The sequence below is a fragment of the Caulobacter ginsengisoli genome (genome assembly GCF_030814835.1).
Classification (GTDB): Bacteria; Pseudomonadota; Alphaproteobacteria; order Caulobacterales; family Caulobacteraceae; genus Caulobacter; species Caulobacter ginsengisoli.
Genome location: NZ_JAUSVS010000007.1, coordinates 1 through 109,154, shown reverse-complemented (window position 1 = coordinate 109,154; position 109,154 = coordinate 1). Strand labels below are relative to the sequence as shown.

At 69.1% G+C, this 109,154-nt stretch carries 114 protein-coding genes, 3 tRNA genes and 1 pseudogene; 70 read left to right on the top strand and 48 right to left on the bottom strand.

Going from position 1 to position 109,154, the window contains the following annotated elements:
• Positions 1–13: 13 nt before the first annotated feature.
• Positions 14–1,702, top strand: coding sequence for a hypothetical protein (locus tag QO010_RS16810; RefSeq protein ID WP_307351019.1), 1,689 nt, complete (start codon positions 14–16; stop codon positions 1,700–1,702).
• A gap of 16 nt (positions 1,703–1,718) precedes the next feature.
• Here QO010_RS16810 and QO010_RS16805 read toward each other — a convergent pair whose 3' ends face one another.
• A complete protein-coding gene (locus QO010_RS16805; RefSeq protein WP_307351018.1) occupies positions 1,719–3,140 on the bottom strand; it encodes a hypothetical protein in 1,422 nt (473 codons plus the stop codon).
• Positions 3,141–3,327: 187 nt separating this feature from the next.
• On the opposite strand from QO010_RS16805, the gene QO010_RS16800 reads away from it, so the two are divergent.
• Positions 3,328–3,807 carry a hypothetical protein gene (locus QO010_RS16800; RefSeq protein WP_307351015.1) on the top strand — a complete coding sequence of 160 codons (480 nt, stop codon included), beginning with the start codon at positions 3,328–3,330 and terminating at the stop codon, positions 3,805–3,807.
• 37 nt (positions 3,808–3,844) lie between these two features.
• Here the strand turns inward: QO010_RS16800 and QO010_RS16795 are convergent, their stop codons facing one another.
• Both QO010_RS16795 and QO010_RS16790 read right to left on the bottom strand, forming a co-directional pair.
• Positions 3,845–4,180: a hypothetical protein gene (locus QO010_RS16795; RefSeq protein ID WP_307351013.1), complete on the bottom strand. Its 336-nt coding sequence runs from the start codon at positions 4,178–4,180 to the stop codon at positions 3,845–3,847.
• Positions 4,177–4,389, bottom strand: coding sequence for a hypothetical protein (locus tag QO010_RS16790; RefSeq protein ID WP_307351012.1), 213 nt, complete (start codon positions 4,387–4,389; stop codon positions 4,177–4,179). Before QO010_RS16790 ends, QO010_RS16795 begins: the two co-directional genes overlap by 4 nt.
• A 358-nt stretch (positions 4,390–4,747) precedes the next feature.
• Here QO010_RS16790 and QO010_RS16785 point away from each other — a divergent pair, with 358 nt between their 5' ends.
• On the top strand, positions 4,748–5,299 hold the full coding sequence (locus QO010_RS16785; RefSeq protein WP_307351010.1) for a hypothetical protein: 552 nt from the start codon (positions 4,748–4,750) through the stop codon (positions 5,297–5,299).
• 268 nt (positions 5,300–5,567) lie between these two features.
• Here QO010_RS16785 and QO010_RS16780 read toward each other — a convergent pair whose 3' ends face one another.
• On the bottom strand, positions 5,568–6,389 hold the full coding sequence (locus tag QO010_RS16780) for a recombinase family protein (RefSeq protein ID WP_307351009.1): 822 nt from the start codon (positions 6,387–6,389) through the stop codon (positions 5,568–5,570).
• Positions 6,390–6,401: 12 nt separating this feature from the next.
• On the opposite strand from QO010_RS16780, the gene QO010_RS16775 reads away from it, so the two are divergent.
• Complete coding sequence (locus QO010_RS16775) at positions 6,402–6,860, top strand: twin-arginine translocation signal domain-containing protein (RefSeq protein WP_307351007.1); 459 nt, start codon at positions 6,402–6,404, stop codon at positions 6,858–6,860.
• Positions 6,861–6,912: 52 nt separating this feature from the next.
• Here the strand turns inward: QO010_RS16775 and QO010_RS16770 are convergent, their stop codons facing one another.
• Both QO010_RS16770 and QO010_RS16765 read right to left on the bottom strand, forming a co-directional pair.
• Positions 6,913–7,872 carry a hypothetical protein gene (locus tag QO010_RS16770; protein WP_307351006.1) on the bottom strand — a complete coding sequence of 320 codons (960 nt, stop codon included), beginning with the start codon at positions 7,870–7,872 and terminating at the stop codon, positions 6,913–6,915.
• Between the two features lie 238 nt (positions 7,873–8,110).
• The gene (locus QO010_RS16765) at positions 8,111–8,644 is read right to left on the bottom strand and encodes a hypothetical protein (protein ID WP_307351004.1); all 534 of its coding nucleotides are present in this window, start codon (positions 8,642–8,644) and stop codon (positions 8,111–8,113) included.
• 160 nt (positions 8,645–8,804) lie between these two features.
• Between QO010_RS16765 and QO010_RS16760 the strand changes: the two genes are divergently transcribed.
• The 6 genes and pseudogenes from QO010_RS16760 to QO010_RS24025 form a co-directional block, all read left to right on the top strand.
• The gene (locus tag QO010_RS16760) at positions 8,805–9,101 is read left to right on the top strand and encodes a hypothetical protein (RefSeq protein ID WP_307351003.1); all 297 of its coding nucleotides are present in this window, start codon (positions 8,805–8,807) and stop codon (positions 9,099–9,101) included.
• A gap of 80 nt (positions 9,102–9,181) precedes the next feature.
• Positions 9,182–9,304 carry a hypothetical protein gene (locus QO010_RS16755; RefSeq protein WP_307351002.1) on the top strand — a complete coding sequence of 41 codons (123 nt, stop codon included), beginning with the start codon at positions 9,182–9,184 and terminating at the stop codon, positions 9,302–9,304.
• A 54-nt stretch (positions 9,305–9,358) separates the two neighbouring features.
• On the top strand, positions 9,359–10,966 hold the full coding sequence (locus QO010_RS16750) for a type IV secretory system conjugative DNA transfer family protein (protein ID WP_307351001.1): 1,608 nt from the start codon (positions 9,359–9,361) through the stop codon (positions 10,964–10,966).
• A 12-nt stretch (positions 10,967–10,978) separates the two neighbouring features.
• Positions 10,979–11,260 carry a hypothetical protein gene (locus QO010_RS16745; protein WP_307351000.1) on the top strand — a complete coding sequence of 94 codons (282 nt, stop codon included), beginning with the start codon at positions 10,979–10,981 and terminating at the stop codon, positions 11,258–11,260.
• A 222-nt stretch (positions 11,261–11,482) separates the two neighbouring features.
• The gene (locus QO010_RS16740) at positions 11,483–11,728 is read left to right on the top strand and encodes a hypothetical protein (protein ID WP_307350999.1); all 246 of its coding nucleotides are present in this window, start codon (positions 11,483–11,485) and stop codon (positions 11,726–11,728) included.
• 21 nt (positions 11,729–11,749) lie between these two features.
• Positions 11,750–12,202, top strand: a pseudogene (locus tag QO010_RS24025) (recombinase family protein); the annotation flags it as partial.
• Positions 12,203–12,901: 699 nt separating this feature from the next.
• Here QO010_RS24025 and QO010_RS16735 read toward each other — a convergent pair.
• The 4 genes from QO010_RS16735 to QO010_RS16720 all read right to left on the bottom strand — a co-directional run bounded on the left by QO010_RS16735 (position 12,902) and on the right by QO010_RS16720 (position 16,092).
• Complete coding sequence (locus QO010_RS16735; protein WP_307350997.1) at positions 12,902–13,054, bottom strand: hypothetical protein; 153 nt, start codon at positions 13,052–13,054, stop codon at positions 12,902–12,904.
• A gap of 214 nt (positions 13,055–13,268) precedes the next feature.
• A tRNA-Arg gene (locus QO010_RS16730) sits at positions 13,269–13,345 on the bottom strand.
• Between the two features lie 72 nt (positions 13,346–13,417).
• Positions 13,418–14,767 carry an NCS2 family permease gene (locus QO010_RS16725; protein WP_307350995.1) on the bottom strand — a complete coding sequence of 450 codons (1,350 nt, stop codon included), beginning with the start codon at positions 14,765–14,767 and terminating at the stop codon, positions 13,418–13,420.
• Positions 14,768–15,129: 362 nt separating this feature from the next.
• Complete coding sequence (locus QO010_RS16720) at positions 15,130–16,092, bottom strand: ABC transporter ATP-binding protein (RefSeq protein ID WP_307350992.1); 963 nt, start codon at positions 16,090–16,092, stop codon at positions 15,130–15,132.
• Positions 16,093–16,187: 95 nt separating this feature from the next.
• Here QO010_RS16720 and QO010_RS16715 point away from each other — a divergent pair, with 95 nt between their 5' ends.
• Both QO010_RS16715 and QO010_RS16710 read left to right on the top strand, forming a co-directional pair.
• On the top strand, positions 16,188–16,475 hold the full coding sequence (locus QO010_RS16715) for a zinc-finger domain-containing protein (RefSeq protein WP_307350990.1): 288 nt from the start codon (positions 16,188–16,190) through the stop codon (positions 16,473–16,475).
• A 216-nt stretch (positions 16,476–16,691) separates the two neighbouring features.
• A complete protein-coding gene (locus tag QO010_RS16710) occupies positions 16,692–17,489 on the top strand; it encodes an isocitrate lyase/PEP mutase family protein (RefSeq protein WP_307350988.1) in 798 nt (265 codons plus the stop codon).
• On the opposite strand, the gene QO010_RS16705 is transcribed toward QO010_RS16710, so the two are convergent.
• Positions 17,486–18,085 (bottom strand): TetR/AcrR family transcriptional regulator, encoded by a 600-nt coding sequence (locus QO010_RS16705; RefSeq protein WP_307350986.1) that lies wholly within the window; start codon positions 18,083–18,085, stop codon positions 17,486–17,488. The genes QO010_RS16710 and QO010_RS16705 overlap by 4 nt on opposite strands.
• Positions 18,086–18,175: 90 nt before the next feature.
• Between QO010_RS16705 and QO010_RS16700 the strand changes: the two genes are divergently transcribed.
• Positions 18,176–18,622 carry a DUF1330 domain-containing protein gene (locus QO010_RS16700; protein WP_307350984.1) on the top strand — a complete coding sequence of 149 codons (447 nt, stop codon included), beginning with the start codon at positions 18,176–18,178 and terminating at the stop codon, positions 18,620–18,622.
• A 63-nt stretch (positions 18,623–18,685) separates the two neighbouring features.
• Positions 18,686–18,988, top strand: coding sequence for a DUF2277 domain-containing protein (locus QO010_RS16695; RefSeq protein WP_307350982.1), 303 nt, complete (start codon positions 18,686–18,688; stop codon positions 18,986–18,988).
• Here the strand turns inward: QO010_RS16695 and QO010_RS16690 are convergent.
• Entirely contained in the window at positions 18,985–19,668 is a 684-nt protein-coding gene (locus tag QO010_RS16690) for an energy transducer TonB (RefSeq protein WP_307350980.1), read from the bottom strand. The two genes, QO010_RS16695 and QO010_RS16690, sit on opposite strands and share 4 nt — an antisense overlap.
• A gap of 86 nt (positions 19,669–19,754) precedes the next feature.
• Between QO010_RS16690 and polA the strand changes: the two genes are divergently transcribed.
• Both polA and QO010_RS16680 read left to right on the top strand, forming a co-directional pair.
• Complete coding sequence (gene polA, locus QO010_RS16685) at positions 19,755–22,601, top strand: DNA polymerase I (RefSeq protein WP_307350978.1); 2,847 nt, start codon at positions 19,755–19,757, stop codon at positions 22,599–22,601.
• Positions 22,602–22,612: 11 nt separating this feature from the next.
• Positions 22,613–23,155 carry a type II toxin-antitoxin system RatA family toxin gene (locus QO010_RS16680; protein ID WP_307350977.1) on the top strand — a complete coding sequence of 181 codons (543 nt, stop codon included), beginning with the start codon at positions 22,613–22,615 and terminating at the stop codon, positions 23,153–23,155.
• A gap of 144 nt (positions 23,156–23,299) precedes the next feature.
• Here QO010_RS16680 and QO010_RS16675 read toward each other — a convergent pair whose 3' ends face one another.
• Positions 23,300–23,656, bottom strand: coding sequence for a hypothetical protein (locus QO010_RS16675; RefSeq protein ID WP_307350975.1), 357 nt, complete (start codon positions 23,654–23,656; stop codon positions 23,300–23,302).
• Positions 23,657–23,827: 171 nt separating this feature from the next.
• Here QO010_RS16675 and QO010_RS16670 point away from each other — a divergent pair, with 171 nt between their 5' ends.
• From QO010_RS16670 to QO010_RS16655, 4 genes are all read left to right on the top strand, one after another.
• Entirely contained in the window at positions 23,828–24,745 is a 918-nt protein-coding gene (locus QO010_RS16670; protein ID WP_307350973.1) for a methyltransferase, read from the top strand.
• A 127-nt stretch (positions 24,746–24,872) separates the two neighbouring features.
• Positions 24,873–25,769: an iron-containing redox enzyme family protein gene (locus QO010_RS16665; protein WP_307350971.1), complete on the top strand. Its 897-nt coding sequence runs from the start codon at positions 24,873–24,875 to the stop codon at positions 25,767–25,769.
• Positions 25,762–26,703: an ATP-grasp domain-containing protein gene (locus tag QO010_RS16660; RefSeq protein WP_307350969.1), complete on the top strand. Its 942-nt coding sequence runs from the start codon at positions 25,762–25,764 to the stop codon at positions 26,701–26,703. The genes QO010_RS16665 and QO010_RS16660 overlap by 8 nt, the downstream gene beginning before the upstream one ends.
• Positions 26,704–26,915: 212 nt before the next feature.
• The gene (locus tag QO010_RS16655; RefSeq protein WP_307350967.1) at positions 26,916–27,863 is read left to right on the top strand and encodes a sulfotransferase domain-containing protein; all 948 of its coding nucleotides are present in this window, start codon (positions 26,916–26,918) and stop codon (positions 27,861–27,863) included.
• 352 nt (positions 27,864–28,215) lie between these two features.
• Here QO010_RS16655 and QO010_RS16650 read toward each other — a convergent pair whose 3' ends face one another.
• Both QO010_RS16650 and QO010_RS16645 read right to left on the bottom strand, forming a co-directional pair.
• On the bottom strand, positions 28,216–29,118 hold the full coding sequence (locus QO010_RS16650) for an FkbM family methyltransferase (protein WP_307350965.1): 903 nt from the start codon (positions 29,116–29,118) through the stop codon (positions 28,216–28,218).
• Positions 29,119–29,255: 137 nt separating this feature from the next.
• A tRNA-Ala gene (locus tag QO010_RS16645) sits at positions 29,256–29,331 on the bottom strand.
• Between the two features lie 123 nt (positions 29,332–29,454).
• On the opposite strand from QO010_RS16645, the gene QO010_RS16640 reads away from it, so the two are divergent.
• From QO010_RS16640 to QO010_RS16555, 18 genes are all read left to right on the top strand, one after another.
• Entirely contained in the window at positions 29,455–29,772 is a 318-nt protein-coding gene (locus tag QO010_RS16640) for a YggT family protein (protein ID WP_307350963.1), read from the top strand.
• Between the two features lie 5 nt (positions 29,773–29,777).
• On the top strand, positions 29,778–30,053 hold the full coding sequence (locus tag QO010_RS16635) for a DUF167 family protein (RefSeq protein WP_307350961.1): 276 nt from the start codon (positions 29,778–29,780) through the stop codon (positions 30,051–30,053).
• A gap of 127 nt (positions 30,054–30,180) precedes the next feature.
• Positions 30,181–31,194 (top strand): helix-turn-helix domain-containing protein, encoded by a 1,014-nt coding sequence (locus QO010_RS16630; protein WP_307350959.1) that lies wholly within the window; start codon positions 30,181–30,183, stop codon positions 31,192–31,194.
• A gap of 202 nt (positions 31,195–31,396) precedes the next feature.
• Positions 31,397–33,094, top strand: a complete 1,698-nt coding sequence (locus QO010_RS16625; RefSeq protein ID WP_307350958.1) for a methyl-accepting chemotaxis protein — start codon at positions 31,397–31,399, stop codon at positions 33,092–33,094.
• Positions 33,095–33,096: 2 nt separating this feature from the next.
• On the top strand, positions 33,097–33,378 hold the full coding sequence (locus QO010_RS16620) for an STAS domain-containing protein (protein WP_307350957.1): 282 nt from the start codon (positions 33,097–33,099) through the stop codon (positions 33,376–33,378).
• A gap of 5 nt (positions 33,379–33,383) precedes the next feature.
• Positions 33,384–33,749 carry a response regulator gene (locus tag QO010_RS16615; RefSeq protein WP_307350955.1) on the top strand — a complete coding sequence of 122 codons (366 nt, stop codon included), beginning with the start codon at positions 33,384–33,386 and terminating at the stop codon, positions 33,747–33,749.
• 18 nt (positions 33,750–33,767) lie between these two features.
• Positions 33,768–36,014, top strand: coding sequence for a chemotaxis protein CheA (locus QO010_RS16610; RefSeq protein WP_307350953.1), 2,247 nt, complete (start codon positions 33,768–33,770; stop codon positions 36,012–36,014).
• A gap of 28 nt (positions 36,015–36,042) precedes the next feature.
• The gene (locus QO010_RS16605) at positions 36,043–36,510 is read left to right on the top strand and encodes a chemotaxis protein CheW (RefSeq protein WP_307351257.1); all 468 of its coding nucleotides are present in this window, start codon (positions 36,043–36,045) and stop codon (positions 36,508–36,510) included.
• A complete protein-coding gene (locus QO010_RS16600) occupies positions 36,507–37,391 on the top strand; it encodes a CheR family methyltransferase (RefSeq protein ID WP_307350951.1) in 885 nt (294 codons plus the stop codon). The genes QO010_RS16605 and QO010_RS16600 overlap by 4 nt, the downstream gene beginning before the upstream one ends.
• Positions 37,388–38,416 (top strand): protein-glutamate methylesterase/protein-glutamine glutaminase, encoded by a 1,029-nt coding sequence (locus QO010_RS16595; protein ID WP_307350949.1) that lies wholly within the window; start codon positions 37,388–37,390, stop codon positions 38,414–38,416. Before QO010_RS16600 ends, QO010_RS16595 begins: the two co-directional genes overlap by 4 nt.
• 3 nt (positions 38,417–38,419) lie before the next feature.
• Positions 38,420–38,809: a response regulator gene (locus QO010_RS16590; protein ID WP_307350947.1), complete on the top strand. Its 390-nt coding sequence runs from the start codon at positions 38,420–38,422 to the stop codon at positions 38,807–38,809.
• Positions 38,806–39,360 carry a chemotaxis protein CheD gene (locus tag QO010_RS16585; protein WP_307350945.1) on the top strand — a complete coding sequence of 185 codons (555 nt, stop codon included), beginning with the start codon at positions 38,806–38,808 and terminating at the stop codon, positions 39,358–39,360. Before QO010_RS16590 ends, QO010_RS16585 begins: the two co-directional genes overlap by 4 nt.
• Entirely contained in the window at positions 39,360–39,752 is a 393-nt protein-coding gene (locus QO010_RS16580) for a DUF8776 family protein (protein WP_307350942.1), read from the top strand. Before QO010_RS16585 ends, QO010_RS16580 begins: the two co-directional genes overlap by 1 nt.
• A gap of 1 nt (position 39,753) precedes the next feature.
• Positions 39,754–40,368: a response regulator gene (locus QO010_RS16575; protein ID WP_307350940.1), complete on the top strand. Its 615-nt coding sequence runs from the start codon at positions 39,754–39,756 to the stop codon at positions 40,366–40,368.
• On the top strand, positions 40,365–40,832 hold the full coding sequence (locus QO010_RS16570) for a chemotaxis protein CheE (protein WP_307350939.1): 468 nt from the start codon (positions 40,365–40,367) through the stop codon (positions 40,830–40,832). Before QO010_RS16575 ends, QO010_RS16570 begins: the two co-directional genes overlap by 4 nt.
• A gap of 260 nt (positions 40,833–41,092) precedes the next feature.
• Positions 41,093–42,970: a potassium transporter Kup gene (locus tag QO010_RS16565; RefSeq protein ID WP_307350938.1), complete on the top strand. Its 1,878-nt coding sequence runs from the start codon at positions 41,093–41,095 to the stop codon at positions 42,968–42,970.
• 39 nt (positions 42,971–43,009) lie between these two features.
• Positions 43,010–44,515, top strand: a complete 1,506-nt coding sequence (locus tag QO010_RS16560; protein WP_307350936.1) for an ATP-binding protein — start codon at positions 43,010–43,012, stop codon at positions 44,513–44,515.
• Positions 44,516–44,537: 22 nt separating this feature from the next.
• Complete coding sequence (locus tag QO010_RS16555; protein WP_307350934.1) at positions 44,538–45,224, top strand: response regulator; 687 nt, start codon at positions 44,538–44,540, stop codon at positions 45,222–45,224.
• Here the strand turns inward: QO010_RS16555 and QO010_RS16550 are convergent.
• The 3 genes from QO010_RS16550 to QO010_RS16540 form a co-directional block, all read right to left on the bottom strand.
• Positions 45,190–46,206 carry a hypothetical protein gene (locus tag QO010_RS16550; RefSeq protein ID WP_307350932.1) on the bottom strand — a complete coding sequence of 339 codons (1,017 nt, stop codon included), beginning with the start codon at positions 46,204–46,206 and terminating at the stop codon, positions 45,190–45,192. The two genes, QO010_RS16555 and QO010_RS16550, sit on opposite strands and share 35 nt — an antisense overlap.
• The gene (locus QO010_RS16545) at positions 46,203–46,526 is read right to left on the bottom strand and encodes a PadR family transcriptional regulator (protein ID WP_307350930.1); all 324 of its coding nucleotides are present in this window, start codon (positions 46,524–46,526) and stop codon (positions 46,203–46,205) included. Before QO010_RS16545 ends, QO010_RS16550 begins: the two co-directional genes overlap by 4 nt.
• Before the next feature lie 217 nt (positions 46,527–46,743).
• Positions 46,744–48,432: an alpha/beta hydrolase family protein gene (locus QO010_RS16540; RefSeq protein ID WP_307350929.1), complete on the bottom strand. Its 1,689-nt coding sequence runs from the start codon at positions 48,430–48,432 to the stop codon at positions 46,744–46,746.
• Between the two features lie 148 nt (positions 48,433–48,580).
• On the opposite strand from QO010_RS16540, the gene QO010_RS16535 reads away from it, so the two are divergent.
• Positions 48,581–49,441 carry a universal stress protein gene (locus QO010_RS16535; protein ID WP_307350927.1) on the top strand — a complete coding sequence of 287 codons (861 nt, stop codon included), beginning with the start codon at positions 48,581–48,583 and terminating at the stop codon, positions 49,439–49,441.
• A 66-nt stretch (positions 49,442–49,507) separates the two neighbouring features.
• On the opposite strand, the gene QO010_RS16530 is transcribed toward QO010_RS16535, so the two are convergent.
• Positions 49,508–50,266 (bottom strand): SDR family NAD(P)-dependent oxidoreductase, encoded by a 759-nt coding sequence (locus QO010_RS16530; protein ID WP_307350925.1) that lies wholly within the window; start codon positions 50,264–50,266, stop codon positions 49,508–49,510.
• A gap of 174 nt (positions 50,267–50,440) precedes the next feature.
• Between QO010_RS16530 and QO010_RS16525 the strand changes: the two genes are divergently transcribed.
• Positions 50,441–50,950, top strand: coding sequence for a hypothetical protein (locus QO010_RS16525; protein WP_307350923.1), 510 nt, complete (start codon positions 50,441–50,443; stop codon positions 50,948–50,950).
• Here QO010_RS16525 and QO010_RS16520 read toward each other — a convergent pair.
• A complete protein-coding gene (locus tag QO010_RS16520) occupies positions 50,947–51,615 on the bottom strand; it encodes a nitroreductase (protein WP_307350922.1) in 669 nt (222 codons plus the stop codon). The two genes, QO010_RS16525 and QO010_RS16520, sit on opposite strands and share 4 nt — an antisense overlap.
• Before the next feature lie 156 nt (positions 51,616–51,771).
• Here QO010_RS16520 and QO010_RS16515 point away from each other — a divergent pair, with 156 nt between their 5' ends.
• From QO010_RS16515 to QO010_RS16480, 8 genes are all read left to right on the top strand, one after another.
• Positions 51,772–53,679: a TOL_0244 family TonB-dependent receptor gene (locus tag QO010_RS16515; RefSeq protein ID WP_307350920.1), complete on the top strand. Its 1,908-nt coding sequence runs from the start codon at positions 51,772–51,774 to the stop codon at positions 53,677–53,679.
• A 6-nt stretch (positions 53,680–53,685) separates the two neighbouring features.
• Positions 53,686–54,222 (top strand): TOL_0243 family YfiR-like periplasmic protein, encoded by a 537-nt coding sequence (locus QO010_RS16510; protein ID WP_307350918.1) that lies wholly within the window; start codon positions 53,686–53,688, stop codon positions 54,220–54,222.
• On the top strand, positions 54,219–56,003 hold the full coding sequence (locus QO010_RS16505) for an ATP-binding protein (RefSeq protein ID WP_307350916.1): 1,785 nt from the start codon (positions 54,219–54,221) through the stop codon (positions 56,001–56,003). Before QO010_RS16510 ends, QO010_RS16505 begins: the two co-directional genes overlap by 4 nt.
• A 231-nt stretch (positions 56,004–56,234) precedes the next feature.
• On the top strand, positions 56,235–57,422 hold the full coding sequence (locus QO010_RS16500) for an FAD-dependent oxidoreductase (protein WP_307350914.1): 1,188 nt from the start codon (positions 56,235–56,237) through the stop codon (positions 57,420–57,422).
• Positions 57,423–57,448: 26 nt separating this feature from the next.
• A complete protein-coding gene (locus QO010_RS16495) occupies positions 57,449–58,066 on the top strand; it encodes an SEL1-like repeat protein (protein ID WP_307350912.1) in 618 nt (205 codons plus the stop codon).
• A gap of 101 nt (positions 58,067–58,167) precedes the next feature.
• Positions 58,168–58,677, top strand: coding sequence for a hypothetical protein (locus tag QO010_RS16490; protein ID WP_307350909.1), 510 nt, complete (start codon positions 58,168–58,170; stop codon positions 58,675–58,677).
• Positions 58,678–58,945: 268 nt separating this feature from the next.
• A complete protein-coding gene (locus tag QO010_RS16485) occupies positions 58,946–60,235 on the top strand; it encodes a glycine zipper 2TM domain-containing protein (protein WP_307350907.1) in 1,290 nt (429 codons plus the stop codon).
• 179 nt (positions 60,236–60,414) lie between these two features.
• Positions 60,415–61,728, top strand: a complete 1,314-nt coding sequence (locus QO010_RS16480; protein WP_307350906.1) for a tyrosinase family protein — start codon at positions 60,415–60,417, stop codon at positions 61,726–61,728.
• 168 nt (positions 61,729–61,896) lie between these two features.
• Here QO010_RS16480 and QO010_RS16475 read toward each other — a convergent pair whose 3' ends face one another.
• The 4 genes from QO010_RS16475 to QO010_RS16460 form a co-directional block, all read right to left on the bottom strand.
• Positions 61,897–63,102, bottom strand: coding sequence for a M1 family aminopeptidase (locus QO010_RS16475; protein ID WP_307350904.1), 1,206 nt, complete (start codon positions 63,100–63,102; stop codon positions 61,897–61,899).
• Positions 63,103–63,206: 104 nt separating this feature from the next.
• Positions 63,207–64,271: a sensor histidine kinase gene (locus QO010_RS16470; RefSeq protein WP_307350902.1), complete on the bottom strand. Its 1,065-nt coding sequence runs from the start codon at positions 64,269–64,271 to the stop codon at positions 63,207–63,209.
• Positions 64,272–64,351: 80 nt separating this feature from the next.
• Positions 64,352–65,110: a PIG-L deacetylase family protein gene (locus QO010_RS16465; protein WP_307350901.1), complete on the bottom strand. Its 759-nt coding sequence runs from the start codon at positions 65,108–65,110 to the stop codon at positions 64,352–64,354.
• A 9-nt stretch (positions 65,111–65,119) separates the two neighbouring features.
• Entirely contained in the window at positions 65,120–66,307 is a 1,188-nt protein-coding gene (locus QO010_RS16460; RefSeq protein WP_307350899.1) for a DNA methyltransferase, read from the bottom strand.
• A 74-nt stretch (positions 66,308–66,381) separates the two neighbouring features.
• On the opposite strand from QO010_RS16460, the gene QO010_RS16455 reads away from it, so the two are divergent.
• Together QO010_RS16455 and QO010_RS16450 are read left to right on the top strand one after the other, a co-directional pair.
• Complete coding sequence (locus QO010_RS16455) at positions 66,382–66,930, top strand: SseB family protein (RefSeq protein WP_307350897.1); 549 nt, start codon at positions 66,382–66,384, stop codon at positions 66,928–66,930.
• A gap of 56 nt (positions 66,931–66,986) precedes the next feature.
• A complete protein-coding gene (locus QO010_RS16450) occupies positions 66,987–67,553 on the top strand; it encodes a hypothetical protein (RefSeq protein WP_307350896.1) in 567 nt (188 codons plus the stop codon).
• A 142-nt stretch (positions 67,554–67,695) separates the two neighbouring features.
• On the opposite strand, the gene QO010_RS16445 is transcribed toward QO010_RS16450, so the two are convergent.
• The 3 genes from QO010_RS16445 to QO010_RS16435 form a co-directional block, all read right to left on the bottom strand.
• The gene (locus QO010_RS16445) at positions 67,696–68,217 is read right to left on the bottom strand and encodes a hypothetical protein (protein WP_307350895.1); all 522 of its coding nucleotides are present in this window, start codon (positions 68,215–68,217) and stop codon (positions 67,696–67,698) included.
• A gap of 69 nt (positions 68,218–68,286) precedes the next feature.
• Entirely contained in the window at positions 68,287–68,808 is a 522-nt protein-coding gene (locus tag QO010_RS16440) for a hypothetical protein (RefSeq protein ID WP_307350893.1), read from the bottom strand.
• Positions 68,809–68,958: 150 nt separating this feature from the next.
• Positions 68,959–70,116, bottom strand: a complete 1,158-nt coding sequence (locus QO010_RS16435) for a saccharopine dehydrogenase family protein (protein ID WP_307350891.1) — start codon at positions 70,114–70,116, stop codon at positions 68,959–68,961.
• A 120-nt stretch (positions 70,117–70,236) separates the two neighbouring features.
• Here QO010_RS16435 and QO010_RS16430 point away from each other — a divergent pair, with 120 nt between their 5' ends.
• Positions 70,237–70,683, top strand: a complete 447-nt coding sequence (locus QO010_RS16430) for an MAPEG family protein (protein WP_307350889.1) — start codon at positions 70,237–70,239, stop codon at positions 70,681–70,683.
• Here QO010_RS16430 and QO010_RS16425 read toward each other — a convergent pair.
• The 5 genes from QO010_RS16425 to QO010_RS16405 form a co-directional block, all read right to left on the bottom strand.
• Complete coding sequence (locus QO010_RS16425) at positions 70,680–71,414, bottom strand: phosphodiester glycosidase family protein (RefSeq protein ID WP_307350887.1); 735 nt, start codon at positions 71,412–71,414, stop codon at positions 70,680–70,682. The genes QO010_RS16430 and QO010_RS16425 overlap by 4 nt on opposite strands.
• Complete coding sequence (locus QO010_RS16420) at positions 71,414–72,361, bottom strand: peptidylprolyl isomerase (protein WP_307350885.1); 948 nt, start codon at positions 72,359–72,361, stop codon at positions 71,414–71,416. Before QO010_RS16420 ends, QO010_RS16425 begins: the two co-directional genes overlap by 1 nt.
• The gene (locus QO010_RS16415) at positions 72,358–73,275 is read right to left on the bottom strand and encodes an NAD-dependent epimerase/dehydratase family protein (RefSeq protein WP_307350883.1); all 918 of its coding nucleotides are present in this window, start codon (positions 73,273–73,275) and stop codon (positions 72,358–72,360) included. The genes QO010_RS16420 and QO010_RS16415 overlap by 4 nt, the downstream gene beginning before the upstream one ends.
• A 57-nt stretch (positions 73,276–73,332) precedes the next feature.
• Complete coding sequence (locus QO010_RS16410) at positions 73,333–73,455, bottom strand: hypothetical protein (protein ID WP_307350880.1); 123 nt, start codon at positions 73,453–73,455, stop codon at positions 73,333–73,335.
• Between the two features lie 61 nt (positions 73,456–73,516).
• On the bottom strand, positions 73,517–75,343 hold the full coding sequence (locus QO010_RS16405) for an outer membrane protein assembly factor BamB family protein (RefSeq protein WP_307350879.1): 1,827 nt from the start codon (positions 75,341–75,343) through the stop codon (positions 73,517–73,519).
• A 152-nt stretch (positions 75,344–75,495) separates the two neighbouring features.
• Between QO010_RS16405 and QO010_RS16400 the strand changes: the two genes are divergently transcribed.
• The gene (locus QO010_RS16400) at positions 75,496–76,263 is read left to right on the top strand and encodes a winged helix-turn-helix domain-containing protein (protein ID WP_307350878.1); all 768 of its coding nucleotides are present in this window, start codon (positions 75,496–75,498) and stop codon (positions 76,261–76,263) included.
• On the opposite strand, the gene QO010_RS16395 is transcribed toward QO010_RS16400, so the two are convergent.
• From QO010_RS16395 to hemC, 9 genes are all read right to left on the bottom strand, one after another.
• The gene (locus QO010_RS16395; RefSeq protein ID WP_307350877.1) at positions 76,239–76,916 is read right to left on the bottom strand and encodes an AprI/Inh family metalloprotease inhibitor; all 678 of its coding nucleotides are present in this window, start codon (positions 76,914–76,916) and stop codon (positions 76,239–76,241) included. The genes QO010_RS16400 and QO010_RS16395 overlap by 25 nt on opposite strands.
• A 48-nt stretch (positions 76,917–76,964) precedes the next feature.
• A complete protein-coding gene (locus QO010_RS16390) occupies positions 76,965–77,792 on the bottom strand; it encodes a LytTR family DNA-binding domain-containing protein (RefSeq protein WP_307350874.1) in 828 nt (275 codons plus the stop codon).
• Positions 77,789–78,460 carry a DUF2306 domain-containing protein gene (locus tag QO010_RS16385; RefSeq protein WP_307350872.1) on the bottom strand — a complete coding sequence of 224 codons (672 nt, stop codon included), beginning with the start codon at positions 78,458–78,460 and terminating at the stop codon, positions 77,789–77,791. Before QO010_RS16385 ends, QO010_RS16390 begins: the two co-directional genes overlap by 4 nt.
• A gap of 128 nt (positions 78,461–78,588) precedes the next feature.
• Positions 78,589–78,664, bottom strand: a tRNA-Thr gene (locus QO010_RS16380).
• Positions 78,665–78,935: 271 nt separating this feature from the next.
• Positions 78,936–79,268: a DUF6481 family protein gene (locus QO010_RS16375; protein ID WP_307350871.1), complete on the bottom strand. Its 333-nt coding sequence runs from the start codon at positions 79,266–79,268 to the stop codon at positions 78,936–78,938.
• 97 nt (positions 79,269–79,365) lie between these two features.
• The gene (locus QO010_RS16370; protein ID WP_307350869.1) at positions 79,366–80,931 is read right to left on the bottom strand and encodes a heme biosynthesis protein HemY; all 1,566 of its coding nucleotides are present in this window, start codon (positions 80,929–80,931) and stop codon (positions 79,366–79,368) included.
• A complete protein-coding gene (locus tag QO010_RS16365; RefSeq protein ID WP_307350868.1) occupies positions 80,928–81,833 on the bottom strand; it encodes a COG4223 family protein in 906 nt (301 codons plus the stop codon). The genes QO010_RS16370 and QO010_RS16365 overlap by 4 nt, the downstream gene beginning before the upstream one ends.
• A gap of 22 nt (positions 81,834–81,855) precedes the next feature.
• Positions 81,856–82,545 (bottom strand): uroporphyrinogen-III synthase, encoded by a 690-nt coding sequence (locus tag QO010_RS16360; RefSeq protein WP_307350866.1) that lies wholly within the window; start codon positions 82,543–82,545, stop codon positions 81,856–81,858.
• The gene (hemC, locus tag QO010_RS16355; RefSeq protein ID WP_307350864.1) at positions 82,542–83,465 is read right to left on the bottom strand and encodes a hydroxymethylbilane synthase; all 924 of its coding nucleotides are present in this window, start codon (positions 83,463–83,465) and stop codon (positions 82,542–82,544) included. The genes QO010_RS16360 and hemC overlap by 4 nt, the downstream gene beginning before the upstream one ends.
• A gap of 23 nt (positions 83,466–83,488) precedes the next feature.
• Between hemC and QO010_RS16350 the strand changes: the two genes are divergently transcribed.
• The 4 genes from QO010_RS16350 to QO010_RS16335 are packed head-to-tail and all read left to right on the top strand — an operon-like array spanning position 83,489 to position 85,863.
• On the top strand, positions 83,489–84,505 hold the full coding sequence (locus QO010_RS16350; RefSeq protein ID WP_307350862.1) for an NAD(P)H-dependent glycerol-3-phosphate dehydrogenase: 1,017 nt from the start codon (positions 83,489–83,491) through the stop codon (positions 84,503–84,505).
• Positions 84,506–84,513: 8 nt separating this feature from the next.
• Positions 84,514–84,804: a YciI family protein gene (locus QO010_RS16345; protein ID WP_307350860.1), complete on the top strand. Its 291-nt coding sequence runs from the start codon at positions 84,514–84,516 to the stop codon at positions 84,802–84,804.
• Between the two features lie 38 nt (positions 84,805–84,842).
• Positions 84,843–85,148, top strand: a complete 306-nt coding sequence (locus QO010_RS16340; protein ID WP_307350858.1) for a Rieske (2Fe-2S) protein — start codon at positions 84,843–84,845, stop codon at positions 85,146–85,148.
• Positions 85,149–85,203: 55 nt separating this feature from the next.
• Positions 85,204–85,863 carry a peroxiredoxin gene (locus QO010_RS16335; RefSeq protein WP_307350856.1) on the top strand — a complete coding sequence of 220 codons (660 nt, stop codon included), beginning with the start codon at positions 85,204–85,206 and terminating at the stop codon, positions 85,861–85,863.
• Positions 85,864–85,872: 9 nt separating this feature from the next.
• Here QO010_RS16335 and QO010_RS16330 read toward each other — a convergent pair whose 3' ends face one another.
• Positions 85,873–87,219: an alpha/beta hydrolase family protein gene (locus QO010_RS16330; protein WP_307350854.1), complete on the bottom strand. Its 1,347-nt coding sequence runs from the start codon at positions 87,217–87,219 to the stop codon at positions 85,873–85,875.
• Positions 87,220–87,390: 171 nt separating this feature from the next.
• On the opposite strand from QO010_RS16330, the gene QO010_RS16325 reads away from it, so the two are divergent.
• Positions 87,391–88,188, top strand: coding sequence for a M15 family metallopeptidase (locus QO010_RS16325; RefSeq protein ID WP_307350852.1), 798 nt, complete (start codon positions 87,391–87,393; stop codon positions 88,186–88,188).
• Positions 88,189–88,532: 344 nt separating this feature from the next.
• On the opposite strand, the gene QO010_RS16320 is transcribed toward QO010_RS16325, so the two are convergent.
• The gene (locus QO010_RS16320; RefSeq protein ID WP_307350850.1) at positions 88,533–91,421 is read right to left on the bottom strand and encodes a PAS domain S-box protein; all 2,889 of its coding nucleotides are present in this window, start codon (positions 91,419–91,421) and stop codon (positions 88,533–88,535) included.
• 150 nt (positions 91,422–91,571) lie between these two features.
• On the opposite strand from QO010_RS16320, the gene QO010_RS16315 reads away from it, so the two are divergent.
• Positions 91,572–92,471, top strand: coding sequence for a lipase family protein (locus QO010_RS16315; RefSeq protein WP_307350848.1), 900 nt, complete (start codon positions 91,572–91,574; stop codon positions 92,469–92,471).
• A gap of 40 nt (positions 92,472–92,511) precedes the next feature.
• Here QO010_RS16315 and QO010_RS16310 read toward each other — a convergent pair whose 3' ends face one another.
• On the bottom strand, positions 92,512–92,931 hold the full coding sequence (locus QO010_RS16310) for a hypothetical protein (protein ID WP_307350846.1): 420 nt from the start codon (positions 92,929–92,931) through the stop codon (positions 92,512–92,514).
• A gap of 67 nt (positions 92,932–92,998) precedes the next feature.
• Positions 92,999–93,430: a hypothetical protein gene (locus QO010_RS16305; RefSeq protein WP_307350843.1), complete on the bottom strand. Its 432-nt coding sequence runs from the start codon at positions 93,428–93,430 to the stop codon at positions 92,999–93,001.
• 208 nt (positions 93,431–93,638) lie between these two features.
• On the opposite strand from QO010_RS16305, the gene acs reads away from it, so the two are divergent.
• The 4 genes from acs (at position 93,639) to QO010_RS16285 (ending at position 97,636) form a co-directional block, all read left to right on the top strand.
• Complete coding sequence (gene acs, locus QO010_RS16300) at positions 93,639–95,579, top strand: acetate--CoA ligase (RefSeq protein ID WP_307350841.1); 1,941 nt, start codon at positions 93,639–93,641, stop codon at positions 95,577–95,579.
• A gap of 201 nt (positions 95,580–95,780) precedes the next feature.
• A complete protein-coding gene (locus tag QO010_RS16295) occupies positions 95,781–96,647 on the top strand; it encodes an MBL fold metallo-hydrolase (protein ID WP_307350839.1) in 867 nt (288 codons plus the stop codon).
• Positions 96,644–97,219: an SRPBCC family protein gene (locus QO010_RS16290; protein ID WP_307350837.1), complete on the top strand. Its 576-nt coding sequence runs from the start codon at positions 96,644–96,646 to the stop codon at positions 97,217–97,219. The genes QO010_RS16295 and QO010_RS16290 overlap by 4 nt, the downstream gene beginning before the upstream one ends.
• Positions 97,220–97,636, top strand: a complete 417-nt coding sequence (locus QO010_RS16285) for a thiol-disulfide oxidoreductase DCC family protein (RefSeq protein WP_307350835.1) — start codon at positions 97,220–97,222, stop codon at positions 97,634–97,636.
• On the opposite strand, the gene QO010_RS16280 is transcribed toward QO010_RS16285, so the two are convergent.
• Positions 97,633–98,433, bottom strand: a complete 801-nt coding sequence (locus tag QO010_RS16280; RefSeq protein ID WP_307350833.1) for a LytR/AlgR family response regulator transcription factor — start codon at positions 98,431–98,433, stop codon at positions 97,633–97,635. The two genes, QO010_RS16285 and QO010_RS16280, sit on opposite strands and share 4 nt — an antisense overlap.
• Positions 98,434–98,701: 268 nt before the next feature.
• Between QO010_RS16280 and QO010_RS16275 the strand changes: the two genes are divergently transcribed.
• Together QO010_RS16275 and QO010_RS16270 are read left to right on the top strand one after the other, a co-directional pair.
• On the top strand, positions 98,702–100,267 hold the full coding sequence (locus QO010_RS16275; RefSeq protein ID WP_307350832.1) for a carboxylesterase/lipase family protein: 1,566 nt from the start codon (positions 98,702–98,704) through the stop codon (positions 100,265–100,267).
• Positions 100,268–100,281: 14 nt separating this feature from the next.
• Complete coding sequence (locus QO010_RS16270; RefSeq protein WP_307350829.1) at positions 100,282–101,889, top strand: saccharopine dehydrogenase family protein; 1,608 nt, start codon at positions 100,282–100,284, stop codon at positions 101,887–101,889.
• Here QO010_RS16270 and QO010_RS16265 read toward each other — a convergent pair whose 3' ends face one another.
• A complete protein-coding gene (locus QO010_RS16265) occupies positions 101,890–102,615 on the bottom strand; it encodes a hypothetical protein (protein ID WP_307350827.1) in 726 nt (241 codons plus the stop codon).
• Between the two features lie 128 nt (positions 102,616–102,743).
• Here QO010_RS16265 and QO010_RS16260 point away from each other — a divergent pair, with 128 nt between their 5' ends.
• Positions 102,744–105,590 carry a M16 family metallopeptidase gene (locus QO010_RS16260; RefSeq protein ID WP_307350825.1) on the top strand — a complete coding sequence of 949 codons (2,847 nt, stop codon included), beginning with the start codon at positions 102,744–102,746 and terminating at the stop codon, positions 105,588–105,590.
• A 167-nt stretch (positions 105,591–105,757) separates the two neighbouring features.
• On the opposite strand, the gene QO010_RS16255 is transcribed toward QO010_RS16260, so the two are convergent.
• Positions 105,758–106,312 (bottom strand): nucleotidyltransferase family protein, encoded by a 555-nt coding sequence (locus QO010_RS16255; protein WP_307350823.1) that lies wholly within the window; start codon positions 106,310–106,312, stop codon positions 105,758–105,760.
• A 29-nt stretch (positions 106,313–106,341) separates the two neighbouring features.
• Here QO010_RS16255 and moaA point away from each other — a divergent pair, with 29 nt between their 5' ends.
• Genes moaA through moaC form a run of 5 tightly spaced genes read left to right on the top strand, consistent with a single transcriptional unit; the run spans position 106,342 to position 109,050 of the window.
• Positions 106,342–107,361 carry a GTP 3',8-cyclase MoaA gene (gene moaA / locus QO010_RS16250; protein WP_307350820.1) on the top strand — a complete coding sequence of 340 codons (1,020 nt, stop codon included), beginning with the start codon at positions 106,342–106,344 and terminating at the stop codon, positions 107,359–107,361.
• A 1-nt stretch (position 107,362) separates the two neighbouring features.
• Entirely contained in the window at positions 107,363–107,581 is a 219-nt protein-coding gene (locus tag QO010_RS16245) for a MoaD/ThiS family protein (protein WP_307350818.1), read from the top strand.
• Positions 107,582–107,588: 7 nt separating this feature from the next.
• On the top strand, positions 107,589–108,047 hold the full coding sequence (locus QO010_RS16240) for a molybdenum cofactor biosynthesis protein MoaE (protein WP_307350817.1): 459 nt from the start codon (positions 107,589–107,591) through the stop codon (positions 108,045–108,047).
• Positions 108,044–108,583 (top strand): molybdenum cofactor biosynthesis protein B, encoded by a 540-nt coding sequence (gene moaB, locus QO010_RS16235; protein WP_307350815.1) that lies wholly within the window; start codon positions 108,044–108,046, stop codon positions 108,581–108,583. The genes QO010_RS16240 and moaB overlap by 4 nt, the downstream gene beginning before the upstream one ends.
• Complete coding sequence (gene moaC, locus QO010_RS16230) at positions 108,580–109,050, top strand: cyclic pyranopterin monophosphate synthase MoaC (protein WP_307350813.1); 471 nt, start codon at positions 108,580–108,582, stop codon at positions 109,048–109,050. The genes moaB and moaC overlap by 4 nt, the downstream gene beginning before the upstream one ends.
• The last annotated feature ends 104 nt before the right edge of the window (positions 109,051–109,154 follow it).

Genomic DNA, 109,154 nt, shown 5'->3' with positions numbered 1-109,154 from the left:
GTAAATCGGGATCATGTCTACCTATCGCCCTTACAAGATCGAATTTGAAACAGTGGCGGGCCTCTGCGATGGCGACGTCACCCAGATCAATCTGGAGCACGCTTCGGACGAAGCGGTCTGGCTCCACGAGGAAGTACACAAGCGAATCTTTGAGGGTACGCCCGACGGCCTTCTTCAGTTGGTGGTCGGGTCCAGAACACGACTCTCCCAACGCCAGGACGAAAGAGAAAAGGCAGCTCACCTAACCGAATTTCTTACGCAGGACGCTATGTTTGCCCACGAAGCGGCGGCCACCTTCCAGGGCATAGCGGCCGGAAGCCACGCCGAAATAGATGGGCGGATTTGCGCCCTCAATCGGGACTACAAGCTGTACTTTGATACTTTTGAAATTCCCCTATCGAGGTACACGCAAAGTTGGCATGTGAAGTGCGTGATCTCAGAGCTGGTTTCTGCCTGGGCCTTCAGTTCGCCACGCATCCGCATTCTGGACTGGGATGATTGGTTTTATACGGACATCTACAATGATATTTCGGGACCAACTGACAGGCTAATGAAGTGGTGGGAATCGTGCAAAGATTTCGCTTTCTTTGACGCTTTAGACGACGCGGTTCGCAGGCTCCCGGAGGACAATCTTTGGGAAAATAGCCTGCGAGACATTAGCGATCACGGCCTAAACAATACTCACAGGATTGATTTGAACGGTTTGTCCAGCGCTTCCGGTAAGCAGATGTTGCGCGAAAGAATCGCGCCTGCGGTCTACGAAGCCTTGGAAGAATGCATACCAATCCCCACCGTCTTGGACATTGGCCGAGTAGTACACGGTCGATTTGATCGCTGGTATTTTGCATTCAGAGAAAGCAAGCGCATCAAGAGCGCGTCCGTAGATCGCCTTACCGAAAGTGGACCCGATCAGAGAGATGCCGTCGCTCGGCTCCAAAGGAGTTTAGACTACGGCATTTTGCCTACAGATCGGTCAAATTTCCTGCGGTTTTCGACTGCGGCACTTACAGGAAGCCTTCGCAGAATGCAGCGAGGCGGAATAGCTATCTCGATCATCCAGGGGGTAGACGGTAGGCTCGTCATATACGGCCTTTCGGAACAGGCTATCGAGAGCGAAGTCAATGTGGCGTTCAGGCTTCTCGCCGAACGAGAGCAGATAGCGGAAGTTCTCGACGTAATCACGGAATTCCATAGATCGAACCCGAGAATTTTCTGCGTCTCAGTTATTCAAGCGGACGGCATCGGTTTCTTTGACGAAAGAGAACCCGGGCTAATTTTACCGGAGCGAGAATTCATTGAATACATGGATGATATTCCGCGTATTCAAGAGATTCTGGCTAGCAGCACCCTTAATTTTGGCAACAGTACGCCAAACGAGCGAGTTCGATGCATTCACGGAAAGTACGTCACACCAGCATCGCTCGCAGGCTTGTTGGGCGACTTGCAGGGCAGTGTTGGCTTTGGGCGTGTGGAGTTCCATTCATCCGCGGCAGGGCGACCAACGGCCATCGCCGTATACGTCGGTATTGAGCCCAGCGGAGAGGTGATGATTTGTGTAAACGTACCGAGCTCGCTCAACGACGTAGCACCGTTCATCAACCTGCGAGTTGATGAAGGTGGCTTGACGGAACTCACCCTTAACTTTGGTCTCGTATTGCAACTAATGACGCTCAGCTGTGTGAACGGGCGAGACATACTTTAGGCGAGAGGTGAATTGCTCAGAGTATCGTTGGCTGATCGCCCCAGGCGGGATCGACCTCGATGTTGGAAAAAGGGGAGCCTCTGGGAGCCTGCATGTCATAGGGTAAGCCGCGCCTTTGGGCCGCCCCGTATTCATCGTTGACCAATTCGCGGTAGTGCAGAAACGCTATCCGACCGGCGTCGGTCGTGGCCTCGAAGCATTTGACATGAGCTGATGCGTAGGCCCCGCCAGCATCCAGGGCCAAGCGATCCAGCCTCAAGGCGCATTCCGCAAGAGCGGAGCGGACAGCTTCGGGATCTGAATATGCGTCGATGATCCCTTCCACCTCAGCAGTTTCTTCGTCAAAGTTTGGATACCCGCCGTAGCGAAGGAGGTAGGAAGCCTTCCGTGAGCCGGTATGCGCGGCCCAGTGGATCGGCGACATCAGGGATTCTGGTTCACGCGCGTTTGGATTAGCGCCGGCCATGATTGCATCAATCATAGCTTTGAGATCCTCAGCCTTTGTCGCACCAATAAGTTCAGTGTTGCCTCGCCCCCCGCTGTCCGCATCGTTCAAATCGTCATTCACAAATACTTCCAACCCGCCCCCATATCGAGGGGCAACAAGCAATTCATAGCCCAGCAAAATTGATCGGTGGGAATATGTAGTATTCATAATAGCATAAGCAAAATTAGATGGCAAATTCTCGGATATGCCGAGCCTTTTACATAATACTACATCCGCTAAACTCACCTCTAGAGATGTGGCGGGTCCGGCTTCGCTGTTAACGCGAGCCGTATACGCTAGGCTCTTCCCCGGAAAGGCTGCCGAAGCAGTGCCATCGCTGAACGGCAAGACCCTGCCGTAGTCAATTTTGCTGCACTGAACCATATCAACAGGACCGGTCACGGCGAGATGCCTGATCTCAATGTGAACCTGACCCCCAAGGCCGCTTTGATATATCAGCGCGTGAACCCCTTTATTCTTCTGTGTAATGGCTTCAGGAGATAAATATTCTCCCTCCACAGATGCGATGAGATTCCTAGCGCGGGATTCAATTCTCGTGTCAGCCTGCGCGGTGGCCTCATTTCTCCGCGCCCGACTCTCCAAGCTGCTGAACTCGGCTTCGTTCGCAAGAGGAAGAGAAACAAGGAACGCGCGGAAGCTCGGCAGGTGCTTGGTTAACGCTCGCCGTCGCTGAAAAGCCAAGAGTTCGCGCAAGTCTTCCGGATCAATTGGATCGACGACCAATTGCGAGGGACTCATCCAGTTCCTCGCCTGAAAGCTATCCTCAACTGCCTCGTCGGAGTTGAGAGCCTTCCTTTGGAAAGCGAGAATGTTGTCTATGACCTTGTCGATCGGCAGACGCTTTTGAGTCGGATTGGCGCACAAACGATAGAGAGCTAGCCGCTCCCTGATCAGCACCGCCTGGCGATCCGAAATTTCGTCCGATCTCATTCCGTCCGCCTGACCTAACAGAATCGCCGATCAATGCACCACCGTCTCCCCCTCATAGTCGACGACTTGAGGGGGGAAAATTGCGCCTCTGAAAGTGGTGCATTGTGGCGGTCGAACGAGCTTCAGCGCTGAGGGGCTCGCTTGGCAAGGCCGGGCGGACGCGCCCTTCTCTTCAAGGACCAAGCAAATGCCTGAAGCTGAAGACCGCGCGGAAGACCTCCGCAACATCAACCCACCGCACGTTGTCTACGTGCCGACCGACAAGGAAGCGGAGAACCCGCTGATTGCGCAGATGGCGGCCATCCCCTGGTGGATGGTCAAGATCGGCAGCAAGTGGGCCTCGAGAAGGACCATCGATGAGATCTGCATCGACGCCCTTCGGGACGCCCCGGAGGACACCGAGTATCGGTACTCCGACGGCAAGCCCTACAGCCCGCCCGACACGAGCGAGACCCTCGGCCATCCCCACTATGATCGGGTGAGGGTCATCCTTCGGGCGGCGCTTCACCCCGAGGACTGGAACCCGCAAGTCGGCACGCGGCGCGCGTTGCAGCTGATGATCGCGAGCATGGCCGTCGCTGGTCCCTCGCTCTGGCGAGGCCTCAAGTACGATCCGACGCGGCGGCGCGGCCGGACCTTCAACGAAGGCATCGCCGACGACGAGTAGGAGAAGGCGGGCGGGGAAACCCGCCTGCTGATCCTCGCTAAAACAACGAGAGCTGTTCGTCACCCGGCCGGCGAATGCCGTAGACCTCACGGGCGGCGGCGAGCGTCTTCGTTCCGGCGAAGATCGGGCGTTCCTTCACGATGTTGGCGATCTCCCAGCTGGCCCAGATTTTCAGGCCAGCGCCCTGCCAGGAAATGTCCATCCGGCCCGGGCCGCAGGTCCCGGCCATGATGCCCATGCAATGGCGAAGCGTGGACTCCAGCAGTTCGTCATTCATCGGGCGAACGCCGTGATCCTCCAGGTATCGGGCGAAGGAGCCGGTGGCGACCTTGAAGGCCGCCACCTTGTCCTGCGGGGTGAGCGGGCGGCTCACAGCAGGGCTCCCTGATCGTCGGCCTTGTCGCCGATCTCGCGCATCACGATGCGCCCCAGGAACGGGACCGGGATGGTGAAGCCCTTGCCGTCGGCATGTGGCCAGGCTGCGGCGACTTGGCTCCAGATGGCGTCGGGGCCGTCGCCGGCGACGTGGTAGAGGCGATGCGTGGGCGGCTTGCGCTTGGCGTTGTTGGTCTTGGTGGTCATGGTGTTTCTCCTTTCGGAAGCGCGGGGAATTCCGTGCTTCGTGGGGAGAGGGCCGGATCAGGCCACCGGAGCGGGCCGATCAAACGCCGCGCTGAAGGCGCGCCCGCCACGCGGGAGCGGAGCTGCACAAAGGACCGAAGGGGACTGCGGAAGCGAGCTGCGTTGACCGGGCCGCGGGCCTGATCGACGATCCCCACCTAGAAGCCGTGAATGACCAGACGAACGGGGCGAGAAATCCGAACGCCGCCACAGGTTCAGCCTGGAGTGCATCCGGCCAACAAGATTCTCTCGGTTGCAAAGACGCCGGCAGTGACTGCAAGCTGATCGAAGGCGCGGGCTGGGAGCGAACGAAGATCAAATGGCGGACAGCACGATCAAGGCTCTGACTCTGCTGATCCAGGGAGCCTGGGCGACTGCGGCGCTGATCGCGGCCGCGACCAGCGTCTTTGCGTTGTTCTGGTTTCAGAGGCGGCAGATCGCTTTGACGCGGAGTCAGCATCTCGCCGATTGGGAGGAGCGACTGCGAGCGACCTACCGAAGCTTCTGGGTCGATGAAAAACTGGTGGAGGTAAGATACTGGATCGTCAGCGACACCGGCTATGCGGAAATTCGCCCAATACTCCAGAGGCGGCTAGAGACCGTGGAAAACGTTTTGGGCCAGAAAGACAATCAGAAGCTCGATTTGCTTGATCGATTCTTTGCCATCATATTCAGTACGGACCTGATGGGCGCGTCGAACTTGAGCGACGAACAAGATGTCCGCATCCGTCGACTATATGGGTACTATTGGGTGATCATCGAGCGGTCACGACCGGAACTTCTGGAATACGCCAATCGATTTTGGTTCACGTCATTGAAGAGCCAAAAAATAGAAACCCTGGCCCTGGAAGAGACGAATCCAGACCTGTAGGTCGCCTCACCTCCGTCGCTCCATAGAGATCGGATGATTGCTGCTGTTGGTCGAACTGCCGCTTCAGCTCTATGGCAGTTTCTTCGACTTCCAGCGGTAGATCCTCAAACGCAAATTCCCATGGCGCGTCGGGGCTAGATCGCTTGTGGGCGGTCCCGGTGTTGCAGACGTAATACTCAATGCCGTCGTATGAACATTCTTCAAATGCTTTAAGCATTCAGTACAGTCTCAAGACGAGCGACAGAAGTCAACAATATTGACTAAAACGCTATGCCGCCAGGTCAAACCGACGGAAGTCGCGCTTGAGGGTGTCGGTGGAGACGTCGAGGTCGTCGGCGATCTCGTCCAGGGTGGCCGCGCCGACCAATACGAAACGATGCGCTTCGATGACTTGTGCTGCGGTGAGCAGCCTCGGCCGGCCGACATGAACGCCGCGCTCGCGAGCGGCGCGCATCCCCGCCTTCGTGCGCTCCGATATCAGTGACCGCTCGAACTCGGCGATGGCGGCGATGACGTGGAAGACCAGCCGCCCGGCGCTGGTAGTGGAATCGATGCCATCGGTCAGGCTGATGAAGCCGCAACCCTTCACCCGCAGGCCATCGATCAGGTCGATCAGCGAGCGCACCGAGCGGCCCAGCCGGTCGAGCTTCCACACCACCAGCGTATCTCCGCCCCGGAGCGCCGCCAGCGCCGCCGTCAGGCCTTCCCGCTCTGCCTTCGCCCCCGAGACTCCATGGTCGCTGAACAGGCTCGCGCAGCCGGCGGCGCGAAGGGCGTCGAGCTGGAGGTCGAGGTTCTGGTCGTCGGTCGACACACGAGCGTAACCCACGCGCCGGGGCAAATTCTCCATGGCGATCAAGCTCTTAGGGTGAAGCAAAAGGGAAGCCTTTTGCCGGGCGCTTTCCGCGCCTCTTGCGATCCCATTCGCGGGCAAAATATACGCCCGTTTACAGTAAAAATCAAGATTGCCGAAATATTCGACCCCTATTCCTGCGCCAGCCGCAAAACGGTTCCCTTTCGCGGGAAGGTCTAAGCTGTAGTTACAGGGCAGCAAGGGCCTTCCGGGTGTGTCGTTGACAACGACAAGCATGGGAGCCGCCGAATGGCCGCGCAGCTAAGCAGACGAGGATTTCTAACCGCAGCAGCCGCACTTGCGGTCGCGCCCGCCGCTGCTCATGCGCAGGTTACCCCCATTTCCCAGATCGATTTCCCGATGAGCGACGCACGCAGCATCGGTCCTAACTCCGTTCGTTTCGGCGCTGCGCAAGGAACCGAACGTCAGCCGAACATCGCTCTATTCGGAGTCACGAAAGAGCGCTGGCCCGAAATTCGGACCGGGATTCAGCAATCTATTGCCAATGGTTTTCCCCCGCGCGTCGTCTTCATGGGGCCAACCGATGCGCCGCCCTCTCTCGAAATTTACGCCAAGGGCATTCTGGTGACGCGCCCGATCGACCCGAACACCATGCCCGCGCCGCGCCTGACCGCCCTGATAAAGAACGTCTATGCCGAGATGTACCCGACGACGTTGGCCTCCGCATCGCCGACACCCAGTCGCTAGTTCCACCCCTATCGAGTGGCGTATCTCACAACCCAATCTGAATGATCGTGGGCTAGCCGTTCATGGACCGCGTCGGCTGCGCTCCTAGCTGGGCAGTCAGTTGAGGGTCGTCGACCTTCGGTGCTGCGAGCGCCGGATCAGCCGCCAATGCGAACTGCGGCGACAGCGGCGGGGCCGCTATGGGCGTTGGCGCGACACCTTCGGCGACAGAGCTTTGCGTCGGCGGATCATCAAATGAAAAACTGGCTCCTCCCGTATCGGCGACGGAAACGACATCGGAAACAACCTTGCCGTTAAACACGGCGCTTTCTGCCTGGACATCCGCATCCTCACCCTTGGCGACAATTGCCGCGACGGTGGCCTTCGCTTCAGCGCTGTCTGCCTGGAACGTTGCCGCTCCAAGTTTCTGAACGCCGGGCGTCGTCGCTCTGAGACGGAGCGCCTCGGCCTGGAGTTCCGGACTATCCGGATCCGCATCCATCCGCGCCGACAGGTCTTCCGCTTCGCTCAAGCGGTCTCGCAAAACGCTGCCTCTTTCAATCTCGGCATCGCGGCTGCGCGTCGCCGCCGTGATTTCTGTATCGAGGAGCGCGCCCGCGTCGTCACCTTCAAGATCGCTGGCGGTCAGACCCGCCGCGCGTATCAGCGCCGCCTGCGCCGGATCGTTCGGGTCAAGCTTTCCGCTGTCATGCAGGCGCTTCAATTCCGCGAGCGCCGCGATCTTGCGGTTCCAGGCCGCGACCTTCCGGTCGCTCTCGGCGATCTCATCCTTCAATCGCTGGATATGTTCGTCCAAGGCCTTGCGGGCCTGGTCCATCGCAAATTTGGTCTCGGCCTCGCGGCGCTTTTTTTCCTCGGCGGTGTGGTGGCTGTCTTTCTGGCTGCTGCCAGGGCTGCGATAGCCGACGCGTTCGGACACATCACCATCGCCTCTGGCGAGGTTGAGCAAAGTCGCGTTCAAGCGCTTGGCGGCGTCATCGACCAGCGAGACATCATCGGCCGGCGCTGCCATCGGCCGGGACGGTTGGTCCCACGGCCTGAATCGCAGCGGCACGCGCGCTCTTAGCTCTTCGATTTGATCCCCTCGTAACCCCATGACACACACATCTGAATTTCACACACTGGGTGGCTTCTATTGGCCACCACAGAGAATATTCTAGTATGTCTCGGTTAAGTTGAGGTTAATTATGAAAATAGCATTTTAGTCAAAGTTGATTAAAATGCGATGCGATATTCCTATTTGCTTACAGTTACTTATCGCACGTTGTTTCCAAGCGGGACCGTTCTCGGGTCGTGAATACAAGCCCTGTCGCGGTGGGGGTCGTAGCAAGCCTACCCAGCACGTAGGTCCAATGGGCCGGCGCGACCGACTTTGCCTCGCCATAGACCCAGCTGCGAACGACACGGGCATTGAGACCGGGCGGAAGATTGGAGCCCTCGACCAGGGATGCCACGGTCGCACAGGTCCGGATCAGCTCCGCCTCCAATCCGCGCCGCATGTCGGTGGTAAGGGGCTGCTTCTTGGACGATACGGGCCGTCCAGTGACGGGCGTCGCGTCCGGCAAAGCCCGATAGAGCGTGAGGACAAGATCGGCGTGGCCTGGGTCGATCTCTTTGGAGAGACCGGAAAGCCATCGATTGATCAGCCGAGGCGTCAGGTCCGCCCGCAGGCCGGGCGCATCCTTCAGAAGCGCCAACACCGTGACGCCCGTGCGCTTAATCTCGGCGCGGAGCTTCGCGCGCGCGTTCGTGGAATCTGATCTGCCCCCCTTCTGTTTGCTCATTCCGGTCAGCATCGGCCGCCGAGCACTGCTGGGTCCAACTTCGCGAGCAGAAGGCGGCCCAAATCCTGTGGGCAACTTCCGCCAGGGGGACTCGCGGGAACCCCCCGAGATCAGTTCGCAAGGCTTCTAAGCTTTCGCAGCGACCACCTGCGAGGTTTCCATGCGCGACAACACCAATCCGTTTCAGCAGCCGACAGCGCCGCAAAAGCCGGCAACGCCCCTCTCGAATGTCATAGCGGGCATCGTAACCTTCTTCGCCACACCGCTCATCCAGAGCGCCAGCCTAGAGCCGTTCCGCGACTTCACGGTCGATCAGTACGGCTATGACTTTGAGTGGATCGTCGATCCCGCGACCTGGGTTGGAAGCGCGGCCCTCACGTTCTTCGGCGTGCGCGCGATGGTCCCGAGTGTGCTGAAGGTTGTCGATTTTCGCTGGCTTGATCGTTTTCTTCGGTAGTTCCCCCCAGCTCGCGCACGACGCGGCTTCATGTTGGCTCCGGTTTCGTCACCCGACGAAATGCAGCGAGGAGCCAGAACATGACGGTGTACAAGGAAACCGGCAAAATCCTGGAACCGGTCCCGGAGAAGCAGAAGATCGAATGGGGCGGCATCGTCGTCGTCCTGGTGATCGTCCTGATCGTCGCCAGTCAGTGCAGCTAGGGGCCGCGAGGCGACGGCGGGATATCCCGCCGTCGCCTCAAAGCGTTGTTGCCAATGGGTTTCTATCAAGATCACCGCGCAGGCTCGGCGCGATGGGCCCAACTCCCGGACGTTGAAGCCGCGGGCCTCTGTCGCGGGCGCGGCTTCCATTTGGGATTTTTCGAGGGCCGCGCGCTCGCGAGCGACGACGACGGCCCGGTCTTCATCGCTGCCGGCAGCGGCGCGGGCAAGCTGACCTCCTGTGTCGGCTGGCACGCGATCAACGATCCGGGTCGCAACGTCTTCGTGGATATCAAAGGCGAGATCACCGTGATCTCGATCCACAACCAGGTGCGCATGGGCAAGGCCGCATATGTGCTCAACCCACATCGGATGCACGGCCTGCCTTCGCACGTCTGCAATGTGCTGGCTCATCTGCGGCCAGACTCGATCACCCTTCGCATCGACATCAAGCTGATCGCGGAATTCCTCATTCCCTCGAAGTCGGGGGGAGACGGGAAGTTCTTCGAGGACCAGGCGCGCGCGATCCTGGAGGCCTTCATCCTCTACGATGTGCTCGCCCGAGGGCGGACGTCGCTGCCGCGCGTGAAACGCATGGTCGACGTCATCCAGGGCGATGTCGGCCAGTGGCAATCGCTGGCGGAGGCTATGGCCGCAATCGGTGATGAGGACATCGCCGCGACAATCGACGCGCTCGTCACTATGCAGCTCGATGCCGGAAAGACTTTCGCGTCGGTGATGGCCGAGGTTCGGAACGGGTTGGCGTTTCTCACGGATCCCGCCGTCCGCGACGCACTCGATGAGGACGCCGACTTCACGCTTGAGCAAGCGCTTTGCGACCCGGTGAAGCCGGCGAACGTCTATGTCGTCGTCAGCGGCGAGATGATGGGCGTGCTGGCTACCTACGTGCGGGCGGTGCTTGGTATCTCGCTGATCCTTAAGGGACGCTCGCCAAGCACGCCCCGCGTGACGTTCGTGGTCGATGAGGCCCCACAGCTCGGCAAGGCCGACTTCCTCCTTCGCTCGATGACGGTTGGGCGCGGTCTAGGCGCGCGCACGATTCTGATCGCGCAAGACCTCGGGGCACTGCGCCGCGTGTACGGATCGGAAGCCGAGCAAACCTTCCTGGCATCTTCGCCGACGCAACTCTGGTTCGGCATTCGCGACCGGGAAACGGCGTCGCTGCTCTCCCGGTCATCGGGCGTGCAGTCGCTGTATTACGATGACCGCCTTCAGCAGCAACGAGCCGCTCACGCTCGCGTTCAAGCTATCCGGAGCGCCATGGATGGCGGCGGCATCGGCGCTGCGCTCGAAGCCCGCCACCAAGCACGGCTTGAAGGCCACCAGATGATGGTGGCGCGGCCCTTGATCACCGAAGACGAGGCGCTCCGCATGCCCGATGATCTGTCGATTGTCCGCGTGAGCGGCACGGGTTGCCCACCGATCCTGGTGAGCCGCCCTCGCTACTACGAGGATCGGCACAATGCGGGCCGCTATCATCCCAACCCCTACGTCGGATCGCAGGACACGGTTCAGGTGCGCGGCTTGCTCGGCATGAAGACCGTCCGCGTCATCCGCGAGCCAGTCCCCGACGCCTTCGCTCACCTGCCGCAATACTGCGGCGGTGAGTGGTCGTACATCGAGGGCTATCGCCCGGCCTAACCGAAACACACCATGGGAAAGTTCGACGACCTTGCTGCCGCGCGCGCCGCGATCATCACCAAACGCGAACTAGAGCAGTTGAAGACCAACCGCGCCGCACCCGGCGCTCATCAGCATCTCCGGCCGGACGGCGTCGAGGCCTCATCTATTCAATCCGGGGCCGTCGAAGCTGACGAGCGTAGGATCGCGCATATCGAGACCCGCTTTGGAGTCCTCAAGGAGCAGGCCTCCGCCGAGCATCGTCTTTCAGCGCTCAAGGGGCATGCCAAGCGAGGTTTCGGCCACGACCGCTAGGCATTCCGCATACAGGGGCACTCAATCTGTACATGTTTTGTTCTTTGTGGCAGTGTAGTGGAGATTTCCTACTAACTGCGTACGCCGCCTCCCGGCTCGGGAGGCGGCGAATTTGTTTGGACCTTCCCCCCACCGGATAGGGCGGATGGCGTCAACATTCTTCAACCTTACAACTTGGAATGCGAAGCGCGCCGTCGGGCGCGGTCGCGGAACTGCGTCCCCATGCCCTTCGACTTCGACCGATACCGCCCCATCGCCGACGCGCTCGGCCTTGGTGATGCGGACGCACGGAACATCGCCGAGACCGTCTACAATTTCGTCGGCGTCATCGTGGCTGAGGAGTTTACGCGCGCGCGTCCGGCGCAAAGTTGTGGACAGGATTTTGGACGCTCCGCAGCCGGAGACGGCTACGTGGTACAATTGGCATTGAATTCAATCAGGAAAACCTTTGGCACGGTGGCGATCTAGAGCCGCCGCAATGGAGTCAGCATGAAAGGAACAGAAGGAAGAAAGGCGATCCTCTACTGCCGAGTGTCGAGCAAGAAGCAGGCGACCTCCGGGACGGGCCTAGGCTCGCAAGAGCGGGCCTGCCGTGAACACGCGAGAAGCCTGGGGCTCACCGTTGACCGAGTTTTCATTGACGACATGACAGGCGGCGTCACGACCCGCCCCGGCATGCAGCAAATGCTCGCCTTCCTCCGGAAGCACCGGAAGGAAGGCTATTATGTCGTCATAGACGACATCGAACGCTGGGCGAGAGACGTCGTCAGTCACTGGCAGTTGCGCGCCTCACTTGCCGAGGCCGGCGGCATTCTGATCTCGCCCTCGATGGAGTTCGGCGACACCTCGGATCTCAGACTGGTCGAGAACATCCGCGCCAGTGTTGCCCAGCATCACCGCGACCATAACCGTGACCAGACCTTAAGCCGCATGAAGAGCCGCGCCCTGAATGGCTGGTGGCCGTTCGCCATCCCTCTTGGCTATCGCTACGAAAAATCAGCGGGCAACGGCAAAGTCTGCGTCCGGGACGAGCCCTTGGCCTCGACGCTTCAGGAAGGCCTTGAAGGCTTCGCCTCGAACCGCTTTGAGACCCAGGCCGATCTGGTGCGGTTCTTTGAATCACGCCCGGAATTTCCGCGCGACCGTCACAACAGGGTCGAATATTCGCGTGTCCGCCACCTGCTCGCCCGCGTCTTCTACGCAGCCATGATCGATCATCCGCGCTGGGGCATTCACATGGTCCCCGCCAGGCACGAGCCGCTGATCACGCTCGCCACATGGAAGGCTATTCAAGACAAGCTGAACGGCAAGACCAAGTTTAGGCCGAGGCCAGAGGTTGAAGGCGAATTCAGCCTGCGTGGCAGCGTTCTGTGCGAATGCGGAACGCCGCTGACCGCCTGCTGGTCGCGGGGCTCCAAAGGTAAGCGCTACGCCTACTATCTCTGCCCCGACCGGACGCGAGCCTGCGCCAACTACGGCAAGTCCATTCCTCGCGAAAAGATCGAGGGCGAGTTTGAGACGCTGCTACAGTCGCTGACGCCAGCGCCCGGATTGATCGCGCTCGCAAGGGAAGCAATCCGCGATCATTGGGAACAGCAAACGCGGTCTGCGCGACGCCTGATCGAAGCGGGCCAAGCGGAGCTAACGAAAGTCGAACGCAGCATCGACCAGTTGCTCGACCGCATTGTCGAAGCTGACAGTGAGACCGTCATCGCCGCCTATGAGCGGCGTGTGCGCTCCCTTGAAGAACAGCGGGCGCTGCTGAAGGAACAACTCGTGCGAGGAGGCGAACATAAGCCAAGCCTCAAGAATGCAGTTAGAACCTCTCTCGCGTTCCTATCAAATCCTTGTTTTTTATGGACTTCTGGGTCTCCATCGGAGCGCAGAATAGCCGCCAGGCTGGCGTTCCCGAACCGGCTGACATATGCACGAAACACAGGGTTTAGAACCCCGACAAGCGCTTCAATTTTCAGAGTTTTTAGTTCTGAGAAGAACCTCAAAACAGAAATGGCGCACCCGACACGATTCGAACGTGTGACCTTTGCCTTCGGAGGGCAACGCTCTATCCAGCTGAGCTACGGGTGCGGATCGCTGGGCGAGGCGGGGTCATAGCGGAAAGGTCTGGCGGGTGCAAACGGCCCCTTTAGCGAGTCTTGGTCAGGCCGCCGCCATGTAGACGAACCTGGCGACGAACAGGGCGGCCAGGACGTAGAGCAGCCAGTCGCCGACCCTGGCCTGGCCCCGGATCAGCTTGAGGGCGGCGTAGGCGATCAGGCCGACGGCCAGGCCGTTGGCGATCGAGAAGGTCAGCGGGATCATCACCAGGGTCAGGAAGGCGGGGATGGCGACCAGGGGGTCTTCCCAGTCGGCCTGCGCCAGCGGCGCCATCATCATCGCCCCGACCAGGATCAGGGCCGGGGCCGTGGCGGCGGCGGGGATGGCCTGGACCAGGGGGGCGGCGAAGAGGGCGATCAGGAAGAGGAGGCCGGTGACGACGGCGGTCAGGCCGGTGCGGCCGCCGGCCGCGACGCCCGAGGCGCTCTCGATATAGCTGACCGTGGTGCTGGTGCCGGCCAGGGACCCGACCACGCTGGCGGCAGCGTCGGCGAAGAGGATGCGGTTGAGGCGGGGGATCGTGCCGTCGGGCTGGGTCAGGCCCGCCTTCTTGGTGACGGCGACCAGGGTGCCGACATTGTCGAACATGTCGACGAAGAGGAAGACGAAGAGAATCTCCAGGATGGCGGCGCTGAGGCCCCCGCCGCCGAGGCCCAGGGCGCCTGGGATGTCGAGCTTGAAGGCCGTCGCGGTCATGGCCTCGAAATCGTAGGGGATGGGCTGCCAGTGGACGAGGCCGGTGATCCAGCCGGCGGCGGTGGCGGCGAGGATGCCGATCAGGATGGCGCCCTTGACCTTCCAGACCTGCAGGGCGCCGATGAGGATCAGGCCCAGCAGGGCGACCCCGACGGCCGGGGTGTTCAGGGGGCCGAGGCCGACCAGGGTGTCGGGGTTGGCGACGACGATGCCCGCCTCCTTCAGGCCGATCAGGGCGATGAACAGGCCAATGCCGGCGGCGATGGCGGCGAACAGGCTCTTGGGGATGGCGTTGACGATGAGTTGGCGCACGCCCGCGAAGGTCAGGATCAGGAAGACGATCCCGGAGATGAACACGCAGCCCAGCGCGACGGGCCAGGGAATGCCCATGCCCTTGACCACGGTGAAGGTGAAATAGGCGTTCAGCCCCATGCCGGGGGCCAGCGCGATCGGGTAGTTGGCGAAGAGGCCCATCAGGATCGAGCCGACCCCGGCCGCCAGGCAGGTGGCGGCGGTGACGGCGGCGATGGGCATGCCGGCCTGACCCAGGATCGCCGGGTTGACCAGCACGATATAGGCCATGGTCAGGAAGGTGGTGGCGCCGGCCAGGACCTCGGTGCGCACGCCGGTGTTGTGGGCGCTGAGCTGGAAGGTGCGCTCCAGGAAGCCCGGCTTTGGGGTGGTGGTCTCGGTCATGGCTGCGCCCCCGCGTGAGGGGGCTAGCTTGCTTGCGTGGTTTGGGGCGTCAAGGTGGGTGAGGATTAAACGCGAACAACGCGAACAACGCGAACAAGCGGAGCCAATCGGCCGAAGGCCTGTGATCAGAACGACCCTTCGGGTCCGGGCTCAGGTCGGCGCGGGTCCGTTCGCGTTGTTCGCGTTGTTCGCGTTCAAATTCCTCCTTCGGACAGGAAGCATCGTCGCCAGCAAGGATTGACCACGGACAACACAGACAACACGGACGGAAATCACTGAAGCCGGGGTATCAGCGACCCTGCGGGTCAAGGCGCGGGAAAACGCGGCCGGTCCGTGTTGTCCGTGTTGTTCGTGGTAAAACTCTAATCCCGCGTGGGATCGGCCGCGCCGGGCGCGTCGTAGGTCAGGGCCAGGAAGACGTCCTCCAGGTCGGGATCCTCGGTGGCGATGTCCTTGATATGCAGGCCGGTGGCGCGCACCGCCGCAAGCACCTGTTCGACGCTGGACTGGCCGGTCTTGTAGGTGACCGCGAAGCTGCCGCCGGCGCGCAGCTTGGTCTCGAAGCCGGCGAGGACCGGGACGTCGGTCACCGGCTCTTCCGGGGTGACCACCACGTTGCGGGTGTCCAGGCGGCGCAGCAGGGTCGAGGTGGGCTCGCAGGCGGCGACCTCGCCGCGGTTGATGATGGCGATCTGGTCGCAGAGCTCCTGGGCTTCTTCCAGATAGTGGGTGGTCAGCACGATGGTGACGCCCAGCTGGTTGAGGCCGACCACATAGTTCCACAGCTGGCGGCGCAGCTCGACATCGACCCCGGCGGTGGGCTCGTCGAGGATCAGGACCGGCGGGTTGTGGACCATGGCCTTGGCCACCATCAGCCGGCGCTTCATGCCGCCCGACAGCTGGCGCACATAGGCGTCGGCCTTGTCGCCCAGGCCCATGGCGTTGAGCAGCTCGGCGGTGCGGCGCTCGGCCTTGGGGACGCCATACATGCCGGCCTGGACGTTGAGGCTCTCTCTGGGGGTGAAGAAGACGTCGGCGGCCAGTTCCTGCGGGACGACGCCGATGGCGGCGCGGGCGTCGCGCGGCCGCTCGTCGATGTCGCGGCCCCAGATCTTCACCGTGCCGGCCGACTTGCGGGTCAGGCCCGCCAGGATGTTGATGAAGGTCGACTTGCCGGCCCCGTTGGGGCCCAGCAGGCCGAAGATCGAGCCGCGCGGGATCTTCAGGTCGATGCCGTTCAGGGCCAGCTTGGCCGGGGTGGTCTTGGTGGCGGCGTAGGTCTTGATAAGGCCCTGGGCCTCGATGGCGTATTCGGGAAGATCCATGATGTCCGTCAATTGACGCCCGGGCCGGGCCTCGCATAGGTAGGCCGCGAGGACGGCCACGCCAAGGCCGCCCCGTCTTCAGGGACTAAAACTTCATGGCCAAAAAGCCAGCCGCGAAAGCCACCGCCATCCAGGGCGCGACCGAACCGACCTACGGCCAGTCCGCCGGGCCGGCGCCGGAGATCGTCTATGTGCGCAGCCACCGCATCGCCTGCGAGGGCGTGGGCGGGGCGCTGGGCCACCCCAGGGTCTGGCTGGAGATCGGCGCGGCGCATTTCGTCGACTGCGGCTACTGCGACCGCCGCTTCGTGCTGAGCCATGACGAGATCCCGGAAGACGAACGCCTGGCCCCGGGCGTCTATGAGGGCGCCGGCGGGCACTGAACCGCCGCTATTTTTGTCCACGAACCACACGAACCACACGAACGGGTCGGCGCTGACTGAGCCCTGACCCGTAGGGTCGTTCAAAAGACAGCCTTCGGTGACTAGCCGTTGATGGCTCCGTTCGTGTGGTTCGTGGACAAATTCTTCCTTCATTGAAGTCCGATTTCCGCCAACTAGGGGGCTGACAGAACGATGGTTTGACCCCATCTTGCCCCCATGAACAAAGCCGCAACATTCCGCGCCCTGCACCAGGGCCCCGACATCCTCGTCCTGCCCAACGCCTGGGACGCCGGCAGCGCCAAGCTGATGGAGACGCTGGGCGCCAAGGCCGTGGCCACCTCCAGCGCCGCCGTGGCCTGGAGCCATGGCTACGCCGATGGCCACCACATGCCGGTCGAGGCCGCCGTGCAGACGGTGCGCGAGGCCGCCCGGGTGCTTTCCGTGCCGCTGACCGCCGACATCGAGGGCGGCTACAGCGACGACCCGAAAACCGTCGGCGAAACCGCCGCCAAGGTGATCGACGCCGGGGCGGTGGGGATCAACCTGGAGGATGGCGGCGGGCCGGCCGAGGCGCTGGCCGCCAAGATCGAGGCGGTGCGCGCCGCCGCCGACAAGGCCGGGGTCAAGCTGTTCATCAACGCCCGGGCCGACGTTTATCTGCGCCGGCTGGCTACGGGTGAGGCGGCGGTGGCCGAGACCCTGCGCCGGGCCGCCCTCTACCGCGCCGCCGGGGCCGACGGGCTGTTCGCGCCGGGGGTGTCCGACCCTGGCCATATCGAGACCCTGGCCAGGGAATGCGGCCTGCCGCTCAACGTCATGGCCATGCCGGGCGTGCCGCTGGCGGGCGAGCTGCAGCAGCTGGGGGCGCGGCGCCTCTCCTCGGCGACCGGCATCTCGCGGGCCGCCCTGCACGCTGTGGCCGAAGCGACCCGGGCCTTCCTGGCCGGCGGCGACAGCGATGCGCTCAGCGCGGCCGGCGGCGGGGCGGCCGACTACAACGCCCTCTTCCGCTAGCCCGCCGGGACGCGCAGCCCGCCCACGAACAGCTGGGTGAGGATGCGCAGGCGGTGACGGGCGGCGGCCTCGACGGTCTCCTTGCCGATCACCCCCTCGACGCTGTCGATCAGGAACAGCGCCGCCTCGCGCGGTGACATGGCCACCGAGGCCAGCGAAATCTCGCCCCTGGCCTCGCCCCGCGCCAGGATCCGCTCCAGCAGGGCGGCGAACTCGGCGTTGGTGTCGGCGCCCGCCGCGCCGCACAGCCGGTTCTTCTCGTCGATCAGTTCGCGGCCGTGCTCGGAGGCGTGCAGCAGGTCGAAGGCCCAGCCAACCCGCGCCTCGACCACCGCTGTCAGCCGCGCCAGGGTGTCGCCCTCGCGCTGGGCGGCGGCCGTCACCGCCTCGACCACGCCGCGGTTGATGCGCTGGGCCAGGGCCCGGAACACATCCTCCTTGTTGTGGAAGTAGTGGTAGAGGGCCGGCCGCGACAGGCCCGCCGCCTCGGCGATGTCGCCCAGCGAGGTCCGCCGATAGCCGTAATGGGCGAAGCGGCCGAACGCGGCGTCAAGGATCGCCTCCCGCTGCCCGCCTTCCTGGTCTGTCGCCGCCATCCGCCTGGATTGACAATTTCAGCACAAAACGTCAATGCATCTGTCGTTCGACGTTTTAGACGAAAAATGTCAATCTCAATGAGGCCGATTATGACCGACGATCCGACCATCAATGAACTGACCGCCTTCTTCGGCGAGGGCGCGGGGATGCCCACGGCCGCCCAGTGGCGGGCCCTGCAGGCCGGTCCGGCCGACGCGCCGATCTGCGTGATCAACCTGGTGAAGCTGCGGCCCGCCGCCGACTACGGCCCCGGCTCGGCCGAGCCGTCCCGCACCGGCCTGGAGGCCTTCATGCAGTACGGGGCCGGCAGCACGCCCCGGATCCTCGCCAACGGCGGGTCGGTGGTGATGGGGGGCGGGGTCCAGCCGCCCCTGGTCGGGGACGACGAGGCCTGGGATATCGGGATCGTGGTAAACTGGCCCAGCCGCCGCGCCATGATCGCCCTCTTCCAGGATCCGGCCTATCGGGCGATCTTCGTCCACCGCCGCGCGGCGGTGGAGCGCTATCGGGCCAGCGTCATCTCCGCGGCGGGATAGCGGGCGTCATGCCTGATGCTTGGGCGGGGCTCCCGAACCGCGCCGTCCGGCGCTATTCTGGGCGTGACAGACGGAGCCCCGATCATGTGCCGCAACATCAAGACCCTGTTCAACTTCGACCCGGCCGCCACCGACGACGAGGTCAGCGCCGCGGCGCTGCAGTTCGTGCGCAAGCTGTCGGGCTTCAACACCCCGTCCAAGGCCAACAAGGCCGCCTTCGACGCCGCCTGCGAAGAGGTGTTCCAGGCCGGCCGCCGCCTGCTCGACAGCCTGGAAACCCAGGCCCCGCCCCGCGACCGCGAGGTCGAGGCGGCGAAGGCCAGGGCCCGGTCGGCCGAGCGGTTCGGGGTGAAGGCGCCGGCTTAAGGCGCCAGCCCGAACTGCACCGGCAGCTTGACCCGCGCCCCGTCGACGGGGCGGCCGTCGTCGGTCCAGGGGTTCATCTGCATGATGGGGGCGACCAGTAGGGCGGCGTCGCCGAAGCCCACGCCCGTGGGGTTCTCGCGCGAGACCTTGCAGTCGGTCAGATGGCCATCCGGGGCGACCTGGCAGTCGATGACGCCGACCCCGTGGGTGACGCCGGCGTCGGCCGCCGCCTTGGGGAAGACGCCCTGGATCCGGCCAGGATCGGGCATCGAGATCCAACGCGGATTGCTGACCCGCCGGGCCCGTCCGGGCGGGGTGTCGGGGTTGAGGAAGCGGAAGCTGACCACGACGAAATAGTCCTGGTCCTTGCGCAGCGCGCGGGGGTCGATCTTCAGCTGGAACTTGGCGACCAGGGTCTTGGCGGCCCGGGCGAAACCCTGCCCGACCGGCTGGTCGCTGAGCGTGTCGCAACCGGTCAGGCGTCCGGCCCCGACGATGCGGCACTGCAGGGAGGCCGAGCCCTCCGCCAGGCCCTCGCCCCTGGCCGGCCAGGCCGCCGCCATGTCGTCGAAGCTGGGCGCCGCCGCCCAGATCAGGTTTTCGGAGGTGATGGTGGCGGCCCCCGCCGTGCTGGCCAGCAGCACCGCTATCGGGATCGCAATCAGTGTCTGGATACGCATGGTCATCCTCCCGCCGGCAGGATGAACCGGCAAAAGCCTGTTGCAAAGAGGCTGACCTGGGGCCCGCTTGCCCCTATCTTGAGGCCATGTCCGATCTCGCCGACTCCGAAGCGCCCCTCGCTGTGACCGATCGCCCGCTGACCCAGGACGGGCCCGCCGTGCGGCTGTATCTGGTCGACGGCTCCAGCTTCATCTTCCGGGCCTATCACGCCCTGCCGCCCCTGACCCGCAAGAGCGACGGCCTGCCGATCGGGGCGGTGTCGGGCTTCTGCAACATGCTGTTCAAGCTGCTGCGCGACATGAACAGCGATGCGCCGACCCACCTGGCGGTGATCTTCGACCATTCGGAAGAGACCTTCCGCAACAAGCTCTACGACCAGTACAAGGCCCACCGCCCGCCGCCGCCCGAGGACCTGATCCCGCAGTTCGCCGTGGTGCGCGAGGCGACGCGGGCGTTCGGGGTCTCCTGTATCGAGCTGCCCGGCTACGAGGCCGACGACCTGATCGCCGCCTATAGCTGCAAGGTCCGCGACGCCGGGGGCGAGGTGGTCATCGTCAGTTCCGACAAGGACCTGATGCAGCTGGTCGGGCCGAATGTGTCGATGCTCGACACCATGAAGAACCTGCGCATCGGCCGCGAGCAGGTGATCGAGAAGTTCGGGGTCGGCCCCGAGCGGGTGGTCGACGTCCAGGCCCTGTGCGGTGATTCTGTCGACAACGTGCCGGGCGCCCCGGGCATCGGGGTCAAGACCGCCTCGGCCCTGATCAACGAGTATGGCGACCTCGACACCCTGCTGGCCCGGGCCGGCGAGATCAAGCAGGACAAGCGCCGCCAGACCCTGATCGACTTCGCCGACCAGATCCGCCTGTCGCGGGCCCTGGTGCAGCTGGACTGCGACACGCCCCTGCCCGAACCCATCGACGACCTGGCGGTGCGCGAGCCGGACAAGGCGGTGCTGGGGGCGTTCCTGGAGACCTACGAGCTGCGCAGCCTGGCCCGCCGGATCGGCGAGGCGGGCGCCAGCAGCAGCGGCGCGATTCCCTCCACGCCCCGGCCCGCCCCGGCCGAGGTTCCTGAAAGCGCCATCGACGTCAGCGGCTATGTCTGCGTGCGCGACGCCACCACCCTCGAAAGCTGGGTGGCGCGTTGCTACGAGGCCGGGACCATCGCCTTCGACACCGAGACCGATGCGCTGGGTTCAGCCACGGCGGGGCTCTGCGGCGTCTCCCTGGCCATCTCGCCGGGCGAGGCCTGCTACATCCCGGTCGGTCACTGCGAGAAGGAAGGGCTGCAGCTCGAGGAAGCCGCCGACCTGGTGCAGATTCCGCTGGATCAGGTGATCGCCATCCTCAAGCCGATGCTGGAGGACCCCACGGTCCTGAAGGTCGCGCAGAACGCCAAATACGACATCGCCGTCCTCAGCCGCTACGGCATCGACGTGGCGCCCATCGAGGACACCATGCTGATCAGCTATGTGCTGGAGGCCGGCATGCATGGCCACGGCATGGACGAGCTGTCGGCCCTGTGGCTGGGCCACCAGCCCATCCCGTTCAAGCAGGTGGCGGGCTCGGGCAAGGGCCAGGTCAGCTTCAAGCATGTGGAGCTGGGCAAGGCGACCGAGTACGCCGCCGAGGACGCCGACGTCACCCTGCGCCTCTACAACCGCTTGCGTCCGCGCTTGGCCCGCGAGGGGCTGCTGACCGTCTACGAGACCCTGGAAAGGCCGCTGCCGCCGGTGCTGGCGGCGATGGAGAATGCCGGGGTCAAGGTCGACCCGATCTTCCTGCGCAACCTGTCGAACGAGTTCTCGATGCGCATGGCCGATTTCGAGGCCAAGGCCCAGGCCCTGGTCGGCCACCCCTTCAACCTGGGCAGTCCCAAGCAGATTGGCGACGTGCTGTTTGGCGAAATGGCCCTGACCGGCGGCAAGAAGACCGCCACCGGCCAGTGGGCCACCGATTCCGACGTGCTGGAGAGCCTGGCCGCCCAGGGCCATGAACTGCCCCGGGTGCTGCTCGACTGGCGCCAGCTCTCCAAGCTCAAGGGCACCTATACCGACAACCTCGTTGCGGCCATTTCGCCGGACACCGGCCGGGTGCACACCTCCTATGCCCTGGCTTCGACCACGACCGGGCGGCTCTCCTCGACCGATCCCAACCTGCAGAACATCCCGATCCGCACCGAGGAAGGCCGCAAGATCCGCAAGGCCTTCATCGCCGACGCCGGCAATGTGCTGATCAGCGCCGACTACAGCCAGATCGAGCTGCGGCTCCTGGCCCATGTGGGGGACATCGAGCAGCTCAAGCGGGCCTTCCGCGAGGGGCTGGACATCCACGCCATGACCGCCTCGGAGATGTTCAACACCCCGATCGAGGGCATGCCCTCGGAGATCCGCCGGCGGGCCAAGGCGATCAATTTCGGCATCGTCTACGGCATCTCGGCCTTTGGCCTGGCCAACCAGCTGTCGATCCCGCAGGACGAGGCGGGGGCCTATATCAAGACCTATTTCGAGCGCTTCCCGGGCATCCGCGCCTATATGGACCAGATGCGGGCCCAGGTGCGCGAGCACGCCTATGTCACCACCATCTTCGGCCGCAAGATCAACATCCCCGACATCCGCGCCAAGGCGGTCGGCCACCGGCAGTTCGCCGAGCGGGCCGCGATCAACGCCCCGCTGCAGGGCGCCGCCGCCGACATCATCCGCCGGGCGATGATCCGCATGCCGGAGGCGCTCAAACGCGCGGGGCTGAAGGCCCGCATGCTGCTGCAGGTCCATGACGAACTGATCTTCGAGGCCCCGGCCGAGGAGGCCGAAGCCACCTGCAGGCTGGTGAGCAAGGTGATGGAGGCGGCGCCGGAACCGGCGGTGTCGCTGTCGGTTCCCTTGGTGGTCGAAGCCCGCGCCGCTTCCAACTGGGACGAGGCGCACTAGTTCAGAGTCCCATGCGCCTCATCTTTCTGCTGCTCGCGGTCGCCACACCCGCTTTCGCCGCCAACTTCAACGCCACGCCGCAGGTCAGCGTCCGCGCCGAAGGCGACGGCGGGGCGGCCAGCGCCAGCGTCGACATCGCCGCCCCGCCCGCGGCGGTCTGGGCGGCCCTGACCGACTGCGCCGGCTATCCGCGTTACATGCCCGGCGTGCTGAGCTGCAAGATCGTCAGCCGCGGCCCCGGCTGGGAGGTGCGCGAGCAGAAGATCAGGGGCCTGCCGCTGATGAAGCCGCTGACCAACGTCTTCCGCGCCGACCTCACCCCGCCCAGCCGCTTCAGCTTCCACCGGGTCGGGGGCGACTGGAAGCGCTCGGAGGGCGAATGGCGGCTGACCGCCATCCCGGGCGGCACGCACGTGACCTATGAGATCCATGTGGCGATGGCCGGCGCCGCGCCGGCGGGCCTGGTGCGTTCGTCAGTGGCCAGCGGCCTGCCGCGTTCGCTGGAGGCGTTGCGCAGGGAAAGCCTGGCGCGGGCGGGGAAAGGTCCCCAATAAATCCGCTCATCCCCGCGAAAGCGGGGACCCAGGCTTTTTGCTGTTGAAGGCGATTCTGGAGGTCTAGGCGGCGGTAAGTCCGCTACGAAAAACCCCTGGGTCCCCGCTTTCGCGGGGATGAGCGGGTGAGAGTAGGTCCAGACCTCAACGTTGTCTTCGCGCGTTCTCGATGAAGGCGCTGGCGGCCGGGCTGAGCGCCCAGCGGTGGCTGGCCGGCCCGAACGGCTTGTGGAACAGCAGCCGGCCGGTGGCCTGCAGCGGCGTGGTCTCGCAATGGGCGTCGAAAGCCTGGAAGACGTCGGCCTTGAGGGCCGGGCTGGCCCGCAGCGTGCGGCCGCTGCGCCGGACGGCGATCTGGTCGGCGACCAGGTCGCGATGGGCCGCCCCGCCCAGGGCCTGCAGGGTGTCGACGATCTCGGCGACAATGGGGTGGATGGCGTCCATCCGCTTCAGCCGCGCGCGCCGCGCCCGGCCCAGCTCAGTGGGATCCGTAGCCGTCATGCCTCTGTTCCATCCCATCCCATCGATCCCCTTTCCGGCTAAAGCACGCCAAGGATCGAGTCAGCATTGGGATGGCCCAGATTGAGCCGTCCCGTCCCGATTGCCACACTGACTCCGGACAGGCGATGTTGCGCAATATTATATACCCATTTCGGGCACTGAGGCGCGGGCATGGCTGAGCGGGATGACCTGCGGATCGATCTCCTGCGGCAGCTAAAGGGGCTCGGCTACGGTTTCGTGACGCCGGGCAATGACAGCCACCGCCGGGTGGTCCGGCGGCGGGGCCTGGCCGGCGATCTGCGCGACGTGTTCGGCTGGAACCTGCCGTTCCGGCCGGGGACGGTCAGGCCCGAACTCTTCGAGGCGATGGGCGCGGCGGGCCTGCTGGTCCGGCGGCGGCGGTACTGGCGCAGCGCCCTGCGGGTCGCCAGCCTGGACAGGACGCTGTTCTGGCATTCCGCCTGGCCCCCCAAGGCCAGGGACGCGGTGTTCTTCGGCCCCGACAGCTACCGGTTCGCCGATTTCGTCTGCGCCGAGCTGCCGCCAGGACCCTTGAGGATCGCCGACATCGGGACCGGGTCGGGCGTGGGGGCCATCGCCGCCGCCCTGGCCCGCCCCGGCTCCACCGTCCTGGCCAGCGACCTCAACCCGGCCGCCCTGGAGCTGGCCCGCGTCAACGCCGCCGCCGCCGGGGTGGAACTGACCCTGGCGCAGGGCTCGGGCCTGGCGCCGCTGGACGGCCAGTTCGACGTCATCATCGCCAACCCGCCCTTCTTCGCCGGGAAGGGCGGGCGGCTCTATCGCGACGGCGGCGGCGATCTGGGGATGGAGGTTGCTCTGGTCTGGGCGCAAGAGGCGGCGGACCGGCTGGCCCCGGGGGGACGGCTGCTGCTCTATAGCGGCGCGCCGGTGGTGGCCGGCGTCGACCGGCTGCGGGAAGGGCTGGAGCGTGTTCTGGTCCCCAAAGGGCTGGTCCTGCGCTACCGCGAGATCGACCCTGACATCTTCGGCGGCTTGCTGAACCATCCGCGCTATTGGCGGGTTGAGCGTATCGCAGCGGTCGGCCTGGTCGCCGAGCGCCAACAATGACGTTGGGGTGGTCGCTGAGCGGCCGGAACCTATGTCTCAAATCGGACATCTAAGTCCGCTCTAGAAACCGAACGGCCCACGGGGTTAGGGTCATCGTCTGTCGCAGGAAAAGAGCCGGGAAAGCCGAATGACCGCGCAGCCCTTAGCCATCCAATCGCGATTGGTGTTCGACGCCGTATTTCATCAGGACCTGGCGCGCTGGAACCGCCGTCGCCTGGCCATCGGCGCCCCCGACGACAACTGGCGCGCTGCCCTGGCCGACGACCACGCCATGACCCTGGCCGAGGGCGAGTTCGTCGAGGCTTTCCGCGCCGCCGTCGCCGAGCGGGCGGCGGGCGCGCCCACCGATCCGGACGGCTTCGTCGCCTGGTTCGAGGCGCTGCAGGAGAGCGGCCCCGGCCAGAACGACCCGCTGTTCGCCTGGCTGGCCGACACGGCCGACATGGCCCAGATGCGCTGGTTCCTGACCCAGGAAGTGGCCGGCGAGGCCGGGTTCGACGACCTGCTTTGCCTGACCCAGGTCAAGTTCGAGGGGGCCGCCCGCCGCGAGCTGGGGGCCAATCTCTGGGACGAGCTGGGTCAGGGCAAGGCGGCGGTCATGCATGGGCCGATGCTGGGCGAGCTGGCCCGGGCCCTGGATATCGCCCCCCGCATCGAGACGACGCTGACGCCCGCCCTGGCGCTGGGCAACACCATGGTCGCCCTGGCCGTGAACCGCCGCTACGCTTACCAGTCGATCGGAGCCCTGGGGGTGATCGAGCTGACCGCCCCCTGGCGGGCCGCCCATGTCGATGCGGGCCTCAAGCGCCTGGGGGTCGGCCGGGCCCGGCGCTATTTCACCGTCCACGCCACCCTGGACGTCAAGCATTCCGAGAGCTGGAACCGCGAGATCCTGCGGCCGCTGGTCGAGGCCCGGCCGGAGGCGGCCCGCTGGATCGCCGAGGGCGCCCTGATGCGGCTGACCTGCGGGGCGCGGTGTTTCGAGGCCTATCGCGACAGGCTCTGGCGGCTGGCGCATGCCTGACTTTGGGTGCGGGCAGCCCGCTAAGGTCGGGGAGGGGCAGTGGCGCACGGACTTCACCTTCCGGCAGGGCCGGGTGCAGGTGAAGAAGACCGGGGCCGATCTCAAGCTGGACGGCGTGCTGATCGCCGAGTGCCTGCTGTGGTTCGCCTATCACCTGATGGTGCTGAGCGTCGCCGGCTGGCGGCGGCTGCGCCATCCGCCGGGCCCCAGGATCTGGTTCGAACCCGATACGCCCCGGCCCTGGTACCTGATCCGGGCCGCCATGACCTGGGGCGGCTTTCGCCTGGCCCGCAGCCCGCAGGAGGCCGACGCCCGCTTCTATTTCGACGATTCCACCTGGGGCGGGCTGCCGGCCGACGGCCTGCTGAACGGCCGCTGCCGGGACGTCTCCAAGAGCCATGTGGCGGCGGTGTTCGAGCAGGTGTTCGGCTATCCCCTGGCGCTGGACCCGCAGACCTGGGTCGGGCCGGCCGTCGAGAAGGGCGAGCTGAACGGCGCCCATGACGGCCGGGTGGTGCAATGCCCGACCGCGCCCCAGCCCGGCCGCTGCTACCAGAAGCTGGTCGACACCGCCGAGGGCGACTTCATCCACGACCTGCGCACGCCGACGGTGGGCGGGGTTCCGGTCGTGGTCTGGGAAAAGAAGAAGCCGGGCGACAATCGCTTCTCGATCCACAATCTCAGCGTCAAACGCCACGACCCCCGGGACGTCTATTCGCCCGAGGAACTGGCCCTGATCGCCCGGTTCTGCGCGGCCATGGGCCTGGACTGGGGCGGGCTGGACATCCTGCGCGACCGGCCGAGCGGGCGCATCTACATCGTCGACGTCAACAAGACCGATGTCGGGCCGGTCATCGCCCTGAGCTGGGCCGACAAGCTGGTCTCGACGGGCATGCTGGCCCGGGCGCTGGGGCGGCTGGTCGGGGTCCGATAGCGTCGAAGTCGCTTGGCAAACCGCCGCCATACTGCGGCCCTCCCTATTCTCCCGGTCTCCCTGGCGAAGGCCAGGGCCCAAGCAGCGGTTGGCCGTTAGACTCCGTATGGACCCTGGCCTTCGCCAGGGAGACCGGGAGGAGGGGGCGACGCCGGCCCGCCGCTCGTATAACCTCGGTCGCCAGGGTCGCCTCAGCGGCCGGGGGAACCATCATGCTCAGCCGCGCGCCCGAGAAGCCTGTCCGGGACTGGTATTGCGACTCCGCCCATTGGGACCAGTTCACGCCCCGCGACGGCGACGTGATCATCGCCACCGCGCCCAAGGTCGGCACCACCTGGACGCAGCAGATCGTCAAGCTGCTGGTCTTTCAGAGTCCCGAGCCGGGCCCGCTGGGGATGGTCTCGCCCTGGCTCGACTGCCGGTTCCAGATGCCGCTGCCGGTGGCGCTGCAGGTGCTCGAGGCGCAGCCGCACCGGCGGTTCGTCAAGTCGCACCTGCCGATGAGCGCCCTGCCGATCTGGGAGGACGTGAAATACATCCATGTGGCGCGGGACGGCCGCGACGCCTGCATGTCGTTCTTCAACCATGTCAGCGCCTACACCCCCTTCGCCCTGAGCATGCTGGACGGCATCGGCGAGGCCGATCCGCTGCTGCCCGGGCCCTGGCCCCGGCCGCCGCGCACGGTGCGGGAATTCTTCCACCATTGGATCGAGCCCGGCGGCACGCGCCAGGCCGAACTGATGGCCGACGGCTTCTTCGAGATCGAGCGGTCGTTCTGGGCCGAGCGGGGCCGGGCCAATGTGCTGCTGCTGCACTATGCCGACATGAAGGCCGACCTGGACGGCGAGATGCGCCGGGTGGCCGCCTTCCTGGACATCCCCGTCAACGAGGCGCTGTGGCCGGACCTGGTGGCCGCCGCCGACTTCAGCGCCATGCAGCGGGACGGCGCCACGCTGATGATGGGCAGCGACGTCGCCTTCGAGGGCGGTCACAAGACCTTCCTCAACAAGGGCACCAACGGCCGCTGGCAGGGCGAGCTGACGGCGGAGGACCTGGCCCTCTATCACCAGCGGGTCGCCGCCGAGCTGTCGCCGGGACTGGCCCATTGGCTGGAGCATGGCCGCCTGGTGGCGGGCGATCCGGCCGTTGCGGGGGACTAGCGCGTTTCCCGGAGAGTTTGAATCAAGGTCCGCTCATCAAACGCACTCCCCACTAGGAGCATCATTCACGTGTCGGGTTAAGCCGGCTGAGCGTTCCTTCTCCCCTCGCGGGAGAAGGTGTCAGCGAAGCTGACGGATGAGGGGGCGCACGGCGATCTGACGCTGCGGGCCTCAAAGCTAACCCGACAGGTGGATGGGCCCCCTCATCCGACTTCCCTCGGAGGCCACCTTCTCCCGCGAGGGGAGAAGGATCACCGAGGCGGCTGGCTCGGCGGATGATCGAACACTCCTGCCCCAGAAAGCGTGAATCCGGCAGCCATGGAGGGCTGATCCATCCCAGGCGGGAAATGCTCTAGGCCAGCAGGCTGTTGGGGTCGGCGCGGCGGGTGAACAGCCAGTCCCGCTCGGCCCGCACCCCGGCCAGCACCGCCCGCCGCACCAGCCCCTCGGCGGTAAAGTGCCAGAAGCCATAGCCCAGCGGGGCCAGCGCCGCCTGCAAGTCGGCGCCCTCGCCGGGCAGCACCTCGGCGATGATGTCGGGATGATGCCGGGCCAGGAAGGTCATGCCGCCGGCCAGCACCGCCGGCTCATGGCCCTCGACATCGATCTTCACCACGATGGGCCCGGCCAGGCCCGCCGTCTGCCGGTCCAGGGTGTCGAGGGGGACGGTGATGTCGCCCGCGAACCGCGAGGTCAGCGACAGGGACGAGGGCAGGCTGGCGGTGTTCAGACGCCCGGGCATGGTCATCTCGCCCACCGCATCGGCCAGCCCCAGCAGCCGGGCCTCGACCTGGGCGGTGAGGCCGTTGGCGGCGATGTTGCGGACCAGCAGGCGGTGGGTCGGCGGGAAGATCTCATAGGCCACCGCCTTGAGGGCCGGATTGGCCCTGGCCGCCAACAGGGCGAAGATCCCGGTATAGGCGCCGATGTCGAGGAAGACCGCCGTCTCCCGGGCGATGGCCTGCACGAACCGCATCACCAGTTGGTCGGCCGGACTCTCGAACCGGCCGCCATGCCGATGCAGCTCGGCCGCCACCTGGCAGTCGCGCGGATCGAGCAGGATCACCGCCACATCGCCCTCGCCCCGGAAGACGGCCTGGGGCGCGGCGACCGGCATCCTTCCGGCCATGCCGGCCGGCAGGACGCGCCGCATCAGGGCCCCGACCCCCGGGACCATCAACGCAGCCCGCAGCAACGGCTTGAGCCCCCGCCAGTTGGACCGATCGACTTCCGCCTGCCCGATATTCTTGGCCATGGTCCCTCTTGGCGGGGAGGGTAGCGCAGGTGGGGCGGAGCGGGCGCGGGAATGTCGGGGCGCGGACAAATAAAGTGGTGATTGCCCCGCGGGCGGCGGAGGCGGACCGAGCCGGGCCAGGGACCTTCAGAAGTCCCTGGTGGAGCCGAGGGGAGTCGAACCCCTGACCTCCTCATTGCGAACGAGGCGCTCTACCAACTGAGCTACGGCCCCCTCCCAGGGAGGGAGGCGCGAGATAAGGCGTGAGGCCCCAAACTGTCAAGGCGGGCGAACAGGGCGGACCGCTTGTCACCGGCGCCCGGCGGCCGGTAGAACGGGCCAAAGCGGGAGCCGGCCATGAACTTCATTCTCGGATTCGTCTACCACGTCCTGGATGGCCTGCTGCTGTTCCTGGTCGTCTGCATGGTGGTCTATGCGGTGATCAGCTGGCTGGTGGCCTTCGAGGTCATCCGGCTGAACAGCCCCGTCGCCTTCCAGATCGTCAATTTTCTCGAGGCGATCACCCGGCCCATGGTTCGGCCCATCCAGCGGTTCATGCCCAAGCTGGGCGGGGTGGACCTGAGCTTCCTGGTCGCCTTCCTGATCCTCGAAGGCGTGCGGCGCTATCTGCTGCCCGGCGGCATCGGCGCCCTGGCTCAACTGCTGAGCCGCTGACCCCTGTGCGCCTGGCCGTCCGCCTGACCCCCAAGGGCGGGCGTGACCAGATTGTGGGCTGGGCGCGGGACGACGCCGGCCGGGCCTATCTGAAGGTCCGGGTCGCGGCGCCCCCGGTCGATGGGGCGGCCAACGCGGCCCTGATCGCCCTCATCGCCAAGACCCTGGGCCGCCCCCGTTCGGCGGTCACCCTGGCCGCTGGGGCCGGGGCGAGGCTGAAGATGCTGGATATCGAGGGCCTGGATGAGGCGGCCCTGGCCGCCGCGCTTGGTCAACCCTGATCGGGACGGCTTGATTCAGGTCAAGGCTGGCCTCCGCGACCGGGTTTTCCATGCGGCCATGGGTCCCATGTTCAGCCGCGCGGCGGTCGGTAATGTGGCGTCTCGAATGCCAGGAGATCGTTCCGCCGTGAACAGCGCCGCCCAGGACATTGTCACCGGCCAATCCAGCGCTCTGGCCGGCAGCCTGGACGTGCAGCGCGCGACCCTGCGGATCACCTCCGACTTCTTCCTGCGGATCACCAACCTGCTGTCCGGCCTGATGGACGGCGATCTGATCAAGGGCCTGGTCTGGCTGGGCATCGTCGAGGCCAATGTCCGGCGGCTCAGCGCCGACCCGGAACTGTCCCAGGCCTATGCCAGTTCCGAGACCCCGCCGCCCGACAGCCTGCGCGATCCGGTCAGCGTCTATGCCCTGGCCCAGTCCCTGCGCCTGCCCTACGAGACCACTCGCCGCTATGTCGCCAAGCTGATCGACAGCGGCCAGGCCCTGCGGGTCGAGCGCGGCGTGATCGTGCCGATGGCGGCCATGGAGGCCCCGCCGGTGCGGCTGGCCAGCGTGCAGTTCCATGCCAGCCTGAGGCGGTTCGTGGAGATTCTGGTCAAGGTCGGGGCCTATCCGGACCTGCTGGGACCGCGGCCGACGACGGGCCGCAAGCCGCACCTGGCCACGGTGAGCGGGCCGCCCCAGGCCAACACCCTGCGGCGCATCGCCCGCACCACCAACAGCTTCTACCTGCGCACCGCCGAGCTGCTGGCCGACGCCGCCGATGGCGATCTGGTGCGGGGGATCGTCTTCCTGGGCATCATCCAGGCCAACGTCCAGGCCCTGAACACCGACCTCAATCTGTCGCTGCAGTACGCCAGCATCAATGACATCCCGCCGGACGAGCTGCGCCGGCCGATCAGCGTCTATGCCCTGGCCCAGTCCCTGGATTTGCCCTACGAAACCACCCGCCGCTATGTGCAGAAGCTGATCGAGGACGGCCGCTGCACGCGCGAGCCCGCCGGCATCGTGGTCTCCCGCACGGTCCTGGCCCAGCCGGCCATGGTCGCGGCGCTGGAGCGCAACTACGCCAACCTGGCTCACTACCTCGCCGCCCTGGTGCGGGACGGACTGGACCCCCGCGCCGCCGGCGCCTGAGCCGCCGCGCCCGGTTCCACCCGCTATCGCCAAGCCCGTATCCTCATTTCGGGGAACAGCGCCCCGACGGCCGATCCCCGTGAGGAATTTTGACGCAGGGGGCTGCTTGGGGGGCCTCTGACAACAGGCCGTTAACTAAGCGACCCCTACTGACATGCAGGGCCGCGATTGCGGGACGTCGGCGGGGAGTTTGGGCTAGCAGATGCTGCGTTGGTATTTTCAGGACACCCCGATCAAGGGAAAGCTCAGCCTCATCACCCTGGTGATGATCGGCCTGGGCGCGACCACCGCCGCGCTCAGCGGCCTCTTGATGATCGGCCTGGACAAAGCGGCCAAGGTCGCCGGCTCGGCCGACCTGGCCGCCCTGCAGAGCTCGGCCCACACCCTGTTCTATTTCGCCAGCGGCGCGGTGGTGCTGTCGGTGGTGTTCGGCTTCGGCCTGGCCGGGGCGATCGCCGGACCGCTGCATGCGGTGGCCTCGCGCCTGGAGCGGATGGCCGCCGGCGATCTCGACGGCCCCATTTCCCATACCGAACAGAAGGATGACGCCGGCCGCCTGGCCCGGGCCACCCTGGCGCTGCAGGCCAGCCTGGCCAAGCGCCAGGAGGTCGAGGCCGCCCTGGCCGACAGCCGCGCCCGCGACGAGGCCGGCCGCGCCCAGAACGATCAGGACCGTCAGCGCCTGCAGGACGAACAGCGCCGGGTCGTCGACGGCCTGGCCCAGGGGCTGGACCGGCTGTCGGCCGGCGACCTGACCTATCGCATCTCCACCGCCTTCCCGCCGGCCCATGAGAAGCTGCGCGAGGACTTCAACGCCGCCATGGGCGAGCTGCAGTCGCTGCTGGGCCAGGTGGCGGCCGCCACCGGGGGTCTGCGCGCCGGCTCGGCCGACATCAACGCCGCCGCCGACGACCTTTCCCGCCGCACCGAACAGCAGGCCGCTTCGCTGGAAGAGACCGCCGCGGCCCTGGACCAGATCACCGCCACGGTCCGCCGCACCGCCGAGGGCGCCGAACAGGCCCGGGCCGTGGTCGGCTCGGCCAAGACCGCCGCCGAGCATTCCGGCGAGGTGGTCCGCAAGGCTATCGACGCCATGAGCGAGATCGAAGGCTCGTCCAACCAGATCAGCCGCATCATCGGGGTGATCGACGAGATCGCCTTCCAGACCAATCTGCTGGCCCTGAACGCCGGGGTGGAAGCGGCCCGGGCCGGCGACGCCGGCCGCGGCTTCGCCGTCGTGGCCTCGGAAGTCCGCGCCCTGGCGCAGCGCTCGGCCGACGCGGCCAAGGAAATCAAGGCCCTGATCTCGGCCTCGACCCGCCAGGTCGGCGCCGGGGTGTCGCTGGTCGGCGAGACCGGGGCGGCGCTGGGCAAGATCGTCACCCAGGTCGCCGAGATCAACGCCGTGGTCAGCGAAATCGCCGCCTCGGCCCAGGAACAGGCCACCGGGCTTGGCCAGGTCAACTCCGCCGTCAACCAGATGGACCAGGTGGTGCAGCAGAACGCCGCCATGGTCGAGCAGTCGACCGCCGCCGCCCACGCCCTGCAGGAGGAGGCCGGGGATCTGGCCCAGCTGCTCCAGCGCTTCAACACCGGCGTCGCGGTGGGAACCCAGCGGGCCCCCCGCCAGCAGCCGACCTTCAGCCATTCCAACACTGATCGGGCCAACACCGGCCGGGCGAACCCGCCGGCCGCCCCGCGTCCCGCGCCGCGCGCCGCCATCCCCGCGCCCCGCACCCCCGCCATCACCCAGGTGAACCCCGACCAGCCGCGCGGCCCCGTCGCGCCGCCGCCGGTGCTGACCGCCCGCGAGCGGCTGAACGCCTTCGTCAATCCGCCCGGCCGCAAGGCGATCGGCGGCTCGGCCCAGGGGCTGGCCGATGAATGGGAAGAATTCTGAGCATGAGCGAAACCCAGACCATCGCCCTGCCCGAGACCCTGGACATGCGCTCGGCCCAGTCGCTGCGCGACCAGCTGGCCGCCGCCCGCGGCGCCCCCGCGACCCTGGACGGCTCGGCCGTCCGGCGCTTGGGCGCCCTGGGCCTGCAGGTCCTGCTGTCCGCCGAACGCCAGTGGCAGGCCGATGGCCAGCCCCTGAGCCTTGTCGACCCTTCGCCGGACCTTAGGGCCGGCCTGAAACTGCTCGGCATCGCCGAGTCGCAATCCTTCCTGACCGGAGCGTAACGAGGATGATCCAGACGATTTTGACCGTCGATGACTCGAGGACCATGCGCGACATGCTGCGCCTGGCCCTGGTCGGCGCCGGCTTCCGGGTGGTCGAGGCGGTAGACGGCCTCGACGGCCTGGCCGTGCTGGCCGGCGAACGGCCCGATGTCATCATCACCGACATCAACATGCCCAACCTCGACGGCTTCGGCTTCATCGAGGCGGTGCGGGACGACGCCGACAACCGCGGCACGCCGATCCTGGTGCTGACCACCGAGAGCGATCCGGACAAGAAGGCCCGGGCCCGCGACGCGGGGGCCACCGGCTGGATCGTCAAGCCGTTCAATCCTGAAAAGCTGGTCCAGGCCATCCGCCGCGTCGCGGCCTGATTTAAAGGCGGATTATCCGTGGACGAACTCGAGATCATCAAAGGCACCTTTTTCCAGGAATGCGAGGAGCTGCTCGCCGACCTGGAGAATGGCCTGCTGGCCATGGAGGCCGGCTCGGGCGATGCGGAGACCGTGAACGCGGTCTTCCGCGCGGTGCATTCGATCAAGGGCGGGGCCGGCGCGTTCGGCTTCGAGGCCCTGGTCCGCTTCGCCCACGTCTTCGAGACCCTGATGGACGCGGTGCGCTCCAACAAGGTGCCGGCCACCCAGAGCCTGGCCGCCGACCTGCTGCGGGCCGCCGACATCCTGGCCGACCATGTCAACGCCGCCCAGAGCGGCGACCTGGTCGACGAGGGGCGTACGGCCGCCATGGCCGCCGAGCTGACCGCCCTGACCGACCCCGACGGCCTGGCCGCGCCGGCCGATGACGAGGGCGACTTCCCCGACTTCACGCCCCAGCCGATCGCCATCGGCGGCGATGAGCTTGGCGATCTTGGGGGCGACGAATTCGGCTTCACGCCGATGGCTGTGGCGCTGCCCGATGACGCTCCGGTCGCGGACGAGCCAGCCGACGCCGAGTGGGAAATCGTCTTCACGCCCCACGCCAGTCTCTACCGCAACGCCAACGAACCGGCCCTCTTCCTGCGCGAGCTGGAGCGGCTGGGCCTGCTGACCGTCACCCTGGACGACAGCCGCCTGCCGGCCCTGGAAGACCTGGACGCCGAGGGCGCCTACCTCTCCTGGACCGCCCGCCTGACCACCGACGCCGACGAGACGACCATCCGCGAGGTGTTCGACTTCGTGGAGGCGGACTGCGACCTGATCATCCGGCCGTTCACGGACGATCTGCACGATCTTCACGACCCCGATGGCGATGACCTCGCCGAGGCTCCCGCCATGCCCGACATCGCCGCCATCCTGGCCAAGGCCGCGGCCGAGGCTCCCATCCCCGAGATGGATGCGCTGCCGGCGGCTGCCGGGGCGGTTGCCGCCGCGCCGGCCGCGCCCGCCGCCGCCGCCGCTCCCAAGGCGGCCGAGTCGAACCAGGGCTTCGCGGCCCAGGCAACCATCCGGGTCGACCCCGAACGCATCGACAAGCTGATCGACCTGGTCGGCGAGCTGGTCATCAACCAGGCCATGCTGGCCCAGCGGGTGGTCGAATGCGGCCTGGCCCCCTCGTCCAGCGTCGCCACCGGCCTGGACGACCTGGAGCAGCTGACCCGGGAGATCCAGGAAAGCGTCATGGCCATCCGGGCCCAGCCGGTGAAGTCGGTGTTCCAGCGCATGCCGCGCCTGGTCCGCGAAACCGCTTCGATGACCGGCAAGCAGGTCCGGCTGGTCACCGACGGCGAGGCCACCGAGGTCGACAAGACGGTGATCGAGCGCCTGAGCGACCCGATCACCCACATGATCCGCAACGCCATCGACCACGGTCTTGAAGCGCCCGACGTCCGCGTCGCCGCCGGCAAGCCGGCCGAGGGCGTGGTCAAGCTGGCCGCCATGCATCGCGGCGGCCGCATCGTCATCGAGGTTTCCGACGACGGGGCCGGCATCAACCGCGAACGGGTCAAGGCCATCGCCATCAGCCGCGAGCTGATCGGTCCCGACAGCCAGCTGACCGACGACGAGATCGACAACCTGATCTTCCTGCCGGGCTTCTCCACCGCCGCCAAGGTGTCCGACGTTTCGGGCCGGGGCGTGGGCATGGACGTGGTCCGCCGCTCGATCCAGGCCCTGGGCGGGCGCATCTCGATCGCCTCGCGGCCGGGCCAGGGCTCGACCTTCACCCTCAGCCTGCCCCTGACCCTGGCGGTGCTGGACGGCATGGTCATCGACGTCGCCGGCCAGACCCTGGTCTGCCCGCTGACCGCCATTGTCGAAAGCCTCAAGCCCAAGGCCGAGGAGATCCGCAACCTGGGTCCCTCCGGCGCGGTGCTGGCGGTGCGTGGCGGCTTCGTGCCGCTGATCGACATCGGCTATGTGCTGGGTTTCCGGGCCGCGCCGCTCAACGCCGCCGACGGCGTGGTGCTGCTGATCGAGAATGAAGACGGCGGCCGGGCCGCCCTGGTCGCCGACGGCATCCAGGGCCAGCGCCAGGTGGTGATCAAGAGCCTGGAGTCCAACTATCGCCAGGTGGAGGGCATCGCCGCCGCCACCATCCTGGGCGACGGCCGCGTCGCCCTGATCCTCGATCCCGACGCCGTGGTGGCCATGCGCCGCCAGGGCGGCCGCGCCCCCGATCCCGCACTCATCGCGGCGGAATGAACCCATGACCAGCGCCATGAACGCCCCAATGACCGCTTATGACAACACCGCCACCGGCGATCAGATCGAACTGATCTCCTTCCACATCTCCGACCAGGAATTCTGCGTCGACATCATGTCGGTGCGGGAAATCCGCGGCTGGGCCCCGGCCACGCCCCTGCCCCAGACCCCGGCCTATATGCGCGGGGTAATCAATCTGCGCGGCGCGGTGCTGCCGATCATGGACCTGGCCCAGCGGCTGGGCCTGCCGGCCATCGAGCCCTCGGCCCGCAGCGTCATCATCGTCATCAAGGAAGGCGAGCGCCTGATCGGCCTGCTGGTCGACGCGGTCTCCGACATCCTGACCATCAATCCCGGCATGATCCAGCCGACCCCCGACGTCGCCTGCGCCAGCGTGCGCAGCTTCGTGCGCGGCCTGATCTCCATCGAAGGACGGATGATCAGCCAGGTCGCCCTGGAGCGCGTGCTGCCCGAACAGGAGGCGCTGGCCGCATGAGCACGGCGCGCGTCTATCGCAGCGCGGACGAGACGAAGCTGGTCGAGGGCGAGTTCGCCTTCACCGGCCACGACTTCCAGCGGATTGCCTCCCTGCTCTACGGCGAGGCCGGCATCACCCTGCCCGAAGGCAAGGCGACGCTGGTCTACAGCCGGCTGGCCAAGCGTCTGCGCACGCTGGGCTTGGCGACCTTCCGCGAGTATTGCGACATGGTCGAAGCGCCCGATCAGCTGGCCGAGCGCCAGGCGATGATGGCGGCCCTGACCACCAACGTCACCCGCTTCTTCCGCGAACCCCATCACTTCGACCTGCTGAAAAGCCAGGTGCTGCAGCCTCTCGCCCCCGCCGTGCGGGCCGGTCGCCGGCTGCGCCTGTGGTCGGCCGCCTGCTCCTCCGGGCAGGAACCCTATTCGATGGCCCTGACCCTGCTGGAAACCCTGCCGGACGCCGGGCGTCTGGACGTGCGGATCCTGGCCACCGACATCGACCCCAACATGGTCGCCGCCGCCCGCAACGCGACCTATTCCGAAGACCTGATCGAGGCCATTCCCGCCGCCATGCGGTCGCGCTGGCTGGAACGCGATCCCGAGGCCCGCCATCTGTGGCGCCTGGCCCAGGAGGTCCGCGACCTGGTCCGGGTCCAGCCCCTCAACCTGATCGGCGACTGGCCGATGAAGGGCCGGTTCGACGCCATCTTCTGCCGCAACGTGGTGATCTATTTCGACGACGCCACCCAGGAGCGGGTCTGGAAGCGTTTCGCCCCGATCCTCAACCCGGGGGCCCGGCTCTATGTCGGCCACTCCGAGCGGGTCGGCTACGAGGGCAGCCCCTTCATCAGTGACGGCCTCACCGCCTGGCGCGTGCCGGGAGTGCTGGCATGAGCAAGATCCGTGTGCTGATCGTCGACGATTCGGCCACCATGCGCGGCTTGATCACCGCCACCCTGCGGCGTGATCCGGACATCGAGGTCATCGGCTCGGCCGGCGATCCGCTGGAAGCGCGCGAGGCCATCAAGGCGCTCAATCCCGATGTCATCACCCTGGACATCGAGATGCCCAACATGAGCGGGCTGGAGTTCCTGGAACGGATCATGCGACTGCGGCCCATGCCCGTGGTCATGGTCTCGACCCTGACCCAGGCCGGCGCCGAGGAGACTCTGCGGGCCCTGGAAATCGGGGCCGTCGACTGCGTCGCCAAGCCGACCCGCCTGGACGAGGGCTCGGCCGGCCTCAGCGAACTGGCCGCCAAGGTCAAGGCCGCCGCCCGGGCCCGGGTGCGCGCGCACATGCCCTCCAATGCCGGCCGCCGCGCGCCGGAGACCTTCAAGTCCAACGGCCATGTGGTGGCGATCGGCTCTTCCACCGGCGGGGTCGAGGCCCTGCTGACGGTGATCGCCCGCTTCCCGGCCAACTGCCCGCCGACCGTCATCACCCAGCACATGCCCGCAACCTTCACCGCCAGCTTCGCCGCCCGCCTGGACCGCGCCACCGACGCCCAGGTGGCCGAGGCGCATGACGGGGCCGTGCTGGAGCCGGGCAAGGTCTGGCTGGCGCCCGGCGGGGCCGCGCATCTGAGCGTCACCGGTTCGGGCACGCTGCGCTGCAAGCTGACGGCCAGCGACCCGGTCAACGGCCACCGGCCTTCGGTGGACGTGCTGTTCAATTCCGTGGCCCAGGCCGCCGGCGCGCGAGGCGTCGGCGCCATCCTCACCGGGATGGGCCGCGACGGGGCCGAGGGCCTCAAAGCCATGCGTGAGGCCGGGGGTCATACCCTGGGCCAGGACGCCGACAGCTGTGTGGTCTATGGTATGCCCAAGGTGGCCTTCGAGATCGGCGCGGTTGAGCGCCAGGCCAGCCTGGGCGCCATGGGCGACGCCATCCTAGACCTGTGCAAGGGGAGGGCCTAAGCGATGCCCGCCGCCAGTTCCATCAGCGTGCTCGTCGTCGACGATCAGATGACCATCCGCGCCCTCGTGCGCAACGGTCTGCAACAGCTCGGCTTCCGCGAGATCAGCGAGGCGCCCGACGGCGAGGAGGCCCTGCGCATCCTGGTCCAGCGCCCGTCCAACCTGATCATCTCAGACTACAACATGCCCAAGCTCGACGGGCTGGGCCTGCTGCGCGCCGTGCGCAGCCACCCGCCGATCAAGTCCACCGCCTTCATCATGCTGACCGGCCGGGCCGACAGCGAGCTGGTCAAGCGGGCGGCGCAGTTCGGGGTCAACAACTACCTGGTCAAGCCGTTCACCGTGGCCGTTCTGCGCCAGAAGATCGAGCAGGTCTTCGGGGCCCTTACATGACGTCTGCCGAGTCCGCTTTCCGCAAGGTGCATGTGATCCAGGGCGGCCACTTCGTCACGGACGACGGCAACGTCGTGCTGTCGACGGTGCTGGGCAGCTGCGTGGCCGCCTGCCTGCGCGATCCGCTGGCGGGCATTGGCGGCATGAACCACTTCCTGCTGGGCGAGAGCCGCACCGAGGGCCAGGCCGACGGCGAGATGATCCGCTATGGCGCCTATGCCATGGAAGTGCTGATCAACGGCCTGATGGCGCGGGGCGCCAGCCGCAACCGCCTGGAAGCCAAGCTGTTCGGCGGCGCCCGCATGCTGGGCGGCCTTTCCGACATCGGCGCGGCCAACGCCCGCTTCGCCCGCAAATTCCTGGCCGACGAAGGCATTCCGCTGCTGGGCGAGAGCCTGGGTGGAGACGCCGCCCGCCGGCTGGAATTCTGGCCGGTGTCCGGCCGTGTCCGACAACGTCTGGTCTCGGTCCAGGAAGTCGAGCAGAAGCCCGCCCGCGCCCCGATCCCCGCCCCCGCGGCGGCCGACGGCGGCGACCTGGAGCTGTTTTGATGTCGGCTCAGCACCAGAATTTGGCCCGCAAGTCCTTCGACGATGTCCTGCCGCTGGGCACGGCGCTCAGCCGCATGGCCACGACCCTGGCCCATGCCGCGGCCCTGACCGACGAGTGCCAGCACCATGTCAGCGACCTCCTGGCCCTGGCCCAGGACCGGCCCGACGCCGCCGCCGACCTGCAGCGGCTCGACCTGCTCAGCCAGATGCTGCACGGGCTGGAGCGCATGCTCCAGCGCGCCGCCGACGCCGCCCCCGATGGCGCCAGCCTGGACGTGGCCGAGCTGATCGCCGGCATCGGCCTGGGCGACCTGGTGCTGCGCATCGGGGCGGGCGACGTCGGGTTCGCGCCCGGCCAGGCCGCCGACTCCGGCGATTTCGAAGCCTTCTGAGATGTTCGGTTCAGGCCAGCACCCGATGAATTCCGGGACGCGGTTCAGCCTGGACAAGACCAGCTTCCTGCTGGTCGACGACAATCCCCAGGCGCTGGATATCCTGGCCCAGGTGGTCCAGGGCTTCGGTCCCAAATCGATCACCCGTTGCGATTCGGCGGTCGAGGCCAAGGAACTGCTGGGCCGCCAGCCGTTCGACATCCTGATCACCGACGGCCAGATGCCCGATATGGACGGGTATGAACTGATCCATTGGCTGCGCCACGAGGCGGGCGAACCCAACCGCTTCATCCCGGCCCTGATCATCAGCGGCCACGTCCGGATGGGCCAGCTGTTCAAGGCCCGCGACTGCGGCGCAAGCTTCACCATCACCAAGCCGATCACGCCCAAGGTGGTGCTCGAGCGGCTGTTCTTCATCGCCCGCGACCAGCGGATGTTCATCGACTGCGGCGCCTATATCGGTCCCGACCGCCGCTTCAAACGTGAGGGACCGCCAGCCGGCATGGAGGGCCGCCGCAGCGACGATCTGGGCGCGGAAGTCGGCGACGCCGCCGCCCCGAACATGTCGCAGGAAGAGATCGACGCGATGATGAAGCCATCGAAGGTGAACCTATGAGCCTGGTCCGCAAGTTCAAGGTCCCCAACCGGCTGGCCCAGCAGATGTTCGGCCGCGGCGGCAAGATGGTGAAGGACGCCATCAAAGCCTCGGAAGCCTCGGTCGCCGAGCTGCGTGAGCAAGGCCTGGCGGCGCTGGACGAGTTGCTGGATGGCATGATGGCCGCCTATGGCCCCGACGTGCCCGCGCCCGACGCCGATCTCGAAGTCCTCTACATCAAGAGCTGCGCCATCATCGACCTGGCCGGCTTCACGCCCGACAGCGGCCTGGCCGAGGCCTCGGTCAGCCTCTGCGACCTGGTCGACGGCTGCCAGGAGGCCGGCGTCACCGACTGGCCCTCGGTGCGGGTGCATCTGGACGCCCTGATGCTGCTGCGCCGCCAGGGCGAGAAGCTGGGCCCGACCGGCCGCGAGGTGGTGCTGGAAGGCCTGCGCAAGGTCAGCCGCCGGCGGACTCAGGGCTAGGTTTACAATCCGCCCCCACCTCCGCTCATCCCCGCGAAAGCGGGGACCCAGGTGTTTTTCGTAGCGGACTTTCAGCCGCCCGGACCTGTCAGAACCGCCCTCAACAGCAAAAAGCCTGGGTCCCCGCTTTCGCGGGGATGAGCGGTATTGAGTGTGAGTCTTTACGCCATCCTTATGCCCCGACCCCCGCTTCCGTCTGGAGGCTTGAGGCCCGTCGGCGCGACCCTGGAGTCCTCATCAAAGGATTTCAGGACCCCTCCATGTCGACGAACGAACGGTTTTGGCCCCTGGCGCTGGGCAGCGTCGGGGTGGTGTTCGGCGATATCGGCACGTCTCCGCTCTACGCCTTTCGCGAGGCGCTGGGCCAGGCCGGGACCATCCGCGCCGAGGCGGTGATGGGGGTCGTATCCCTGGCCCTGTGGGCGCTGATCCTGGTGGTCACCGTCAAATACGTCCTCTTCCTGATGCGGGCCGACAATCGCGGCGAGGGCGGGGTGCTGTCGCTGGCGGCCCTGGCCGAGGCGGCGGTGGGCCGGCGCACGCCGCTGATCCTGGGGCTCAGCGTCATCGGGGCGGCCCTGTTCTATGGCGACGCCCTGATCACCCCGGCCATCTCGGTGCTGTCGGCCATCGAGGGCCTGCGCACCGTTCCCAGCCTGGCCAGCCGCATCACCGAGGGGGTGGTGGTCGCCGCCAGCCTGGCCGTGCTGGCCGGCCTGTTCCTGGTGCAGTCGCGCGGAACCGGCAAGGTCGGCCGCTGGTTTGGGCCCATCTGCCTGGTCTGGTTCCTGGCCATCGCCGGTTTCGGCCTGCCGCACATCATCGCCCAGCCGGGCATACTGGCGGCGCTGGGCCCGCAGCACGCCATCGGCTTTCTGAGCAGTCATGGGATGATCGGCCTCTTCGTGCTGGGCTCGGTCTTCCTGACCGTCACCGGGGCCGAGGCGCTGTTCGCCGACATGGGGCATTTCGGGCGCTGGCCGATCCAGGCCGCCTGGCTGTTCCTGGTGCTGCCGGCCCTGGCGGTCAACTATCTGGGCCAGGGCGCCTTCGTGCTCGACCGGCTGGCCGCCGGCCCCGTGGTCACCGCCGACTGGTTCTTCCAGATGATCCCGGTCGTGGCCCGCGCGCCCATGGTCATCCTGGCCACCATGGCCACGGTCATCGCCAGCCAGGCGGTGATCACCGGCGCCTACAGCCTGACCAACCAGGCCATGCAGCTGGGCTATCTGCCGCGCCTGACCGTGCGCCGCACCTCGGAGACCCAGGCCGGGGAGATCTATATCCCGCAGGTCACCCTGCTGCTGGCGGTCGGGGTGATCCTGCTGGTCGCCATCTTCAAGACCTCCAGCGCGCTCGCCCACGCCTATGGCCTGGCGGTGACCGGGACCATGGTGGTCACCACCCTGCTGGCCTTCATCGTCGCCACCCGCAAATGGCGCTGGCCCTGGCTGCTGGCGGCGGCGGTGATCGGACCGATGCTGGCCATCGACACCGTCTTCCTGGGCGCCAACGCCCTGAAGCTGCTGTCGGGCGGGTTCGTGCCGCTGCTCATCGGGGCGGTGCTGGTCTTCGTGATGCTGACCTGGTCGCGCGGCTCGCAGCTGATCCGCCGCAAGAGCCGCGACGACCTGCCCGACCTGGCGACGGCGGCGACCAGCCTTGCCGGCCGTTCGACCCATCGGGCGGCGGGGACGGCGGTCTTCCTCAGCGCCGACCCCGACCGCGTCCCAGGCGCCCTGCTGCACAATCTCAAGCACAACCGCGTCCTGCATGAGCGCAACCTGATCGTCAGTATCCGCACCGCCGCAGAACCGCGCGTGACGGAGGCGGAACGGGCGCAGGTCCGCCGGATCACCGACGACTTCGTGGGCGTCATCCTGACCTATGGCTTCATGGAACGGCCCAATGTGCCCAGGGCCCTGGCCCGGCTGAAGCCCTGCGGCGTGGCCACCGACCCGATGACCACCTCCTACTTCATCGGCCGCCGCACCATCGTCCACGCCCGCAAGTCGCTGCTGCCGGCCGGCATGGACAGCCTCTATATCTGGCTGAACCGCAACGCCGCCGATCCGATGGACTTCTTCCAGATCCCGCCGGGCCGGGTGGTCGAGCTGGGGACGCAGGTCAGTGTCTGACCCTCGACGCGGCCCCAAGCCTCGGTCACCCTGGCGGCCATGAGCGCCGCCTCGCCCCATCCGTTCGCGCGATTTCTGGCCGCGGCCCCGGCGCATCTGGGCGGCGCGGCCCTGGTCGGGCTGGCGGCGCTGGTGGCCTCGGGGATCGACGGGGCGGTCGAAAACGCCGACCTGGCCATGGTCTTCATGCTGGCCGTGCTGGCGGCGGGCCTGTCGTTTGGCCTGTGGCCGGCCCTGTCGGCCGCCGCCCTGGCCGCCCTGACCTACGACCTGCTGTTCCTCGAGCCGCGGATGACCCTGGTGATCGGCCATGCCGGAGACGGCCTGACCTTCGCGGTCTTCTTCGCCGTGGCGGTGGCGACGGGCGGGCTGTCGGGCCGTATCCGCGACCAGAGCCGCGCCGTTTCCAGCCAGGCCGACACGGTCGCCGCCCTGCTGGCCGCCAGCCGCCGCTTCTCGGCCGCCGCCGATCGTTGCGAGGCCGCCGAGGTGCTGGCCGAGCATCTGGCGCTGGGGACCGGCGGCCAGGCCGTGGTGCTGCTGCCGGGCGCGGCCGGCCTGGAGATCGTCGCCCGCTCGCCCGTCGAGGCCGGACTGGAGCCCGAGGACCTGGCCCAGGCGGAACGGGTGCTGGCCGGGGGGCAGCCGGCGGAGTCCGGCGCCTGGCGGCTCTATCCCCTGGCGGAACGGGTCGGGGTGGCCGGGGTCGATGTCACGCGGGTTGGGGCGCAAACCGACGCGCCGCTGGTCGCCGCCCTGCTCGACCAGGGCGGCGTGGCTTTGGAGCGGGCCAGGCTGGCCGCCCAGGCGGCCGACGGCGCGGCGCTGCACCGGTCCGACCGCCTGCGCTCGGCCCTGCTGAACTCGGTCAGCCATGACCTGAGGACCCCGCTGTCGACGGTGCTGGGGGCGGCGACCACCCTCATTGACCTCGGCAAATCCATCCGGCCGGCGGTGCGCAACGACCTCTTGCTATCGATCCGCGAGGAGGCCGAGCGGCTCAGCCGCTATGTCGGCGACCTGCTGGACATGACCCGGCTCGAGGGCGGCGCCCTGGTCGCCCGCCGCGACTGGACCGATGTGCGCGAGGTGCTGGCCGCCGCCGCCGCCCGGGTCACGCCCCGGCTGGACGGCCGCACGCTGGGCACGGACTTCCCGGCCGAACTGTCGCTGGTCCGCTGCGACGCGGCGCTGCTCGAACAGGCCCTGGTCAACATCCTGGAGAACGCCATCGCCTACAGCCGGGCCGGGGCGGCGATCGAGACGGCGGCCCATGAGGACCGGGGCAACGTCGTCATTTCCGTCGAGGATCAGGGCCGCGGCATCCCGACCGGCGAGCTGGAGCAGGTGTTCGAGCGCTTCCGGCGTCTCGAGGAGCCGTCGGACCGCGGCAAGGGCGCCGGCCTGGGCCTGGCCATCGCCAAGGGCTTCGTCGAAGCCATGGGCGGCCGCATCGCCGCCGCCAGCCCCATCCAGGATGGCCGGGGGACCCGCATCCTGATCAGCCTGAAGAAGGAGATCGAGACGCCCGGGCATATGCTGTGACGACACATGTTATGAGGAGGTGATGTCCGCCCACCGCCCCCGCATCCTGGTCGTCGACGACGAGCCGCAGATCCACCGCTTCCTGGGTCCGGCCCTGGACGCCGCCGGCTATGAACCCATCCGCGCCGACAACGCCACCGACGCCCTGCGCGAGATCGCCCGCAAGCCGCCCGACGCGGTGGTGCTGGACCTGGGGCTGCCGGACATGGACGGCAAGGACATGCTCGGCCGGGCCCGGGCCTTCTATGACGGGCCAGTGATCATCCTGTCGGCCCGGGACCGCGAGACCGAGAAGATCGACGCCCTGGACGCCGGGGCCGACGACTATGTGGAGAAACCATTCGGGGTGGGGGAGCTGCTGGCGCGGCTCAGAGTGGCCCTGCGCCACCGGCTGATCCGCGACGGGGCCCAGCCGGTGGTGACAGTCGGCGAGGTGGAGATCGACTTGGTGGGCCGCCGCATTTCCCGGGCCGGCGAGGCGGTGCGTCTCTCGCCCAAGGAGTTCGACCTGCTGGCCCGGCTGGCCGAGGGCGGCGGCAAGGTGCTGACCCATCGCCAGCTGCTCACCGCCGTCTGGGGTCCGGCCCATGTCGAGGACGTGCAGTATCTGCGCGTCTTCGTGGGCCAGCTGCGCCAGAAGCTGGAGGCCGACCCGGCCAGGCCGGCCGTCATCCTCACCGAGCCGGGCGTGGGCTACCGTTTGGGCTGAGGGCGCGGCCGATGCGGTAGAGGTAGGTCGCCGACTTGGCCAGGTTGACCGCCAGCATGATGTAGAGCGAGATCTGGATGCCCAGATTGATCATGCGCATGATCTCGAACATCTTCTCCGGCAGGTCCGGCGGCAGCTGGAACAGCGGCAGGGCCGAGAGAGCGACCCCGGCGAAGGCTATGCCGGCCAGGTTCAGCGCCAGGTTGGCGGCGTTGGTGCGGACCACCCGGTCGGGCCAGACGAACTGGACGGCCCGGGCCACGACCTGCAGGGCGGCGATGGCCAGCATGATCGCCCACAGGGTCGGCCACCAGATGGCGGACGGCTGCAGCAGGTAGATGTCGACCGAGTGCGAGCGCCCGTCGGCGAAGATCGCAACGATCCGCTCCCAGTAGAAGGGCAGCAGGGCCCAGAAAATCAGGCCCAGGATCTCGAAGGCCAGGGCGAAGCCCACCTCCAGCCGGCCGGCGGTGCGCATCCGCATGGGGGCCAGGTCCTTCAGCGACCAGGATTCGAAGGGGCCAGGCTTGAGCCGCTGGGCGACGGCCGCCGCCACGGTGACGATCCCGACCACGAAGAACACCGTCGAGATGTAGTTGAACCAGACCCGCGAGGCCGCATGCAGCACATCGCCGCCGCCGTCCTCGATCAGCCGCACCACGAACCCGGCGAAATAGACCACCGTCAGCACGGCCAGGCAGATCCGCAGCGAGAACCACCAGACCGGAAACAGGGTCGGGCCGATCAGGGTGCGCTGGGGGCCATAGCGGCTGGCGACGATGATCGGGTGGCCATAGGTCTTGAGCACCGCCTCGACCTCGACGGGCTTGAGCGGCCGGCCGAGTTCGGCCTCGCGCTCCTCGATCTGGGCCTCGATGCTCTCGCGCAGCTCGGCCAGGATATCGTCCTGCTGCGCGCCGGGCAGCATGGGTTTGACGGCGGCCAGATACCGTTCCGTCAGGGCGCGCGTCTTGTCGCTCACAGCGTCCGCTCCAGGGATGAGTTGATCGACCGCCACTCGGCGAGCAGACGGTCCAGGGTGGCCTCGCCCTCGGGCGACAGCCGGTAGAAGCGCTTGTTGCGCCGGTCTTCCTCGCGCCACTCGCTGACCAGCAGCCCCTGGCTCTCCAGGCGGCGCAGCAGCGGGTAGAGGGTGCCCTCCTCGATCTCCAGGCCCAGGTCGCTGAGGGCGACCCGCAGGGTGTAGCCGTAGCGCTCGACCCGAAGCTGGCTGAGAACGGCCAGAGTCAGGGCGCCGCGGCGCAGTTCCTGTTTCAGGTTCTCGAAGACGTCGGTGGGCACGGGGTGATTACCTGTGTGGCGTATGGTGTGTGTCGCACAGTATGTGGCGCACAGCAAGTGGTTTTGTGGAAGAGTGGGCTGGGGCGCCCGCCACACCCCGTGTCCCCAGCGAAAGCTGGGGCCCATGAGGGCGGACGGACTGCAAAGGCTGAGCGGGTGGATTCTCGCTCATGGGCCCCAGCTTTCGCTGGGGACACGGGGAAGGGGACGGCCGCGCCTAGACGATATGCGTCGCCGTCCCCGCCACGATGTACCAGGTCACCGCCAGCCCGCAGAGGATGGCGCCGGGGACGTAGCTGTTGGTCCGCCGCCAGGTGAACATCGCCACCACGCCGACGGTGGCCAGCAGCGGCCAGAACTGGATGGCGATGATGCTGGCCAGGGGATCGAAGAGCGGTGGCAGGGCGCCGGTCAGGAAGAGGCCGCCGTAAGCGATCAACAGGAACAGGGCGAACCCGCCGCCCATCGCCCATTTGGCCCAGCCGTAGCTTTGCAGCCAGCTGTCGCCCTGGACGGGCAGGCGGGCGCAGAAGGCCCGCAGCGTCACCAGGAAGAAGGCGGTGAAGGGCAGGACGTAGACGGCGAAGGACTTCCATTGGTCGCCGGTCATTGGCCGCACGGCCAGGACCCAGAAGCGGAAGTCGGTGAGGAACAGCTTTTCGCTGGCCAGCAGGGCGGCGTAGCCAACGGCGACGCTCAACGCGGCGATGGCGATGGAGGCGGGCCAGCGGGTGTCGAAGCGGGGCTTGTCGCCCTTGAGGACCAGGCCCAGCAGCAGGGTGATCGCGGCGTTGCCCAGGGCCCAGACCAAAAGTTGGTTGGTGATCCATTGCGGCGCCACGGTGTTGAATCCCGCCAGCGCCCCAACCAGGAACAGCGGCAGGTAGGTCACGGCCGGGATGAGGGCGGTCAAGGCCGCGTTCAACCGCCACCGGCTGTCGCGCTCCTGGACGATCGCCTGGCCGGCATGACGCAGGCCCGCGAAGACGGGCAGGGCCAGCAGCAGCTCGAAGGCGCCCAGCATCAGGGTGACGAAGCCGCCCAGCGCCAGGGCCGTGCCCAGCTCCTTCCACATCCAGATCTGGTCGCCGGCCGGGCGGGGCGTGCCGCCCTCCAGGGTCTGGGCGAACCAGTCGGTCGCCCGGCCGATGGCTTCCCGCGAGATATGGTCGCCCGGATGGGTGGTCGCCGGCTGCCAGAGGATGCGGGCCGTGCCCAGCTCGACGTCGCCGTAGAGCTTGTCCGCCACCACCGGGCCGGGCGTTCCGAACACCGCCCTGAGCTTGTCGCCGCTTCCCACATCGGCGGCCCGGGGGACGCCCCACATCAGGGGGGCGAACTCGTCATAGCGGCTGTAGACCAGGGCCAGATTGCGCGGCCAGAAGGCCGTACCCTCGGCGGCGAAGGGCTTGCCGGTCGAGGAGCCCTCCAGCACCACGGAACGGTAGTCGCGCGGCATGACGGCGGCGGCGGCCAGCACCGTCCAGCCGCCCATGCTATGGCCCTCCAGCCCGATATTGGCCTTGTCGACCATGGGCAGGGACCGCAGGTAGGCCAGCCCCGCCGGCCCGCCGAACCCCTGGCTGAACGCCGCCCCGCCGCTGGCCCCGTGGCCGGTCTGGTCCAGGGCCAGCACCACATAGCCGCGCCGGGCGAACTCGATGGCGAAACCGTCCTGGGTTTCGCGGCTGTTGATGTAGCCGTGCACGGCCAGGACGCCCGGGGCGGGGGTCTTGGCGGTGGCGCCCTTCGGAACATAGAGCAGGGCCCTCAAGGTCACCCCGTCGGCGCCCGGCACGGCCACGTCGGTGACGGTGATCCCATCGGCGGTCTGCACCCGGCCGGCCAGGAAGCCGCCGCCGAACACCAGGAGCAGGCCCAGTAAGAACAGCCAACCGCGTTTCATCGCCTTGCCCCCGCTCGCGCGGCTCCGCGGCCGCGACGATCCACTGTCCCGCAGCCGCGGGCGAGGGGCAAGCGCGGCCGTTGACCGAGATCAAGGCAGCCGGGGCCGGCGTCCCCAGAATGGGGCCAGACCTCCGGGGAGCCCGACCATGACCTATGCAAGCCTGTTGACTGTGGTGTCCGGTTCGGCGGACGACCAGCGCGCCATCGAGCTGGGCGGGGCGCTGGCCGCCCGCCATGGCGCCCTGCTGCGGGTGCTGCCCGCCGCCCCCTATGTCGCCGCCTCGGCCTGGGCCGGCGACTTCGGCGGCGCCATCATCGCCGGCGAACTGGCCGAGGTCATGGTTCGCACCCAGGCGGAGTTCGTGGCGGCGACGGAAATTCACGTGCGGACCATGGCGGTCGCCAAGGGCCTGGAGTTCGGCGTCGGCGAGACGGGCGGGCGGGTGCAGATGGCGCAGGCCGCCGTGCTGCCCTGGCAATCGCTCAGCCAGGAATGCCCCCTGGCCGACCTGACCGTCATCGGCCAGTCGGCGGTGCGGGGCGAGGGGCCCTGGACCGGCCTGCTGGGCGAGGCCCTGATGGAGGCGAGAGCCCCGGTGCTGATCGCCCGCCAGGGCTGCGCGGCCGACACCGGCGCGGCCATCGTCGCCTGGAACGGCTCGCTGGAGGCCGGCCGGGCGGTGAAGGCCGCCCTGCCGCTGCTGACCCTGGCCTCCCGGGTCATCGTCGCCCAGTCGGTGGAGGGGGAGGAACTCGAATCCGACCGCCCCGACGCCGACCGCCTGGCGGCCCATCTGCGCCGCAGCGGCGTCCACGAGGTCAGCGTCTGGCGCCGCCAAAGCCGCCATGCCGCCGAGGACCTGATCACCCTCTCGCGCGAGCTTTCGGTCAGCCTGCTGGTCAGCGGCGCCTATGGTCACTCGCGGCTGCGCGAGACCTTCCTGGGCGGGGTGACCCAGAGCCTGCTGCGCCAGGAACAGGGCTGCGACCTGCTGATCGCGCACTAGAGCGGTTCCCGGTCAAGGTTCGCGCGACACGACTCCCTCCCCATAAAGGGGAGGGAGTGGCGCAGTTCAGCGGGCCGTATAGCCGCCGTCGACCACCAGCTCGCTGCCGGTGACGAACTTGGCCTCGTCGCTGGCCAGATAGACCGCCGCCCAGGCGATGTCGTCCGCCTCGCCGATATGGCCCAGCGGATGCAGGGCGGCCACCGCCGCCCGGGTGGCCTCGACGTCCTCGGACTGTTCGGTGAAATGCTCGACCATCGGGGTCCAGATGAAGCCGGGATGGATCGAGTTCACCCGGATCCTGTCCGGCGCGTAGATCAGGGCGTCGGTCTTGCTCATCAGCCGCACCGCCCCTTTCGAGGCGTGATAGGGCGGGGCGTCGGCGGCGCCGATCAGGCCGTAGATCGAGGACAGGTTGATGATGCTGCCGGCCCCGGCCGCCTTCAGGTGGGGGATGGCGTGCTTGGTGCAGAAGAACACGCCCTTGACGTTGACCGCCTGCACGAAGTCCCACTCGGCCTCGGTGATCTGGTGGGTGGGCCTGCTGGCGCCCGAGACGCCGGCGTTGTTGACCATGATGTCCAGCCGGCCGAAATGGGCGGCGGCCTCGTCGATGACCCGGTGGACGTCCGCCTCGCTGGTCACATCGCAGCGCCAGTAGCGGGCCTGATCGCCGATCTCCCTGGCCAGCGCCTCGCCGGCCTCGTCCAGCACGTCGAGCAGGGCCACCTTCGCCCCCTCCTGCGCCATGCGGATGGCGGTGGCCTTGCCCAGCCCCAGGGCCGCGCCGGTGATGATGGCGACCTTGCCTTGCAGTCGGTTCATTCCGCTTCTCCTGGCCCGGACGAGCCGCGTGGCGGGCAGCCTGGAGCCTCAACCCGTCCGGACGCCATGGTTTGCCGCAAGCCGCCGGCCGCCGACATGAGCCAGATCAAGGCTTATGGCGATCTGGCGCGTTGTATTGGCGGCCCAATCTGGCCAGACCATGGAACCTTCGCCATGAACCGCATCGCCCTGTCAGCCGCAATCGGTCTGACCGTATTTCTGGCGGGTGGCGCGACCATCGCCGCTCAGCCGGTTGAACTCTTCATCTCCGGAACCTTCAGCGGGGTGGTCGGGCCCAAGCTTGAGACCGGCGGCCAGGTGCGCAGCACTCAGCGGGCGCTCGGCCGCGCGCTGGGAGTGTTCGCCGAGGTCCAGCTGGGCCGCAAGCTGCCGGCCACCGACCGCGAGCGGCATGACGAGGCCGCCGCCACCGCCCTGTGGCTGACCCCGGGCGGCACGCCGGTCGGCTGGCGCAATTTCCGCACCCGCATCCGGGGCGAGGTGACGCCGGACGTGGGACTGTTCCGCAATGGCGATCTGATCTGCCGGGGCTATGCCGAGCACATCGTGTTCACGCCGCAGGACGAGCGCAGCTTTGCCGGTGTCGCCTGCTGGAACGAAAAGGCCTCAACCTGGACCGCCGCCCCCCGCCTCCCCGACAACCCGACGGCGGCCAAGCCCTAGAAGCCGTGGAAGCTGGCGAAGCTGTCCACCGGCTCGCGCTCGGCCACCAGGCTGTTCACCGGCGCGGTCTCGTCGGCATAGCCCAGCGACATGCCGAACACGATGTATTCGTCCTCGGGGATGCTCAGCACCCGGCGGGTGACGGTCCAGTAGTTGTTCCAGGCGCCCTGGGCGCAGGTGCCCAGGCCCCGCGCCGCCGCGGCCAGCATCAGCGACTGGGCGAAGATGCCCAGGTCGACGAAGCTCATGGCGTCCAGGTCCTTGTCGATGGTGAAGATCAGGCCCACCGGCGCATCGAAGAACTGGTAGTTGCGGCCCCACTGGCGCCAGTTCGCCGCCTGGTCGCCCTTGGGGATTTCCAAGAGGCCGTACATCGCCTTGCCCAGGGTCCGCATGCGGGTGGTGTAGGGCTCCTTGCGCTTGGAGCTGCGCGGGAACTCGGCGGCCTTGTCCTCGGGGTCGCTCTCGCGGTGGGCCAGGACCTCGGCTTCGAGCCGGGCCCGCACCGCGCCGGCCGCCACATGCACCTTCCAGGGCTGGATGTTGGTGCCCGAGGGCGAGAGGGTGGCGGCCTGGAGGATTTCGCGCACCAGCTCGAGCGGCACCGGGTCGGGCCGGAAGGCGCGGATCGAGCGGCGGGCGCGCAGGGCGTCGTCGATATGCAAGGCGAACAATCCTGTGGTCGGCGAGGGACGACCCCGCAAGGTTAGCAAAAAAACAGCATACCCCGGGGAACCCTCCCTGAAATTGCGCATTTTGGGTTGAGCAGAGGACTTGCCGGGGGAGTTGTCCTCGGCGCTGCCGTACGGGGGAGTCATCGCATGCGTCGGACCGGATTGGCGGGAGTCAGCCTCGCCGCCCTGATGGCCTGCGCCAGCCAGGCCCAGGCCCGGGACGACGCCCAGCCCAGCCTCGCCGACCTGCGCCAGCTGTCCATCGAGGACCTGGCCAATGTGCAGGTGACCTCGGTCTCCAAGACCGCCGAGCCGGTCAGCGCCGCCCCCGCCGCCATCTATGTGATCAACAGCCAGGCCATCAGCCGCTCGGGCGCCGACAGCCTGGCCAATGTGCTGCGCCTGGCCCCCAACCTGCAGGTCGCCGCCAGCGACTCCCAGACCTACGCCATCACCGCCCGGGGCTTCAACGAATCGACCTCGACCGCCAACAAGCTGCAGGTGCTGATCGACGGCCGCACGGTCTATACGCCGCTGTTCTCGGGGGTGTTCTGGGACGTGCAGAACGTGCTGCTCGAGGACGTCGACCGCATCGAGGTGATCAGCGGTCCGGGCGGGGCCCTGTGGGGCGCCAATGCCGTCAACGGGGTGATCAATGTCACCAGCCGCAGCGCCGCCGACACCCAGGGCGGCCTGTTCGCGGCCAACGGCGGCGACACGTGGCAGGGCGTGCGGGGCCGCTACGGCGGCATGGCCGGCGGCGCGGCCTGGCGGGTCTATGCCATGTACGACCAGCGCGGCCCCTCGCTGCGGCCTTCGGGCAACGAGGCGCGCGACGAGAACGACCTGCTGCAAGGCGGCTTCCGCACCGACTGGGGCGCCGGGCCCGACCGTTTCACCCTGCAGGGCGACGCCTATGCCGGCTCGACCGAGAAGCCGCCCGGCGGCCTGGTCGGCCCCAGCGTCTCGGGCGGCAACCTGCTGGGCCGCTGGATCCACGGCGCCGAGGGCGGGGGCGCCTTCGAAGCCCAGGCCTATTACGACACCGCCACCCGCACGGTCTCCTCGCGGGTCCGGGCCAAGGTCGACACCATCGACCTGGACCTGCGCTACAGCCTGCCGGCCATGGGCGCCCAGACCTTCACGTTTGGCGGCGGCTACCGGGTCTCGGACGATGACTTCCGGCCCGGCCCCGGCACCGCCTTCCTGGTCCCAGGCAGCCGCCGCCTGCAGTGGGGCAATGTCTATCTGCAGGACGAGATCGCCTTCAGCGACAGCCTGCGCCTGACCCTGGGCCTGAAGCTGGAGCACAACAGCTACACCGGCTGGGAATATATGCCGACGGCCCGCATCGCCTGGCGGCCCAGCGACACGGTGTTGCTCTGGGGGGCGGTGTCGCGGGCGGTGCGCACGCCCTCGCGCTTCGACCGCGACCTCAACAGTTTCGTGCTGGGCGGCGGTCCGGATTTTCAGGCCGAGCGGCTGGTCTCCTACGAACTGGGCTATCGCGGCCGGCCGGTCGGGCCGATCTCGCTGTCGGTTTCGCTGTTCTACAACGACTATGACGACCTGCGGACCCTGGAGAGGACCCCGGTCACCTTCCTGCCCTTCACGGTCCAGAACGGCCGCGAGGGCCACACCTACGGGCTGGAGGCCTGGGCCGACTATGCGGTGACCGATCGCTGGCGGCTGAGCGCGGGCGTCTCGACCCTGCACAAGGACCTGAAGCTCAAGCCCGGCAGCCTGGATATCGGCGGGGCCGCCCTGACCGGCAACGATCCCGACTACCAGGCCCAGCTGCGCTCCTCGCTCGACCTGGGCGAGCGCGTCAGCCTCGACGTCGACCTGCGCTCGGTCGCCAGCCTGCCCAGTCCCGCCATTCCGTCCTATGTCGAGGCCGACGCCCGCCTGGCCTGGCGCTATTCGGACCGGGGTGAGCTGTCGATCTCGGGGGCCAACCTGCTCGACGAGGCCCATCTGGAGTTCCTCAACACCTCCATTCCCCGGCGATTGATCCGGCGCAGCTTCACCATCGGCCTTCGGCAGGTATTCTAGCGCGGCATGGCCTTCCGCAGAGTTCCAAGCTGGCGACGACGGACGGCGGGCCTGGCGCTCGCCGTCCTGGCGCTCTGCGCGCCGGTCTTCAGCGCCGGCGCCGCGCCGCTCGAATGGGCCGTCAAGGCCACCTACCTCTACAAGTTCGTCGCCTTCGTCGACTGGCCGCCGGGGGCGCTGGGCGCGCCGGGCGAGCCGGTGGCGCTCTGCATCGTCGGCCCCGATCCGTTCGGCCGGCAGATCGACGAGGCCGGCGCCGGCCAGCAGATCGGCGACCACCCCATCGAGGTGCGGCGGCTGCGCCAGGCGACCCGCGGCTCGGGCTGCCGGGTGCTCTATGTCCGCGGCGGATCCAACCGGGCCGCCCTGGCCGCAGTGGCCGGCGAACCGGTCCTGACCGTCACCGATGGCGGCGGCGGCGGGGTGGTGCGGTTCCTGCTGACCAGGGACGGCAAGGTGCGGTTCAGCATCGACCAGGCGGCGGCGGCGGCCAACGGCCTGACCCTCAGCTCCAAGCTGCTCGCCGTGGCGGTGCGGCCGTGAAGCCCGACATCGTCCGGTTCAGCAACGAGATGCGGCAGTTCGGCCTGGCGGTGGTCAGCGCCATCGCGGTGCTGCTGGCCGGGGGGCTGCTGGGGGCCAAGACCGAGGAGGCCTACCGCCAGCGCAGCGTCGAGCAGGCCAAGGTGCAGGCCGACATCCTGGCGGCCGGCGTCGCCGGCGCCCTGGCCTTCGACGACCAGAAGACCGTCGGGGAAAACGTCGCCGCGATCCGGCGCAACCCACAGATCGCCGCCGTCGGCGTCTATGACGTCACCGGGGTGCTGAAGGCGCGGTCGGCCGCGTCCGGGGCGACGGGGCCGCCGGACCGCGCCCCGCCCAGCTCGGCCCGCTTTCATCGGAACGGCGTGGTCGTCGCCTCGCCGGTCATCCAGCAGGGGGTGCGGCTGGGCGAGGTCTATCTGCGCACCGCCCCCGAAACGCTCAGCGACACCCTGCGCCGGCACGGCGGCCTGGCCCTGCTGGTGATCATGGCCGTCATGGCCCTGGCCCTGCTGGCCCGCAACACCGCCGAACTGCAGCGGCGCTCGGCGGCGCTGGAGGACGCCAACCTGCGCCTGCTGCGCGAGATGGACGAGAAGGCCAGGGCCGAGGAGGCCCTGCGCCAGAGCCAGAAGATGGAGGCCCTGGGCCAGCTGACCGGCGGGGTGGCCCACGACTTCAACAACCTGCTGACGGTGATCATGGGCGGACTGGAGACCATCGGCCGCGCCGCCCCGCCGCAGGTTGGCGACCCCACGTCCGCCCGGCTGCACCGGGCCCGCGACATGGCCCTGCAGGCCGCCCAGCGGGCCGCCACCCTGACCAGCCGGCTTTTGGCCTTCGCCCGCCGCCAGCCGTTGGAGCCCCGGGCCATCGACGTCAACCGCATGGTGTCGGGCCTGGCGGAGCTGATGCGCAGTACGCTCGGCGAAGCGGTGCAGGTGGAGACGGTGCTGGGGGCCGGGACCTGGCTGACCCTGGCCGATATCGGCCAACTGGAGAGCGCGCTCCTGAACCTGGCGGTCAACGCCAGAGACGCCATGCCGGACGGCGGCCACCTGACGATCGAGACCGCCAACGCCGCCCTCGACGACGCCTATGTCGCCGCCCAGAGCGAGCCGGTGGCGGCGGGGCAGTATGTGATGCTGGCGGTCACCGACACGGGCGTGGGCATGGACAAGCAGACGCTCGAACACGCCGTCGAGCCCTTCTTCACCACCAAGGAGGTCGGCAAGGGCACGGGCCTGGGGCTGAGCCAGGTCTATGGCTTCGTGCGCCAGTCGGCCGGCCATATCCGCATCTATAGCGAGCTGGGGGAGGGGACGACCGTGCGCCTCTACCTGCCCCGCTACCGCGCCGCCGAGGTCGCCCCGGAAGAGCGGACGGATGAGGCCCTGCCGGGCCTGCTGGTCGGCGACGAGACGGTGCTGCTGGTCGAGGACCATGACGACCTGCGCGCCCACAGCGCCGGCCTGCTGCGCGAGCTGGGCTATAGGGTCATCGAGACGGCCGACGGGCCCGCCGCCCTGGCCGCCCTTGAAGACAACCCCGACATCGCTCTGCTGTTCACCGACGTGGTGCTGCCCGGTGGCATGAACGGCCGCCAGGTCGCCGACCAGGCGCGGGCCCGGCAGCCCGGGCTGAAGGTGCTGTTCACCACCGGCTACACCCGCAACGCCATCGTCCATAACGGGGCCCTGGACCCGGGCGTGCAGCTGATCTCCAAGCCCTACAGCTTCAGCGAGCTGGCGGCCAAGGTGCGGCGGGTGCTGGATCAGTAGGCGCCTCTGGAACCCTTCCTCCTCGATGGAGGAAGGGCAGGGTTGGTGGTGTGTGCTCGGAGGTTAGGCGACTGGCTCAGGGTGGCGTGGGCGCCTCCCCGCGTGCTTCCGGATCCGCACTGCCACCACCACCAACCCCGCCCTTCCTCCATCGAGGAGGAAGGGAGTTCTCCTGAGATGTCTGCGCCAATCCTGATTGGCCCGCGCCGATACCCCCGCTAAACAACCCCCATGGGGGCCTTGGACATAGCGATAGCCGGCTGCGGGCCGGCCGGCATGGCGGCGGCGCTGCTGCTGCACCGCGACGGCCATCGGGTGGTGATCTTCGAGCGGTTCGACACGCCCCGGCCCATTGGCTCGGGCCTGATGATCCAGCCGACAGGTCTGGCGGTGCTCCGCAAGCTGGGTCTCGACCAGCAGATCGTCGCCAATGGCGCCCGGATCGAGCGGCTGTCCGGCCAGGCGGGCGGCGCCACGGTGCTGGACGTGCGCTATGCGGCGTTGGGCAAACAGGACCTGTTCGGGATCGGCATCCATCGGGCCGCCCTGTTCGGCGCCCTGCACCAGGCGGTGCGGGCCGAGGGCATTCCCATCGAGACCGGCCGCACCCTGGCGGCGGCGTCGGAAGGCGAGCGGCGCATCCTGACCTTCGAGGATGGCGCGACCGCCGGCCCCTTCGACCTGGTCGTCGACGCCTTGGGGGCGCATTCCCGCCTCGCGCCGCCCAGCGGCCGGGCCCTGGCCTATGGCGCGCTGTGGGCCAGCCTGGACTGGCCGCCGGACGCCGGGTTCGACGGCGAGGCGCTGCAGCAGCGCTACCGCGCCGCCAGCGTCATGGCCGGGGTGCTGCCGATCGGCGCGCCGCCGGGCGTGATCGCCCCACAGGCGGCCTTCTTCTGGTCCTTGCGCGAGGACGCCCTGCCGGCCTGGCGGGCGGCGGGGCTGAGGGCCTGGAAGGACGAGGTGCTGGCCCTCTGGCCGGCCACCGCCCCGCTGCTGGACCAGATCCGCGATCCCGGGCAGCTGACCTTCGCCCGCTACGCCCACCGCACCGTGGCCAGGCCCGCCCGCCCCGGCCTGATCCAGATCGGGGACGCCTGGCATTCCACCAGCCCGCAGTTGGGCCAGGGCGCCAACATGGCCCTGCTGGACGCCTACGCCCTGGCCCTGGCCCTCCGTGGCGAGCCCACCCTCGGCGAAGCCCTGAAGAAGGCCATCCGCCTGCGCCGGCGGCATGTCCGGCTCTACCAGGCCATGAGCCTGCTGTTCACCCCGGTCTACCAGTCCGACAGCCGCATCCTGCCCTTCCTGCGCGACCGCGTCGTCGGGCCGCTCAGCAAGCTCTGGCCGGCGACCTGGATCCAGGCGGCGATGGTCGGCGGGCTGGTCGGCGATCCGCTGGGACCGCTGGGGCTATGAGCCGGCGGGAACAGTATGATTCTCACGTGGCTTGGCGCCTCTGGCATCAGGCCTGCGCCCTGGACGACGAGGGCCGTGAAGACGAGGCTATCGTCCTCCATCGTCAAGCGGCTGCAATGGGTGAGATTCTGGCGCAACTCAGCCTCGCCTACCTTCTGACCGAGCGGGATGGCGCGGAGTGGGCCGAGGGCGTTCGGTGGTACCGCCGCGTGACCTGGGCGGGCGACCCGCAGGGGGCCTGGAACCTGGCCATGGTCTACCGAATAGCCAAGAACCGCCGCCGCTATCTGCACTGGCTGCGCCGCGCCGCCGCCATGGGCGAGGAGGAGGCCGTGGTCATCCTCGCCGAGATCGACCGTCGCCGGGCCCTGGGTCAGACCTGGCCCATGTTCATCAGCGAGTATCTCGACGCCGACAACGCCATTGGCGTGCTGAGCGACTATCGCGAGGGAGAGACGACTGCGGCGTCGGTGGCGGTCTGGGCGGGCCGGGCGGCGCGCGGGGAGATCGCTCTTCGGACAGAGGACGATACGAGGCGCCGCCTGGCGTCGGTGCTGGCCGAGCTCGCGGACCCGGCCCGCGAACTGACCCGGCAGCGCGCTCTGGAACTGATCTATAAGCTCTCCGACGGCCTGGCTGGATGAACGGCGGCTGACCAACAGCCTCAGACGGCGCTCACACCGCCCGGCGCAGGGTGACTCCTGTTCCGAGGGCGCTCTCGCCGCCGGACACTGGAAAACATCTCATGAACCGCTTCGCCCTGGGCCTGATGGCCAGCGCCGTCCTCGCCGTGGCCCTGCCGGCCGCGGCTCAATCCTATGGCCCCGGTCCGTCCGGCGGCTACGGCTCCCCCGCCTATGGCGGCGGCTATGGCCAGAGCGGCTATGGCCAGAGCGGCTATGGCCAGACTGGCTATGGTCAGACCGGCCGTGGCGATTTCAGCGCCCAGCTCGAGCGGCTGACCCGCCGCGTCGGCCATGGTGTCGACGAGGGCAGCCTGTCGTCCCGGCAGGGCCAGCGTCTCTACGCCCAGATCGGCGGCCTGCGCCGGCTGGAGCGGCAGTATCGCTACAGCGGCGGCTATCTCGACGGGCGCGAGCGCATGGACCTGGAGGCCCGGCTGGAGCAGCTGAGGGACCAGGTTCGCGGGCCGCGCGGCGGCTACGGCTCCAACGCCTATCCGGGCGGCTACCCCGGCTATGACGACGAAGGCGGCTGGAACCAGGATCGCGGCGATCGCGGCCCCCGGCGCTAGAGTCCGGTGAGGCAATTTCGGTGACAGTTCGCGCCTGAATCCCGGGAGCGAATTAAGTAAACTGTCACCGAAATACCGCCGCCGCTACACCAACCCATATGCCCTGGCGTGGTCGGCTTCCTGCAAAGGTAAATTCATGAAATAGAAAACCTGTATTTCGTCAGCCACTAAACTTTGAATATTTCTCACCATCCGGCAACCAATAGGCCGGATCCACGTTAGTAACCCGCAGGGACGACGAATTGTCTGTCCAGGAGCAGTTTCCATCATGCGCAAGCATCTTTGGGTCGCCGGCATCGCCGCTGCGGCTCTTATCCCCTCGTTCGCCATGGCCCAATCCAGTTCGTCGGCGAGCTGTGAACAACAGCAGCAGGACCGCCGCAACACCGGGACCGTCGTCGGCGGCCTCGCTGGCGCGGTGATCGGCAACCAGGTCGCCGGCAAGGGCGACCGTGGGACCGGCACCGTGATCGGCGCCGTGGTCGGCGCGGTCGCGGGCAACCAGATCGCCAGGTCCACCCAGACCGACTGCGCCCGGGCCTATGGCTACTATGACAATGACGGCCGCTGGCACACCAACGCCGTGAGCTCCGACCGGGCCGCCGGCTACTATGACCGCGACGGCCGCTGGGTTTCCGGGGCCCCGCAGGGCTATGCCGGCAATGACGGCTACTGGGTCGCCTCTTCGGGTGATGGCTATTACGACGCCCAGGGTCGCTGGATGCAGGCCTCGAACAACGGCCAGCCTTCGCGGGCCGATATGCGCCGGGCCGACGCCTACGGCTATTATGACCGCGACGGCATGTGGCATGCGGGGACGGCCGGACGTGGCTCGGCCACCGGCTACTACGACCGGGACGGCGCCTGGGTCAGCGGTTCGCCCAACGGCTACTATGGCGACAACGGTCGCTGGGTCAGCGCCGGGACCAGCGCCCAGGCCGCCGGCTATTACGACACCAACGGCCGCTGGGTTCCCGCCTCGGCTTCGGGCTACTTCGCCAGCGACGGCGTCTGGGTCTCCGGCGCCGCCACGGGCTATTACGACGACCGCGGCCGCTGGGTCGCCGGCCCGGTCACGGGCAGCTATGACAGCCGTGGCCGCTGGGTCAGCGGACAGGCTTCCGGTCACCGCGACGCCCGCGGCGTCTGGATCCCCGACGCCCAGCCCGGCTACTACGACGTCAACGGTCGCTGGCAGGCCGGCCAGACCATGGGCTACTACGACGCCCGGGGTCGCTGGATTCCCACCACCGGCGGCCGGGTCGACACCCGCGCTTCCATGTGGAACGGCGACTTCGCCGACACCCGGGGCCGTGAAGCCTGGCTGGCCGACCGTATCCGCCAGGAAACCGCCCGGGGCGGCCTCTCCCGTCAGCGCTCGAACCGGGCCCTGGCCGACCTCTCCGCCATCCGCCGCGAGGACACCGGGATGCGCCGTCGCGACGGCGAACTGTCCCGCCGTGGCGTGGCCTATATCCAGGGACGCCTGGACACCCTCACTACCAGTCTGCGCCTGGACGGTCGTATCCCCCCCGATCGCGACCGTCGCGGCCAGTAGGCTTCTGCGTTAATTGAAGCCGAAAGCGCCCGGGAGCCGCAAGGTCCCCGGGCGTATTCGCGTCAGGGGGAGGATATTTCGCTCTCCTGACAAGCGGCGTGGCGATTCCTCCCTGACGCGACCCCGTTTGACAAGCGGCGCCATCCGTCGGCCAACTGCTGGCTGGGGAGGCTCTGTCCATGTCCTTTGATCGTCGTGCGCTGTTGGGGGGCCTTTCGGCCCTTAGCTTCTCCGTGGGGGGGCTATCCGCCGGACTGGCCGAGGCCGCCACGCCCAACCCGTCCCTGCCCACCACCGTGACCGCGCCCAGGCCGCGCCGGTTCCGCAAGCCGATCTCCAGCCTGAACCGGCGCGACCCCGACATCGCCGCCTATCGCACGGCCATCCCGCTGATGAAGGCCTCGGGCTACTGGGACGCCCAGATCGCCCTGCATTCCAACATGAACCACCGCCACCACGGCTCCTGGCGCTTCCTGCCCTGGCACCGGCTGCAGCTGGTCTGGTTCGAGCGCCAGGTCGCCCGGCTGTCGGGCAAGGCCGACTTCTCCATGCCCTACTGGGACTGGGACGACGACCGGGTGCCGGACCTGTTCTACGACGATCCGGTCTTCCAGGCCCCGGGCCGCGAGGCCGGGCGCGGCGAGAGCATCCGCGGCTTCCTGGCCAATACCGGCCAGCGTTTCACCGGCCGCATCACCGACAACTTCGCCACCTTCTTCGGCCGTCCCCGCGCCGGGACGGTGCAGGCCAGCCGCTACTATTCGGGCTCCTGCGAGTGGAGCGGCCACAACATGATCCACGGCTTTGTCGGCGGCGACATGGGCCGGCTGGACCGCTCGCCCAACGATCCGCTGTTCTGGATGCACCACGCCAACATCGACCGCATCTGGTCGGTGTGGAACGCCCGCCAGAGCGCCGGCGTCTATCCGCTGGCCTGGCGCAACGAATCCCTGGGCGGCTTCATCGACACCCTGGGCCGGCCGGTCCCCTCGGCCCTGGCCTCCACCACCCTGGACACCGCCACGTTCGGCTACGCCTATCCGGTCGACACCACCCCGCCGGTGGTCTTCCTGGCCGCCCCCACCCAGGCGGTGACGCGGGTGAAGGACTATGCCTGGGCCATGAAGCGGGTCGACGCCTTCACCGGCGTGATCGACATCTCGCCGGCCATCGCCGCGGGCCTCAGCGCCACCGCCGTCGGCTATGTCGAAGCCACCCCCGATCCCACCGCCACCTCACTGGTCAACCTGGTCGCCACGGCGAAGAATGATGGGCGCGAACTGTTCCGCGACACCATCAACATGGTCGGCATGGGCCATGTCATGGGCAGCCAGGGCCACCGGGTGACGCTCGATTCCGTCTGGGGCGCCCGCAACACCGGCGGCATCCGCCTGACCGCCACCGCCGCCCCGCTGAGCGGCCGCAAGGCGGGCGAATCGCCGGCCTATCTGGACACCTTCATCGTCGATGCTCGGGTGAAGTTCGCGGGGTAGGCCCCGAGAACCCTTCCTCCTCGATGGAGGAAGGGCAGGGTTGGTGGTGTGTCCGCTGAGCTTGGGTGAAAAGCTCAGGGTGGCGTGGTCGCCTCCCCGCGTTCTTCCGGAAGCGCTGTGCCCCCACCACCATCCCCAACCCTTCCTCCATCGAGGAGGAAGGGAGCTTCAGTAAACCCACTCATCAAACAACGGTCCCAGCGGCTTGTCCGCCTCCGCCTGCATGGCCCTCTGGAAGTCGCGGCTGTCGGCCGCGCCGCCGGCATAGATTCGCGTGTAGCGCTTCAGCCCCGCCCAGAACCGCGCCTCGCCCATCTCGCGGCGCAGGGCGTCCATGAACAGCGCGCCCTTGCCGTAGACGATGGCCCGCTTGAGCCCCAGGCTCGGATAGGGGCCGTGGAACGTCAGGGGCGCGTCGACCCCGGCCGCCCTGGCCTTGTCGACCCGGGCGCGCAGCAGGGTCATCTCGCGGTCGTAGGCCGCCCGGCCCCAGCGCTTTTCCTTCCAGGCGGCGACCATGAAGGTCGTGATGCCCTCGTTGAGCCAGAAGTCGTCCCAGCTGGCGCAGGTCACCAGGTTGCCCCACCACTGGTGGGCCAGTTCGTGGGCGGCCAGCCAGTCCTCGGTGGGGTCCTTGAGGACCGGCGAAAGGCCGTCCCAGCCCAAGGTGGAATAGTCGGCGCTCTCCTGGGCGGCCGAGCCCGCGACGACCAACTGCTGATAGCCGCCGCCCGGCAGGGGCAGGCCCGCCCGGTCCTGAAAGAAGCGGATCATCGCCGGCGTGTCGGCCAGGGCGGCGGCCAGGTCGTCGGCGGACGCCACATCTTCCTCGGCATAGTTGGCCAGGACCGCCGCGCCGACCTTCTGTTCACTGAAGGCAAACCGGCCCGCCGCGAAGCCGTAGAGATAGCTGGACGTGGGACGGTCGAGCCGCCAGGTCCAGGAGCCTGGATAACCCCGGACAAAGCGCCCGGACGAGAGGGCGCGCAGACCTTCGGGCACGGTGATGGTGAGGCTCAGCGTAGCCTTGTCGCCGGGCCGGTCCTGGGTGCAGATCATCCAGTCACAGGCGAAGTAGTCGGTGTGAATGTGGTCCGTCCCGATGACCAGCCCACGCGCCGGTTTGCCCATGAAGCGCAGGGCCAGCACGGCCCGCTCGCCCCTGGCCACCGGGCGGTTGAATCGCACGATCCAGGCGCCGTCGCGCTTCTCAGTCGAGGCGGCGTCTCCGCCGACCGCGATGACGTCCAGGGCGTTGCCGGTGAAACTGGCCTCGGTCAGGCCGTCGCGCAGGCTGGCGAGGGTGATCCGTTCATCGCCAGTAATGGTCCCGTTCGCCGGGCTGGGGACGACGGAGACCTCATAGTCCAGCACATCGAAGTCCGGCCCCGGCCGGTCGGGCGCGAGGCTCAGGCGCGAACCGCCCAGGCCGACAAGGGCCAGGGCCAGGATCGCGGCAATGCGGGGCGCGCCCAGCTTCAGCTGACCGGCGCCGCGTCGGAGCGGGTGAACTGGATCACCACCTTCATCCCCTGTCCTGGACTGGAGATGACTTCGATACTGGCGCGGGCGTTCTGGCGCAACGACTGGACGATCAGGGCCGAAAGCTTGCCGGGCTTGGGCCAGACGGCGCCCTCGGGCAGGCCGACCCCGTCGTCGGCGATGGTCACCGTGCAGCCGCGGGCGCCGGCCAGGCTGTGCAGGGTGATCCGCCCGCCGGAGCGGCCCTCGAAGGCGTGCTTGAGCGCGTTGGTCAGCACCTCGTTGACCACCAGGCCGGCCGGCATGGCCACGTCCACCGACACCGGCCAGGTGTCGACCTGCAGGTCCAGATGGATGCCCTCCACGGCGTGGGCCCGCATCACCGCCGAGGCGATCTGGCTGAGATAGACGCCCAGGTCGATGCTGTCGCCGGCGTCGCCCTCGGTCAGGGCGCGGTAGAGCAGGCCCAGCGCCTCGACCCGTCCGGCCAGCCGGTCGAACCCCGCGCCCAACCCGTCATGGGCCATGCCGCGCGCCTCGACCCGGATCAGGGCGGTGATCATCTGCAGATTGTTCTTCACCCGGTGCTGCAGTTCGCGCAGCAGGGTGTCCTTCTCCTGGACCTGGCGCTTCAGTTCCTCGCTGGCGGTTTCGCTGCGCTGGCGCTCGACCAGGGCCACCAGGCGGTAGGTCGGGCGCGAGGCGTCGTCCTCGATGATGTTCGACCAGGCGTCGACACTGGCCTCCGCGCCATCATGGGAAATGGTGAACTCGCCGAGGTAGTCGCTGTCGTCCGCCACGGCGTCGGGCAGGGCGCGCTGGGCGTCGTCGCTGCCCGGCAGCACCTCCCAGGGCCGGCCGACGATGCCGGAGGCCGCCAGGCCGGTCAGCCGCTCGAATTCCTTGTTGGCGTAGACGATCCGCTCGCTGGGGCTCAGTTCCGCCACGGCGATGGCCAGGGGCATCTGGTCGAGGAACTGCCTGAACTGATCGCTTTCCAGCGCGTCCGCCAGATGTGGCGTCGCCAGAAGGGTCTCGACGGGCTCGTCCGCGCCGCTCATCGCCTGCACCCAGGCCTCAAACCGATACGCAAACCCATATCCAATTCCGTGCGCGCCGGGGTCGCACCCGTCAACCCCGGCTATACCGCAACTTTAAGCAGCGCCGGGCCGATCAGTTCCTGCAACAGCGGCTTTTTCGGATAGGGCTCATGCCGGTACTGCCGGAAGCCCTCGGCCTGGGTGACGCCGAAGTCGCGGCCGCGCTTGGCCGACAGGGCGGTCATCGCCGCCAGCGGATCGTCGACGGCGTGCTGTTTTGCCAGCCATTCGGTCTGGCTCCTGTGGCAGGCCAGCATGGCCCGCTTGGTGGCCAGCCAGGCGCCGATATCGACCCCGAACTGTGGCGGGACCGGCTGGCCGGCGCGGTCGCGGCCGCCGATCGGGTCGGTGAAATAGAGGTGGGGCATGGCGGCCAGGGCCGGGGCGGGGCCGGTGCGGTAGTTGGGAGCGGACGCGGCGAAGCAGGCGTCGCGGACCAGCAGGCTGATGGCCTCATGGTCGGGATGATAGTCGGCTGGGGCGGCGGTGATCACCAGATCGGGCCGCGCCGCCCTGACCGCCTCCGTTACTTTCCGGCGTGAGATGTCGTCGTTGAAGACACCCAGGTCCGGCAGGCCCACGCAGTCGTAGCTGGCCCCGATCATCGCCGCCGCCTGCGCCGCCTCGCCCCGCCGGATGACGGCGGTTTCCTCGGGCGTGAACTGGGTGGAGCCGCATTCGCCGGCCGTGGCGGTGACGATGCTGACCTGGTGGCCGGCCGCGGCCAGCAGGGCCAGGGTCCCGGCCGCCAGGGTCTCGATGTCGTCGGGATGGGCGTGCAGGGCCAGGATGCGGGTCATGGTCTCAATCTACAGCCGGCGGGCCAGGACGATACGGTTGGAGTTGGTGCCGACGCGGTTGTTGCCCACGCCCCAGACCTGGGCGGTCTTGGTGAAGGCCTGGCGGTTGACCGCGACCCCCAGCGGCTCGAAGGGCAGGCCGGCCAGGGCCGCGACCACCAGCCGGTCCAGCTCCACCGTCCCCTTGCGCACCTCGCCGACCTCGAAGGCGACATGGCCGCCGGGGCGCACCACGCGGCCCAGCTCGGCCAGGGTCCGGCCGATAAAGGCGCTCCAGTCGGTAAGGCCCCTGTGCATGGCGATCTGGACCCGCTCGGCCTTCACCCCGACGAACCAGCAGCGCAGCCAGTTGTCCCGGGCGTACTGCACCACATCCAGGAAGGGCGGAGAGGTGACGACCAGATCGACCGACCCGTCGGCGATGTCCAAAGCCTCGGCCGATCCGGTCAGCAGCCGATGCTCGCCGGGCGGCGGCCCGCCCTGTTTCAGCAGGTCGCGCGACTTCCTGAGGATCAGTTCGGGGACCGAGCGGCGGGGCGGGGTCTGGCCCAGCCTGGCGTTGATCCGCGCCTGGCCGGCGGCGCTGGCCGCCTGGTTGGGGGGCAGGGAGTAGACCGAGAAAAAGCCGGGCGAATGGCCGGTCAGGCGGCCCACCGCCACCATGCGGATCCAGTCGTCGACGGGATCGAGATCCGGGCGGTCCAGCAGATGGGCCCGCAGCGCGCAGAGCTCGGCCAGGGTCCCCGGGTGGTAGAAGACCAGCAGCTCAGCCGGCGCCTTGATCCGCCGCCGCCAGTTTATCGTTTCCAGCCGCTCGGCGATCGCCTCCAGGCTGGGCGGGGCGAGGCGGGGCCGCACCAGCATCGCCGCCAGCGGGTTGATGTCGGCGCCCACGGCCGAACGGCCCATCAGCGCCGCCTGCAGCGGGGTCGTGCCCCGGCCCATGAACGGGTCCAGCACAGTCTCGCCCGGCCGGCTCAGCCGCTCGATGAAGAAGGCGGGAAGCTGTGGCTTGAAACAACCGCGATAGCTGACCTCGTGCAGCGGATGGCCCTGCCGCTGGCGGGCGGTCCAGAAGGCGTTCTCGAAGATCGGCAAGCCGTCGCGCACAGTGACGCGGGTCGCCTGGCCGCCCTGACGAAAGGCCGCCAGCTCGGCGGTGATGTCGGCGGATCGCTGGCGGGCGGCGAGTGGCACGGCGGCAGGCTAGACCGCGCGCCGCGCCGGCGCCAGCATGGGGGTCGGCCTGGAGAAGCGCGGTGGTGAAGAGATTGGCGAGTTGGCTTCTGGCGCTGGGCTGCCTGGCCGTTGTGGGCGGCTGCGGCCCCGGCGCCCCGCCGGCGCCGCCCACCGAGCGGATGGTCGCCAAGCTGGACGACCGGACCTTCATCAAGCCGGCCAATCCCCTGGAGCAGGCCCTCGTCGACGCCGCCCGCCGACCCGGCAGCCTGGAGGCCGGACAAAGGCTGGAAACCGCCTTGCTGACCACCAAGGTCTATATCCCCACCACCATGGGATCGGCCCTGGAGGGCGTCATCAAGCCCGGACCTCGCGACGTTCAGGCCTGGCATGTCTTCCTGCCGGACGGCCGGCGGGCCCTGGCCCTCTACTCCAGTCTGGACCGGCTGCCGGTTCTGAAGGGGGTCGCACAGGGCTATATCGCGCTCAGCGGGCGCGACGCCCTGAAGATGGCCGCCGACAGCCCTGTCGCCCTCAACTGGGGGGTCGATCCGCATGTCTATTGGAGCCCCCAGCAGGTGGTGGGCATCCTGGCCGGCGTCCCGCCCCCGCGGGCCCGCGCTGGATCGCCGCAAGGCTAATGGTGTCGCCTCGCCGACAAACTCGCTATCTCAGGGCTTGAGCCAAGGAGTGGGGCATGATCGCGAAGGCGAATCTGGGTGAGCGCACCACCCAGCTGATGGAGGCCATGCGCGAGCGGCGGCTGATCCGGCTGTCGCGGCGGTTCGAGGAGGCCCAGATCGCCGGCTATGTCATCGCCGTCGGTCCCGGCCTTGTGCTGCTGGCCCTGGTCAACGGCTCGATCCGGCTGGACGGCTATGAGTGTTTCCGCCTGTCCGACGTCACCGCCGTCGAGCCCGACCCCTATGCCGACTTCGTCGAGGCGGCCCTGAAGGCGCGGGGCCAGAAACTGCCCGAACAGCCGCCGGTCTCGGTGGCCAATATCGAGGAACTGCTGGTCACCGCCGGCCAGGCCTTCCCGCTGGTCACCGTGCATCTGGAAAAGACCGACCCCGACGTCTGCTGGATCGGCAAGATCCTCGAGGTCGACGGCGGCAAGGTCGCCCTGCGCGAGATCGGCCCCGACGCGGTCTGGGAGCCGATCCCGGCCGCCTACCTGACCCAGGAGATCACCCGGGTGGATTTCGGCGGCGACTACGAGGCGGCGCTGTATCTGGTCGGCGGCGAGCCGAAGGTGAATTAACAACCCGCTCATCCCCGCGAAAGCGGGGACCCAGGTGTTTTTCGTTGCGGTATTGCAGCCGCCCAAGCCTGTCAGAACCGCCCCAAACACAAAAAGCCTGGGTCCCCGCTTTCGCGGGGATGAGCGGATTTAAGGATGGGTGCTACCGCTTCACATACCGATCCAGCTTGCCCGGCGCCTTGGCGAACTCGGCCAGGGCCGCCTTGAGCCTGTCGCCCGAGCTGAAGCTGCAGACATCGCCGCCCTGGGCGGGGGCGGCGCCGAATTCCTGGGCCAGGGCGGCGGTCTTCTTGCAGTCCGGGGCGGCGACCAGGGCCTGGCCGTTCTCGACGAACACCACGCCATAATCCCATTCGCAGTCGTCGTTATTGCCGTTCTGGCAGCCATCCTCGGCCATCGCCCCGGCATAGGCTTGCCGCCCGCCGATAGTCCCTAGCGGGGTGAGGGTGAAGGCGACGATGTCGCCCTCGTCCTGCAGCTCGTACCAGCCGCCGCCCTTCCAGACGATGCTCTGGGGCTCGGTGGGCGCCTCGCCGACCTTGACCCAGGTCCCGTCCGGCAAGGCGCGGACGCCTGCCGCCGGGTCGAGCAGCAGGACGTCGGACTGCCAGCAGCCGCCGAGGGCCAGGCAAAGCGATAGGGCGAGCAGCGTGCGGGAGAGCATGGCCCGAGCCTCCTGTGGAAGTCTCAGCCTAGCACGATCGGACCATCTCGTCCTTCGAGGTCCGCCGCCTCAGTGGCTGACATACTCCTCGAGTTTGCCTGGGGCGTGGGCGAACTCGGTCAGGGCGCCGAGCAGGTTGTACTGTTCGCCGAAGAGGCAGACTTCGCCATCCTCTATGATCCGGGCTTGGTACTTGCGGGCGAGCCCGACGTCGCCCTGGCAGTCGGGCGTGGCCAGGAGGACGCGGCCCTTGTCGACGAACACCACCGCATAGTCCCAGCTTCTGCAGGCCGCGACACTGCTGCAGCCGCTGGCCGAGAGGGCGGCGGCATAGGCCGGACGTCCGTCGATCTCGCTCAGCAGGATCAAGGTCATCAGGCTGGGGTCCTCGGCCTCCCGGGTCACCTGGTAGAGACCATTGCCAAGCCAGCGGACGGTCATCTCGTCGCTGAGCCCGGCGCCGGCCCTGGCATAGCGGCCGTCGGCGAGCGGCCGGTCGCCCTGGCTCGAATCCAGGAGCAGCGTGTTGGATTCCCAGCAGCCGCCCAGAACCAGGGCGGCGGCGAGGGCGAAGAAGGTCAGGGACTTCATGCGCTGTCCTCCGTAGAAGGGCGAGCCTAGCACGCCGAACGCCGATCCCCGAACCCCCGGCAATCCCTGGCCTTCGCCAGGGACCACGGGAGGAAAATGGAGGGCGTGAAAGCTCCCGCCTCCGAGATTCCCTCTCTTCGATCCCGGCCCCTAGGCCGTCTCGTCGATGAAGGTCAGGCCGGCGATGGCGTGCAGCCGGTCCAGCAGGGTCTGGCCCAGGGCCGCGCCGGGGGTCCAGACGCCGCCGGCGACGCCGCCGCCCTTCTGCACCAGGCAGATGGCCGTCTCGGCGATCAGCTTGGAGGTCGAGCCGTAGCCCGGGTCCTTGTCGCCGAAGACCGAGCCGCGCACCTGCTGGCCGTCCTTGTCGATGCCGATGAACAGCAGGTCGTAGAAGCCGGTCTCGCGCTCTTCCAGGCTGGGGCCTTCGCCGGGCTTGGGGCCGTCCTCGCCACCCATGTCGGTGAATTCGGTGGGCGCGCCGGGGACGATGACGCTCATCTCGTCATAGACGAAGTCGGTCCCGTAGGCGTGGCCCTGCAGGGCGTTGGAGCGGTGGACGTTCTTGGTGTTGATCATCGCCATCATGAACGGCCCGACCTCGGCCCCCAGGTCCTCGTCCATCTCGCGCTTGTCGCCGCGCGGCTGGTCGGGGCCGACGAAGCCCGGGGTCAGGGCGAAGGGGCTGATCATGACGCCGAGCAGGGCGGGGTTGGCCTGGATGGCGGCCATGGTCGCCCGGCCGCTGGCGGCGGTGCCGCCCGACAGCCCGCCCTTCATCGCCCGCACCCGGCCCTTCACCCGCGAAACGGGATGGCCGAACTTCTCCCTGGCCAGGCCCTGGGCCCAGAACACCCCCAGCTCGAAGGGGATGGAATCGAAGCCGCAGGAGAACAGGATCCGCGCCCCGCTGGCCTTGGCCGCCGCGTCATGGGCCTTGATCATCTCGGCCATCCAGTTGGGCTCGCCGCAGAGGTCCAGGTAGTCGGTCCCCTGTTTGACGCATTCGGCCACCAGGGCCGAGCCGTAGAGCTGGTAGGGGCCGACGGTGGTCAGCACCGCCCGGGTTCGCCCGACCATGGCCGCCAGCGAGGCCGGATCGGCGGCGTCGGCGACCACCAGCGGCGTCTCCGGCGGCGCGCCGATCTCGTCGCGCACCTGGGCCAGCTTGTCGGCCGAGCGCCCGGCCATGGCCCATTTCACCGGTCCGCCGATCCCGTAGGTTTTGGCCAGATATTCGGCGACCAGCCGGCCGGTGAAGCCGCTGGCTCCGTAGACGATGATGTCGAACTCAGCCTGGGCCTTCATGGCGCGCGCTCCCTTTGTGCGGGGCGCACCGTATATTATTTACGACGTAAGCCAATAGCCGATCCGGTCTTGCCCGAAAGGACGGTTGCCCGCAACCTGCCGCCAACACGGGAGGGTGTTATGGAATTCTTCTTCGGACACGGGATGATCGCCCCGGTCCTGGCGCTGATCGCCTGGACCCTGTTCATGCAGCTGTGGCTCTACGCCGCCCGCATCCCGGCAATGCGCAAATACCAGGTCAATCTGGAGGACGTCCGCCAGGGCCGTCCGGTCAACGCCCTGCCGCCGCGGGTCACCCGGGTCGCCGACAACTTCAACCACCTGCACGAACAGCCGACCGTCTTCTACGCCCTGGCCCTGGCCGCCCAGCTGGCCGGCGCGACGGACCTGTGGAGCCTGCATCTGGCCTGGGCCTATGTCGCGCTCCGTGTGGTTCACTCATTGATCCAGGCGACGGCCAACATCATCCCGATCCGCTTCCTGGTCTTCACCATCAGCTCGTTCGTGCTGCTGGCCCTGCTGGTCCGCACGGCGGCCCAGGTGTTCGGCTGGAACCTGCCCTTCTAGGGCCGCCTCAGCACCACGATCAGCGGCCCCAGATCGGTCCGCCCGTCCATCCGTCCCAGGTTGGGGGCCCAGAGGCTGGAGACCGTGCCGTCGATATGCAGGGCGTCGGGACAGTTCAGGCCGTCGCGGAAGAACCGCGCCAGCTTGCCGAGCGAGACCGGGTCTTCGCTGACCACGAACAGGGCCTTGCCGCCGCAGACGCCGACGCCGTTGCGGATCAGCCGCGAGGGACCGTCGGGGGAGATTTTCGGGTGCAGCCTGCCGGCCTGGACCAGCAGCGGGCCGGACTGGGTCGCCCAGCGCGGGCTGGCGTTGCCGGCGATGAACAGCGAGGTCTCGTCCAGATGCGGTGTCCCATCCTCGGCGGTCCAGAACACGCCATTGGGCTTGAGGCAGAAGTTGCTGGGGCCGTCGCACAGCCTGGCGGGCTTGCGGCGCTTGCCCGCTTCGACATAGAGGCCGACCGGCCGCTGGTCGGGGTCGTACATGCCGCCGTTCATGGCGAACTGGACGCGGCCGGCGTCGGCGCCCAGGGCGGTCTTGAGGGCCGCCAGTCCGCCGAGCGGACCTTTGGGCTCGTCCAGGGCCAGCTTCAGTTCGCTCTCGGCGGGGTCATAGCGGCAGACGGTGAAGCCGGCATTCTCGAACCGCTGCAACTTACAAACCGGCGGCTCGGCCGGGGCGCTGCCGCAGCCGGCCAGCAGGACCAGGGCCAGGAGCAGGCCCCGCATCACGGGCTGATCTCGGCCGAGGACTTCAGGTCGCGCAGATAGCGGCCGGCCAGCGAGGCCAGCCGGTCCTCCTTCAGCAGTCCGGCCATCGTTTCCGCCGTGACGTTGGGAGGCGTTCCGCCGCCCGGCTCATAGCGCTCGAGCACGACCAGCAGCAGCACCCCCTCGCGGGTCTCGATGGGCTCGCCCAGCGCGCCGAGCGGGGCGGCCGCGATGGCGGCGGCGACCTCGGGGTCCAGGCTGTCGATGGTCATCCAGCGTCCATCCGGACCGGCGGTGTAGGGCGACATGTCGGAGAAGGCCCCGCCCAGACCCTCCAGGCTGGCGCCGGCCCGGATCTGGGCGGCCAGCTGGGCGGCCATGGCCAGGCCGCTGGCCCGGTCGCCGGTGGAAAGGTCGCTGAGGAAGAGGCCGGTCAGCCGAACCTTGGCGGTGGCGGGGTCGTTCAGCGTCGCCGCCGCCTGGGCCGCCTGGGCCTCGCCGATCTGCACCCGCCCGCCGAGCCGTCCCCGGGCCAGGTTGGCCCAGGCGATCTGGCCGCGCAGATAGGCCCGCAGCGAGTCGGCCTGCACGCCGTCCTGGCCCAGCGGCCCCAGCACCCGGGCGGGATCGCCGCGCCCCATGGCCCTGATCTGGTCGTCGATATCGCCGTCCAGCTCCGACAACGGCCGGAACCGCGCGAACTCCTGGGTCTTCAGCCGGTCGTTGATCAGGCCGGTCAGGGCGAAGCGCTGCAGCCAGCCCACCGTCTGCTCGTCCGGCTTGAGGCCCGACAGCAGGACCAGCAGCCGCATCCGCTGCACCAGGTCATAGGTGCTGATCGCCTCGCCATTGACCTTGGCGGCGACGCCATTGTCGGCCGACAGGCTGTCCTGAGCCGGCGCGGGCCCGGCGGCCGCCAGCATCGCCGCCGCCAGCAGGGCCGCCATCGATCGCCAAAGTCTCATGCCGTCTCCCCCGCCAGTTGCGCCAGCCGCTCGCCAAACCCGGTCTCGCACACGAAACCCAGCCGCCGCGCCGCGTGGCCGGGATCGTAGACCCGGTCGATGCTGTCGAACATGGTCCAGCCCAGCCGCCGGTAGATTTCCGGATAGGCGGGGAAATAGCGGGCGACCACGGCCGGGGCGTCGGCGATCAGCGCCTCGGCGTCATCCGGAACGAACGGCGGCGTCGCCGAGACGATGAAGGTGTCGAAGCCGAGGTCCGGCGCCTGGTCCAGGGCCAGTTCGTGGGCCCGGGCGGCGTCCTCGACGGTCAGGCGGCGGAACAGCAGTTCGTTGGTCTTGGTGTTGTCGGCCGACTGGACGATCTCATGGGCCATGTCGTCCTCTTCGGGGAAGAAGCGCGAGGTGCGCAGCACCACCACCGGCAGCCCGTGCTCGCGATGGACCAGCCGGCAGAGCTGTTCGGCGGCCAGCTTGCTGATCCCGTAGATGTTGCGCGGCTCGGTGGGCGAGGCTTCGGTCAGCCACTCGGCCCGCCGGGCGCCGCCCCTGACCCCGGCCCGAATCCGCTCGGAGATCATCAGCGAGGTGGTCGAGGTGAAGACCAGCCGCCCCACGCCCTGGGTCACGGCCTCTTCCAGCACATTGAGCGTCCCGTCGACATTGACGGCGATGAAGTCGGCCCGTCCGTGGCGTTCGATATCGGGCTTGTGCAGGGCGCCGGCGTGGATGATGGCCTGGATGCGATGATCGCCGATCGCCTGGCGGACCAGCGCCCGGTCGGCGACCGACCCGACGACCTGCGTCTCTGGCCCCGGATTGGGGTCCAGTCCGACCACCTCATGGCCGGCGGCGCGCAGGCGCGGCCCCAGAGTCTGGCCCAGCCAGCCTGACGAACCGGTCAGCAGAACGCGCATGACGAATCTCCCCGCGAAGCCCTCTCCTGGCATCGCCGGGGCTTGCTGGCAAAGGGGCTATTGAGGTTCGGGAACGCTCGACCCGGCCGGCTTGTCCAGCCCGCTGCCGTCGCCCAGGCACAGGGTTCCACAACCGCCCAGCAGCACCAGGCTCATCATCACGATCGCCAGTCTGGCCATGTCCGTCTCCTCCCCGGAGGCGGGGATTTAGCCATGGCGAATACGGCGGCGATGGGGCCGGTCAGGTCAGGGGATGTTCCGCCGCCAGGCGGTAGGGCGTCATGTCGGTCAGCCGGTTGCGGGGCGGGGCCAGCTGGACCAGGGCGCCGCCGGCCGGCCCGTAGGTCTTCACCCATTCGCTGGCCATGCCGAACTCGTCCAGGGCCAGAACCCTGTCGACCTGGCCGGGCTCGACGGCGGCCCCGGTCACCAGCCCGCCGGAAAGGCCCCATCGCTCGCCCTCGGCGGTGACCCGGGAGGCGTAGTAGCCGTTGTGGAAGTCGCGCGTCGGCAGGCGGAAACCGAACACCGGACCGGCCAGGGCATAGTCCAGTGTGGTGAGGGCCCCGGTCTCGTCGAACCGCAGGGCGGCGGGGTTGGGCCCCAGCAGGACCACCCGGCCGCCGGCCTCCAGATAGCGGCGGATCGGCGCGCCGTCCCGGCCAGGGTCGAGGACCTGGGCCGGCGCGTAGCTCTCGGCGAACACGATCAGGCTGCCGGTCGCCCTGGCGGGGTCGGCCAGAGTCGCGATCAGCCCCGTCTCGTCGATCGGCTCATAACCGGCCGCCTTGAAGGCGTCGAGGACGGCCACGTCGATGCCGTTCTGGAACCAGCGGAAGTTCTTCGGCGCCTTGGCCGGCGCGTAGACATAGCGGCGTGCGAAGACCCGTCCCGGCTCCGTCCCGGTCTCCAGCGCATAGAGCACGCCGGCGTCCGAGGCGGCATAGACCAGCCCGCCGCCCGCCGCCGGGGTCGAGAAGGACCGGTCGCCCAGGGCAAAGCGCCACAGCTCGTGGCCGTCGGCCTTGTCGATCGCATAGAGGTAGCCGCCGTTGTCCTCGATCAGCACCGCACCGCCGGCCAGGCAGGGCGCCCCGAACACCGCCCCCAGGGTGGGGAACCGCCAGGCCTGCGCCCCCGTCTTCAGGGCGGCGGCCTGGAGGAAGGCGGCGCTGCCGCTGCCGACAAAGATCCGATCCCCCTCGATGAGGGTCGGGGCGATCCAGGAACTGCCGTCATGGGTGGTCTTCCAGACCAGCTTTCCGCTGGCCAGGTCCAGCCCGTAGAACTGGCCGTCGCGGGCGCCGACCGTCACCAGCCCGCCCGAGATCGAGGGCGAGGCCATGACCGAGGTCGGATCGTAGCCATAGTCGGCGAATTTCAGCGCCGCGCCATCGGTGGCGAAGTCCCAGACCCGCTGGCCGGTCCGCCGGTCCACCGCCGTGACGTGGCCGTTCATGGCGCCGAACACCACCATCGCCTCGGTCACCGCCGGCGCGGACCTGACCCGCGCCCCGGCGTCATGGCGCCAGATCGGCCGCCCGGAGCGGGCGTCGAAGGCATAGACCCCGCCATCGCCGCTGCCGACATAGAGGACGCCATCCAGGAGGATCGGCGAAGAGGTGTAGTAGTCCCAGAGGCCGCGCGACCCCAGGTCGGCGCCCAGGTCGCGGCTCCAGCGCACCTTGCCGGCGGCGGCGCTGACGGCCAGCAGGCGGTTCCTGCGGGTGGTGACATAGACCAGGCCGTCCGCCACGGCCGGCGTCGAGCCGATGCCCGCGCCGGCCGGGGTGCGCCAAAGCTCGGCGCCGGTCCGGGCGTCCAGGGCGTAGAGATTACCATCGGCGCTGCCGACCAGCACGGCCCCGCCGGAGAGGGTGGGGCCGCCCCGGATCGGGCCGCCAGTGCGGAAGGCGAAGCGCACGGCCTTGAAGCTGGCGGCGGTCGGAACATCCTGGACGCCGGTTCCCTGAGGGTCGATCCGGTACATCGTCGCCGGCCCGGCCAGGGCGGCGGGCGGCGTCAGCAGGGCCAGCAGGAGCGCCGCCAGCTTCAGTATCCGGTTCATGTCAGGCTCTCCGCGACTTGGAAGCCACGAGCCTTGGCTGGTCAGGATCGCCGGCCAACTAAAGAAGTTCTGAGGAATTCCTGGCCGCCAGATTCCGGCTCCCACCGGATCGTCCCGGCCTCTATTCTCGGCTCAAACGGCGGGGAGGGCCTGTGCCTCAGACCTACGAGTTGGGCGACTGGATCTTCACCCCGGCCGCCCAGGAATTGCGGCGGGGCGAGGCGCGGGTGCGGCTGGAGCACCGGGCCGCCCGGGCCCTGGAACTGCTGTGCGAGCGGCGCGGCGAGGTGGTCACCCAGGCCGAGCTGATCCAGCGCCTCTGGCAGGGCCGGCAGGTCAGCGACAACAGCCTGGCGGTGGTGATCGGCGATCTGCGCCGGGCGCTGGGCGACAACGCCCGCCAGCCACGCTTTGTCGAGACGGTGGCCAAGGCCGGCTACCGGCTGATCGCCCCGGCCCAGGCCAATCCCTCAAACCCGCGCCGTCGCGAGGTCCTGGCGCTGGCCGCCGCCGGCCTGGCGGCCGTGGCCGTATGGGGCGGCTACAGACTGTTCAAACCCGGACCCCGGCTGGTGGTGGTGGAACCGGTCGAAAACGCCACGGGCGAGGCGGCCTATGACGCCCTGGCACAGGCCTGCTCGGGCCTCATCCTGACCGATCTCGGCCAGGAGGCGGGCCTGCGTCTGCGCCGCCGCTCGCCCGGCGCGCCGATCCCCGCCGGGGCGGTGCGGCTCACCGCCCGCCTGACGCTGTGGAGCGGCCAGCCCTACCTGGTGCTGACCGCCGAGGAGGGGTCGTCGGTGATCTGGAGCGGCGCGGCCTTCGGGCTCGAGGCCAGCCTGCCGGCCAAGGTCAAGGCCCAGCTGGCCGACCTGGCCGCCACCCTGCGCGGCGATCACCCGTCGCGGGAGAAGCCGTAGAAGACGCCCTTGGCGTCCTCGCCGGTAAAGCCCTGGATACTGTCGCCGGGCAGGGCCAGCAGCAGCTTGCCGGCCTTGCCGGCGTCCGTGACCAGCCTGATCCGGCCCTTGGCGGTCTCCCAGCGGGTCACCCGCGCCCAGGCCTTGGGACAGCCGGCCTGGGCCTTGAGGCTCCCGGCCGTGGCCGCCTTGTTCGAGGTCATGGCGTAGCGGCAGATGACCTTGCCGCCGAGGCCGGTCAGCACCCAGTTTCCGCTCATCCGCTCGCGTTCGGTCAGGGTGCGCGGCTTGACGTCCCGGTCCAGGGCGATGGGCTCGGCGCCGGGCCGCTCGGCGACATAGCCGCCGATCTCGGTGGGCTCGAACCGCAGCAGCACCTTGCGCAGCGGGTCGATGAAGGCGATCGAGCCGTTCTGCAGCACGGTCCAGGCGGCGATGTCCTGCGACAGCCCGAACTTGCCGTAGCAGTCCTTGGCCAGGCTCACGCCCCAGCCCCCGATGGCCATCTCGTCGGTCAGGGTCAGCTTGCACACCGCCGCGCCCTCCGAGACGCCCGAGAGGGTGTATTTGCCGGCATAGTCCTTGGGGGCCTGCAGCGCGGCGGCGGGAGAGGCGAGGAGGGCGAGGGCGAGGGCGAAGAGGAGCGATCTCATGGCGCCAGCCTCGCCCATCGGGCCGGTTCTGTCGACCGCCGCCGCGCGCTACGGCGAGGTCTGGCGTCCCAGCCGGGCCAGGATGGCGTCGCGGTGGGTGCGGCTGGCCACCACGTCGCCGCCGCTCTGCAGGGTCAGCCGCCAGGCGCCGTCCGAAAGGGCGACCGCGGCGGCGACCTTGCCCAGGTTGACCAGGGCCGAGCGGTGGCTGCGGGCGAACACCCGGGGGTCCAGCCGCTGCTCCAGCCCGCCCAGGGTCTCGCGCAACAGGCCTTCGCGCCCGGCCCAGTGGACGACCACATAGTTGCCGGCCGAGGCGAACCACTCGACCTCGGCCGGATCGACGGGAATACGCCGGCGGCCGGCGCTGACCATCAGCCGCTCGGGCCGCGCCGGGGCCGCCTGGCCGTCGGCCAGCGCCGCCCGCGCCCCGGCCAGGGCCTGGGCCAGTTCGGCCGAGCGCCGGTGCAGATGGGCCGCCGCCCCGGCCGCGGCCAGGGCGGTGAAGAGCAGCAGCTCGACCGGCAGGCGGCCCTCGATGCGCGCCGCCAGGTCCCGGCTGTAGGGTGAAAAGCGCTCGTCGAGCAGGGCGGCGACCAGGGCGTGGCCGGGAATGCTCACCAGACCGAGGACCGCGACAGCCAGCAGGGCGGCGGGCTTGAGGCCCAGCCGGCGGAACAGCAGCCACAGGACCGCGGCGACCGGCAGCCAGGCGCCGTAGACCAGGCCCTGCCAGAGCAGCGAGGTCGCCACGCTGACCGGCTCCCCGACCGCCCGCTCCCACCGCCGCAGGAACCAGGCGGCCGACAGCACGGTGGCGACATAGGCGTAGAGGCCCAGCAGCCAGGGCCAGGCGGCGGCCCAAAGCCGCTTCAAGCGATGGCCGGCCGCCGGCGCCGGATCGCGTAGACGACGATCAGCAACACGGTCAGGGTCTCGAACAGGATCGTCGGCCAAAGTTGTCTCCAGGGCGACGGCCCAAAAGCCAGGAAGTTGCCGGCGAAGGCGGACATCACCGCCCCATAGGCGCCCAGCATCTTGACCAGATGCTCATAGAACCACAGGTCGGCGAAAGCCGGGAAGGCCGCCGGCCGGGCGAACCGCCACAGGTCGTAGGCGCCAAAGGTCAGCGTCGCCCAGACCAGCGACCAGGCGATGGCGTCCGTCGGCGAGGCAGGGCCGGCGCGCAACGCCGCCCAGACCCAGAGCCCTGCCCCGATGGCGGTCAGCGCGACCAGCCAGTCTATGGCCTTGGCCCGGTCGGCCGGGTTGATGTCGGGCCGCTTGCGGCGAAGCGCCCGCACGCCGGAAAACACCTGCAGGGTGGCGGCGGCCGTCAGGCCGGCGAAATAGGCGTTGAAGCGCAGCAGGGTCAGGGTCCAGGCGGCGACCAGCAGGACCCCCATCACCCCGGCGAACAGCCGGCCCGACAGGCGATGCAGCCGCGCGCCCTTGCGGGTGAGCAGCGGGACGAGGCCCACGGCGACGGCGGTCATACCGGCGGCGATGTGGAGGGTGAGGATGGGGGCGAAGAGGCTTTGCATGGCTCGGCCATGGCCTGCCGGATAGCGCCTGGCGAGCGCGGTGGGACGAAATGCGGATGGCGGGGATAGGCCCTGCTTCGAATGCCCTTGCAGGACCTGCCCTGCGAAGCCCGGAGGGTGAAGCAGGGTGGTGCCGCCTAGGTGACTCGAACACCTGACCTACGCATTACGAATGCGCCGCTCTACCGGCTGAGCTAAGGCGGCCTTTATCCGGGAGGGCCTATCTAGACTGAGGGGGGGCGGGCGCCAAGTCCTCAGCGTTGGCCCTGCTGAGAACCCTTCCTCCTCGATGGAGGAAGGGCAGGGTTGGTGGTGTGCGCTCGGAGCCTGGGCGAAAAGCTCAGGGTGGCGTGGGCGCCTCCCCGCACTCTTCCGGAAACGCACTGCCCCCACCACCATCCCCGCCCTTCCTCCATCGAGGAGGAAGGGAGGCCGTGGTGGCGGACTCGAGCTCTTACTTGAACCGCAGCGGCAATCAGCCCGCGCTGAGGGACTTCCACTCGTTCATGCGCGCTTCCTTGCGCGCCTGCTGCTCGGCCCGGGTGGAGGCCTTGCGTTCCTTGATCTGGCTGTTGCGGGCCTTGCGGAGCGCTTCGGCGGCTTCGAGGCGGGCGCGGCGGGAGGCTTCCTTTTCGGCGGCGCGTTCGGCGCGGACGCGTTCCAGTTCGGCTTCACGCTCGGCGTGACGGTTGTCGAAATCGGGGTCGGTGACGGTCGGCTTCACCTTCATCTTGGCGAGCAGCGCCTGCTTGGCTTCCAGGGAGGCCTTGCGGCGGTCGGCGAAGTTCGTTTCGTTAAAAATGGGCATGAGGCTTTCGGATGTGGGGCCGGGGTGCAGGCCAGTAGAACCCGCTTGTGTGACAGGGGTTCGACGGCAGCATTCGGCGCCGGTGGGGGAACGGCGGTTACTTAGAGGTTCTGGGCGGTTTTGTCGAGGCGCCACGCGGCGATGCCGCACGGCGGCCGCCTCTGGGCGCGGGACGTGGCGGCGGCGCCACAGGCTCGGGCGGGGCGGCGACATAGTCGAAACCGAAATCCGGACCGAAACCGGGGTCGTCCGGGATGGGCATGATCGGGGCCCCGGTCTCGGCCGCCTGCACGAAGGGGGCCGATTCGGCATAGCCCACCGGCAGCTCGGGCAGGTCCGACAGGCCGCGCTCGGAGCGCTCCAGCCGGGGATGGATCAGCTCGCCCGTCTCGGCGTAGCTGGAGACCAGCCGGGCCCAGTCGGCGGGGGCGTAGGCGAAGGCGCGGCCCTCGGGGTCGAGGTCGGACCAGTCCGGCTCCTGCGGGGCGGCGGCTCCGCGGGCGATCCAGGCGCGGGCCTCATCGGTCGCGCCGGCGGCGTGGGCGGCCCGGGCCATCAGCCCGGCCAGGCGGGCGGTCAGGGGTTCGGCTTCCAGGGTCTTGGCCGAGAGGCGGGCCAGGCCGATCTCGCCGCCGATCAGGGCGCTCTCGACGCTGAGGATGCGGCTTTCGCGAGAGGCGGGGTTGCGGGCGGCCAGGGCGGCCAGCCGCTTGGCCCGCTCGCGCGGGGTCTCGTCGGTGCGCAGGTCGCGATAGGCCAGCCACAGGGCCGGGTGCGGGGCCTTTTCCCAGGCGGTCTCGATCAGACCGGCGGCGCGCTGGGCCTTGCCGTCGGCGGCCAGGAGCCGCGCAGCCATGACCACGCCGGGGGCGAAGTCGGGGGCCAGCTTCGCCGACTGGGTGGCGTAGTCCAGGGCGTCCTTGCGCATGCGCTCGTCGGGGGCGGTCTCCTGGGCGGCGGCGCTGGCGGCCAGCAGGGCCGCGCGGGTGCGATCGGCGACGATGGGGCTGACGATCTTGCGCTCCTGCGCCCCCTGGATCAGCTCCAGCGCGGCGGCCCAGTCGCCGCCTTCGAGCCGGGATTCCAGCAGGGCCCGCCAGGCCCAGCGGGCGGTCTTGGCCAGACCATAGGCGGCCTGGGCGTGGCGCAGGGCCTGGACGCGGTCGCCCTCGGCCAGGGCGATCTGCATCTGGCCCTTCAGCCCGGCCAGCCGCATGTCGGGAAAGCCCATCATGGCCTGATAGGCGGCCTTGGCGGCGGGCATGTCGCCGGCGGCTTCCGCGGCCTGGGCGGCCAGCACCCGCACCAGGTGGGGCATGTCGTCGACCAGGTCGGCGGCCTTCTGGGCCAGGCGCCGGGCCTCGGAGCCGTCGCCGGCGGCGGCGGCCAGGAAGCCGCGGGTCAGGGCCTCGCCCCCCTGCTTGCGGCGCCCATCCTGGCGGCCGCGGGCCGCGCGGGCCGGGGCTTCGAGCAGCCAGAGCAGGCCGCGCCAGAGGATGGTCGCCATCAGGGCGGCGAACAGGGTCAGCAGGGCCGCGGCCGCCGCGGTCATGTCGACCCGGTAGCCCAGCCAGATCATATGGGCCGCGCCCGGGTCCCGGGCGCCGAGCACCGCGACGGCCACCGCCGCCGCCAGGGCCAGGACCAGGGCGATCCGGATCATGGAATTCCGCTCGTGCTGTAGGGGGGACGAGTCCGGCTGGCCGCCAGCAGATCGCGCAGGGCCTGGCTGCGGATGGCGCTCACGCGGCGGTCCAGCTCGACCCGCCGCTGGGCCTTCTCGCGCCAGGCGGCCATGGCGTCGGACGCCTTGGGCGGCAGGGCGGCCAGGGTCCTGAGGGCGCCTTCGATATTGCCCTCGCCGACCTGGCGCTCGGCCCGGGCCAGGATGGCGTCCGCGCCCGTCCCGGTCTCGCTGGTCCGGCGGATGGTGACGATCGAGGCCAGGGCGTATTTCAGCCGCGCCACCAGACCGCCCCGCTCGCCCGGATCGCGGGCGGCGACGGCGGCGCGGGAGGCGGCGGCGTCAAAGGCGGCGGCCAGGGCCGGGCGGCTGGGCGCGCCGGTCCGGGCGAAGTCGCGCACGGCCTGGAGATCGGGCGACATCGGCAGCATCCGCTCCAGCACCGCCAGGGCGGTGGTGTCGAAGGGGCCGGAATTCTGGGCGGCCTCGGCCAGGCTGGAGGCGGCCAGTGAGGCGGCCGCGGCGTCGGCCGTGCGGGCCTGGATGCTTTCGAGGGACGCGACACGGCCCGCCAGGGCGGCGACCTCGGCCGAGGGAGGCGGGGCGTCGACGGGCGGTCCGCCGGACAGGTTGGGGGCGGCGGGAATCTGGTCGGTTTCGGCGGGCGGCACGGCGGCGGGGGCCGGGACGGCGACCTTGTCGGGGCCGGGCTTGACCGGCCAGAGCGCCGGCAGGGCCTTGGCCACCAGTATGCCGGCCACCACGCAGGTCAGGCCAAAGGCGATCACCAGCCAGTAGGCGCGTCCTGGCCGAAAGCCACGGCGATAGGCGGCCGGGTTGCCGGGCGGGGTGAGGTCGGCGGGATCGGCGGGGTCGGTCATGGCCTGATCGTGCTGCTGCGAGTCACCTGTCTATCAGATTAAGCAACGCCGCTTCGATGGGAAACGGCGCCGAGGCCACCTGGCGCAGCCTGGCCTTGGCCAGCGGCCTGGCGACGGCCCCCGACAGGCAGAGGGCGCGTAAGGTCGGGGCCGGGTGTTTCTTCAGGAAGGCGGCCAGGATGCCCGCCGCCCGGGGCGAATGCAGCAGCACCGCGTCCAGCCCCGGCAGGGCGGCCAGCAGGGCTTCGTCCGGCGCGACATCGATCGCCTCGTATAGCACCAGCGGCCGGGCCTCGATGCCCGCTTCGATCAGGGCCCCGCAGAGGTCGCCGGCCGGCTCGGCCGCGCCGGGGTGCAGCACCGCCCCCATCAGTTCGCGCTTGCGCGAGACGATGCGCTCGGCCAGGGCGGCGACGTCGCCGTCGGCGGTCAGCACGCCGCGAAAACCCGCCGCCTTGGCCGCCGCCGCCGTCGTCCCGCCCACCGCATAGACGGTCAGGTCGCGGCGGGCCTCCGCCTCGGCGAAGGCGCGCACGCCATTGGCGCTGGTGAAGGCCAGGGCGGCGATGCCGGTCAGGTCGACCCGGGCCTCGATCGGGACCAATTCGATCAACGGCGCCACGAGGGGCTCATGACCCATCTCCCGCACCCGCTGGGCGGTGGCGTCGGCGGCCGGCTGGGCCCGGGTGATCCAGATCTGGCGCGCGCTCAATAGATCAACGCCTCGCCGCCTTCGGCCCGGATCTGTTCGCCCAGCCGCCGGCCCAGATCGCGGGCCTCGGCCTCGGGGCTCGAGCCCAGCACCGCCTCGCCCGCCCGGCGGAAGCGCCGGGCGCCGTCGGGGGTCAGGGCCTCGACCAGCAGGGTCAGCCTGTCGCCCTCGAGCTGGGCCCGGGCCCCGATGGCGGTGCGGCAGGACCCCTCCAGGGCGACCAGCGCCCCGCGCTCGGCGGCCACGGCGATGGTGGTCTCGCGGCAGCGGACGGCGTCCAGCCAGGGCGCGCCCGCGTCCTCCACCCGCACCTCGATGGCCAGGGCGCCCTGGCCCGGCGCCGGCGGACAGTCGTTGGGATCGATGAAGCTCCTGACCTGACCCCCCAGGCCCAGCCGGTTGAGGCCGGACGCGGCCAGCAGGATGGCGTCGGCCACGCCCTCGTGCAGCCGGGCGATGCGGGTGTCGACATTGCCGCGCAGCATGACGATTTCCAGGTCCGGCCGGCGGTGCAGCGTCTGGGCCTGTCGCCGCAGCGAGGCGGTGCCCAGGCGCGCGCCCTGGGGCAGGGCCTCCAGGCTGCCATAGTTCACCGACAGGAAGGCGTCGCGCACGTCCTCGCGCTCGGGGATGGCGGCGATGACCAGGCCCGGCGGCAGCTCGGCCGGCATGTCCTTCATCGAATGGATGGCGCAGTCGATGCGGCCGTCCAGCAGCGCCTCCTCGATCTCCTTGGTGAAGAGGGCCTTGCCGCCGATTTCCAGCAGCCGGCGGTCCTGCACCCGGTCGCCGGTGGTGGTGATATGGACCAGCTCGGCGCCGCCGCTGACGGCCGCGATACGGTCCCGCATCATGCCCGATTGGGTGAGCGCCAGCTTGGAGGCGCGGGTGCCGATCCGGACGAACGGTTGCGAGGTCATGGCCGGCGGTCTACCTCGGGGTCATGGACAGTGAAAGCGCTATCGGCGAGATCGCAACCGCCGGCATGATCGGCGGCGGCGCCTGGGGCACGGCGCTCGCCCAGGTCTGCGCGAGAGCGGGCCTGAGGGTCACTCTGCAGGCCCGCGAGCCCGAGGTCGTGGCCGGGGTCAACGGCCAGCACGTCAACAGCCTGTTCCTGCCCGGCGTCACCCTCGATGCGGCAGTCAGCGCCACCGCCGACCTGGCCGATCTGGCCGGCTGCGACATCGTCCTGGCGGTCGCCCCCGCCCAGCACCTGCGCTCGGCCCTGGCCGCTTTCGCGCCCCACGCCCGGCCCGGCCTGCCGGTCCTGCTCTGCGCCAAGGGGGTCGAGCAGGGCACGCTGAAACTGATGACCGAGGTCATGGCCGAGACCCTGCCCGCCGCCGCCCCGGCCGTGCTGTCGGGCCCCAGCTTCGCCGGCGAGGTGGCCCGCGGCCTGCCGACCGCCGTCACCCTGGCCTGCCCGGACGAGGACCTTGGCCAGGCCCTGGCCCAGGCCATCGCCACCCCGACCTTCCGGCCCTACCAGGCCGCCGACATGATCGGGGCCGAGGCCGGCGGGGCGGTCAAGAACGTGCTGGCCATCGCCTGCGGCATCGTCGAGGGCAAGGGCCTGGGCCGCAGCGCCCACGCCGCCCTGATCACCCGCGGTTTCGCCGAGATGACCCGCCTGGCGGTGGCGCTGGGCGGCGAGGCCGAGACGGTGGCCGGCCTCTGCGGCCTGGGCGACCTGGTGCTGACCTGCTCCTCGCCCCAGAGCCGCAATATGAGCGTCGGCCTGGCCCTGGGCGGGGGCCAGTCGCTGGAGGCGGCCCTCTCCGGCAAGCTCACCGTCGCCGAGGGCGTCGCCTCCGCCCCGGCCGTCCGCGCCCTGGCGGCGCGGCTGGGCGTCGAGGTGCCGATCTGCGAGGCCGTCGCCCAGATCCTGGCCGGCGAACGCGGCGTCGACGAAGCCATCCTCGGCCTGCTCTCGCGGCCCCTCAAGACCGAACGCTAGGAACGCCCATGCCCCTCTTCGTCATCTCCTGGACCGACCGCGCCGACGGCGGGGCCGACATCCGCGCCGCCGCCCGGCCCGATCACCTGGCCTATGTCGCGGCCAATCCCGGCGTGGTGAAGCTGGGCGGGCCGTTCCTCGACGACGATGAGACCATGGTCGGCTCGCTGATGATTATCGAGGCCGCCGACCTGGAGGCCGCCGCCGACTTCCACGCCAACGACCCCTATCGGCTGGCGGGCCTGTTCGAGCGCTCGCAGATCCGGCCCTGGCGGGTCACCATCGGCAGCCTGGGGTGAACCCGGCCAGACCCGCTCCGGGCGTCGATCTCTGCGCTGTGGACGAACTCCCCGAAGGCGCCGCCAAGGGTTTCCGCTTCCGCCAGGGCGACGCCATGTTCGCCGGCTTCGTCATCCACAAGGCCGGCCAGGTCCTGGGCTACGAAGACAGCTGCCCGCACGCCGGCTGGCCGCTGGGCATGTTCGACGCCTATTTCACCCGGGAGGGCGACTACATCCTGTGCCGAGGGCATGGGGCGCTGTTCCGGCCGCTGGACGGGCATTGCGTGTCGGGACCCTGCGCGGGGGACAACCTCACGGCCTGGCCGGTCGAAGTCGTCGCTGGACGTCTGGTCACCGCCTGAGCGAACCCCTATCTGTCCCTCCGGGCCGATCCACCCCTTCGCCGGAGAGACTGCCATGACCCTGCAACTCAACCAGATCGCCCCCGATTTCGAGGCCCAGACCACCGAGGGGCCGATCAAATTCCATGACTGGGCCGGCGACAGCTGGGTGGTGCTGTTCTCCCACCCCAAGGACTTCACCCCGGTCTGCACCACCGAACTGGGCGCGGTCGCCCGGCTCAAGCCCGAGTTCGACCGGCGCGGGGTGAAGGTGATCGGCCTGTCGGTCGATCCGGTCGACAACCATGGCCGCTGGGCCAAGGACATCGAGGAAACCCAGGGGACCGCCGTCAACTTCCCGATGATCGGCGATCCGGAGCTGAAGGTCTCCAAGCTCTACGGCATGCTGCCGGCCGACGCGGGCGAGACCTCCGAGGGCCGCACCGCCGCCAACAACGCCACGGTGCGCAACGTCTTCATCATCGGGCCCGACAAGCAGATCAAGCTGATCCTGGTCTATCCGATGACCACGGGCCGCAACTTCGATGAGATCCTGCGGGTGATCGATTCCATGCAGCTGACCGCCAAACACAAGGTCGCCACCCCGGTGAACTGGAAGAACGGCGAGGACGTCATCATCGTCCCGGCGGTCGATGACGAGCAGGCCAAGGCGCTGTTCCCGGCCGGCTGGACGACCCACAAGCCGTACCTGCGGACGACCAAGCAGCCGGGCTGAGGCCGGCTGCTATTTGGCGTGGGCCACGACCCACGCCCCCAGCCTGTCCAGCGCCGCCGGGGAAATCGTCTCCTCGATCTGGCCGTACTCGTCGTCCAGGCCGGTGTCCGCCAGCTGGAACAGGTGGTTCAGGCCCGGCAGCACCGTGACGGTGGCGTCCCGGTCGCCCTTCAGGGCGGCGGTCATGACCGGGACGTTGGCGGCGGGGGGCACCTGGAAGTCCTTGTCGCCATAGAGGGCCAGCACCGGAATCCTCAGCGCCTTCAGGGCCGGGGCCGGGTCGTAGGCCACGAAATTGCGGAACCAGGCCGAGCTGGCCAGCTGCCGCGAGGCCGCCGCCACGTTGGGGTCCAGGCCGGGCGTTTCGGCGAGGAGCTGGTCGATGCCGGCCTTGGCCGCCGCCTCGTCCTTGCCGGCGATGGCGCCCAGCAGCCGGGCTTCGAAGGCCACCCGCCGCTCGACATCGGCCGGCGCGGCGCCCGAGGCCTCGGCCTTGGCCCGCACCTGCAGCTTGAGGATCTCGGTCCCGGAAATGGCCGGGCCGGCCAGCAGCACCAGGAAGGCCAGTTTCGGGTCTCTGGCCGCGACCATGGGCGCGATCAGACCGCCCTCGCTGTGGCCGATCAGGCCGATCCGGCCGGGCGCTATATCGGGCCGGGCGCGCAGGAAGGCCGCCGCCGCCGTCGCATCGTCGGCGAAATCGACGCTGGTGGCGGTGGCGTAGACGCCGGTCGACTGGCCCACCCCGCGCTTGTCATAGCGCAGCACGGCGATGCCCCGCCGGGTCAGGGCGTCGGCGATCACCGCGAAGGGCTTGTGGTCCTTGAGGGTCTCGTCGCGGTCGTTGGGCCCGGAGCCGGAGATCAGCACCACGGCCGGAAAGGGGCCCTGGCCCTGCGGCAGGGTCAGGGTTCCGGCCAGCTTCGCTCCGCCGCCGCCGTCGAAGGTGACGTCCACCACCTGATAGGGGAAGGGCGGCCTGGGGGTCTGGGGCCGGTTGGCGGCCGGGGTCGGGGCGAACGAGCCCGGCTCCAGGGCCAGGGTCAGGTTGACGCCGCCCTGGCTCCATTGTCCGGCCCAGGCGGTCCCGTTCCACACCCCGGCGAAATGGGCCGAGGCTGCCGGCAGGTCGAAGCTGAGGGCTTGGCCGTCGCTGGCGACGCCGGACAGCTGCAGCCCCTTGGCGCCCTGTTCCAGGCTGTCCAGCGTGCCGGAAAGTCCGCCGGCCGGGGTCTTGACGATATGGACCTGCAGCCGCAGCTCACGGCCGTTGACGCTCAAGGTTCCCTTCCAGTCGCCGACGGCGTCCTGCGCGGCGGCCACTCCCGCCGAAAGCACCACCATGAGGGACAGCATCGTCCCCACCCAAACGCCCACCGACCTCGCCATATGCGTGGCTCCCAGCCCGTTGATGAGGCGATCTTCTAATTAGCAAAAACGCTAATTACAAGCCCCCGCCGCCGACCCGCGCAATCGAGCAGGCTGAAGGGGCCGGATTGCGGCGGCAAAACGCCGTAAGATGGCGCCATGCCAAGCCCATTCTCTGGTCCGTTCGCCCACCTCGCCGATCTGCGTGAGATTCCCATACCGCCCCAGGCCCCGGCCCACGCTCTGGTCCGGGGCTATCGCGAGACGCCGCTCGACCTGACCGACTCCCGCGCCGCCGAACCGCTGGTCGAGGTGACGAGCCTGGGGATCGCCGCCGCCAATCACTACGCCCACGACCGCAACCCGCCCTATTACGCGGTGATGCCGGGCTCGATCCCCGGGGTCTGGCTGCGCGAGGGGGCGGCGGCGCGCCTGGCGGCCGTCAATGCGAGGCTGGCGGACGCAGGGCTGGAACTGCTGACCCTCGACGGCTGGCGGTCCACGGCGCTGCAGGCCCACATGCACGATGTCTGGGTCCCGAACGCCCTGCGCCAGCGTTTCCCGGGCAAGAGCGAGGCCGAGATCGCCCGCGAGGTCGGCCTCTACTGGGCCGCGCCCACTGTCGATCCCCGCTATCCGGCCCCGCACGCCACCGGCGGCGCGGTCGACCTGACCCTTCGCTGGATCGACAGCCGCGAGCCGCTGTGGATGGGCAGCCTGTTCGACGAGACCAGCGGCCTGGCCCATCCCGACCACTTCGAGCGCGCGTCAGACACGGTGGCCTTCTCCGACGAGGAGGCCCGCCGCAACCGCCGCCTGCTCCATCATCTGATGACTGAGGCGGGATTCGCCCAGAACCCCACCGAGTGGTGGCACTACGGCCATGGCGAACTGATGTGGGCGCGGCTGACCGGGGCGCCGGCGGGCTTCTATGGGATGGCCGATCCGCCGGTCTGAATTTACTCAAAAACCGCTCATCCCCGCGAAAGCGGGGACCCAGGCTTTTTGCTGTTGGGGGCGATTCTGACGGGCCTGGGCGGCTGCAAGGCTGCTACCAGCGCGTTTCCCGGCAGGTTTGAATCGGGGCGGCGTCCATCCTTTCCCGAGTTCCCTGGCGAAGGCCAGGGCCCAAGCGGGGCCGGCCACCCTGTCCGCGCCTCTTTAAGGACCCTCAGCTTGGACCCTGGCCTTCGCCAGGGAGACCGGGGATGGAGTGAGTGAGTCTGGACCTAATCACAGGCGGGAAATGCCCTAAAACACCTGGGTCCCGCTTCCGCGGGGATGAGCGGGTGTGGGGTATTTCAGGCAACCGCTGCGCGCGCTGCCTGGCCCGAGGTCTTCGCCAGATGGTGCGCCGCCAGGGCCACCAGGTTGGCCGGGATCAGGGGTTTGAGGATATCGCCGTCGAAGCCCATCGCCCGCCGGAGCGCCTCGCCGGTGCTGTCGGCGTCGGCCGAGAAGGCCAGGATCGGGGTCGCCGCATTGGGCCCGCTGCCGGTCCGGATGGCCCGCATCGCCCCGGTTCCGTCCAGGCCCGGCATGCGCAGGTCCATCAGGATCAGGTCGAAGGGTCCGGCCGCCGCCTGGGCCACCGCCTCGGCGCCGTCCTGGGCCTCGGTCAACTCGGCGCCCAGCGGCCCCAGGATGGCCCGCACCAGCTCGCGGTTGACCCGATGGTCGTCGACCACCAGCACCCGCGACCCTGGCGGGACGATCGCCGCCGGGGCGGGGGCGTCCCCGGCCTGTATCGCCTCGGCCGGCGCGGCGGGGATCTCGAAATGGAAGCGGGCGCCCTGGCCCGGCGCGCTCTTGACGCCGATCGAGCCGCCCATGGCCTCGACCAGCCCCCGGCAGATGGCCAGGCCCAGCCCGGTGCCGCCATGCCGGCGGGTGGTCGAGCCGTCGATCTGCGAGAAACGCAGGAAGAGCAGGGCCTGCTGGTCTTTGGAGAGGCCCGGCCCCTGGTCGATGACGCTGACCTTCAGCCGCCTGCGGCTCCAGGCCGCCTCGACCCGCACCTCGCCGGCCTCGCTGAACTTCACCGCGTTACCGACCAGGTTGAGCAGCAGCTGGCGCAGCCGGTCGGGGTCCAGGGTCAGGGCTTCGGGCAGGTCCTTGACGGTCAGGCTCAGGGTCAGGCCCTTCAGGGCCGCGCTTTCGGAGAACAGCTCCAGGGTGTCGCGGATCAGGCCGACGGCCTCGGTTGGCCGGGGACGGATCTCGACCTGGCCGGCTTCCAGCTTGGAGAAGTCGAGGATGTCGTTGACCGTCGCCAGCAGGGCGGCCCCGCCATTGCTGGCCTTGCGGATATAGTCGCGGCTGACCGGGCCCAGTTCGGGCTGGTCGAGCGCCAGGCGGGTGAAGCCCAGCACGCTGGTCAGCGGCGTGCGCAGCTCGTGGCTCATATTGGCCAGGAAGGCGGCCTTGACCTCGGCGGCCTCGATGGCGGCCAGCCGGGCCTTTTCCAGCTCCGCCTCCAGGGCCTTGCGCGTGGTGATGTCGCGGGCGCAGTCGATGAAGCCGATGACCCGCCCGGTGGCCGGGTCGCGCGACAGCACGGGCCGCGATTCCAGCCAGACCACCCCGCCGTCCTTGCGGTTGGCGCGGAACTCCACATAGACCTTGGGCGGGGCGTCGCGGTTGGCGAACAGCGCCCGGCAGATCCGCTGCACATGCTCGACATCGTCGGGATGGACCAGCTTGTGGAGGCTCTGGCCGATCATCTCCTCGGGCGTGAAGCCGGTGATCTCCAGGCAGGCCGGCGAGACGTAGGTGTAGACGCCCTCCAGATTGCTCTCGCAGATGATGTCGGGGGCGCTGGCGGCCAGGGCCCTGAACCGCGCCTCGCTGCGGGCCACGGCGGCCGTGGCGTCCGCCTGCTCGGTGACGTCGATGGTGGTGCCCACGATCGCGGTCACCCGCCCGGTCTCGTCGGTCTCGCACAGGGCCCGGCCTTCCATCCGCCGGACCGAGCCGTCGGACCGGGTGACGGTGAAGCCCTGCTGGAACGGCTCGCCCGTCTTCAGGCTCCGGGCCATCTTGCGCCGGATGGCCGCCCGGTCTTCCGGATCGATCATGTCGTTGCCGGCGTCGATGACCGCCCGCTCCCCCGGCGCCAGGCCGTAGAGCCGGAACAGGCCCTCCGACCAGGTCATGGACAGGTCCGCCGCTTCCAGCCGCCAGTAGCCGAGGCCGGCGATATCCTCGGCCAGCCTTGCCAGCCGCTGCTGCTCGGCCGCCGAGGCCTGCAGCCGCCGCCGCTGGGCCAGGACCACGGCGGTGGGCAGGCTGATCAGGATCATGGTCAGCAGAAACACCTGGGCCAGCAGCATGTGGGCGGTCAGGCCGCCGGGCAGGGGGACCCCGGGCAGGGTGACCAGCGTGGTCCTGGCCATGAAGGTCATGGCCAGGGCGGCGATCGCCACGATCAGCACGCCCAGCACCGCCCCCAGCATCTCCAGCTGGAAGGTGGCGGCCAGCAGGGTCAGGGGAATCAGGAAGGCCATCGGCAGCCGCAGCCAGAACACCGCCACGCACACACAGGCCAGGGCCACCAGGGCCAGCACCCCCATCAGGCTGACCGGCCGCTCCGACAGCTGCCGGCGAATATCGCCCAGGGTCAGCAGCAGGGGGGTGAACACCATCACCCCCAGCCCGTCCGCCGCCGCCCAGGTCAGCAGGGTGAAGGGGTCCCTTGGTCCGAAGGCCAGTTGCAGAAAACCGGTCGCCAGGCTGGCGCAGATCAGCGGCGCGGCGATCCCCGCCGTCAGCCCGAAGGCCAGCAGGTCCGGCCAGCGGGCCAGCCCCTGCCCTTCGCCGCCGCCGCCGCCCAGCCGCGGGGCCAGCCGGCCCAGCATCCAGGCTCCCAGGCCCACCTCCAGCGTGTTGCAGCCGCTGAGCGCCAGGGACAGCCAGACCGCGTCGCCCGACAACAGATCGGCCGCGATGTTGCCGGCCAGTCCGGCCGCCAGCAGCGCCGGCCAGCCGCGCCGGTCCCGGGTCCTGAGCAGCGCCGCCAGCACCAGGGCGTTGGCCGGCCACAGGGGCGTGGTCCGTCCGACCTCGCGCGGCAGGGCGATGCCCGCCCAGGCCAGCACGGCGACCGCCAGGGCCAGACCGGCAAGCGGCGCCGCCCAACGGGTCCAGTCCCGCCAGGTCCAGTCCCGCCAACCGTTCAGCCCGGTCGCCATCGCCCCCGCCTCATGCATGCCCCCGCCATATCCGAAATGAGCAAGCGCCCGGTTAACGCGGGCGGGCCGGTCAATCGCGATGGCCTCTCGACCTTTGCGGGCGTCGATCGCACAGTGCAGCCCTCACAGGAGCCCGCCCAGAGGAGCGCTATGCCTGACTGGATCCCCCATGCCTCCCTGGCGCCCGGCGTCCAGGCCGCCCTCGACGCGGCCGCCGGCGCCGCCGCCCTCGACGACAGCGCCGCCGCCGCCCTGGCCGCCGCCTTCTACAAGGACTTCAAGACCGGCCAGCTGGCCGGGACCCTGGGCCCGGGCTGGAACAAGATCCTGCAGGGCAGCCAGGCCGGCGGCTATGACGGCATGGCCTGGCATCACCCGGCCAGCAGGACCCTGGTGGTGGTCAACCGCGGCACCGAGGGGTTCGCCTCGTTTCCCGACTGGGTGCAGAACGTCGGCGCCCAGATCCTGAGCCAGCCCGGGCCGCAGCTGCACGGCGCCGTCGACCTGCTGCGCGACGCCTTCCTGCACGCCCCCCAGGACCAGATCGCCCAGATCCTGATCTGCGGCCACAGCCTGGGCGGCGCCCTGGCCGACGTGCAGGGCGCGGTCGGCCGTTCGCTGCTGGTCCAGGCGGGGATCGCCAACCCGCCGCCGATCCGCACCGTCGGCATCGCTTCGGCCGGCTTCAAGTCCGCCGGCCAGGCCCTGGCCGGCCAGCGCGGCCTGACCATCGATCTGAAGGCCGACATCGTCCACTACATCCGCGCCGAGGACGCCGTCCCCCACCTCCCCGGCCACGGCGTGTTCGGGACGGAAAAGCCGGTCGCCTCGGTCTACGAAGCCCGCCTGGGCTACAGCGCCGGCGCCCACCCGACCCCGCAATGGCAGCGGATCGCCGACTTCCTGCGCGAACACACCGCGTCGCTGTACTGGAAGTTCCTGGCCGAGGGGGAGGGGCGGCATGTCTGGTACAGCCGCAGCCAGGATGGCTATCTGGCGCGGGCGGGAACGCCGCAGAAGCGGTGGGGGAGCCGGCCGAAGGACTGGTGACAGTGGAACGAGGATTCGGTCGGCCAGATGACTTTTCGGCCTAACCGCCGATGATGGCGCTCCAGCGCAGCGGCTGGCGGCTCCAGGTGCAGCGGTAGGTCCCCAGAACCTGAGGCAGGCCGCCCACCGGGCGCGGCTGCAGCTGGCCGGTATAGGTGCAGTAGCCCAGGTCCTGGCGCCGATTGACGATGACCTGGCGCCCGGTGACGCGGATGCGCAGATTGGCGACGGTCCGCTCCTCGCCCTTGAACCATTCGCCATAGAAGGTCCCGTCGCCGCCCTGCGGCGTCCAGGTCCCCACCCAGTCGCCCTCGCGCACATGCCAGACCTGGCGCAGCGGGGTGTCGATCGGCCCCTCGCCGTTCAGCGGGCCGAGCTGGCCGGGCGGGACCAGTTGAGCAAAGGCGGGCGCGGCGGCCAGCGCCGCCAGAACCAAAGCGAAACGGACTGGACGCCACATGAAAGCCTCCACGGTCGTTGTCCCTCGGGGGGAGGATAGACCGGTGTTCGGCGAAGCGTAAGCCGGGCTAGCCTATAATGGTGGCGCGCCAGCGCAGCGTGCGGGGCGCCCAGTCGCAGCGATAGACCCCGGTCGCCCAGACCCGGCCCTGCGCCTGGCTGCTCTGCAGGTTGCCATGATAGGTGCAGCGGCCCTCGGCCTGGGTGCGCACCACGGTCACCGTCGCGCCGGTGATGGTGATCTGCAGGTCGGCGCTGGCCCGCTCGCGGCCCTTGTGCCAGACCGCCCGATAGGCCCCGTTGCCGTCGCTGCCGGGCGCCGGCGACCAGGCCCCGGTCCATTCCCCCTCGGTCTCACGCCAGATGACGCGCAGCAGATTGTTGGCCGGCACGACGGTCTCGCCCAGTCCCTGGAACTGGTCGCGCGACGGCTGGCCGGTCGCCGGGGTCAGGCCGCCGGCGGCCAGGATGAGCAGGGTGGTCGCGAGTGTTCGCCGCATGAGGCGATCCTCCAGCGTTGGCGTCCCTGGAGAGGAGGTTAGACCTGGGGGCGGGGGATGGGTAGGGGTGAGGAGGCGCAGACAATGGTCAAATGCGAGGATTACGTGTGATCAGAATGGCCATCCCTGCGCACCCCGAACTCCGACCCTTGCCTCCCGCCGCCCCATCCGCATACTCCCGCCAAACCAAAAACCCAGGGAGCCGCCCGTGTCCGAAGGCCAGATTTTCCCCGTGCCCGAAGCCTGGGCCAGGCGGGCTCATATGGACGCCGCCGGCTACGACGCCGCCGTCGCGCGGGTCGAGGCCGATCCTGAGGGGTTCTGGCGGGACGTGGCCGGGCGGCTGGACTGGATCAAGGCGCCCAGCCAGATCAAGGACGTGTCGTTCGACAAGGCGGACTTCCATATCCGCTGGTACGCCGACGGGGTGCTGAACGTCTCGGCCAACTGCCTGGACCGGCATCTGCCGCATCGGGCCGACGACGTGGCCATCATCTGGGAGGGGGACGACCCCGCTGACAGCCGCAAGATCACCTACCGGGAGGCCCATGAGGAGGTCTGCCGGATGGCCAATGTGCTCAAGAGCCAGGGCGTCAGGAAGGGCGACCGGGTCACCATCTATATGCCGATGATCCCCGAGGCGGCCTACGCCATGCTGGCCTGCTCGCGGATCGGGGCGGTGCATTCGGTGATCTTCGGGGGGTTCTCGCCCGACAGCATCGCCGGGCGGATCAAGGACTGCGACAGCCGCTTCGTCATCACCGCCGACGAGGGGCTGCGCGGCGGCAAGATCGTGCCCCTGAAGATGAATGTCGACCTGGCCCTGACCTCGTGCCCGGGGGTGGAGAAGGTGCTGGTCATCCGGCGGACGGGGGCTCACTGGCTGGAGCACGGCGGGCGGGACGTGGCCTATGAGCCGCTGCGCGACGCGGCCTCCACCGACTGTCCGCCCGAGCCGATGGGGGCGGAGGACCCGCTGTTCATCCTCTATACGTCGGGCTCGACCGGTAAGCCCAAGGGGGTGCTGCACACCACCGGCGGTTATCTGACCTGGGCGAGCTGGACGCACGAGCTGGTGTTCGACTACCGGGCCGGCGAGATCTTCTGGTGCACGGCCGATGTCGGCTGGGTGACCGGCCACAGCTATATCGTCTACGGGCCGCTGGCCAACGGGGCCACGACCCTGATCTTCGAGGGGGTGCCCAACTATCCCACCACCTCGCGGTTCTGGGAGGTGATCGACAAGCACCAGGTCGAGATCTTCTACACCGCCCCCACGGCGCTGCGGGCGCTGATGCGGGAGGGCGAAGGCCCCGTGCAGAAGACCTCGCGCAAGAGCCTGCGCCTGCTGGGCAGCGTGGGCGAGCCGATCAATCCCGAGGCCTGGCTGTGGTATCACCGCGTGGTCGGCGAGGGCCGCTGTCCGATCGTCGACACCTGGTGGCAGACCGAGACCGGGGCCTGCCTGGTCTCGCCGCTGCCGGGGGCCACGGCGTTGAAGCCCGGCTCGGCCAGCAAGCCGCTGCCGGGGGTCAAGCTGCAGCTGGTCGACGCCGAGGGCGTGGTGCTGGAGGGGGCGGTCAGCGGCAACCTCTGCCTGACCGACAGCTGGCCGGGCCAGATGCGCACCGTCTATGGCGACCACCAGCGCTTCTTCGACACCTATTTCTCGACCTACCCGGGCAAGTATTTCACCGGCGACGGCTGCCGGCGGGACGAGGACGGCTACTACTGGATCACCGGCCGGGTCGATGACGTGATCAACGTCTCGGGCCACCGCCTGGGCACCGCCGAGATCGAGAGCGCCCTGGTCGGCCACCACGTGGTGGCCGAGGCCGCCGTGGTCGGCTTCCCGCACGACATCAAGGGCCAGGGCATCTACGCCTTCGTCACCCTCAATGTCGGGGTCGCGGCGACCGAGGAGCTGCGCGGCCAGCTGGTCCGCTGGGTGCGCCAGGAAATCGGCCCCTTCGCCGCGCCGGACGTCATCCAGTTCGCCCCGGGCCTGCCCAAGACCCGCTCGGGCAAGATCATGCGCCGCATCCTGCGCAAGGTGGCCGAGAACGACCTGACCAACCTGGGCGACACCACGACCCTGGCCGATCCCAGCGTCGTCGACGACCTGGTCAAGAACCGGGCGGGGGCGTGAGCGTGACCTCCTATTCCTCGCCCCTTGGGCGAGGGGGACCACGAAGTGGTGGAGTGGGCTCTTGGGAGCACACGGCATTTCAAGCATGTCCACGCCGACAGTGCTCGATTCTGAAACCCCGTGTGCTCCCAAGGGCCCACTCCGTCGGCTTCGCCGCCACCTCGCCCAAGGGGCGAGGAATAGTAGAGAGGACCTGAACCCATGCTCCGCTGGCAGATCGGCGACGTCACCGTCACCCGGGTCCTCGAAATCGAGATGCCGGTCCCCTACCATGACAAACACCCCTTCCTGGCCGGCGCGACGCCGGACGCGCTGGCGGAAATCCCCTGGCTGTCGCCGCACTATGTGACGCCCGACGGCGCCCTGCGGCTCTCCATCCACGCCCTGCTGGTCGAGGCGCCGGGGCTGCGGCTGGTGGTCGACACCTGTATCGGCAACGACCGGCCCCGCCGGATGACCGGCCGCCAGCCGCTCTCCACCGGCTTTCTGGCCGAGATGGAGAAGGCCGGCTGGGCCCGGGACAGCGTCGACGCGGTGGTCTGCACCCACCTGCATGTCGACCATGTCGGCTGGAACACCATGCTGGTGGACGGCGCCTGGGTTCCGACCTTCCCCAGGGCCCGCTACCTGATCGGCCGCAAGGAGTACGACTACTGGAAGGCCGAGGGCGACGAGGACCAGCAGGTGATCCTGGGCGATTCCATCCAGCCGATCTTCGACGCCGGCCTGGCCGAGCTGGTCGAGTCCGACCATCGCCTGTCGGCCGAGGTGGCGCTCAAGCCCACCCCTGGTCACACGCCCGGCCATGTCAGCGTCGCCATCGAGTCCAAAGGCCAGCGGGCCCTGATCACCGGCGACATCATGCACCACCCCTGCCAGGTCGCCCGCCCCGACTGGGCGCCGCCCTTCGACGCGGATGTGGCCCAGTCGCTGGCCACCCGCCAGGCGGTGCTGAGCGAGGTCGGCGATAGCGACATCCTGGTCATCGGCACCCATTTCGCCGCCCCGACGGCGGGGCTGGTCGTCCGCGACGGCGAGACCTGGCGGTTCGAGGGCGCGGCGGGATGAACCTGTCGGCGGCCCAGGCTCGCGGAGTCGCCGCCGCCTCGGCGATCGCCTGGCTGAGCCTTTCCTCGAGCCAGGCTTCGACCCGCGACAGCGTCGTCGCCGAGGTCTGGCCCGATCCCGGCGGGGCCAGCGGCATCGTCCGCGGCCAGGTCGATATCGCCGCCCCGCCGGAGGTGGTCTGGGCCGCCATTCTCGACTGCGGCCGGGCCAGCCGCATGGCCCCCAGCGTGCGCCGCTGCCGGGTCACCCAGCGCGACCCGGCCGGCCGCTGGGACATCCGCCGCATGGATGTGCAGTGGAGCGCCTTCCTGCCCGGCTTCGTCACGGTTTTCCGCTCGGACTACGAGCCCATGCGCCGCATCCGTTTCCGCTGCACCGCCGGCGATATCGCCTTCTGCGAGGGCGAGTGGCGGCTGGACCCGCTGCCCGGCGGCGGGGTCCGCGTCCTCTACGAGAACCGCGCCACCGCCCCCTTTCCGGCCCCGGCGGGCATTACCCGACTGGCCATGAAGAAGGACGTGGCCGACGCGTTGCGGGCCCTGCGCCGTGAGAGCCAGGCGGCGACACAGTAGATGGCCGACCCGTTGCGCCCCGACGGCCTGATGCTGTTCGATGGGGTGTGCAATCTGTGCACGGCCTCGGTGCGGATCGCGAGCCGCCTGGACCGCGCGGGTGTGCTGCGCTTCACCCCGATCCAGTCGCCGTACGGTCAGGCCCTGGCCCGAGCCCACGGCATCGACCCCGGCGCCCCCTCGACCTTCGCCTTCTTCGAGCACGGCGAGCCGCGTCTGCGGAGCGACGGGGCCCTGGCGCTGGTTGGCCGCACGTCCTGGCGCTGGCTGGGGTTTCTGAAGCTGACCCCGAGGCCGGTCCGCGACGCCGTCTATGACTGGGTGGCCGCCAACCGCTACCGCCTGTTCGGCCGCAAGGACGTCTGCATGATCCCGACGCCGGAACTGGCGGCGCGATTCGTGACCGAGCGGCCCTAGAGACTCGCCATCCGCTCCCGCAGCGCCTGGCGGTGGCCGCGGCTGACCCGCAGCTGGACGCCATCGCTCAGGGTCACCTGGGCGTCGCCATTGGCCAGGGGCTCCAGCCGCCGGACCCGGTCGACGGCGACGATGGCGCGGCGGTGGATGCGCACGAAGCGGTCGGGATCGAGCCGGGCGGCCAGCCGGGCCGAGGTCTCGCGGACCAGCCGGGTCTCGGGGCCCAGATGCAGGGCCTGGTAGTTGCCCTGGGTCTCGATCCAGTCGATCGCCGCCACCGCGATCACCTGGAGCCGGCCGCCCTCGCCGATGGTCAGCTGCGCCGGCCATGAGGTCTTGGCCAGCGGCCGGGCTCGCCCGACGACCTGGATCACGGCCAGCAGCAGGGCCAGGCTGAAGATCAGCAGCAGGCTGTTGGCGGTCAGCTGCTGGCGCACCTCGGCCATGGCGGGCAGGGCGCGGTGCTCGAGCAGCCAGGCGGCCAGCAGGCAGGAGACCAGGATCAGTCCTATGGCCAGTCCCGCCACGCCCAGGGCCTGCGCCGCCGCGTGGCTGGCTCGTAAGGGCCGGGCAAGGGGAAACCGCCGCGCCAGGGCCAGCAGGGCCGGGGTCGCCGAGGCGCCCAGGGTCGCGGCCCCCAGCAGCCGGATCGCCTGGCGGCCCCAGTCGACCGCCGCGCCGGCCTGCAGGGCGCCGGCGAGGTTGCCGGGCACGAGCACGGCCATGAAGGCCAGCCAGTAGAGGAAGGCCAGGCCTGTCCAGGCGCGGGTCGAAAGGGTGGGGGTGTCGGTCGGCATGCCCGGCAATCTGGTACGCCTGGCTGGGTTTCGTCCAGCGGCGGGGGCGATTTGTGACGGACCGGGGCAGGGCTGGGACGAGCCGGTCTGGTCCCGTGGGTTTCACCCCAGCCATGGTCCGGCGCTGCGGCCGCCGCCAATTTCGGTGACAGTTTACTTAATTCGCTCTGAGCCCACTCCCCTCTGACCAGGCTTCAAGGGCGAATTAAGTAAACTGTCACCGAAATCATCCCGGGCGGATCCGCTTCTCAAGCAAGGAAGCCCCCGGATGAAACCGCTGTTCGCCCTTCTCGCTTGGCTGTTTGTTGCCGCTCCGGCGTTCGCCGACCCGCTGACCGTTCGCACCGACGCCGGAATGGTTCGCGGTGTGAAAACCGCCGACACCCTCGCCTGGCTGGGCCTGCCCTACGCCGCCCCGCCGGTGGGTGAACGGCGCTGGCGACCGCCCGCCCCCGCCCAAGCCTGGCGCGGCGTCCGGGACGCTGCCGCTTTTGCGCCGGCCTGTCCGCAGACCGGCGTCTCCATGCCCGGCGAGCCGCCGCCGCGCACCGCCGAGGACTGCCTGTATCTCAACATCTGGGCCCCCAATGACGGGAAGGGGGCCGGCGGCGGCAGAGGTCTGCCGGTGATGGTCTTCATCCATGGCGGCGGCTACGCCAATGGGGCCACCGCCCTGCCGCTCTACTGGGGCGACCGGCTGGCCCGGCGGGGCGTGGTGGTGGTCAGCCTGAACTACCGGCTGGGGCCGCTGGGCTTCCTGGCCCACCCCGAACTGACCGCCGAATCGGGGGCCGGCGGCTCGGGCAATTACGGGCTGATGGACCAGATCGCCGCCCTGCAGTGGGTCCGGCGCAACATCGCCGCCTTCGGGGGCGACCCCCAAAGCGTCACCCTGTTCGGCCAGTCGGCGGGGGCCATGTCGATCAGCCTCTTGATGGCTTCGCCCCGCGCCCAGGGCCTGTTCCAGCGGGCCATCGGCCAGAGCGGCGGCGTCTTTGAGCCCCTGCAGCTGGCCCCCGGCTACCGGTTGCCCCAGGCCGAGCGCGACGGCCAGGCCTATGCCGCCTCGGTGGGGGCCGGTTCGCTGAAGGCCTTGCGGGCCCTGCCGGTCGACAAGCTGTTGGGCGGCCGGGCGGGCCAGGTCTCGCACCCGGTCATCGAGCCGGCCGTTCTGCCACTGTCGCCCTACCAGGCCTATGTCGCGGGTCGTCAGGCGCGTGTGCCGATCCTGATCGGCTCGAACGATGAGGAGGGCCGCTCGCTGGTCGACCTCTCCAGGGTCACGGCCGCCGGCTTCCAGGCCGACCTGACCCGCGCCTGGGGCCCGCTGCCGCCCAGTCTCGCCGCCGCCTATCCGTTCACGGACGACGCCGGGGCGCGGGCCGCCCGGGCGGAGTTCGAGCGCGACCTGCGCTTTGGCTGGGACATGTGGGCCTGGGCCCGGCTGCAGGCGCGGGGCGGCGGGCCAGTCTGGCTCTACCGCTTCACCGCCAGCCCGCCCTTTCCAGCCGACAGCGTCCGGGCCGGCTGGGGGCCCAGCCATTTCGCCGAGCTCTGGTACATGTTCGATCACCTGGACCAGGAGCCGTGGGCCTGGACCGCCGCCGACCGCCGGCTGGCCGATACGATGGCGGGATATTGGGTCAATTTCGCCCGCGCCGGCGATCCCAACGGCCCCGGCCTGCCGCCCTGGCCGCGCCTCGCGGGCGATGAGGGGCCGATGCAGGCGCTGGGCGACAGAGTCGGTCCCGGTCCGGTGACCGGTCTGGGACCGCTCAGGGTGTTCGACGCTACGTATGACGCCGTGCGGGGGACGCCTTTCGGCCGGGAGTGATGTAGAGGGGGCGGATGCCGAGCCACCGCATCCTGCTCATCGGCGCCACCGGCGTGTTCGGCGAGCGGCTGGCGCGGATGATCGTCCGCTGGCCGGACGCGACCCTGGTGCTGGCGGCGCGGCGGCTTGAACCGCTGCAAGCCCTGGCCGCCCGCCTCGACGGCCCGGCCAGCGTCGAGACCGCCGTCTTCGACCGCACCGCGCCGGAGGGTCTGGCCGCGCTGAAGCCCTGGGCCGTGGTCGACGCCGCCGGGCCGTTCCAGTCTTCCGACTACCGCCTGCCGCTCGCCGCCCTGGCCGCAGGGGCTCACTATGTCGACCTGGCCGACGGCCGGGATTTCGTCGCCGGGTTCGCGGCGGCGGTCCGTCCGCCGACCGGCCTGACCGCCATGGCCGGCGCCAGCTCGACCCCGACCCTCAGCCAGGCGGCCCTGGCGCGGATGACCGCCGGCTGGACCGCTATCGACGCCGTCAGCGCCGCCATCTCGCCCGGAGGCCAGGCCCCGCGCGGCCGCTCGGCCATGGCCGCCATCCTGGCCTGGGCCGGCCGGCCGGTGCGGCTGTTCGAGGCCGGCCGCTGGACGACGCGGCCGGGTTGGAGCGGCCCGGTCCGCCTGCGGTTTCCGTTCATGGGAAATCGTTGGGTCGTGCTGGCCGACGTGCCCGACCTCGACGCCATGCCCGCCCGGCAGGCGCCGAAGGACTCGGCCATTTTCCGCGCCGGGGTGGAATCGCCGGTCGGGGTCTGGGGACTGTGGCTGGGGGTCTGGCTGGTGCGGTTGGGCGTCGTCCGCAGCCTGACGAGCCTGACCCCGCTGCTCTGGCGGCTGACCGGCCTGCTGACCCTGGGGGCCAGCGACCTTGGCGGCATGGTCGTCCAGGCCGCCGGCCGTGATGCGGAAGGCCGGGCGGTCCTGGCCCGCTGGTCGCTCTGGGCCGAGCCGGGCGAGGGGCCCTCAACCCCGGCCGCGCCGGCCGCCGCCGTACTGCGCGGTCTGCTCGACGGCGTTCCGGGTCCGCCGACCCTGGACGCCATCCTGGCGCAGCTGCGGTTCAACTGCATCCATACCCGCCTGGATGTGAGCTGGCCCGAAGCCCGGGGTCTGGTCCCGGGCGCGCTGGGCCCGGGCTACGAACGCCTGCCGCCGACCGTTCGGGCCATGCACGCCGGTCTGACGCCCATCCGCGCCGAGGGGACCACCCTGGCCCGAGGTTCAGCCGGCCTCGCGGCCCTGGTCCGCGCCGTCCTGGGGCTGCCCGCCAATGGCCGCCATCCCGCCGTGGTCGAGATCGTCCCGCACCCTTACGGAGAAGCCTGGGTCCGCCGCTTCGGTTCGGGCCGGTTCGCCAGCCGCATCACCCCCTGCCCGGACGACCCTGGCGCCTTCGAGGAGACGGCGGGCCCGATCAGTTTCCGCATTCGCCTGGATCCCGACGCGGCCGGCTTCACCTGGCGGCTCGACGGCTGGCGGCTGGGTCCGCTGCCACTGCCCCGCCGCTGGGCGCCGCGGGTGCGGGCCCGCAGCTTCGAGCGCGATGGCGTCTACCGCTTCCGGGTGATGATCGCCCACCCGTGGCTGGGCGTGGTCTTCGCCTATGCGGGGCGGCTCACTTCCCCATAGCTATTTGCCGAGCGGGCTGATCTCCAGCCGGTAGGGAATATAGAGCGCCAGGTCGAGCGGGCCGGCCCGGTACCAAGCCAGGCTGTGCTCCAGCCCGATGGCCTTGACCTGGTAGTCGGGGCCGAAGGCGGCGGCCGACTTGCGGGCGTCCTCGGCGATGGCGGCGATGACGGCGGGGCGGTACTGGGCCGGGCCGATCAGGGTCAGTTCGAAGCCGCCCACCGCAAGGATCTCGGTGCGGCCGACCTTGCCCACCCGCTTGATGAACGACTCCAACCGGCCCGTGGCGGTGCGGTAGGTGTCGTCCTTGGCGATGCTGGTCTTGACGATGAAGCTGGCATAGCTGGAGTCGGGCTTGCCGTCGGGCAGGATCATCTCGTCCAGCAGGCTCTCGTCGAAGCCACCGATGATCTCGTCGCTGTCCTGGCCGAGGTCGATGCGCGGGTCCTTGGCCGCCTCCTTCAGCACGTTGCGGATGGTGGCCTTCAGCTCCTCCAGCCGCTGGCCCTTCTCGCGGGTGTCGCAGACCACCTTGACCTGGATGATCAGGTTGTCGGCCCGGTGGATCACCGCCACCTGCGGCGTCTCGGTGGCGTCGTATTCGTTGAGCTTGGAGCCGGTGACGACGATCTCGTCGACGCTGTTGGACTGGGCCTGGCCCGGTCCGGTGGCGCTCAGCGCCAGCATCAGGGCGGTCCCCGCCGCCAGCAACGTCCTGGATTTCATGACAGCCTCCCCTGTTCGGGCCGAGCATGACCCCGTCAAGGCCGGCGGTAAAGCATGACAGACCTGTAAGGTTTCACTTCCGCGCGCCTCTGCTAGGGTCCGCCTCCCCGTTCAGGAGCTCTTCCCGCATGTCCCCGTTTCGCGGCCTAGCCCTCGCCCTCTTCCTGTCGACCGCCGCCCTGGCCCCGGCGACCATCGTGCTGGCCAAGCCGGCCGCGCCCGCCGCCGCCACCGTGCCGCCGATCAAGTTCAAGGACCGGGTGCTGCCCAACGGCCTGCACGTCTATTATTCGCTGGACCGCACCACGCCGAACGTCACCGTTCAGGTCTGGTACGGGGTCGGCTCCAAGGACGATCCGGAGGGCCGCTCGGGCTTCGCCCACCTCTTCGAACACCTGATGTTCAAGGCCACCAAGGACCTGCCGGCCGAGAGCTTCGACCGCATGACCGAGGATGTCGGCGGCTTCAACAACGCCTTCACCGCCGACGACACCACCGCCTATTACGAGGTGGTCCCGTCCAACAACCTGGAGCGGCTGCTGTGGGCCGAATCCCAGCGGCTGGGCTCGCTGGTCGTCGACGAGGCCGACTTCAAGTCCGAGCGGGCCGTGGTCGAGGAGGAGCTGCGCCAGCGGGTGCTGGGCGATCCCTACGGCCGCTTCTTCCGCCTGCTGATCCCGTCGGCCAGCTTCCAGGTCCACCCCTATCGCCGCTCGGGCATCGGCTCGATCGACGAGCTGGAAGCCGCCACGCTCGATGACGTGCGGGCCTTCCACGAGACCTACTACCGGCCGTCCAACGCCGCCCTGATCATCGTCGGCAACTTCGACGAGGCGCAGCTCAACGCCTGGGTCGACAAGTATTTCGCACCCCTGAAAAACCCCGCCACCCCGATGCCGGCCGTCACCGTCAAGGAACCGCCGCGCACCGGCGGTCCGCGCACCGTCAACGGCTATGCGCCCAACGTGCCGCTGCCGGCGCTCGCCATCACCTGGCTCGGCCCGGCCGCCAACGACCCGGACGCCCCGGCCCTGACCGTGCTGGACTCCATCCTCTCGGGCGGCAAGTCCAGCCGCCTCTACAACAGCCTGGTCTATGACCAGCAGATTGCCGCCGAGGCCTTCTCCTCGTCCGACACCCGGGCCCAGCCGGGCCTCTTTTATGTCGGCGCCGTGATGGCGTCGGGCCACACCCTCGACGAGGGCGAGAAGGCCCTGCGCGCCGAGGTCGCCAAGCTGCGCGCCAAGCCGGTTGACGCGGCCGAGCTGGCCAAGGCCAAGACGGGCCTGGTCGCCGACGCCGTGCGCCAGCGCGAGACCATCGACGGCCGCGCCTTCGTGCTGGGCGACGCCATCCGCACCGAGGGTTCGGCCGACCGCGCCAACAGCGACATCGCCGCCCTGCAGGCGGTGACCGCCGCCGACGTCCAGCGCGTGGCCGCCAAATACCTGGCCGACGACCGCCTGGTGGTGGTCCGCTACCAGGATGAGAGCCAGCGGCCGGCCGGCGACACCTCGGTCCTCAGCCCCCCGCCGCCCAAGGTGGAGTCCAAGCCCTTCACCGGCCAGACCTTCTCTCTCGCCCCCGAGGGCGAGCGTCAGGCGCCGCCGGCCCTGGGCAAGGCCGTCTCGCCCAGCCTGCCGACCCCGTCGGAAAAGGTGCTGGCCAACGGCCTGCGGGTCATCGTCGCCCGCTCCAGCGACCTGCCGCTGGTCACCGTCGATCTGACCGTCAAGGTCGGCGCCGCCTCCGACGCCCAAGGCCTGGCCGGGACCGCCAACGTCCTGGCCGACCTGCTGACCGAGGGCACCAAGACCCGCAGCGCCACCCAGATCGCCCTGCAGACCGAGGCCCTGGGCGCCAACCTGGGGGCCGGGGCCGGCTGGGAATCCTCGTCGGTGACGCTCAATGTCATGCCCGACAAGCTGGCGCCCGCCATGGACATCATGGCCGACGTGGTTCGCAACCCGGTCTTCGACCAGGAGGAACTGGACCGCGTCCGCGACCAGGACCTGGACGGCCTGGCCGTGGCCTATAAGCGCCCCGGTTCGATCGCCGGCTTCGTGGTCGCCCCGGTCATCTATTCGGGCAGCCCCTACGGCCACCCGGCCGGCGGCACCGCGGCCAGCCTCAAGCAAATCGGTCGAGCGGACCTGATCGCCCAGCACGGCCTCTACTGGCGGCCCGACAACGCCATCCTGGTGATCACCGGCGACATCACGCCCGAGCAGGGCTTCGCCCTGGCCGAAAAGGCGTTCGGGAACTGGAAGGCCCCCGCCAGCCCGCTGCCCGCCGCGCCCAAGGGCGGGGCCGTACCCGCGCCGCGGACGGTGATCGTCGACATGCCCAACGCCGGCCAGGCCAGCGTGGTGGTGGCCAAGCGCGGCATCCTGCGCAGCGATCCCCGCTATTATGAGGGCATCGTGGCCAACACGGTGCTGGGCGGCGGCTACTCGGCGCGTCTGAACCTGGAGATCCGGGTCAAGCGCGGCCTGGCTTATGGCGCCAATTCCAGCCTCTCGCCGCGCCGCGGCGTCGGCGGCTTCTCGGCCAGCACCTCGACCAAGAACCCGACCGCCCCTGAGGTCGTCACCCTGATCAAGGGCGAGATGACCCGGCTGGGCGGCGCTCCGCCGACGGCCGACGAACTGGCGGCCCGCAAGTCGGTGCTGATCGGCGGCTACGGCCGCGACCTGGCCACGACCGATGGCCTGGCCAACATCCTTGGCGATCTGGCGATCTACGGCATCGATCTGAAGGAGATCCAAGTCTACACGGCCAAAGTCGACGCGGTCACCCCCGCCCAGGTCCAGGCCTTCGCCGCCGACGTCTTCAACCCGGCGAATGCGAGCGTGATCGTGGTCGGGGATCTCAAGCTGTTCAAGGACACGATGGGGCCGGCGTTGGATGGGGCGGACGTCATTCCGCTGGGCGAGCTGGACCTCGACAGCCCGACGCTCAGGAAGCCGAAGTAGCAATGGAGAACCCTTCCTCCTCGATGGAGGAAGGGCAGGGTTGGTGGTGTGCGCTCGGAGCCTGGGCGTGAGGCGTGGGGAGGCGTGGTCGCCACCCCGCAAGCTTCCGGAAGCGCTGTGCCGCCACCACCATCCCCAACCCTTCCTCCATCGAGGAGGAAGGGAGCTTAGGGGGTGTCCACGTCGAACAGCACCCCGTGGTCCTCCGTCGGAACCAGGGCGATGTTGTCTTTGAGCAGCCGGCCCGCGCCCTGGTCGCCGGTGAGCGTCATCAGCGCCGGGAACAGCCGCGCCGACAGCAGGACCGGGTGGCCCCTGCGGTCGTCGCAGACCGGCGCCGCCGCATCCGCCGCGCCCAGCGCCGCCGCCAGCTTCGCCGCCATGTCGGCAGGCACAGCCGGCATATCCCCAAGGAACACGAACACCCCCGCCGTATCGCCCGGCAGGCTGGCGATCCCCGCCTTCAGCGACTCCGCCATCCCCTCGGCGTGCCGCTCGGCGTGGACGATCTCGACCGCGCCCAGCCGCCGGGCCGTCGCCGCGACCGCTTCCGCGTCATGGCCGGTCACCACCCGCACCGACCGCACCGGGGCCATCAAGGCCGCCTGGATCGCGCCGTCCAGTAACTGCCCGCCCTGGTACGGCGAAGTCAGCTTACCGCCGCCGAAGCGGGCGCCCAGGCCCGCCGCCAGCACGATCGCTTCGAGAGGCCCTGTCGCCACGCCGTCTTAATCCCTATTCTAGAACCCGCATGACGCCTCAAGACGCCACCTCCACGCAAGAGCGGCCGGCCCTGATCGACGGGTTCGGACGAACCGTGACCTATCTGCGGGTCTCGGTCACCGATCGCTGCGACCTGCGCTGTGTCTACTGCATGGCCGAGAAGATGACCTTCCTGCCCAAGGCGGAGGTGCTGACCCTCGAGGAACTGGACCGTATCGCCTCGGCCTTCGTCGGGCTGGGGGTGCGCAAGCTGCGGCTCTCCGGCGGCGAGCCGCTGGTGCGCAAGGGCTTCATGAGCCTGGTGGAGGGCCTGTCGCGCCACCTGCGCTCGGGCGCCCTGGACGAGCTGACCCTGACCACCAATGGCACCCGGCTGGCCCAGTTCGCGCCGGACCTGGCCAGGTTTGGCGTCAAGCGGATCAATGTCTCGCTGGACACCCTCAACCCGCACCTCTTCGCCCGGCTGACGCGCGGCGGCAACCTGACCCAGGTCGTTTCCGGGATCGACGCGGCCCAGGCCGCTGGGATCGCCATCAAGATCAACACCGTCGCCCTGGCCCAGGACAACGCCGCCGAGCTGCCGGCCCTGATCCAGTGGGCGCACGGGCGGGGCTGCGACATCACCCTGATCGAGACCATGCCGCTGGGCGAGATCGAGGCCGACCGCACCGACCAGTTCCTGTCGCTGACCGAGGTCCGGCAGGAACTCTCCAGCTACTGGACCCTGACCGACCTGCCGCTGACCACCGGCGGGCCGGCCCGCTATGTGCGGGTCGAGGAGACCGGCGGGCGGCTGGGCCTGATCACCCCGCTCAGCCACAATTTCTGCGAGGCCTGCAACCGGGTCCGGCTGACCTGCACCGGCACGCTGCACAGCTGCCTGGGCCGCGAGGACGCCAGCGACCTGCGGGCGGTGATCCGGGCCGGGGCCGACGACGCCGACCTGGTGGCGGCCATCCGCGCGGCGGTGGATGCGAAGCCACAGGGCCACGACTTCCAGATCGGCCGGACCGCCGTGGGGCGGCACATGTCCACGACGGGCGGCTGAGATGGCGCGGGTGCTGCTGTTCGGCCGGCTGGCCGACGCCGCCGGCTGGCGTGAGCGGATCATCGAGGCGGCATCCCTCTCGGCGCTTAGAGCCGCGCTTGGCGACCTCGTCGAAGGGCCCGGCATTCAGGCCGCCGTCGACAAGGCCATTGTGCGCGGCGACATGGCCCTGACCGCCGCGTCCGAAGTCGCCTTCCTGCCTCCAATGAGTGGGGGATGAGCGGCGGATGAGCGTCTTCCTGCAGACCGAGCCGTTCGATCCCGGCGCCCTGCTGACCGCCTTCAGCGTCGGCCGGTCGGAGACGGGCGCGGTGGTCAGCTTCACCGGCCTGGCTCGCGCCGAGGCCGGCGCCACGACCACCCTGGAGCTGGACGCCTATCCCGGCTTCACCGACGCCGAGATCGGCCGGATCGCCCAGGCGGCGGCCGAACGGTTCGGGCTCGACGACCTGCTGATCGTCCACCGCACCGGCCCCATCGCCCCGGGCGAGGCCATCGTCTTCGTCGCCACGGCCGCCGCTCATCGTAGAGCCGCTTTCGAGGCCTGCGATCACCTGATGGACTATTTGAAGAGCCGCGCCCCCTTCTGGAAGAAGGAGCGCGGTCCGGCCGGCGAACGCTGGATCGAACCCACAGCCGCCGACCTGGCCGACGCCAGCCGGTGGGATACCAAGGAGACCTCATGACCCCCGGCGGCCGTATCGACGACACCCTCACCCTGACCCCCGTGCGGGTGGCGGTGCTGACCATTTCCGACACCCGCGACGAGGAGAGCGACACCTCCGGCGCCATCCTGGCCGGCCGGGTCGAGGCGGCGGGCCATGTGCTGGCCGGCCGCGCCGTGGTCCGCGACGATGTCGAGGAAATCCGGGCCCGGGTGAAGGCCTGGACCACCAGCGGCGAGGTCGACGCCATTGTCACCACCGGCGGCACCGGCCTGACCGGCCGCGATGTGACGCCGGAAGCCATCGAGCCGCTGTTCTCCAAGACCATCGACGGTTTCGCCGTGGTCTTCCACATGGTCAGCTACCAGTCGGTGGGCCTCTCGACCCTGCAGTCCCGGGCCACGGCCGGGCTGATCGACGGGGTCTTCGTCTTCTGCCTGCCGGGCTCGAACGGGGCGGTGAAGGACGGCTGGGACAAGGTCATCGCCGCCCAACTCGACAGCCGCCACCGGCCCTGCAACATGGTCGAGCTGATGCCGCGCCTGAACGAACAATGAGCCGCCTCACCCACATCGACGCCGAGGGCCGGGCCCGCATGGTCGACGTCTCCGACAAGCCCTCGACGGTCCGCGAGGCGGTCGCCGAGGGGCGGGTGACGATGTCGGCCGAGACCCGCGAACTGGCCCTGTCGGGCTCGGGCAAGAAGGGCGAGGTGCTGGCCACCGCCGAACTGGCCGGGGTGATGGCGGCCAAGAAGACGTCTGACCTGATCCCGCTCTGCCACCCGCTGGCCCTGTCCAAGGTCGCCGTGGCGGTCGAGCCCTGCGAGGGGGGTCTGGCGGTGACGGCGCGGGTCAAAACCACCGGCCCGACCGGGGTGGAGATGGAGGCGCTGACAGCCGTCTCAGTGGCCTGCCTGACCCTCTACGACATGCTGAAAGCCGCCGATAAGGGCATGACCATCGAGGCGGTGCGGCTGGTCAGCAAGACCGGCGGCAAGTCTGGGGACTGGGTGCGGGGCTAATCCCCTACCTCCGCTCATCCCCGCGAAAGCGGGCGACTGTATTGGGTCAAGTGGGTTTGGCCCAAGGCTGCTGGTGCTTGAGGATGCTGTTGGCGGCGATGACG

Excerpts from the sequence above, each read along its gene's own strand:
- QO010_RS16810 (WP_307351019.1), top strand. The coding sequence starts at position 14 with ATGTCTACCTATCGCCCTTACAAGATCGAATTTGAAACAGTGGCGGGC.
- QO010_RS16805 (WP_307351018.1), bottom strand. The coding sequence starts at position 3,140 with ATGAGATCGGACGAAATTTCGGATCGCCAGGCGGTGCTGATCAGGGAG.
- QO010_RS16800 (WP_307351015.1), top strand. The coding sequence starts at position 3,328 with ATGCCTGAAGCTGAAGACCGCGCGGAAGACCTCCGCAACATCAACCCA.
- QO010_RS16790 (WP_307351012.1), bottom strand. The coding sequence starts at position 4,389 with ATGACCACCAAGACCAACAACGCCAAGCGCAAGCCGCCCACGCATCGC.
- QO010_RS16785 (WP_307351010.1), top strand. The coding sequence starts at position 4,748 with ATGGCGGACAGCACGATCAAGGCTCTGACTCTGCTGATCCAGGGAGCC.
- QO010_RS16780 (WP_307351009.1), bottom strand. The coding sequence starts at position 6,389 with ATGCTTGTCGTTGTCAACGACACACCCGGAAGGCCCTTGCTGCCCTGT.
- QO010_RS16775 (WP_307351007.1), top strand. The coding sequence starts at position 6,402 with ATGGCCGCGCAGCTAAGCAGACGAGGATTTCTAACCGCAGCAGCCGCA.
- QO010_RS16770 (WP_307351006.1), bottom strand. The coding sequence starts at position 7,872 with ATGGCAGCGCCGGCCGATGATGTCTCGCTGGTCGATGACGCCGCCAAG.
- QO010_RS16765 (WP_307351004.1), bottom strand. The coding sequence starts at position 8,644 with ATGAGCAAACAGAAGGGGGGCAGATCAGATTCCACGAACGCGCGCGCG.
- QO010_RS16760 (WP_307351003.1), top strand. The coding sequence starts at position 8,805 with ATGCGCGACAACACCAATCCGTTTCAGCAGCCGACAGCGCCGCAAAAG.
- QO010_RS16755 (WP_307351002.1), top strand. The coding sequence starts at position 9,182 with ATGACGGTGTACAAGGAAACCGGCAAAATCCTGGAACCGGTCCCGGAG.
- QO010_RS16750 (WP_307351001.1), top strand. The coding sequence starts at position 9,359 with ATGGGTTTCTATCAAGATCACCGCGCAGGCTCGGCGCGATGGGCCCAA.
- QO010_RS16745 (WP_307351000.1), top strand. The coding sequence starts at position 10,979 with ATGGGAAAGTTCGACGACCTTGCTGCCGCGCGCGCCGCGATCATCACC.
- QO010_RS16740 (WP_307350999.1), top strand. The coding sequence starts at position 11,483 with ATGCCCTTCGACTTCGACCGATACCGCCCCATCGCCGACGCGCTCGGC.
- QO010_RS16735 (WP_307350997.1), bottom strand. The coding sequence starts at position 13,054 with ATGTTCGCCTCCTCGCACGAGTTGTTCCTTCAGCAGCGCCCGCTGTTC.
- QO010_RS16725 (WP_307350995.1), bottom strand. The coding sequence starts at position 14,767 with ATGACCGAGACCACCACCCCAAAGCCGGGCTTCCTGGAGCGCACCTTC.
- QO010_RS16720 (WP_307350992.1), bottom strand. The coding sequence starts at position 16,092 with ATGGATCTTCCCGAATACGCCATCGAGGCCCAGGGCCTTATCAAGACC.
- QO010_RS16715 (WP_307350990.1), top strand. The coding sequence starts at position 16,188 with ATGGCCAAAAAGCCAGCCGCGAAAGCCACCGCCATCCAGGGCGCGACC.
- QO010_RS16710 (WP_307350988.1), top strand. The coding sequence starts at position 16,692 with ATGAACAAAGCCGCAACATTCCGCGCCCTGCACCAGGGCCCCGACATC.
- QO010_RS16705 (WP_307350986.1), bottom strand. The coding sequence starts at position 18,085 with ATGGCGGCGACAGACCAGGAAGGCGGGCAGCGGGAGGCGATCCTTGAC.
- QO010_RS16700 (WP_307350984.1), top strand. The coding sequence starts at position 18,176 with ATGACCGACGATCCGACCATCAATGAACTGACCGCCTTCTTCGGCGAG.
- QO010_RS16690 (WP_307350980.1), bottom strand. The coding sequence starts at position 19,668 with ATGCGTATCCAGACACTGATTGCGATCCCGATAGCGGTGCTGCTGGCC.
- polA (WP_307350978.1), top strand. The coding sequence starts at position 19,755 with ATGTCCGATCTCGCCGACTCCGAAGCGCCCCTCGCTGTGACCGATCGC.
- QO010_RS16680 (WP_307350977.1), top strand. The coding sequence starts at position 22,613 with ATGCGCCTCATCTTTCTGCTGCTCGCGGTCGCCACACCCGCTTTCGCC.
- QO010_RS16675 (WP_307350975.1), bottom strand. The coding sequence starts at position 23,656 with ATGACGGCTACGGATCCCACTGAGCTGGGCCGGGCGCGGCGCGCGCGG.
- QO010_RS16670 (WP_307350973.1), top strand. The coding sequence starts at position 23,828 with ATGGCTGAGCGGGATGACCTGCGGATCGATCTCCTGCGGCAGCTAAAG.
- QO010_RS16665 (WP_307350971.1), top strand. The coding sequence starts at position 24,873 with ATGACCGCGCAGCCCTTAGCCATCCAATCGCGATTGGTGTTCGACGCC.
- QO010_RS16660 (WP_307350969.1), top strand. The coding sequence starts at position 25,762 with ATGCCTGACTTTGGGTGCGGGCAGCCCGCTAAGGTCGGGGAGGGGCAG.
- QO010_RS16655 (WP_307350967.1), top strand. The coding sequence starts at position 26,916 with ATGCTCAGCCGCGCGCCCGAGAAGCCTGTCCGGGACTGGTATTGCGAC.
- QO010_RS16650 (WP_307350965.1), bottom strand. The coding sequence starts at position 29,118 with ATGGCCAAGAATATCGGGCAGGCGGAAGTCGATCGGTCCAACTGGCGG.
- QO010_RS16640 (WP_307350963.1), top strand. The coding sequence starts at position 29,455 with ATGAACTTCATTCTCGGATTCGTCTACCACGTCCTGGATGGCCTGCTG.
- QO010_RS16625 (WP_307350958.1), top strand. The coding sequence starts at position 31,397 with ATGCTGCGTTGGTATTTTCAGGACACCCCGATCAAGGGAAAGCTCAGC.
- QO010_RS16620 (WP_307350957.1), top strand. The coding sequence starts at position 33,097 with ATGAGCGAAACCCAGACCATCGCCCTGCCCGAGACCCTGGACATGCGC.
- QO010_RS16615 (WP_307350955.1), top strand. The coding sequence starts at position 33,384 with ATGATCCAGACGATTTTGACCGTCGATGACTCGAGGACCATGCGCGAC.
- QO010_RS16605 (WP_307351257.1), top strand. The coding sequence starts at position 36,043 with ATGACCGCTTATGACAACACCGCCACCGGCGATCAGATCGAACTGATC.
- QO010_RS16600 (WP_307350951.1), top strand. The coding sequence starts at position 36,507 with ATGAGCACGGCGCGCGTCTATCGCAGCGCGGACGAGACGAAGCTGGTC.
- QO010_RS16595 (WP_307350949.1), top strand. The coding sequence starts at position 37,388 with ATGAGCAAGATCCGTGTGCTGATCGTCGACGATTCGGCCACCATGCGC.
- QO010_RS16590 (WP_307350947.1), top strand. The coding sequence starts at position 38,420 with ATGCCCGCCGCCAGTTCCATCAGCGTGCTCGTCGTCGACGATCAGATG.
- QO010_RS16585 (WP_307350945.1), top strand. The coding sequence starts at position 38,806 with ATGACGTCTGCCGAGTCCGCTTTCCGCAAGGTGCATGTGATCCAGGGC.
- QO010_RS16580 (WP_307350942.1), top strand. The coding sequence starts at position 39,360 with ATGTCGGCTCAGCACCAGAATTTGGCCCGCAAGTCCTTCGACGATGTC.
- QO010_RS16575 (WP_307350940.1), top strand. The coding sequence starts at position 39,754 with ATGTTCGGTTCAGGCCAGCACCCGATGAATTCCGGGACGCGGTTCAGC.
- QO010_RS16570 (WP_307350939.1), top strand. The coding sequence starts at position 40,365 with ATGAGCCTGGTCCGCAAGTTCAAGGTCCCCAACCGGCTGGCCCAGCAG.
- QO010_RS16565 (WP_307350938.1), top strand. The coding sequence starts at position 41,093 with ATGTCGACGAACGAACGGTTTTGGCCCCTGGCGCTGGGCAGCGTCGGG.
- QO010_RS16560 (WP_307350936.1), top strand. The coding sequence starts at position 43,010 with ATGAGCGCCGCCTCGCCCCATCCGTTCGCGCGATTTCTGGCCGCGGCC.
- QO010_RS16555 (WP_307350934.1), top strand. The coding sequence starts at position 44,538 with ATGTCCGCCCACCGCCCCCGCATCCTGGTCGTCGACGACGAGCCGCAG.
- QO010_RS16540 (WP_307350929.1), bottom strand. The coding sequence starts at position 48,432 with ATGAAACGCGGTTGGCTGTTCTTACTGGGCCTGCTCCTGGTGTTCGGC.
- QO010_RS16535 (WP_307350927.1), top strand. The coding sequence starts at position 48,581 with ATGACCTATGCAAGCCTGTTGACTGTGGTGTCCGGTTCGGCGGACGAC.
- QO010_RS16530 (WP_307350925.1), bottom strand. The coding sequence starts at position 50,266 with ATGAACCGACTGCAAGGCAAGGTCGCCATCATCACCGGCGCGGCCCTG.
- QO010_RS16525 (WP_307350923.1), top strand. The coding sequence starts at position 50,441 with ATGAACCGCATCGCCCTGTCAGCCGCAATCGGTCTGACCGTATTTCTG.
- QO010_RS16515 (WP_307350920.1), top strand. The coding sequence starts at position 51,772 with ATGCGTCGGACCGGATTGGCGGGAGTCAGCCTCGCCGCCCTGATGGCC.
- QO010_RS16510 (WP_307350918.1), top strand. The coding sequence starts at position 53,686 with ATGGCCTTCCGCAGAGTTCCAAGCTGGCGACGACGGACGGCGGGCCTG.
- QO010_RS16500 (WP_307350914.1), top strand. The coding sequence starts at position 56,235 with ATGGGGGCCTTGGACATAGCGATAGCCGGCTGCGGGCCGGCCGGCATG.
- QO010_RS16490 (WP_307350909.1), top strand. The coding sequence starts at position 58,168 with ATGAACCGCTTCGCCCTGGGCCTGATGGCCAGCGCCGTCCTCGCCGTG.
- QO010_RS16485 (WP_307350907.1), top strand. The coding sequence starts at position 58,946 with ATGCGCAAGCATCTTTGGGTCGCCGGCATCGCCGCTGCGGCTCTTATC.
- QO010_RS16480 (WP_307350906.1), top strand. The coding sequence starts at position 60,415 with ATGTCCTTTGATCGTCGTGCGCTGTTGGGGGGCCTTTCGGCCCTTAGC.
- QO010_RS16470 (WP_307350902.1), bottom strand. The coding sequence starts at position 64,271 with ATGAGCGGCGCGGACGAGCCCGTCGAGACCCTTCTGGCGACGCCACAT.
- QO010_RS16465 (WP_307350901.1), bottom strand. The coding sequence starts at position 65,110 with ATGACCCGCATCCTGGCCCTGCACGCCCATCCCGACGACATCGAGACC.
- QO010_RS16450 (WP_307350896.1), top strand. The coding sequence starts at position 66,987 with ATGATCGCGAAGGCGAATCTGGGTGAGCGCACCACCCAGCTGATGGAG.
- QO010_RS16445 (WP_307350895.1), bottom strand. The coding sequence starts at position 68,217 with ATGCTCTCCCGCACGCTGCTCGCCCTATCGCTTTGCCTGGCCCTCGGC.
- QO010_RS16440 (WP_307350893.1), bottom strand. The coding sequence starts at position 68,808 with ATGAAGTCCCTGACCTTCTTCGCCCTCGCCGCCGCCCTGGTTCTGGGC.
- QO010_RS16435 (WP_307350891.1), bottom strand. The coding sequence starts at position 70,116 with ATGAAGGCCCAGGCTGAGTTCGACATCATCGTCTACGGAGCCAGCGGC.
- QO010_RS16430 (WP_307350889.1), top strand. The coding sequence starts at position 70,237 with ATGGAATTCTTCTTCGGACACGGGATGATCGCCCCGGTCCTGGCGCTG.
- QO010_RS16425 (WP_307350887.1), bottom strand. The coding sequence starts at position 71,414 with ATGCGGGGCCTGCTCCTGGCCCTGGTCCTGCTGGCCGGCTGCGGCAGC.
- QO010_RS16420 (WP_307350885.1), bottom strand. The coding sequence starts at position 72,361 with ATGAGACTTTGGCGATCGATGGCGGCCCTGCTGGCGGCGGCGATGCTG.
- QO010_RS16415 (WP_307350883.1), bottom strand. The coding sequence starts at position 73,275 with ATGCGCGTTCTGCTGACCGGTTCGTCAGGCTGGCTGGGCCAGACTCTG.
- QO010_RS16410 (WP_307350880.1), bottom strand. The coding sequence starts at position 73,455 with ATGGCCAGACTGGCGATCGTGATGATGAGCCTGGTGCTGCTGGGCGGT.
- QO010_RS16405 (WP_307350879.1), bottom strand. The coding sequence starts at position 75,343 with ATGAACCGGATACTGAAGCTGGCGGCGCTCCTGCTGGCCCTGCTGACG.
- QO010_RS16395 (WP_307350877.1), bottom strand. The coding sequence starts at position 76,916 with ATGAGATCGCTCCTCTTCGCCCTCGCCCTCGCCCTCCTCGCCTCTCCC.
- QO010_RS16385 (WP_307350872.1), bottom strand. The coding sequence starts at position 78,460 with ATGCAAAGCCTCTTCGCCCCCATCCTCACCCTCCACATCGCCGCCGGT.
- QO010_RS16375 (WP_307350871.1), bottom strand. The coding sequence starts at position 79,268 with ATGCCCATTTTTAACGAAACGAACTTCGCCGACCGCCGCAAGGCCTCC.
- QO010_RS16370 (WP_307350869.1), bottom strand. The coding sequence starts at position 80,931 with ATGATCCGGATCGCCCTGGTCCTGGCCCTGGCGGCGGCGGTGGCCGTC.
- QO010_RS16365 (WP_307350868.1), bottom strand. The coding sequence starts at position 81,833 with ATGACCGACCCCGCCGATCCCGCCGACCTCACCCCGCCCGGCAACCCG.
- hemC (WP_307350864.1), bottom strand. The coding sequence starts at position 83,465 with ATGACCTCGCAACCGTTCGTCCGGATCGGCACCCGCGCCTCCAAGCTG.
- QO010_RS16350 (WP_307350862.1), top strand. The coding sequence starts at position 83,489 with ATGGACAGTGAAAGCGCTATCGGCGAGATCGCAACCGCCGGCATGATC.
- QO010_RS16345 (WP_307350860.1), top strand. The coding sequence starts at position 84,514 with ATGCCCCTCTTCGTCATCTCCTGGACCGACCGCGCCGACGGCGGGGCC.
- QO010_RS16335 (WP_307350856.1), top strand. The coding sequence starts at position 85,204 with ATGACCCTGCAACTCAACCAGATCGCCCCCGATTTCGAGGCCCAGACC.
- QO010_RS16330 (WP_307350854.1), bottom strand. The coding sequence starts at position 87,219 with ATGCTGTCCCTCATGGTGGTGCTTTCGGCGGGAGTGGCCGCCGCGCAG.
- QO010_RS16325 (WP_307350852.1), top strand. The coding sequence starts at position 87,391 with ATGCCAAGCCCATTCTCTGGTCCGTTCGCCCACCTCGCCGATCTGCGT.
- QO010_RS16320 (WP_307350850.1), bottom strand. The coding sequence starts at position 91,421 with ATGGCGACCGGGCTGAACGGTTGGCGGGACTGGACCTGGCGGGACTGG.
- QO010_RS16315 (WP_307350848.1), top strand. The coding sequence starts at position 91,572 with ATGCCTGACTGGATCCCCCATGCCTCCCTGGCGCCCGGCGTCCAGGCC.
- QO010_RS16310 (WP_307350846.1), bottom strand. The coding sequence starts at position 92,931 with ATGTGGCGTCCAGTCCGTTTCGCTTTGGTTCTGGCGGCGCTGGCCGCC.
- QO010_RS16305 (WP_307350843.1), bottom strand. The coding sequence starts at position 93,430 with ATGCGGCGAACACTCGCGACCACCCTGCTCATCCTGGCCGCCGGCGGC.
- QO010_RS16295 (WP_307350839.1), top strand. The coding sequence starts at position 95,781 with ATGCTCCGCTGGCAGATCGGCGACGTCACCGTCACCCGGGTCCTCGAA.
- QO010_RS16290 (WP_307350837.1), top strand. The coding sequence starts at position 96,644 with ATGAACCTGTCGGCGGCCCAGGCTCGCGGAGTCGCCGCCGCCTCGGCG.
- QO010_RS16285 (WP_307350835.1), top strand. The coding sequence starts at position 97,220 with ATGGCCGACCCGTTGCGCCCCGACGGCCTGATGCTGTTCGATGGGGTG.
- QO010_RS16280 (WP_307350833.1), bottom strand. The coding sequence starts at position 98,433 with ATGCCGACCGACACCCCCACCCTTTCGACCCGCGCCTGGACAGGCCTG.
- QO010_RS16275 (WP_307350832.1), top strand. The coding sequence starts at position 98,702 with ATGAAACCGCTGTTCGCCCTTCTCGCTTGGCTGTTTGTTGCCGCTCCG.
- QO010_RS16270 (WP_307350829.1), top strand. The coding sequence starts at position 100,282 with ATGCCGAGCCACCGCATCCTGCTCATCGGCGCCACCGGCGTGTTCGGC.
- QO010_RS16265 (WP_307350827.1), bottom strand. The coding sequence starts at position 102,615 with ATGAAATCCAGGACGTTGCTGGCGGCGGGGACCGCCCTGATGCTGGCG.
- QO010_RS16260 (WP_307350825.1), top strand. The coding sequence starts at position 102,744 with ATGTCCCCGTTTCGCGGCCTAGCCCTCGCCCTCTTCCTGTCGACCGCC.
- moaA (WP_307350820.1), top strand. The coding sequence starts at position 106,342 with ATGACGCCTCAAGACGCCACCTCCACGCAAGAGCGGCCGGCCCTGATC.
- QO010_RS16245 (WP_307350818.1), top strand. The coding sequence starts at position 107,363 with ATGGCGCGGGTGCTGCTGTTCGGCCGGCTGGCCGACGCCGCCGGCTGG.
- QO010_RS16240 (WP_307350817.1), top strand. The coding sequence starts at position 107,589 with ATGAGCGTCTTCCTGCAGACCGAGCCGTTCGATCCCGGCGCCCTGCTG.
- moaB (WP_307350815.1), top strand. The coding sequence starts at position 108,044 with ATGACCCCCGGCGGCCGTATCGACGACACCCTCACCCTGACCCCCGTG.
- moaC (WP_307350813.1), top strand. The coding sequence starts at position 108,580 with ATGAGCCGCCTCACCCACATCGACGCCGAGGGCCGGGCCCGCATGGTC.